Here is an 80845-nt window from a genome sequence, read left to right as displayed (position 1 = left end):
CCGGTCTTTTAGGGGCGGTTGGTCCCCAATGTTCCCCGCGCCTAAAACCCTTAACCCGCCCCCCCCCCCGCCCCCCCCCCCCCCCCGGGGGGGGGCCCCCCCCCCCCCCCCCCCCCCGCGGCGCCTTATCCGAACCACTTCACGGAGGCCCTGCGGTGCACGAACTGCCGCAACAGCTGGCCAATGGACTCATCCTCGGCGCGATGTACGGACTCATCGCTGTCGGCTACACGATGGTCTACGGTATCGTCCAGCTCATCAACTTCGCCCACGGCGAGATCTTCATGGTCGGGGGCTTCGGCGCCCTCACCGTCTTCCTCATCCTGCCGTCCGGGTTCTCCCTGGGCGCCGCCATCCCGCTGATGATCCTCGGTGGCATCCTCGTCTCCGTCGCCGTCGCGACAGCAGCCGAACGCTTCGCCTACCGGCCCCTGCGCAGCGCGCCACGGCTGGCCCCGCTGATCACCGCCATCGGCCTGTCCATCGCACTCCAGCAAGCCGTCTGGATGCTCTACCCGGACGCCAAGAAGGACCGTTCCTTCCCCCAGCTGGACGGGGCGCCCCTCGAGATCCTCGGCGCCACGATCCAGCGCGGCGACATCTTCGTCCTCATCGCCGCCCCGCTGTGCATGCTGGCCCTCGGGTTCTTCGTCACCAAGACACGCTCCGGACGCGGCATGCAGGCCACCGCGCAGGACCCCGACACCGCCAAGCTGATGGGCATCAACACCGACCGCATCATCGTGATGGCCTTCGCCATCGGTGCCGCGTTCGCCGCCATCGCCGCCGTCGCCTACGGCCTCAAGAACGGCCAGGTCGGCTTCCGGATGGGCTTCATCATGGGCCTCAAGGCCTTCACCGCCGCCGTGCTGGGCGGTATCGGCAACATCTACGGCGCCATGCTCGGCGGCGTCGTCCTCGGCGTCGCCGAATCCCTCGCCACCGGATACGTCGGGGAGATCCCCGGCATGGAACTCTTCGGCGGCGGCGGCTGGAAGGACGTCTGGGCCTTCAGCCTGCTCATCCTCGTCCTCCTCATCCGTCCCCAGGGCCTGCTGGGCGAACGAGTCGCGGACAGGGCGTGAACACCATGACCACCATCACCAGGAGCACCCCCGCCGCCGGCACCCCGGCGGCCACCCCGCTCATCCCGCTGCCGGCGGCCACCGCGCGGATCACCGCCCTGGCGGGCTCCGTCATCGCCCTCGCCGGCACGTTCCTCGCCTGGACCTGGACCGACGAGTTCCCCGGCGACCTCACCGTCACCGGCTACCCCGGCGGCCTCCAGGTCCTGACCCTCACCGGCGCCGTCCTCACCGTGCTGTTCCTGCTCTCCGGGTACGGCGTCAAGGGGCTGCGCTGGCTCACCCCCGGCGGCACCAACAGCCCGGTGCGCCTCCTCGCCCTCGGTGTCCTGGGCACCACCGGCTACGCCATCGCCGCCATCGCCGCCGCCCTCGGCGGCCTGGTCAACCTGGAGCCCGGCGCCTGGGTCGCCGGCGCCGGCGCGCTGATCGCCGTCATCGGCGCCTTCGGCCTCCCGGCCGACCGCGCCCCCGACGCCGACACCGGTACCGGCCCCTGGGCCCGTCTGCGCCACAGCCTCACCGCGCCCGCCCCCGCCCGGGCCAAGGAGCTCACCTCCTGGGCCGAGATCCTGATCATCGTCGGTGCCTTCGCGGTCGGTCTGTACGTCTTCGTCTACGGCATCGACACCGACTACGCCGAGCTGTTCATCGGCTTCCTCATCACGGTCGCCTTCGCCTTCACCGCGATCAACCGCGCCGGGCTCGTCGCCCGGGTCTCCGCGCTGACCGCCAAGCACCGCACCGTGACGATGGGCGCCGCCTTCGCCGCCGCGATCTGCTTCCCCTTCACCCAGAGCAACGACCAGTTCACCCTCATCGGGGCGAACATCCTCATCTTCGCCACCGTCGCCCTGGGCCTCAACGTCGTCGTCGGCCTCGCCGGCCTCCTCGACCTGGGATACGTCGCCTTCCTCGGCGTCGGTGCCTACACCGCCGCCCTGGTCTCCGGCTCGCCCCAGTCGTCCATCGGCCTGCACTTCCCCTTCTGGCTGGCCGTCCTCACCGGTGCCGCCGTCTCCCTGGTGTTCGGCGTCCTCATCGGCGCCCCCACCCTCCGGCTGCGCGGCGACTACCTCGCCATCGTCACCCTCGGCTTCGGTGAGATCTTCCGCCTCGCCATGCTCAACCTGAACGGCAACAGCGGCCCCGACCTCACCAACGGTGCCCAGGGCATCCCCAACATTCCCGACCTCAACGTCTTCGGATTCGACTTCGGCACCACACACGCCGTCGGCGGCTTCGACCTCACCAGGTCCGGCAACTACTTCCTGTTGATGCTGCTGTTCACCGCCGTCGTCGTCCTGGTCTTCCGGCGCTCCGCGGACTCCCGCATCGGCCGCGCCTGGGTCGCCATCCGTGAGGACGAGACCGCCGCCACCGCCATGGGCATCAACGGCTTCCGGCTGAAGCTGCTGGCCTTCGCGCTCGGCGCGGCCCTCGCCGGACTCGCCGGCACCGTGCAGGCACACCTCGGCTACAGCGTCACCCCCGAGCAGTACCAGTTCGCCGGGTCCGTACCGCCCAACTCCGCCTTCCTGCTGGCCGCGGTCATCCTCGGCGGCATGGGCACCATCGGCGGCCCCCTGATCGGTGCCGCGCTGCTCTACCTCATCCCGGCCAAGCTGCAGTTCATGCAGGACTACCAGCTGCTCCTCTTCGGTATCGCGCTCATCGTCCTGATGCGCTACCGCCCCGAGGGCCTGGTCGCCGACCGCAGGAAGCAGCTCGAGTTCCACGAGACCGGCCAGCTCGACGTACCCGACGACGACAAGCTCCCCGACGGCGCCGTCGGTATCACCAAGGCGGGGGCGTAACACACCATGACCACCACCACAGCCACCCCGGCCGCACCGGCCAGCACCACCGTCCTCGACGCCAGCGGTGTCACCATGCGCTTCGGCGGCCTCACCGCCGTCCGCGATGTGAACCTCACCGTCAACAGCGGCGAGATCGTCGGCCTCATCGGACCCAACGGTGCCGGCAAGACCACCTTCTTCAACTGCCTCACCGGGCTGTACGTCCCCACCGAGGGCCGCGTCAGCTACCAGGGCACCGTCCTGCCGCCCAAGCCGCACCTCGTCACCCAGGCCGGCATCGCCCGCACCTTCCAGAACATCCGGCTCTTCGCCAACATGACCGTCCTGGAGAACGTCCTCGTCGGCCGCCACACCCGCACCAAGGAGGGCCTCTGGTCGGCCCTGCTGCGCCTCCCCGGCTTCAAGAAGGCCGAGGAGGAGTCCCGCGAACGCGCCATGGAGCTCCTGGAGTTCACCGGGCTCGCGGCCAAGGCCGACCACCTGGCGCGCAACCTCCCGTACGGCGAACAGCGCAAGCTGGAGATCGCCCGCGCGCTGGCCAGTGACCCGGGACTGCTCCTGCTCGACGAGCCCACGGCCGGTATGAACCCGCAGGAGACCCGGGCCGCCGAGGAGCTCATCTTCGCCATCCGGGACAAGGGCATCGCCGTCCTGGTCATCGAGCACGACATGCGCTTCATCTTCAACCTCTGCGACCGCGTCGCCTGCCTCGTCCGCGGCGAGAAGCTGATCGAAGGCACCCCCGCCGTCGTCCAGGGCGACGAACGCGTCGTCGCCGCCTACCTCGGCACACCCTTCGAGGGCGCCCCGGGCAGCGAGGAAGTGGCCGAGGTCGAAGCGGCGGAGGCACGCACCGGCACGAAGCCGGAGCCGGAGACCGCTCCGGCCACGGACAGCGGGCCGGACCCGGAGACCGCTCCGGCCACGGCCCCGGCCGCCGAGGCCGACCCGGCCCCCGCCACGGACCCGGCCCCGGCCGGCGGCGCGGACAGCACCACCACCGAAGGAGACAGCAAGTGACCGCTCTCCTGGAGGTCCAGGACCTCAGGGTCGCCTACGGCAAGATCGAGGCCGTCAAGGGCATCTCCTTCAGTGTCGGCGCCGGTGAGGTCGTGACCCTCATCGGCACCAACGGCGCCGGCAAGACCACCACCCTGCGCACCCTGTCCGGTCTCCTCGAACCCCTCGCGGGGACCATCACCTTCGACGGCAGGCCCCTGCGCAAGGTCCCCGCACACAAGATCGTCGCTCTTGGCCTCGCCCACTCCCCCGAGGGCCGCCACATCTTTCCCCGCATGTCCATCGAGGACAACCTGCGGCTCGGCGCCTTCCTGCGGAACGACAAGCCGGGCATCGAGAAGGACATCCAGCGCGCCTACGACCTCTTCCCCATCCTCGGCGAACGACGCAAGCAAGCCGCCGGTACCCTCTCCGGCGGCGAACAGCAGATGCTCGCCATGGGTCGCGCCCTCATGTCCCAGCCCAAGCTGCTCATGCTCGACGAACCCTCCATGGGCCTCTCGCCGATCATGATGCAGAAGATCATGGAGACCATCTCCGCGCTCAAGGAGCAGGGCACCACCATCCTGCTCGTCGAGCAGAACGCCCAGGCCGCCCTCTCCCTCGCGGACCAGGCCTATGTGATGGAGACCGGCACCATCAAGCTCTCCGGTACCGGTCAGGACCTCCTCCACGACGAGTCCGTCCGCAAGACGTACCTCGGCGAGGACTGAGCCCCGCCCACGCGCACGAGAGGGCCCGCCCCGCACGCTGAGCGTGCGGGGCGGGCCCTCTCGTGCGGTGCGGACGAACGGACGCACCCGGCCCCGGCCGGCTACTGGCCCTTCGCCGCCTTCTTCTCCTCGGCGTCCTCGATGACCGCCTCGGCGACCTGCTGCATCGACATCCGCCGGTCCATCGACGTCTTCTGGATCCACCGGAACGCCGCCGGCTCCGACAGCCCGTACTGCGTCTGCAGGATGCTCTTCGCCCTGTCCACCAGCTTGCGCGTCTCCAGCCGCTGGGAGAGGTCGGCGACCTCCTTCTCCAGCGCCTTCAGCTCCGCGAACCGCGACACCGCCATCTCGATGGCGGGGACCACGTCGCTCTTGCTGAACGGCTTCACCAGGTACGCCATCGCCCCGGCGTCCCTGGCCCGCTCGACCAGGTCGCGCTGCGAGAAGGCGGTCAGCATCAGCACCGGGGCGATCGACTCGCCCGCGATCTTCTCGGCGGCGGAGATCCCGTCCAGGACGGGCATCTTCACATCCAGGATGACCAGGTCCGGCCGGTGTTCCCGGGCCAGCTCGACGGCGCGGGCGCCGTCACCGGCCTCGCCGACGACCGAGTAGCCCTCTTCCTCGAGCATCTCCTTGAGGTCGAGACGGATGAGGGCCTCGTCCTCGGCGATGACGACGCGGGTCGTCAGCGGCGGAACGTGCGACTGGTCTTCGTCGGCGGCGGGCTGGGGAGACTCGGGGGCGGTCACGCGGGCTCCTCGTTCGGCTAGGTACTGCTACATGAGCCTACCTAGCTCCTGTATGTTTGAGTCACGGCGGGTCTCCGCTAGCCTTCTTTTTGAAGGATGCCCCGGTAGTCCAGCGGTAGAGACACGGTGCTCAAACCACCGACAGCGTCGGTTCGAATCCGACCCGGGGCACTTAGCCTTCGATTCCAAGGTCCCCATTCTCCGGGGCGTCCTCCCTCGCGGTCGTGAGCCGGCGGACGGGCCCCGTGCCCCCCCCCAGAGCCCGGCGCCGGCCCTGCTACTTCAGGCTCTCGCCGATGTGGTGGACGCGGACCAGGTTGGTGGAGCCCGCCACCCCGGGCGGGGAGCCCGCGGTGATGACGACGAGGTCCCCCTTGCGGCAGCGGCCGATCCTCAGGAGTTCCTCGTCCACCTGCGCCACCATCGCGTCGGTGGAGTCGACGTGCGGGCCGAGGAAGGTCTCCACACCCCAGGTGAGGTTGAGCTGGGAGCGGGTGGCCGGGTCCGGGGTGAAGGCGAGGAGCGGGATCGGGGACCGGTAGCGGGAGAGGCGTCGGACGGTGTCGCCGGACTGGGTGAAGGCGACCAGGAACGTGGCGCCGAGGAAGTCGCCCATCTCCGCCGCGGCGCGGGCCACGGCTCCCGCCTGGGTGCGGGGCTTGTTCCGCTCGGTGAGCGGCGGCAGTCCCCTGGCGAGGACGTCCTCCTCGGCCGCCTCGACGATGCGGCTCATGGTGCGGACGGTCTCGGTCGGGTAGCTGCCGACGCTGGTCTCACCGGACAGCATGACGGCGTCGGTGCCGTCGATGACGGCGTTGGCGACGTCGCTCGCCTCGGCACGGGTGGGGCGGGCGTTGTCGATCATCGAGTCGAGCATCTGGGTGGCGACGATGACCGGCTTGGCATTGCGCTTGGCCAGTTTGATGGCGCGCTTCTGGACGATGGGGACTTGTTCGAGGGGCATTTCGACGCCGAGGTCGCCGCGGGCCACCATGATGCCGTCGAAGGCGGCGACGATGGCATCGATGTTGTCGACGGCCTGGGGTTTCTCGATCTTGGCGATGACGGGGACGCGCCGGCCCTCCTCGTCCATGACCCGGTGGACGTCCCGGATGTCGTCCCCGCTGCGGACGAAGGAGAGGGCGAGGACGTCGGCGCCCGTGCGCAGGGCCCAGCGCAGGTCCTCGACGTCCTTGTCGGACAGGGCGGGCACGGAGACGGCGACGCCGGGCAGGTTGAGGCCCTTGTGGTCGGAGACCATGCCGCCCTCGACGACGCGGGTGTGGACGCGGGGGCCGTCGACGGAGGTGACTTCGAGGGCGACGCGGCCGTCGTCGACGAGGACGCGTTCGCCGGGGGTGACGTCGTCGGCCAGCCCCGGGTAGGTGGTGCCGCAGGTGTGGCGGTCGCCCTGGACGTGGGGTTCGGTGGTGATGGTGAAGGTGTCGCCGCGTTCAAGGAGTACCGGTCCCTCGCGGAAGCGTCCCAGACGGATCTTCGGGCCTTGAAGGTCGGCGAGGACGCCGACGCTTCGGCCGGTTTCGTCGGAGGCTTTGCGCACGCGGTGGTAGCGCTCCTCGTGTTCGGCGTAGGTGCCGTGGCTGAGGTTGAGGCGGGCGATGTCCATGCCGGCGGTGACCAGGGCTTTGATCTGGTCGTACGTGTCGGTGGCGGGGCCCAGGGTGCAGACGATCTTCGCTCGGCGCATGGTTCGAGCCTAGGGCTTACCGGTGGGTAGGGAGTTGGTCGGAGGTGACGACTCAACGAGCTGGGGGTGAAAGCCAATTGACAAGGGTTGAATTGTGCGCGGGCGTGCTCCGACGAGCCGCTCCAGGGGGTGGCCGCGGAGCGGTCAGAGCTGGGGCGGGTGCATGGTGAACCGCGCGTTGACCTGTGCGGTGACGGTCTGGCGCTGGGGTTCGAGGTCCAGGGCGGGGGCGATGTCGGCGGCTTCGGCGGCGAAGGCCATCCGGGCGCCGCCGGCGGCCGGGGGCAGCGCGCCGTAGGGGGTGGCGTTCTCGGCCCCGAGGTCGGCCAGTTCGATGAGGGCGGCGAGCCCGGTGCCGAGGGCCTGGGCGTATTCGCGGGCGCGCTGGACGGCTTCGGTGACGGCCCGGCGGCGGGCTTCGGCGTGGGCGGGCGAGTCGGGGCGCAGCGCCCACCAGGGTCCGTCGACGCGGGTGAGTTCCAGGTCGGCGAGGCGGGTGGTGAGTTCACCGAGGGCGGTGAAGTCGGTGAGTTCCGCGGTGAGGTGGACGCGCCCGTGGTAGGCGCGGACCCGTTCGGCGCGGCCGTGGCGGGTGAGTTCGGGGCTGATGGAGAAGGCGCCGGTCTCCAGCTTCTCGACCGCCTGTCCATAGGACTTGACGAGGTCGAGGACGGTGGTGTTGCGGCGGGTGAGGTCGTCCAGTGCGCTGCGGCGGTCGGTGCCGCGGGCGCTGACGGTGATGCCGATGCGGGCGATCTCGGGGTCGACTTCGAGTCGGGCCTCGCCGCGGACGGCGACGCGGGGTGCTTCGGCGGTTCCGTAGGGCAGGTCACTGGTCATGGCGTGGCTCCCTGTTGTGGCCGGGCGGCGTGGTCATCGAAACGCAATCTGGAAGGACTATTGCAGGATGTCGTCTCCGGGTCAGAATCTACGCGCGTTGTGCACGGTACTGAACGAAGGAGATCACATGCCGCTGAACCGTAGGACGTTCCTGGAACGGTCGGCCGCCGCCGGCGCCGGGGTGGCCGTCGCCGGCGGGGCAACCGCGCCCGCGCTGGCCGCCCAGGAGCCCGCGGCGGCCCCGACGGGGCGTGGCAAGCGGTACTCCTTCACCGTCATGGGCACCACCGACCTGCACGGCAACGTCTTCAACTGGGACTACTTCACCGACAAGGAGTTCGACGACAAGGCGCACAACGATGTCGGCCTGGCGAAGATCTCGACGCTGGTGGAGCGGGTCCGCGCGGAGAAGGGCCGCCGCAACACGCTGCTGATCGACGCGGGTGACACCATCCAGGGCACCCAGCTCTCGTACTACTACGCGAAGGTCGACCCGATCACGGCCGCGAGCGGCCCGGTGCACCCGATGGCGCAGGCGATGAACGCCATCGGCTACGACGCCGCCGCGCTGGGCAACCACGAGTTCAACTACGGCATACCGGTGCTGCGGAAGTTCGAGGAGCAGTGCGACTTCCCGCTGCTCGGCGCGAACGCGCTGGACGCCAGGACACTGCGCCCGGCCTTCCGCCCGTACAGCATGCACCGGCTGCGCACACCGTGCGGCCGCGATGTGCGGGTGGCGGTCCTGGGGCTGACCAATCCCGGCATCGCCATCTGGGACAAGGCCAATGTCAGCGGCCGGATGGTCTTCCCGGGGCTGGAGGAGCAGGCCGCGCGGTGGGTGCCGAAGCTGCGTTCGATGGGCGCCGACGTGGTGATCGTGTCGGCGCACTCCGGGTCCAGCGGGACGTCCTCGTACGGGGACCAGCTGCCGTACGTCGAGAACGCGGCGGCGCTGGTGGCGGAGCAGGTCCCGGGGATCGACGCGATCCTGGTGGGGCACGCGCACACCGAGATCCCCGAGTACCGCGTCACCAACAAGGAGACCGGCGAGGAGGTGGTGCTGTCGGAGCCGCTGAAGTGGGGGCAGCGGCTGACGCTGTTCGACTTCGACCTGGTGTGGGGCAAGGGCCGCTGGACGGTGGAGCGGGTGGGGGCCACGGTCCTGAACTCCAACACGGTGGAGGAGGACCCGAGGATCACCCGGCTGCTGGGCGATGAGCACCGGGAGGTCGTGGCGTACGTGAACCAGGTCATCGGTACCTGTACGGCCGCGATGTCGACGGCCGAGGCGCCGTGGCGGGACGAGCCGGTCATCGACCTGATCAACCACGTGCAGACCGAGACGGTGCGGGCGGCGCTGGCGGGCGGTGAGTACGCGTCGCTGCCGGTGCTGTCGCAGGCGTCGTGCTTCTCGCGCACGGCACGGATCCCGGCCGGCCAGGTGACGATCAGGGACGCCGCGGGGCTGTACCCGTTCGAGAACACCCTGGAGGCCCGGGTGCTGACCGGTGCCCAGATCAGGGAGTACCTGGAGTTCTCGGCGCGGTACTACGCGCGGACTCCGGCGGGTGCGCCGGTGGACACGGCGAAGCTGACGAACGCCGGGGGGACGCCGGACTACAACTACGACGTGGTGTCGGGTCTGACGTACGAGATCGACATCGCGAGGCCGGCCGGGTCGCGGATAGTGAACCTGTCCTTCGAGGGCCGGCCGCTGGACCCGGCGGCGCGGTTCGTGCTGGCGGTCAACAACTACCGGGCGAGCGGTGGCGGGGCGTTCCCGCACATCGCGGGGGCCCGGCAGGTGTGGGCCAACTCGGAGGAGATCCGCAACACCATCATCCAGTGGGTGAAGGCGACGGGCACGGTCGACCCGGCCCGGTTCGCGTCGGTGGACTGGCGGCTGACCCGGGAGGGCGTGCCGGTGTTCTGACCCCGGTCCGTCCGGGTTCGACGGCGGCGGCCGCCTCCGGTGGTCGCCGCCGTCGTACGTCTCAGCCGTTGGTGGCCAGCGGGGTGAGCCGGGTGGCGGTGCTCTGGGCGGGCAGGCGGGGCGCCGGGTGGGGCCGCAGGCCGAAGGTGGTGAACGCGGTGCGGCGCGGGAGCGGGTAGGGCTGCTTGCCGGTCAGGGAGTTGAGGATGGTGGCGCTGCGCCACGCGGCGAGGCCGAGGTCGGGAGTGCCGACGCCATGGGTGTGGGTCTCGGCGTTCTGGACGTGGACGGACCCGGTGACACAGGGGTCGAGGGCGAGCCGGTACTGGTCGTCGACGCGGGGCCGGTCGGCGGCGTCACGGCGCATGTAGGGGTCGAGGCCGGCCAGGAGCCGGTCGACGGGGCGTTCGCGGTAGCCGGTGGCGAGGACGACGGCGTCGGTGGTGATCCGGTCCCGGGTGCCCTGCTGGATGTGTTCGAGGTGCAGCTCGACCTTGGTGGTGCCGACGCGGCCGGCGGTACGGACGTGGACGCCGGGGGTGAGGACGGCGTCGGGCCAGCCGCCGTGCAGGCTGCGGCGGTAGAGCTCGTCGTGGATGGCGGCGATGGTGCCGGTGTCGATGCCCTTGTGGAGCTGCCACTGGCGGGTGACGAGGTCACCGCGTACGGATTCGGGCAGGGCGTGGAAGTACCGGGTGTAGTCCGGGGTGAAGTGTTCCAGGCCGAGCTTGGAGTACTCCATGGGGGTGAACGCCTCGGTACGGGCCAGCCAGTGCAGCCCCTCACGGCCGGCGGGGCGGGCGCGCAGCAGGTCGAGGAAGACCTCGGCGCCCGACTGGCCGGAACCGATGACGGTGACGTGGTCGGCGGCGATGAGCCGGTCGCGGTGGGCGAGATAGTCGGCGGAGTGGAGGACGGGGACCGCGGGGGCCTCGGCGAGTGGTCTGAGCGGGTCGGGGACGTACGGCTCGGTGCCGACCCCCAGGACGACGTGGCGGGCGTGGGTGCGGCCGAGGGCCTCGGCTTCGCCGCCGGTGCCGAGCTGGGTGTAGTCGATCTCGAAGAGGTCGCGTTCGGGGTTCCAGCGGACGGCGTCGACCTGGTGGCCGAAGTGGAGTCCGGGGACCTGGCCGCTCACCCAGCGGCAGTAGGCGTCGTACTCGGCACGCTGGATGTGGAAGGTCTCGGAGAAGTAGAAGGGGTAGAGCCGTTCCCGGGCGCGCAGGTAGTTGAGGAAGGTCCACGGGCTGGTGGGGTCGGCGAGGGTCACCAGGTCGGCCAGGAACGGCACTTGCAGGGTGGCGCCTTCGATGAGCAGGCCGGGGTGCCAGTGGAAGGCGGGGCGCTGCTCGTAGAAGGCGGTGGCCAGACCGCCGGGCACGCCGTGGGCGAGGGCGGCGAGGGAGAGGTTGAACGGTCCGATGCCGATGCCCACGAGGTCCTGGGGCTGCTGGGGGGGTGTGCCGGTCATCGGGAGGTGCCGCCTTCCACGAGTTGGAGGATGTCCGCGAGGTCGTCGGGGGTGGTGTGGGGGTTGAGGAGGGTGGCCTTGAGCCAGAGCCGGCCGTCGGCGGTCGCGCGGCCGAGGACGGCGCGTCCTTGGGTGAGCAGGGTCCGGCGGAGGGCGGCGACGGCCTGGTCGGAGGCGTCTGTGGGGCGGAAGAGCACCGTGGTGAGGGTCGGGCGCTCGTAGAGGTCGAGTCCGGGTGATTTGTCGATGAGGTCGGCGAGGTGTTCGGCGGTGGCGCAGACCTGGTCGGTGAGGGCGGCGAGTCCGGTTCGGCCGAGGGCGCGCAGGGTGACGGCGATCTTCAGGATGTCGGGGCGGCGGCTGGTGCGCGGGGAGCGGCCCAGCAGGTCGGGCAGTCCGGCATCGGTGTCGTCGTAGGCGTTGAGGTAGTCGGCGGTGTGCCCGAGGGGTGCGAGCAGAGCCCGGTCCGGTACGGCGAGGAGTCCGGCGGCGACCGGCTGCCAGCCCAGTTTGTGCAGGTCCAGGGCGACGGTACGGGCGCGGTCGAGGCCGGTGAGGAGGTGGCGGCGGGCGGGGCTGAACAGCAGGGGCCCGCCGTAGGCGGCGTCGACGTGGAGTTCGGCGCCATGGGCGTCGCACAGGTCGGCGATCTCGGGGAGGGGGTCGATCCGGCCGGTGTCGGTGGTGCCGGCGGTGGCGGCGACGAGGAGGGGGCCGCGCAGGTCGGTGAGGACGGCGTGCAGGGCGGTGAGATCCAGGGTGCCGGCGGGGGCGGGGACGGTGACGGGTTCGGGCAGGCCCAGGAGCCAGGCGGCGCGGCGCAGCGAGTGGTGGGCGTTGGCGCCGCAGACGGTCTGGACGGTGGGTCCGAGGCGTTCACGGGCGAGGAGCAGGGCGAGCTGGTTGGACTCGGTGCCGCCGGTGGTCACCAGGGCGTCGGGGGCGGGCCCGCGGGGGTGGACCTCGGCGGCCAGGGCCTCGGTGACGAGTGCTTCGAGGGTGGCCGCGGCGGGTGCCTGGTCCCAGGAGTCGAGGGAGGGGTTGAGGGCGGAGGCGGCGAGGTCGGCGGCGACCGCCACGGCCAGGGGCGGGGTGTGCAGGTGGGCGGCGCAGCGGGGATGCGCGGGGTCGGCGGCGCCCAGGGCGAGGGTGCGGGTCAGCGTACGCAGGGCTTCCTCGGCACCGGTTCCGCTGTCGGGCAGTACGGCTCCGACGGCGTCCCGCACCTGGTCGGCGACGGCTTCCGGCCCTCCGGCCGGGAGGGGGCCGCCACGGGCGACGGCACCGTCGTGCAGGGCGTCGAGCACGGTGCCGAGGAGGGGGCGCAGGGCACGGGGGCCTGCGGGCCCTCCGGCGAGGGGCGGGGTGCTCATGCTGCCAGCGTGGCGCGGCCACGCCGGGCGTGGCCGGGGTGCGGGCCCATCGCAACCCGAAAGGGGGACGGCGGTACCGACCGGCGGAGCCGGGCGTGCGGCGCCTGGTATGTGTCCCGCTGGGCGGGGGCCGGGCGGTGCGCCGGGGCGGGGCGGGTGGCCCGCCGCGGGCGGGGCCCGGACCGGCGCGGGGGCCGGACCGGGCCCCGGCGGTCGGCGCCGGGGCCCGCCGGGTCAGGCGGTACGGACGCGCAGGGCGCGCCGGAGGTCGTCCAGGCGGTCGACGAGCTGGCGGCGCAGGGCGGGCGTCAGGCCGTCGTCGGTCAGGCGCTCCTCGCCCAGGCGCAGCGCCTCGGCGTCGACCGCGTACGACGGGAAGGCGTAGCGGCCGGCGGCGGTGGCGATGGCGGGGCCCCGGCGGGCGGCGAGGGCGGTGGCGTCGGGGTAGAAGCGGGGCACGTAGTCGCGTACCAGCTCGGTCTGTTCGGGCTGCCAGAAGCCCTGCGCGGTGGCGGTGAACAGGTAGTTGGACAGGCTGTCGGTGTGGAACATCGCCTGCCAGGCGGCTTCCTTGGCCCGCTCGGTGGGCAGGGCGGCCCGGCAGCGGGCGGCGCCCTCCTGGCCGGTGGCGCTGGGGTCGCGGTCCAGTTCGGCGGCGATGCCCCCCTCGTCGGTGGCGCCGAGGACGGCCAGCCGCGCGAGGATGCGCCAGCGCAGCGCCGGGTCGAGGTCGGGCCCGCCGGGGACGGCGCCCTCGTGGAGCCAGCCCTGGAGGGCACCGGGCCGGTCGGCGGCGTCGATGAAGTGGCGCACGGCGGTCAGCCGCAGCCCCGGGTCGTTGCCGTCCTCGGTGCGGCGGATGAGGTCGCGGGTGAGGTCGGTGAGCAGGGCGAGCGCGGCGGGGCGGTCCTTCGGGGCGAGGTACAGGTCGGTGACCTGGGTGGCCGCGAAGTCGAGGACGCCCTGCACGATGGCGAGGTCCCTCTCGTGCGGCAGGTGGGCGCGGGCGGCGTCCAGGTAGGCGGCGGGGGCGAGTTCGCCGTCGCGGACCATGTCGCGGGCGGCGTTCCAGACGACGGCGCGGGTGACCGGGTCGGGGATGCCGGACAGGGCGCGCAGGGCGGTGGCCCAGGAGTGCTCGTCCAGGCGGACCTTCGCGTAGCTGAGGTCGCCGTCGTTGAGGACGAGGAGGGCGGGCCGGATGCCGGGGACCTTGGCGGGCTCGCTCTGCGGTACGTCGATGTCGAGGCGGGTGCGCGGCACGAGGCGCTGGTCGTCGGCGAGGTCGTGGTCGTAGACGCCGACGGCGATGCGGTGCGGGCGGCTGCCGGCGTGGTTGACGGTGAGGGTGCCGTCGGCGGGGTCGTACGCGGGGGTGAGGGCGTCGACACCGGTGGTCCGCAGCCACGCCTCGGCCCAGCCGTGCACGTCCCGGTCGGTGGCGGAGGCGAGGTTGTCGATGAAGTCGGCGAGGGTGGCGTTGGCGAACCGGTGCCGGGCGAAGTGGGTGTTGATGCCGGCGAGGAAGTCCTTCTCCCCCATCCAGGCGACCAGTTGCCGCAGCGCGGAGGCGCCCTTGGCGTAGGAGATGCCGTCGAAGTTGAGCAGGGCCGAGTCGGTGTCGGGCACGGCGTCGGGGTCGGGGGCGACCGGATGGGTGGAGGGCCGCTGGTCGGCGTCGTACCCCCAGGCCTTGCGGGCGACGGAGAAGTCCACCCAGGTGTCGGGGAACCGGGTGGTGGCCTCGTTGACCGTCTGGTAGCCCATGTACTCGGCGAACGACTCGTTCAGCCAGATGTCGTCCCACCACCGCAGGGTGACGAGGTCGCCGAACCACATGTGGGCCATCTCGTGGGCGATGACCATGGCGCGGGTCTGCCGCTCGGTGACGGTGACGGCGGAGCGGTAGACGAACTCGTCCCGGAAGGTGACCAGGCCCGGGTTCTCCATGGCGCCGGCGTTGAACTCCGGGACGAACGCCTGGTCGTAGGAGTCGAAGGGGTACGGCTCGTCGAACTTCTCGTGGTACCGGTCGAAGCACTGCCGGGTGACGTCGAGGATCTCCTCGGCGTCGGTGTCCAGGTGGGGGGCGAGGGAGCGGCGGCAGTGGATGCCGAAGGGCAGCCCGGCGTGCTCGGTGCGCACCGAGTGCCAGGGGCCGGCGGCGACGGCGACCAGGTAGGTGGAGATCGGCGGGGTGGGGGTCGCCTGCCAGCGCCCGTCGCCGTGGGGGGTGGTGACGCCGTTGGCGAGGACGGTCCAGTCGTCCGGCGCGGTGACGCCCACCTCGAAGACGGCCTTGAGGTCGGGCTGGTCGAAGGCGGCGAAGACGCGCTGTACGTCGTCGAGGAACATCTGGGTGTAGACGTACACCTCGCCGTCGGCGGGGTCGGTGAAGCGGTGCATGCCCTCGCCGGTGCGGGAGTAGCGCATGGCGGCGTCGACCCGCAGCTCGTGCTCGCCCGGGGTGAGGGTGAGGGGCAGCCGGTTGCCGGCGAGCGTCTCGGGGTCGACGGGCCGGCCGTCGAGGGTGACGGAGCGCAGGGTCGCGGGCTTGAGCTCGACGAAGGTGTCCCCGGCGGAGCGGGCGGTGAACCGGATGAGGGTGGTGGAGTCGAACGTGTCGTCGTCGCCGGTGGTCAGGTCGAGGTCGACGGTGTACCGGTGGACGTCGAGGAGCTGGGCTCGGGTCTGCGCTTCGTCGCGCGTCAGTGCGGGCATGGGGACATGCTGCCCGATGGGGCGGCGGCGGGGCACGGGAGTTCCGCTGCCGGCTGAGCGGGCGCCGGGCGCGGGTCCGGCCGGGACCGGACCCGCGCGCCGGGCGGCGGACGGGGCGGGCCGGGCGCCGGGCGCGGGTCAGGAAGGGGTGTGGCCGGCGGGGTTGCCGGCGATCGTCTCGTGGTGGCGGATGACCTCCGCGATGATGAAGTTCAGCAGCTTCTCGGCGAACGCCGGGTCCAGCTTCGCGTCCTCCGCGAGCTGGCGCAGCCGGGTGATCTGGCGGGCCTCGCGGTCCGGGTCGGCCGGGGGGAGGTGGTGGCGGGCCTTGAGGAGGCCGACCTGCTGGGTGCATTTGAAACGCTCGGCCAGCATGTGGACGACCGCCGCGTCGATGTTGTCGATGCTCTCGCGCAGCCGGTTCAGCTCGGCGCGGACGGACTCGTCGATGTCGCTGGTGCTCATGACCTGGCAGCTTAGACGGCATCCCGGGTGATCGTCGGCGGGTGTTCGGCATCCGGGACACGGGTGCTCCAGCCGCCGGGGACACTGCGGCTTTGCTGTTCGCGGAAGCGGACCGGCGCGGTACCGACCCGCCGAGTGAACAGCCGGGAGAAGTACGCCGGGTCGTCGTATCCGACGCGGCGGGCGACGGCCGCGACGGGCAGGTCGGTGGCGGTCAGGAGCTCCTTGGCGCGGCCGAGCCGGACGCCGAGCAGGTAGTCCCTGGGGCTGCACCCGGCGCCGCGCCGGACGGCGGTGCGCAACTCGGCGGGGGTCATGCCGTGCCGGGCGGCGTGCTCGGCCACGGTCAGCGGCCGGCAGGCGTCACGGGCCAGGCGGGCCAGGACGGGGTCGGCGTCGGTGTCGGCGCGGGCGCTGCGCAGGGCGACGAGCAGTTCGTGGACGGCGGCGGCGGTCTCCACCTCGAGGAGCGGGTTGCCGTGCCGGGCCGCCCGGGTGATGCGGCCGACGGCGGCGCGGGCGCGGGTGGTGTCGGCCAGCGGGACGACGGGCCGGTCGGGTTCGATGTAGCCGAGCTCGGTGTAGGCGGCGGTGGCCGGGCCGGTGAAGTCGACGAACGCCTCGTCCCAGCCGGTGGCCGGGTCCGGGGCGTAGTGGTGCGGGACGCCGGGGAGGAGCCAGATCAGCGCGGGCGCCGTGACCGCCGTGCGCCGCCCGTCGGGGGCCCGGTACCAGCCGCCGCCCGCGGTGACGACGACCGCCACGTGGTGGTCGAGGGTGCGCGGGCCGACGGTGGGCAGGGCGCCGTGCTGGAGGCCGACGCCGAGGCAGACCAGGCCGAGTCCCAGGTGCCGCGGGCTCGGTGTGAAGTAGCGCATCCAGGTGTGGTACATCGCTCGTCCCTCCCGGCCGGACCGCCGGCGGACCGTTCCCCGCGTCCGGACAGCGCCGATCCTGGTCCATGGGCCGGTCGGTCGCCAGAGGGCGATTCCGGACGCGGCCGGTGGCGGACGGAGGGCGGGACCGCGGCCGTTCCTCCGGTCGGTGACGACGAGGACCGTCCGCCGGCCGACCGCTGCGGCTGCCGTGAGGCGCCGTGCGCGGAGGGGCGGACCGCCGGCGGTCCGCCCCTCCCCCGTTGTCAGCGGGTACAGCGGGTACTGCTACAGACCGGCCGCCGCGGACTGGATGGCGGAGGCGAAGGTGGACACCTCGGTGTACACGCCGGGGTAGTCGGGCCGTGCGCAGCCCTGGCCCCAGCTGACGATGCCGACCTGTATCCACGCCCCGGCGTTGTCCTTGCGGAACATCGGGCCGCCGGAGTCGCCCTGGCAGGTGTCGACGCCGCCCTGGGTGTAGCCGGCGCAGATCTCCTCGCTCGGGACGAGGTCGTTGCCGTAGGAGGCCTTGCAGGTGGTGTCGGAGACGAACGGCACCTGTGCCTTGCGGAGGTAGCGCTGCTGGCCGCCGCCCTCGTAGGTGGCGCCCCAGCCGGCCACGGTGAACGTGCCGTTGTTGTAGGCGGTGGTGGTGGCGATCTTCAGGGTGGGCAGGTTGATCGGCTGGGCCAGCTTGATCAGTGCCCAGTCCTTGCCCTTGCCGTTGTAGCCGGGGGCCTGGAGGACCTTGGTGGACCTGACCTTGATGGCGGTGGGGCTCTGGAGGTCGGTGACACCGGCGGTGGCGGTGATGCTGGTGTTGTTTCCGGAGCCGCTGACGCAGTGGGCGGCGGTGAGCACGATCTGCGGCGTGTAGAGCGAGCCGCCACAGCCCATGGACAGCCGGACCATCCAGGGGAACTCGCCCTGGGCGGCCTGGGTGCCGCCGACGACGGGCCGGGGAGCCGCGTTCGCGGAGAGGGGCTGGAGGCTGATGGCGGCCAGGGCGACCGCGGCGACCGCGGCGCATCTCTGGAACGCGCGAAGAAGCTTGTTCAATTCTCTGCCTTCCGTGGGGGGTTGGCCTTGCGCGCACGACGAGACCCTCGCCCCCAGGCAGTACGGTGACATGGGCTCATCAAGGCGTGGTCGGGATTATCCGGAGCCGCTCGCGCGTGTCACAAGAGGGTCTTTTCGGCCACTGCGCGGCCCTCGCCGGGCCCGTACGCTGGAGGTCGGACCGGCGTCGTGCATGGGGGTACGGGACGTGGCGAACGACAGCGGGGTCGTACACGGCTATCCGCACCTCGACACCGTGCGGACGGCGATCACGGCGCTGTACCGGCGGATCTCGCGGGACGGCCTGTATGCCTACGGAGTCAGCGTCTCCCCAGGTGATGTGGGTTTCGCCGACGGTGACGACCTGCATCTGGGAGCGCAGCGGGTGGCCCGGGCGCTGGTGCGGCAGCTACGGTTGCCGGACGCGCGGATGGTGGTGGGCTTCCGCGGGATGGAGCACGCGGCGAGTGTCGAACTGGCGGCGGGGCCGGAGTACTTCATCGAGCTGAACGACAGGTTCCGGACACACCGCCGGGACATCGGGGCGGCACTGGCCCATGAGATCACCCACGTCCTGCTGCACCGGCTGGATCTGAACTTCCCCGGAACGCGTGACAACGAGATCCTCACCGACACGGCGACGGCGTACCTGGGCGCCGGATGGCTGCTGCTGGACGCGTACCGCGAGGACGAGGTGTCCAGCCAGAAGCTCGGCTACCTCACCCCGGAGGAGTTCGGGTACGTGCTGGCCAAGCGGGCGCTGGTGTTCGACGAGGACCCCGCGCCGTGGTTCACGAGCCCCCAGGGGTACACCGCGTACACCGAGGGCCGGGCGCGGGCCCTGCGCGACACCCGGCTGCCGCCGCTGACCGCGGCGGGCTGGGCGGGCCGGCACCGGTACGCCAGGGACCGGCGGTACGCCATGGACCACACGGAGCCGGCCGCCGGCGCCCCCGGCCTCCCGTACGCCTTCGAGGGCGGCGGCCGGGGCGGGACGGACGGACTGCGCGTCTCCTTCCCGTGCCCCACCTGCCACCAGCGCATCCGGCTGCCGGTACGGGGGCGGGTACGGGCGCGGTGCGGGCTGTGCCGGACGGTGCTGGAGTGCGACACCTAGGGCCCGCCCGCGGCGCCCCCGACCCGGGGCGCCGCGGGCGGGCCCGGGAAACGACGTTGCGTTCCCGGGCCGGCGCGGGTGAGGGTCGGGCCCATGACGGAGGACCTGGGGGAGAAGTTGTTCGGCGCCGTGTACCGCGGGGACGAGGACGCGGTCGTACGGCTGTTGCGCGCGGGAGCTCCGGCCGGAGCGGAGGACGCGTCGGGGTCGAGCGCGCTCCACGAGGCGGCGGTCAACGGCCACGCGGGCGTCGTGCGGCTGCTGCTCGCCTGGGGCGCGGACCCGGGACACGGGGCGGAACTGCCGCTGTGCGGGGCGGCCAGCGCCGGCCGTACCGACGCGGTACGGGCGCTGCTGGCCGCCGGGGCCGACCCCGACCAGGAGGAGGAGTTCGGGTTCACCGCGCTGGCCTGGGCGGTCGGGCAGGGGCACACCGGCACGGTGCGGGCGCTGCTGGAGTACGGCGCGGATCCCGGCCGGCCGGGCGCCGACGGCGGGCTGCCGCTGGTCGCCGCCGCCCGGCGGGGCTCCCCCTCGGTGGTGCGCGCCCTGCTGGCGCACCGGGCGCCCGGCCGCAAGGAGGCGCTGCGCGAGGCACGGCGGTGGATGGACGCGGACGTGGCGGGGGCGCTGCGGGACTCACTCGCCGAGGCGTACGGCGACGACTGCGAGACGGTCACCCGGCGGGTCGCGGAGGACGGCGGGGTCACCGTGGTGGTGGAGCTGCTGCGGGACGGGGTGCCCTCGGCGGGAGCGGAGCGCCAGACGGGGCACCCGGCGATCGTGACGCTCCTGGAGGCCGAGTTGGGCGTACGGACCCCGCCGGAGGAGCTGGCCGGGCGCGCCCTGGGCTGCGGCGACCCGGCGCACGACACCTGGACCGAGTCGGTGCGGGCGCTGCGGGCGCGCGGCGACCGGGAGACGCTGCGCGCGGCGGCCGAGTGGCGTGCGGACGGCGACCCGCTGCGCCGCGCCCTGGCGGCGGACGTACTGGCCGGGCCGGACCCGGCGGCGGACCGGCGGGCGCCTGGCGGCGGCGATGGCGGCGGCAGGGGGCCGGGTGCGGCCGGTGGCGCCGGAGCCGTCGGATGACGACCGTCCGGACGGGCTCAGGGCAGGGAGTCGCTCTGTGTGACGTAACTCTCTCTCCGGGTCACCGGCCCGCCGGGAGCCTCCGGGCGTAACGGGCCACTGGCCCCACGGGTGTTACTCCGGCGCGGCGTCGAGTGAATGGCCCCATAAATGGGGAGAGTGCCGCGACACCTCCAGCGCTGTCATGTGCACCACCACGGCGTGTGACACCATAACCCTGGTGAGTGACGCTTCCGTCCGGCCCTGATGGCGTCGGGCGGGCCCCCAGGGCACCACCCCTGGGGATCCCCGGCCCGACCGCTGGCGCTAGACCGGCCAGGGTTCAACGTCAGCCCAACGAATGTAACGGCGGCCGCACGGAGCCCACTCCCCAAAAAGCAGGTATTACCCGATGGTAACTCTCGAACCCCTGAATTCTCGGGAATTGAGAGCGGGAGCCCCGGCTTGAGCTCCATGTCGACATAGCAGGCTCCGGGCTGTCCGAGGCGTGGGTTATCGTCTTTGGTTAACGGAAGACATGTATTGCCATCCGGACCACCAATCCGGCACGTGATCTTTCGAAAGCTAGACCGGCCACGTTCAGTCGAGTTCATTTCACGTCCGGAGTGATAGAGAAAATGTCAGCGTTCCTGGCGGCCGCGGTGCTCATTGTCGCGATCATGGCAGCCACCGTCGCCTTCGCGATCAAGGCGCTCGCCTCCGCCCCCGCCCGTATCGTCGCGGTCCTCGTCGCCATCACCGCCATGGTGGCCGTACTCCCCCGGGTCTTCGACTCCCTCCAGCCGCAGCCGCAGCCCCGGCCCACCGCCCCGGCGGCGCCCGCCGACGGGCAGGCCGGACCGGGGGTGAAGTGATGGGCTTCTGGAAGCCCGACGAGCCCATACAGATCGGCTCGTCGTTCTACACGGTCGACGCCGTCACCGGCCGGCTCGACCGCGAGACGTACGGCCGGCCCGTCACGGTGCTGGACCGCAACCCCTTCCTGCGCAAGCTGCCCAAGGACATCCAGGCCGTCCTCCGCGAGTCGATGGCGAGTTCCCGCACCTACAGCCGCAAGCACGTCTTACGAGGCGTCGGGGTCGGCTCGATGGTGCACATCGTGCTCAGGGGATGCGTCGCCGAGCGCACCCCGTTCGGCAACTCCGCCACGCTCCGCCTCATGGGCGCGGGGGCCGTCCTGGGCGACGCCGAGATATTCGACGAGCGTGCCCCCGCCCCGACGGCGACCTGCCTCAACAACAACACCTGGACGCTCGCCGTCCCGCTGGACCGGATGCGCCTGCTGGCCGATGCCAGCACCCCCCTGCTCAAGGCGCTGGGCAGCTCCGTCACCAACCGCATGGAAGCCGCCGAACGCATCTACAACCGGCACGCGCTCCGGCCGGAGCAGCGCCTCTGCGGGCTGCTGGCCCACCTGCTGATGCACTGCGCGGTCCCTGGCAAGAAGTACGACTTCATGGTCGAGGGCCCTTCCCAGGCCGACCTCGCCGACGCGCTCTCCCTCAGCATCGGATCCGTCGAGGCGGGGCTGGCCTCGCTCCGGCAGAACAACACCGTGGTGACCGGATACCGCACCTATGAGTTCCCCTCGGTCCGCCGGCTGCTGGAGACCAGCGAGATCAACTTCCCGCCCGGAACGCTGGCCAACAGCCTGTCTTCCTCGGATTAGCCCGGTGTGCGCAGCTGCCCGGCCGGCCGGAATTACCCGGCCCGGCCGGGCGCCCTTTCACCCTTTCACAGGTCTGAACCTGTTCCGCGCAATATCCCGGGGCGAGAAACGACCGAATTACGCGCAGCCGCAGTGACGTGACCACAAAATGCCTGATTTCTCCTTTCCGGGTGAGGTGTGTTCCCGGCGGGCGGGGCGCGTGCGTCATTCCGGCCGGGGCCTCGGCGCCCGGGTGCGGCGTGAGGCCGTGGCGCGACGGGCCCGCGGACCCGTCGGCGGGGCGGCCGGCACGCCCGGCGCGACGCAGGACGCCGGGGCCCGCGCCGACGGCGTGACGCGCCCCCGCCCGGCCCCTCCCACCGGGCCCCGGGAGCCCCGGCCGGTGAAGCGCGCCCGCGCCGCCCGCCCGCCGGTCGTCACGGCCGCCGGACCGACCAGGGGGCGAGGCCGTCAACCACCCTTCCCGCGAGGCGAGTTGGACGGCCGCGACAACGGGGATGAGACCGGTGGGGCCCCGCACGGGACATGGAGTGGCGGCCGTCGGCCGGTCCGGGGGCACGCGGGCGCGTGTCCCCGCCGCCCGCCACCACGGGTGGGGGTGGTCCGTGACGGACCGCCGGGGCTCCCCGGTCGGCCCGGCCCCGGCTCCGGCCCGGGCGCACCGGACCCACGGGCACCGGACCGGACACGCCCGGAACGACAGCGGGCCCGGAGCCCCGCGCGTGGCGGTGCTCCGGGCCCGGCCGCCCGTGCCTGGGCGGTATCGCGTCAGGTCACGCGGCGGTGCGGCGACCGCCACCGCCCTGGGCTCCGCGCCCGGAACGGCCGCTGCCACCGCGACCGGAGCGCTCACCGGAGCCGGTGGCGGCACGGCCCGCGCGGGCGCCGGCGCGAGGTGCGCCGGCCCGCTCGGTACGCTCACCGCGGGTGCGGCCCGCGGAGCCCGCGCCGCCGCCGGCCGCGCTCCCCGTCCCGGTGCCCGTGCCCGGCCCGCCGCCGCCGCGGCGGGGACGGCGGCGCGCGGTGCCGCCGGACTTGGGGGCCTGGACGGCCGGCTGCGGGACCTCGACGGTCACCGGCACGCCGGACGGCTCACGGGCGCCGGTGACCCGGGCCAGCTCCTCGTCCGTCGACTTGACGCGGGCCGAGCGCGGGGTGATGCCCGCGTGGGACATCAGCCGGCTCATGTCGTGCTTCTGCTCCGGCAGGACCAGGGTGACGACACTGCCGGACTCACCCGCGCGGGCGGTGCGCCCACCACGGTGCAGGTAGTCCTTGTGGTCGGTGGGCGGGTCGACGTTGACGACCAGGTCCAGGTCGTCTACGTGGATGCCTCGGGCCGCCACATTGGTCGCCACCAGCGCGGTGACCTGGCCGGTCTTGAACTGCTCCAGGGTGCGGTTGCGCTGCGGCTGCGAACGGCCGCCGTGCAGTCCCGCCGCCCGTACGCCGCTCGACAGCAGCCGCTTGACCAGCCGGTCCACCGAGCGCTTGGTGTCCAGGAACATGATGACCCGGCCGTCGCGGGCCGCGATGCGCGCGGTGACGGCCTTCTTGTCGGTCTCGTCGGCCACGTACAGCAGGTGGTGCTCCATGGTGGAGACCGCGCCCGCCGACGGGTCGACCGAGTGCACGACCGGGTCGGTGAGGAACATCCGCACCAGCCGGTCGATGTTCTTGTCGAGCGTCGCGGAGAACAGCATCCGCTGACCGTCCGGCTCGACCTGCTTCAGCAGCGCCGTGACCTGCGGCAGGAAGCCCATGTCGGCCATCTGGTCGGCCTCGTCCAGCACGGTCACCGCGACCTGGTCGAGCCGGCAGTCGCCGCGCTCGATGAGGTCCTTCAGACGGCCGGGGGTGGCCACCAGGACCTCGGCGCCGCGCCGCAGCGCACCCGCCTGCTTGGTGATCGACATGCCGCCGACGACGGTGGCCATCCGCAGCTGCACGGAGGTGGCGTACGGGGTGAGGGCGTCCGTCACCTGCTGGGCCAGCTCGCGGGTGGGCACCAGGACCATCGCGAGGGGGGCCGTCGGCTCGGCGCGGCGGCCCGCGGTGCGGGCGAGCAGGGCGAGGCCGAAGGCGAGGGTCTTGCCGGAGCCGGTGCGCCCGCGGCCGAGGATGTCCCGGCCGGCGAGGGAGTTCGGCAGCGTGGCGGCCTGGATGGGGAACGGCTCGGTGACGCCCTGGGCGGTGAGCGTCTTGAGCAGGGCGGCGGGCATGTCCAGCTCGCCGAAGGCCGCGACCGCGGGGAGCGCGGGGGTGCCGGTCTCCGGCAGGGTGAACTCGCGCGGGGGCGGCGGGGACGTCGGGGACGCGGTGGCGCCGCGACGTCCGGAGTTGCGGGCGGGGCCGCCCGGCTGCGCGGCGCGCTTGCGGGTGGGGCGTTCGGGTCGGGTCATGCGGTTGCCTTCCTGGGCCTGAGGACAGCACAAGCCGGGACCCGCACCTGCGAGGTGCGGGTCCCGGCTGCGAGGTTCGCGTCCGGTGATCAGGCCGGGACGATGTTCTCCGCCTGCGGGCCCTTCTGGCCCTGCGTGACGTCGAAGGAAACCTTCTGGCCCTCCTGGAGCTCACGGAAGCCCGAGGTGGCGATGTTGGAGTAGTGGGCGAAGACGTCGGCGCCGCCGCCGTCCTGCTCGATGAAGCCGAAGCCCTTTTCCGAGTTGAACCACTTCACGGTTCCAGTAGCCATGTGTATCTCCTTGATGGTCGTAGGCCCCATCCGGAGATGACCGGTAAAAACAATAAAAGCGCCTGCGGAGCATTCCCGTCAGGCGCACATAAAGTTCATGGGTACCAAAACTGCAACGGGAAAAATCGTAGCACGGGCTCGCGGGACGCCGCTGTGGCGTACGCCATACTCCCGGCCACGGCCCCGCGTTGACCCTCCGGCCGGCCTCCGCCGCTGGTGGAACGTCCGGCCGGCCGCCGGTGTGCCGCGGCCGGGCGGGCCTCAGTCGTTCCCGCGCCGCGCGGTGCGCAGCGGCCGGCCCGGGTGCCAGACCTGCACGACGAGGCGGTCGTCCTCGACACGGACGCGCACGACCCCGGTGAGCTCGGCCCGGAAGAGGTGGAACGGCTGGGGCGGATCGGCCTCGCGGGCGTACCGGGCGAGGTCCGTCGGGTCGGTCACCTCCACGGCCCGCCCGTCGACCCGTACGTCACCGCCGCCCATGTCCGTACCGCCCCCCGGGTTGGTGTGCAGCGCGAACCGCGGGTCGCGCCGCAGGTCCAGGGCCTTGCGGGAGCGGGGCATCATGCCCAGCCACAGCTCCCCGGACCGGAAGTCCACCTCCAGGCCGCTCAGCCTCGGTGAGCCGTCACCGCGCAGGGTGCCCAGGACGTGGTGCGGGTAGGCCGCGAAACGCTGCCGCACGGTCTCGGCGAAGTCCGGCTCCGCCGCCTGGAAGTCCGCCCATGTGTGTGCCATGACGTTCAGGAAACCCCGGATACCCGACACCCTCTGTCGGGTATCCCGGTTCCGTTCCCGCTCAGGGCCGGTTGGCGCCGGACACGGCGGTGTACCGGGTCTCGCAGTGGTCGGCCTCGCCCGGTACCTGCCGGCAGATGGCCATGGTCAGCCGGCGGACTCCGTCCGGGTGGACGGCGTTGATGTCGCGGAAGTGGGCGTCGGTGCCGCAACCGCCGGTGTTGTGGCGGTCGCCCAGCGAGGCCGTGCCGCCGTCGCCGGTGGCGACGGTCAGGGTGACGCGGACGGGCCGGTCGTCGCAGGTGCGGTCGGAGACGGTGAGCGTCGCGCCCCCGATGGTGTGCCGCTCGGTCCAGGACATCTCGATCCGGACGCGGTCCCCCCAGCTGGAGGAGACGACGGCGGTCGAGGTCGAGGTGGCTCGCGGCGCCGGGTCCGGCGTCGAGGTGCCGGTCGCGGCGGCGGTGGGGCTCGTCCAGCCCGGTCCGCCCGCTCCCAGCATGAGGGTGGTCGCCGCGGCGACCACGAATCCTGCGCGGCGCATGGGTGTGTCTCCTGTCCCGTCGTTGTGGTCAGCAGCACTACCCCGCCACACGCCGGGGCCACGTCCGGGCGGGCGGAATCACGCGGGTGGCGCAGTGTGCCGCCGCCATCGGTGGCGTGGGACGCCCCGGGCGGGCGAACCGACCCGCACGCGCCGTGGGACGGCCCTCACAGCTCCTCCCCGAGCGGCAGCCGCCGCACGCGGTCCGTACCGCCCTGACGTCGGCGAAGTGGCCGCGCAGCAGGTGCCCGGTGGCCTCGGCCGCGGCCACCTGCCGTTCGGCGGTGAACCGGGGGGGGCGGCTGGTGGGCAACCGCCGCCGGCCGGCGGCGATGTCCTGCAGGGCGGACAAGAAGGTGTCCACGTGTGTGCGCATGGCATCCACGGCGGGTGCCTCGCCTCCCGTAGGGGTCCCCGGCGTGCGGGGCCTTGTCGATGATCTCCCCGACGGCGCCCTCGCCGAAGGTGCGCGGCAGGGGCAGCCCCAGCGCCTGTAAGAGCGCGTGCTCCTCGTCGACGGTCGGCGACAGGCCGAGCGGGATGGCGTTGCGCAGATCGAGCGTGGTGGTCCGCTCACGGCGCCGTCCAGGTGGCCGTGGCCGACCCGCTACTGCCTGACCGAGCTGCACCAGAGGCGCTCGATCCGGCCGGCACCCGTCCGCGCCGCCGTCATCAGGCCCTCCCCCCGATCCTGGGAGAACGGCCGGGCCCCCACCAGGGCGCGTTCCGCGCGTTCGGGTGCGGGTGCGGGGTGCGGGCGTACCGGGGGCGGACAGAGCGCAGCGCCTGCCGGGGTCCGGTCGGGGACGAGGCAGGCGCTGCTGTGTTCCGCACGCCGTTGTACGGGACGTATGGGGTTGTCAGACCGCCAGCGCGCGGTCCGTCGGGCGGATCGGGGCCGGCAGTTCGCTCGTACCCGTCAGGTACCGGTCCACACCACGCGCCGCCGAGCGGCCCTCGGCGATGGCCCAGACGATCAGCGACTGGCCGCGGCCGGCGTCACCGGCGACGAAGACGCCGTCGACGTTGGTCGCGTAGTTCTCGTCGCGCGCGATGTTGCCGCGCTCGTCGAGCGCCAGGCCGAACTGCTCGACCAGGCCGTTGGACCGGTCGGTGCCGGTGAAGCCCATGGCGAGGGTGACCAGCTGGGCCGGGATCTTCCGCTCGGTGCCGGGCCTCTGCTCCAGCTTGCCGTCCTTGAACTCGACCTCCACGAGGTGGAGGAACTGGACGTTGCCGTCCTCGTCGCCCTCGAAGTGCGTGGTGGAGACCGAGTAGACCCGCTCGCCGCCCTCCTCGTGGGCCGAGGTGACCTTGTAGAGCATGGGGAAGGTGGGCCACGGCTGGGTGGCCGGGTTCCGGTCCTCGCCGGGCCGGGGCATGATCTCCAGCTGGGTGACCGACAGCGCGCCCTGGCGGTGGGCGGTGCCCACGCAGTCCGCGCCGGTGTCGCCGCCGCCGATGACCACGACGTGCTTGCCCTCGGCGGTGATCGGGGAGACCGTCAGGTCGCCCTCCCGCACCTTGTTGGCGAGCGGCAGGTACTCCATCGCGAAGTGGACGCCCTTGAGCTCGCGGCCCGGGACCGGCAGGTCGCGCGAGACGGTCGCGCCGGCGGCGACGACGACCGCGTCGTACCGCTGCCGGAGCTTCGCGGCGTCGATGTCTCGGCCGATCTCGATCTCGGTGCGGAACTTGGTGCCCTCCGCGCGCATCTGCTCGATGCGCCGGTTGATGTGCGACTTCTCCATCTTGAACTCGGGGATGCCGTACCGCAGCAGACCGCCGATGCGGTCCGCCCGCTCGAACACCGCCACCGTGTGACCGGCGCGGGTCAGCTGCTGCGCGGCGGCCAGGCCCGCCGGGCCCGAGCCGATGACGGCGACGGTCTTGCCGGACAGCCGCTCGGGCGGCTGCGGGGTGACGTCACCGGAGTCCCACGCCTTGTCGATGATGGAGACCTCGACGTTCTTGATGGTGACCGGCGGCTGGTTGATGCCCAGCACGCACGCCGACTCGCACGGGGCCGGGCACAGGCGGCCGGTGAACTCCGGGAAGTTGTTGGTGGCGTGCAGCCGCTCGGAGGCGGCCTGCCAGTCCTCGCGGTAGGCGTAGTCGTTCCACTCGGGGATCAGATTGCCCAGCGGACAGCCGTTGTGGCAGAACGGGATGCCGCAGTCCATGCACCGGCCGGCCTGCTTGCTGATGATCGGCAGCAGGGAGCCGGGGACGTGGACCTCGTTCCAGTCCTTGACGCGCTCGGCCACGGGGCGGGTCTTGGCGACCTCGCGCCCGGTGGTCAGGAAGCCCTTGGGGTCAGCCATTGGTCGCCGCCTCCATCATCTTCTCGGTGGTCTCGGTCTCGGAGAGACCGGCCCGCTCGGCGGCGTCCTTGGCGGCGAGCACTGCCTTGTAGGTGGTCGGGATGATCTTGCTGAATCGGTCCACGGCGGTGGTCCAGTCGGCCAGGAGCTTCTCGGCGACGGTCGAGCCCGTCTCCTCGTGGTGGCGGCGCACGACATCGTGCAGCCACGCCTTGTCCGTCTCGTCCAGGGTCTCGACGGCGCCGAGGTTTCCGGCGTTGACGTTGTCCCGGTCGAGGTCGACGACGTACGCGACGCCGCCCGACATACCGGCCGCGAAGTTGCGTCCGGTCTCGCCCAGGACGACCGCGTGACCGCCGGTCATGTACTCGCAGCCGTGGTCGCCCACGCCCTCGGAGACCACCAGCGCGCCGGAGTTGCGGACGCAGAAGCGCTCGCCGGTGCGGCCGCGCAGGAAGATCTCGCCGCCGGTCGCGCCGTACGCGATGGTGTTGCCGGCGATGGTCGAGTACTCGGCCAGGTGGTCGGCGCCCCGGTCGGGGCGGACGATCACACGGCCGCCGGACAGGCCCTTGCCGACGTAGTCGTTGGCGTCGCCCTCCAGCCGCAGCGTGATGCCGCGTGGCAGGAACGCGCCGAAGGACTGGCCGGCCGAGCCGGTGAAGGTGATGTCGACGGTGTCGTCGGGCAGGCCCGCGCCACCGAACTTCTTGGTCACCTCGTGGCCGAGCATGGTGCCCACGGTCCGGTTGATGTTGCGGATCGGCACCTGGGCCCGGACCGGCTGGGCCTCCTCGGCGGAGGAGGCGCCGAGCGCTTCGGCGGCCAGCTCGATCAGCTCGTTGTCGAGCGCCTTCTCCAGGCCGTGGTCCTGGACCGTGACCTGGTGGCGGACGGCGCCGTCCGGCAGCTCGGGGACGTGGAAGAGCGGGGCCAGGTCCAGGCCCTGGGCCTTCCAGTGGTCGACGGCCCGCTCGGTGTCGAGCAGTTCGGCGTGGCCGACGGCCTCCTCCAGGGTGCGGAAGCCCAGTTCGGCGAGGAGCTCGCGCACCTCCTCCGCGATGAACCGGAAGAAGTTCACGACGAACTCGGCCTTGCCGGCGAAGCGCTCGCGCAGCACCGGGTTCTGCGTGGCGATACCGACGGGACAGGTGTCCAGGTGGCAGACGCGCATCATGACGCAGCCGGAGACGACGAGCGGCGCGGTGGCGAAACCGAACTCCTCGGCGCCCAGCAGCGCGGCGATGACCACGTCACGGCCGGTCTTGAGCTGGCCGTCGGTCTGGACGACGATCCGGTCGCGCAACCCGTTGAGCAGCAGGGTCTGCTGGGTCTCGGCCAGGCCGAGCTCCCAGGGGCCGCCCGCGTGCTTCAGCGAGGTGAGCGGGGAGGCGCCGGTACCGCCGTCGTGGCCGGAGATGAGGACGACGTCCGCGTGGGCCTTGGACACACCGGCGGCGACCGTGCCGACGCCGACCTCGGAGACCAGCTTCACATGGATGCGGGCCGCCGGGTTGGCGTTCTTGAGGTCGTGGATCAGCTGAGCCAGGTCCTCGATGGAGTAGATGTCGTGGTGCGGCGGCGGGGAGATCAGGCCGACGCCCGGGGTGGAGTGCCGGGTCCTGGCGACCCAGGGGTAGACCTTGTGGCCGGGCAGCTGGCCGCCCTCGCCGGGCTTGGCGCCCTGGGCCATCTTGATCTGGATGTCGTCCGCGTTGACCAGGTACTCGCTCGTCACACCGAACCGGCCGGAGGCGACCTGCTTGATCGCCGAGCGGCGCGCCGGGTCGTACAGGCGGTCGGGGTCCTCGCCGCCCTCACCGGTGTTGGACTTGCCGCCCAGCTGGTTCATGGCGATGGCGAGGGTCTCGTGCGCCTCCTTGGAGATGGAGCCGTACGACATGGCGCCGGTGGAGAACCGCTTGACGATCTCGTCGGCCGACTCGACCTCGTCCAGCGGGACCGGCTGCCGGTCCGGCGCGAAGCCGAACAGGCCGCGCAGCGTCATCAGCCGCTCGGACTGCTCGTTCACCCGCCGCGTGTACTGCTTGAAGATGTCGTAGCGGCCCGAGCGCGTGGCGTGCTGGAGGCGGAAGACCGTCTCCGGGTCGAACAGGTGCGGCTCGCCCTCACGGCGCCACTGGTACTCGCCGCCGATCTCCAGCGCGCGGTGGGTGGCGGAGATCCCGGAGGCCGGGTACGCCTTGGCGTGGCGGGCGGCGACCTCCTTGGCGACGATCTCGATGCCGGCGCCGCCGATCTTGGTGGCCGTGCCGTTGAAGTACTTCTCCACGAAGGCGTCGTCCAGGCCGACGGCCTCGAAGACCTGGGCGCCCCGGTAGGAGGCGACGGTCGAGATGCCCATCTTGGACATCACCTTCAGTACGCCCTTGCCGAGGGCGTGGATCAGGTTGCGGATGGCCTGCTCGGGCTCCAGCCCCTCCACGAACGTGCCCGCGCGGACCAGGTCCTCGACGCTCTCCATGGCGAGGTACGGGTTGACGGCGGCCGCCCCGTACCCGATGAGCAGCGCGACGTGGTGCACCTCGCGGACGTCACCGGCCTCCACCAGCAGGCCCACCTGGGTGCGCTGCTTGGTGCGGATGAGGTGGTGGTGGACGGCGGAGGTGAGCAGCAGCGACGGGATCGGCGCGTGCTCGGCGTCGGAGTGCCGGTCGGAGAGCACGATCAGGCGCGCGCCGCCCTCGATGGCGGCGTCGGCCTCGGCGCAGATCTCCTCGATCCGCGCGGCCAGCGCCTCGCCGCCGCCGGAGACCCGGTACAGGCCGGAGAGCGTGGCGGCCTTCATGCCGGGCATGTCGCCGTCGGCGTTGATGTGGATGAGCTTGGCCAGCTCGTCGTTGTCGATCACCGGGAAGGGCAGCGTGACGCTGCGGCAGGACGCGGCGGTGGGCTCCAGCAGGTTGCCCTGGGGGCCGAGCGAGGAGTGCAGCGAGGTGACGAGCTCCTCGCGGATGGCGTCCAGCGGCGGGTTGGTGACCTGCGCGAAGAGCTGGGTGAAGTAGTCGAACAGCAGGCGCGGGCGCTCGGAGAGCGCGGCGATCGGCGAGTCCGTGCCCATGGAGCCGATCGGCTCGGCGCCCGCGCGGGCCATCGGCGCGAGCAGGACGCGCAGCTCCTCCTCGGTGTAACCGAAGGTCTGCTGGCGGCGGGTGACGGAGGCGTGCGTGTGCACGATGTGCTCGCGCTCGGGGAGGTCCTCGAGCTGGATGATCCCGGCGTTCAGCCAGTCCTGGTAGGGGTGCTCGGCGGCGAGGGCGGCCTTGATCTCGTCGTCCTCGATGATGCGGTGCTCGGCGGTGTCGACCAGGAACATCCTGCCGGGCTGGAGGCGGCCCTTGCGGACCACCTTGGCGGGGTCGATGTCGAGGACGCCGACCTCGGAGGAGAGGACGACCAGACCGTCGTCGGTGACCCAGTAGCGGCCGGGGCGCAGACCGTTGCGGTCCAGCACGGCACCGACCTGGACGCCGTCGGTGAAGGTGACGCAGGCGGGGCCGTCCCAGGGCTCCATCATCGTGGAGTGGTACTGGTAGAAGGCGCGCCGGGCCGGGTCCATGGAGTCGTGGTTCTCCCACGCCTCGGGGACCATCATCAGGACGCTGTGCGGCAGCGAGCGGCCACCGAGGTGCAGCAGCTCCAGGACCTCGTCGAAGGAGGCGGAGTCGGAGGCGTCCGGTGTGCAGACCGGGAAGACCCGGTCCAGCTTCTCGCTCCCGAAGAGGTCGCTGACGAGCTGCGACTCGCGTGCCCGCATCCAGTTGCGGTTGCCCTTGACCGTGTTGATCTCGCCGTTGTGGGCGACGAAGCGGTACGGGTGGGCGAGCGGCCAGCTGGGGAAGGTGTTGGTGGAGAACCGGGAGTGCACGAGCGCGACGGCGGTGGCGCAGCGGCGGTCCGACAGGTCCGGGAAGAAGGGCTCCAGCTGCCCGGTGGTGAGCATGCCCTTGTAGACGACGGTGCGGGCGGAGAGCGAGGGGAAGTAGACCCCGGCCTCGCGCTCGGCGCGCTTGCGCAGCAGGAACGCCTTGCGGTCCAGCGCGATGCCCGTGCTCGTCCCGTCCGCCACGAAGAGCTGGCGGAAGACGGGCATCGTCGAGCGGGCGGTGGCGCCGAGCAGCTCGGGGGTGACGGGGACCTCGCGCCAGCCGAGGACGTCCAGCTCCTCCTCGGCCGCGATCGTCTCGATGCGCGAGACGGCCTCGTCGTGGCCGTCCTCGGGGAGGAAGGCGATGCCGACGGCGTACGAGCCGGCCGGGGGCAGGGCGAAACCGGTGACCTCGCGCAGGAAGGCGTCCGGGACCTGGAGCAGGATGCCGGCGCCGTCGCCGGAGTCCGGCTCGGAACCGGTGGCGCCCCGGTGTTCCAGATTGCGCAGTACGGTCAGCGCCTGCTCGACCAGGGTGTGACTGGCAACACCGGTGAGGGTGGCCACGAACCCGACACCACAGGCGTCGTGTTCGTTGCGGGGGTCGTACATCCCCTGCGGAGCGGGGCGACCGTCCATGGGCGACCAGGCGTCGGAACGCATCGGCTCTCCCGTCGTCGTCGTGGCTGGGGGCGCCGCCCGGACGGGGTCCGGGGTGGGGCGCGAGTGCCGAGGGACGACGTTGGCCCTCGCAAAATTTCGTGCAGGTTACATGATGGAATGCTTCTCGGAAAGCGGATAGTCCATTCCAGCATGCGGACACCGCGGCAAGCGGTGGAGTGGTTTCGCGGGCGTATCGGAGCACCGGGGGGGGACATCCGAGGGCACGCGAGGGAGCAGGCTTCGTTGCCCGCGGCGCTCACGGGTCATGCCCGGTGGAGAGAGAAGCGAAACCACCGGGTAACGACTACCTATGTGGCGTGACGCATAGTGTCCCACCGACTCGCCGATCCCGCCATTGGAGCTTCGTCACAACACGGCCGGGGCACGCCGCCGCCCCCTCGGCCGAAGCACCGAGGGGGCGGGAGGTCGGAGGAGGGGCGCACGGCGGCGACCCGCCGCCGTGCGGGTCAGAGCGCCGCGCCGAAGAGGGCGCCGAGCCCGTACGTCACGGCCGCGGCGGCGCCGCCGAGCACCAGCTGGCGCAGCCCGCTGTACCACCAGCCGCGCGCCGTCACCCGGGAGACCACCGCACCGCAGGCGAACAGGCCGAGCAGCGCGAGCACCACGGCGGGCCACAGCGCGGTCGCGCCGAGCAGGTACGGCAGTACGGGCAGCAGGGCGCCCAGCGCGAACGATCCGAAGGACGACCACGCAGCCACCATCGGCGAGGGCAGGTCGTCGGGGTCGATGCCCAGCTCCTCACGGGCATGGATCTCCAGCGCCTGCTCGGGGTCCTTCGACAGCTGCATCGCCACCTGGCGGGCGAGCGCGGGCTCCACGCCCCGGGCCACGTACAGGGCGGCGAGCTCCTCCATCTCGTCCACCGGGTGCTTGCGCAACTCCCGGCGTTCCACGTCGAGTTCCGCCTCGACCAGCTCGCGCTGGGAGGCGACGGAGGTGTACTCGCCGGCCGCCATGGAGAAGGCGCCGGCCGCCAGTCCGGCCAGCCCGGTGATCACGATGGTCTGCTGGGACACCGCGCCACCCGCGACACCGGTCATCAGCGCGAGGTTGGAGACGAGCCCGTCCATCGCGCCGAAGACCGCCGGGCGCAGCCAGCCGCCGTTGACGTCGCGGTGGGTGTGGTTGTCGCGGTGGGCCTCGTGAAGCGGCGCCTCGGTCTCGATGATGGACACAGTTCTCCCCTTGCTCAGCACAGCGGGTCCGGGTGACCCCGCTCCCCCAACACCTTCGAAAATACGCACGATGTAAGGGGCGTGCCAGCAAGGCAGGCTTTACTAACTTGCCGCTCCGGGATCGCTTCGGGCCGGTCACGGACTCGGCTTCGGCACCGTGGCGGACCGGCCGCGCGCCGCGTACCGCCGCCACCACTGGGTACACGCGACGCACCGGACACCGCGCTCTCCCCGCCGCCTCACCCCCGGCCGACGGTGACCGCGCGCACTCCGCCCGCCGGTGCCGGCGGGAGGTCGGGACACCGGCCCGGCGGTGCCGCACGGGCTCCGTCGCCGGGCGGCCCGACCGCCCGTCCGGCCGCCGGACCGCCGCACGAACGGCCGTACCACCGCCGCCCGCCCCTTCGACCCCACCGGACCCGACGCCCTCACCGCCCCCGACCCACCGACTCACCGACTCGGCTCACCGACCGGTCCCCGCGCCGGCCGACGCAACAGGAGGCACATCACCCATGACGCACATCGCGGTGCTCGGCAGCACCAGCATGGACCTCGTCACCTATGTGAGCAGGGCACCCGGGCTCGGCGAGACCGTCACCGGGCGGGAGTTCCGCACGGTGCCCGGCGGCAAGGGCGCCAACCAGGCCGTCGCCGCCGCCCGTGCCGGTGCCGACGTGACGATGATCGGCGCCGTCGGTTCGGACGAGTTCGGCGCCCGGCTGCGCGCCGGACTCGCCGGCGCCGGAGTCGACACCGGCCATCTGCGCACCGTCGAAGGCCCCTCCGGCACCGCTCATGTCGTCGTCGACGACGAGGGCGGCAACTCGATCGTCGTGATCCCCGGCGCCAACGGCACCGTCACCTGCCTCTGTCCGGGCGACGAAACCCTGATCGCCACCGCGGACGCCCTGCTCCTCCAGCTCGAACTGCCCCTCTCCGCGGTCGTCGCCGGCGCCGAGGCCGCCCGCCGGCACGGCGTCCGCACGGTCCTCACCCCCGCCCCGGCGCGGCCCCTGCCGCCCGAGCTGCTGGCCGCGACCGACCTGCTCGTGCCCAACGAGCACGAGGCCGCCGCCCTCACCGGCCTGGCCGACCCGCACGCGGCGGCCGAGGCACTGCTGCGTGACGTCCCGGAGGTCGTCATCACCCTCGGCGGGTCGGGCAGCCTGTACGCGGCCCGCGGGACGAGCCCCGTCACGCTCCCCGCGCCCCGCGTCCGGGCGGTCGACACCACCGCCGCGGGTGACACCTTCGTGGGCGCGCTGGCGGTCGCGCTCGGCGAGGGCAAACCGGTGGCCGACGCCCTCACCTGGGCGTCGTCGGCCGCGGCGCTCTCCGTCCAGCGCCCCGGCGCCTCGTCGTCCATGCCCTGCCGCCCGGAGATCGACGCGGCATGACCCGCCCGGTCCACCGGTCGCGGGCTTGAGGCCCCGTGCCCCGGGCCGGCGCCGGCCCGTGGTGGCCCGGCCGCGACCCGGGACGCACGGCCGTCACCGCCCGGCCCTCTCCGGCCCGGCTCTCTCCCGCCTGCCCGAGCCGGGCCGTGCCACCGCCCGCACAACGGAAGGCGGCCGTCCGGAACCCTGCCGGGTACCGGACGGCCGCCTCTCCCGCCCCACGCGCCGAGCACCGGCGCCGAGCGGTCAGCTCTTGTTGTCCGCGCCCCCCGGGGAGCCCGGGGCCGCCGCGGTGTCCGCCGGCCCCGCCGTCCCGGGCGTCTTCGCCGTCCCCGGCGTCCTGGCCGGCTCGGTCTGCTCGGCCGCCTTCGTCAGCTTGGCCGGCTTCGGTGTTCCGGCCGCCTCCGGTGCCTTCACCGGCTTCCGCCGGGCGGACCGGCCCGTGTCCTCGGGCCCGGTCCCGTCCTGGTCGTCCCCCGGTCCGGCGGCCGCGGGTTCCACGGTCTCCTCGCGGCCCGGCCGCGTCCGCGACGACAGCACGATGTACGTGACCGCCAGCAGGAGGACCAGGATCGCCGTCCAGACGTTCAGCCGGATGCCGAGGATGTGGTGCGCCTCGTCCACCCGCATGTACTCGATCCAGGCCCGGCCCGAGCAGTACGCGGCGACGTACAGCGCGAACGCCCGGCCGTGGCCCAGCCCGAACCGGCGGTCCGCCCAGATCACCAGCAGCGCGACGCCCACGCACCACAGCGACTCGTAGAGGAAGGTCGGGTGGTACAGACCCTCCTGACGGTTCGGGCCCTCGCTGATCCGCAGTGCCCACGGCACGTCGGTCGCCCTGCCGTACAGCTCCTGGTTGAACCAGTTGCCCCAGCGGCCGATGGCCTGGGCGAAGGCGATACCGGGCGCGATGGCGTCCGCGTACGCCGGCAGCGGGATGCCACGGCGCCGGCAGCCGATCCAGGCGCCCACCGCGCCCAGCGCGATCGCACCCCAGATGCCGAGGCCGCCTTCCCAGATCTTGAAGGCGTCGACCCAGTTCTCACCCTCGCTGAAGTACAGCTGGTAGTCGGTGACGACGTGGTAGAGCCGGCCGCCGACAAGGCCGAAGGGCACCGCCCAGACGGCGATGTCCGCCACGGTGCCGGCTTTGCCGCCCCGGGCGATCCAGCGCTTGTTGCCGTACCAGACGGCGACGAAGACACCGATGATGATGCAGAAGGCGTAGCCGCGCAGCGGGAGCGGTCCGAGGTGGATCACACCGGTCGACGGGCTGGGAATGTAGGCAAGGTCCATGGCAGCACCGACGCTACCCTGCCGGGCGGGAGACGGGGCAACCCGCCCGGCAAAGACTGCATAACGAGCGCCGGCCGCCGCGCCGGACCACGGACAGCCCCTGGCGGCCCCCCGGGAATCCCGCTCCGGTGGCCGGGCCATGGGGGCGGGGACGGGTCAGCGCTCCGGCGCGGCGGGGGTCCGCGGGGCGGCCGGCGGCGAGGGGAACGCCGTCCCGGGCTTCTTGCCCTTGTTCGCCTCGGCGACCCACTTCTTCAGGTTGTCCACGGAGATCTGCTCCTTGCCCTTGTTCGGGAAGACGGACTCCCCGTTGAGCAGGACGGTCGGAGTGCCGCGGAAGTCGCCCTCGCGGAACGCCTGGCTGGACTTGTTCACCCAGCCGTCGTGCCTGCCCTCGGACACACAGCCGCGGAAGGCGGGGGTGTCCAGCCCCTTCACCTTCCCGGCCAGCTCGAACAGCTTGGCGTCCTGGGCGAAGGCGTCGTCCGGCTCGGGCGGCTGGTTCTGGTAGAGCACGTCGTGGTACTGCACGAACCGGCCGGCGTCCTGGGCGCAGGCCGCGGCGTTCGCCGCGTTCAGCGAGCCGCTGCCGCCCATGTTCCCGTCGATGATGGTGGCCAGGTGGTACTCGACCCTGACCTGCCCGGAGTCGACCAGCTCGTGGATGGCGTTCCGGGCGGCGTTCTCGAACTGGGCGCAGGCCGGGCAGCGGAAGTCCTCCCAGATGGTGAGCGTGGACGGGGCGTCGGTCGCGCCGACCGGGATGGCGAGCCGGTCCTTGCCGCTCGCGCCCACCGGCGCGGTGACGGGACCCGAGGCGGAGTCGTCGCCGTCCCGGCCCGCGTTGGCGGCGATGACGCCGATGACGGCGGCGAGGCCGAGCACACCCACGACGGCGGCCGACACGATCACGGTGCGCCTGCGCCTGTCGCGGGCCTTCTGCCGCTCACGGTCCCTCTGGAGGCGCTCACGGGCGCTCCCCCTGCCTGCACTGTTGTTCTCGCTCACGCCCACAGCAACGAACCGGGGAGGCACGCGCGTGCCTCCCCGGTCCACATCCACCCGTACGAGCTATGCGCCCGCCGTGGAGCGCCGCACGCCTCGGGCGAGTTCGCCCGCCAGTTCCCGTACGGCCGTGATGCCGGCCGCGTGGTCGTCGGCTTCGAGGAGCCGCTTGACGAACGCGGAGCCGACGATGACGCCGTCGGCGAAGGACGCCACCTCGGCGGCCTGCGCGGCGTTCGACACGCCGAGACCCACGCAGACCGGCAGTCCGCTGGTGGCGCGGGTGCGGCGCACCAGGTCGGCGGCCTGTTCGCCGACCGACTCGCGGGTGCCGGTGACGCCCATCAGGGACGCGGCGTACACGAAGCCGGAGCCGGCCTCGGTGATGGTGGCGAGCCGCTCGTCCCTGCTGCTGGGCGCGACGACGAAGACGGTGGCGAGACCGTGCTTCTCGGCGTGTTCGCGCCATGTCCCGGACTCCTGGACCGGCAGGTCGGGCAGGATGCAGCCGGCGCCGCCCGCCTCGGCCAGTTCGGCGGTGAAGCGCTCGACGCCGTACCGGTCGATGGGGTTCCAGTACGTCATCACCAGCACCGGCTTCCCGGTGGCCCGGTGCGCCTCGCGGACCGTGCGCATCACATCGGCGATCCGGACGCCGCCGCGCAGCGCGATGTCGTCGGCGGTCTGGATGACCGGGCCGTCCAGGACCGGGTCGCTGTGCGGCAGCCCCACCTCGACGACGTCGGCGCCGCCGTCGAGGACGGCCTTGACCGCGTCGATCGCGCCGTCGACGGTCGGGAAGCCGGCCGGGAGGTAGGCGATGAGGGCGGCCCGGTCCTCCGACCTGGCCTGCTCCAGGGTGTCGGTCAGCAGTCGCAGGTTCCCGCTCACTTGGTGTCCCTCTGGATCTCGGCGGCGCCGTCCTCGGCGGAGGCGTCGGCCTCGACCGGGGCGGCGTCGGTGTCGTACAGCCCGAAGTAGCGCGCGGCGGTGTCCATGTCCTTGTCCCCGCGGCCGGAGAGGTTGACCACGATCAGCCCGTCCTCGCCGAGCTCCCGCCCGACCTCCAGGGCGCCGGCCAGCGCGTGCGCCGACTCGATGGCCGGGATGATGCCCTCGGTACGGGACAGCAGGCGCAGGGCCCGCATGGCCGCGTCGTCGGTCACCGCCCGGTACTCGCCGCGCCCGGTGTCCTTGAGGTACGAGTGCTCGGGCCCGATGCCCGGGTAGTCCAGGCCCGCCGAGATCGAGTACGGCTCGGTGATCTGGCCTTCGTCGTCCTGGAGGACGTAGGAGCGCGAACCGTGCAGGATGCCGGGCTCGCCCACGGTCAGGGTGGCCGCGTGCTCACCGGTGTCGACGCCGTGCCCGGCCGGTTCGCAGCCGATCAGCCGCACGCTCGTGTCCGGGATGAAGGCGTGGAACAGGCCGATGGCGTTGGAGCCGCCGCCGACGCAGGCGATGGCCGCGTCCGGGAGCCTGCCCGCGCGCTGGAGGATCTGGCGGCGGGCCTCCACGCCGATGACCCGGTGGAAGTCGCGGACCATCGCGGGGAAGGGGTGCGGGCCGGCGACCGTGCCGAAGAGGTAGTGGGTGCGGTCGACGTTGGCGACCCAGTCGCGGAACGCCTCGTTGATGGCGTCCTTGAGGGTGCGGCTGCCGGACTTCACCGGGACGACCTCGGCGCCGAGCATCCGCATCCGGGCGACGTTCAGCGCCTGGCGCTCGGTGTCGATCTCGCCCATGTAGATGGTGCATTCGAGGCCGAACAGGGCGCACGCGGTGGCCGTGGCCACGCCGTGCTGGCCGGCCCCGGTCTCGGCGATGACCCGGGTCTTGCCCATGCGCTTGGTGAGCAGGGCCTGGCCGAGCACATTGTTGATCTTGTGCGAGCCGGTGTGGTTCAGGTCCTCGCGCTTGAGGAAGACCCGTGCGCCACCCGCGTGCCGGGCGAACCGGGGCACCTCGGTCAGGGCGCTGGGACGGCCGGTGTAGTTGACCATCAGGTCGTCGAGTTCGGCGGCGAAGGCCGGATCGGCCTTGGCCTTGTCGTACTCGACGGCGACCTCGTCGACCGCGGCGACGAGCGCCTCGGGGATGAACTTGCCGCCGTAGGCACCGAAGTACCCCTCGGCGCTGGGGACCTGTCCCTCGGGATCGGGGATGAAGAACTCGCTGGGCATGCGATCGCTCCTCGCGGGGGCGGCGCCCCCGGATGTCTCGGCTGAACGGTGGTCACGGTACGCGTCGGCGCCGCCCCGGCCCCGGTCGCCCGGGGCGCCCGTCGGGGGAGGACCGCGCCCACGCCCGGACGCCGAGCGGAGACGCTCGGGGGGCGGAGGCTACGGGAGACGGGGGCGGCTGCCGGAGGGGCGGAGGCGCGTGGTGCCCGGGCGCCATCGCATGCCGTTGACCTGGCCGGGCTCGTCCCCGATGACATAGCGCACCCGGCGCCCGTGCACCCGCCGGGCCGGTGCCCGGCAGCCGCGCGGGCGGCAGCCCCGGGCGAGCCCGGCGTACGCGTCACGGCCCGCCGGGACGTCCATGGACGCCGTGAGCGGGTACGCGCGGGTGGCGCCGGGAACCGGCGGGGGCACGGTACGGCCGTCCGCGTACGCGCCCGGGGCACCGCCGTCGGCCTGGGTACCGCCTGCCGCGGTGAGCCGCCCGCGCCCGCGTGCGGCCGACGGCGCCGGGCGCGGGCGCGTCCGGGGCGGCGTCGGGGCCGTGGCGGGGTGGGCGGCGGCTGTCATCGCGGGGTCAGCCGCGTCCGTGCCTCAGGGCCGGGTGGGCGCCGGCGGCGACCAGGTCGGCCACCGCGGCCCTGGGGTCGCGCCCGGTGACCAGGGATTCGCCCACGAGCACCGCGTCGGCGCCCGCGTTGGCGTACGCGATCAGGTCGTGCGGGCCCCGGACACCCGATTCGGCGACCTTCACGACGCTGTCGGGGATCTCCGGGGCGACCCGCTCGAACGTGCCCCGGTCCACCTTGAGGGTCCGCAGGTCACGCGCGTTGACGCCGATGACCCGGGCGCCCGCGTCGACGGCCCGCTCGACCTCTTCCTCGTCGTGCACCTCGACCAGCGGGGTGAGCCCGATCGACTCGGCCCGCTCGATCAGCGACTCCAGGGCGGGCTGCTCCAGGGCGGCCACGATCAGCAGCGCCAGGTCGGCGCCGTACGCCCGCGCCTCCCAGAGCTGGTAGGCCGTGACGATGAAGTCCTTGCGCAGCACGGGGATGTCGACCTTGGCGCGCACGGCCTCCAGGTCGGCGAGGGAGCCGCCGAAGCGCTGCTGCTCGGTCAGTACGGAGATGACGGCCGCGCCGCCCGCCTCGTAGTCCGCGGCCAGGGCCGCCGGGTCGGCGATCGCGGCGAGCGCGCCCTTGGACGGGCTGGAGCGCTTGACCTCACAGATGACCTTGACGCCCTCGCCACGGAGCGCGGCCGCGCCGTCCTTGGCCTGCGGGGCCTTCGCCGCCCGCTCCTTGAGCTCGTCGAGGGAGACACGCGCCTGTCGCTCTGCGAGGTCGGCGCGTACGCCGTCGATGATCTCGTCGAGCACACTCACGCGAGAGGCCCCCTTCCGGGAGGGTGATGGTGGAGCAGGATCAGTCACCTCGATGGTATCCGCAGGTGGGCCGAGTGTCCGCATCCGGTTGACGCCGCCGCTGTGACCTGCGGGTTCATGGAGCGAGGGCAGAACCCACCGGCAGGTTTCGGACGATCGTGAAGAGGGCCAGGACGGCGCCGAGTACCCACCACCACACGGGGCGGACGGTGACCCGCGACGGCGTCCCGCGCACGGCGCGCACCAGCCAGACCGCCATCACCACGGCGAAGACGGCGTAACCGGCGACGGCCAGCGCGTTGCAGCCGAGCGCGGTGACCAGGTCGCCCCGGGCGAAGGCGTGGGCGCTGCGCAGGCCGCCGCAGCCCGGGCAGAGGATGCCGGTGAAACGCAGCAGCGGGCAGACCGGGTAGTGGCCGGGCTCGTTGGGGTCGACGGTGCCGACGTAGGCGAAGGCCGCGGCCACACCCGCCAGGGTGGCCACGGGCGCGGCCAGCCGCCGGGCGCGCGAGGGCGGCGCGGGCGGGGTCCGCGGGGGGCCTGGCGGGAGCCCCGGTGGCGCTGCCCCGGTGGCGGGCGGAGCCGGCGGCGGTGTCGAGGCGCTCGGAGCTGGAGTCGGCATGGCGTCCACCCGGGGATTGTCGCCGCTGGAACGGAAAGGCGCAGCCCGGCCGTGCCGGACCGCGCCTCGCGTCGTGGAAGTGCCCGAACGGGTCAGGAGGCGGCGTCCGCGTGCGCGGTCTCCGGGGTGCGGTCCTTGCGGGCCGCCTCGGCGCGCGCCTGGTCCAGGGCGGGCGAGGGCTTCTGGCCGAGCCCGGCGGCCTTCATCGCGAAGCCGACGACACCGCCGAGCAGGATGACGGCCATGCCCACCCAGAAGCCGAGCGGGTTGGCCGCCACCATGCAGGCACCGGCGACGCAGAAGCCGATGAAGGAGATGGTGACACCGGTCCAGGCGGCCGGGGTGTGTCCGTGGTCGCTGCCCGCCATGAATTGCTCCTCGTTGCTGTTGCTCTGTGTACGGCCCCGCCGGGTGCGGACGCTCAGCGCCATTGTCCCGCACGCGCGCGTGCCGGGTGATCCGGGGGTGTGCCTCCCGGGTCGCCGGTCAGACCCCGCGCGTGGGGTCCTCGCCGCGGTCCAGGGCCTTCCACAGGTCCTCGGGCCGGTCGGGGTCGGTGGCCGGACGGGCCCGGCGGGCCGGACGCGGGCCGCCGTCGCGTTCGTACCGGCCCGACATGGCGGGCCAGCTCCGGCCGTGGCGCAGCGCCAGCAGCCCGGCCAGGAGGATCAGCAGGGCTCCGGCGGCCGCCACGTAGGGCCAGGCGGTGTGGCCGAGCTCCGCGGCGCGGGCGGCCGTGTCACCGGTGGTGGCCGCGGCCCTCTCGTGCAGCGCCGTGGCGTCGGAGGCCCCCAGGTACGCGGCGGCCGCCGCGCCCGCGCCGCTCAGCGCGAGCAGGGCCGAGACGACGAACCGGCCGGCGCGCCGTACCGCGAAGACGGCGACCAGGGCGGCGAGGCCGACGACGGCCAGGGCGGTCGGCACGCCGGTGACGTCACCGCCGGAGGCCTCCAGGGGCACGGTCCCGCCGCCGACCGCGACCGTGCCCTCGGCCCAGGTCTGGCCGGAGGAGAGCAGGACGACGGTCGCTCCGACGGCGCCGAGGAAGAGGGCCGCGGCGAGGCTGTGACGGCCGCCCCGGGCGGCCGTCACGTCCGGCGCGCCGGTGGCGCGGGGCTGGGGTACGGATGCGGCAGTCACGCACTCCACTATCCCTTACGTCCTCACGCGCCGTTCATCCGGTTGGCGCTGTGCACGGCGCGCAGCACCGCCGCCGCCTTGTTGCGGCACTCGGTGTCCTCGGCGGCCGGGTCGGAGTCGGCGACGACACCGGCCCCGGCCTGCACGTACGCCACGCCGTCGCGCAGCAGCGCGGTACGGATGGCGATGGCGGTGTCGGAGTTGCCCGCGAAGTCGAGGTAGCCGACACAGCCGCCGTACAGTCCGCGCCGGCTCGGCTCCAGCTCCTCGATGATCTGCATGGCCCTGGGCTTGGGCGCGCCGGAGAGCGTGCCGGCCGGGAAGCAGGCGGTCAGCACGTCGAAGGCGGTGCGGCCCTCGGCGACCCGGCCGGTGACGGTCGAGACGATGTGCATGACGTGCGAGTACCGCTCCACCGACATGAAGTCGACGACCTCGACGGAGCCGGGCCGGCAGACCCGGCCCAGGTCGTTGCGGCCCAGGTCGACGAGCATCAGGTGCTCGGCGCGCTCCTTGGGGTCGGCCAGCAGCTCGTCGGCGAGCGCCTGGTCCTCCTGCGGCGTGGCCCCGCGCGGGCGGGTGCCCGCGATGGGGTGCACCATCGCGCGACCGTCGTCGACCTTGACCAGTGCTTCCGGGCTGGACCCGACGACGTCGAAGCCGTCGAAGCGGAAGAGGTACATGTACGGCGAGGGGTTGGTGGCCCGCAGCACGCGGTAGACGTCCAGCGCGCTCGCGGCGCACGGCGTCTCGAAACGCTGGGAGGCCACCACCTGGAACGCCTCACCGGCCCGGATGCGCTCCTTGATGTCCTCGACGGCGACCTGGTACGCCTCGCCGCCCCACCGGGCGGTGCTGGGCGGCAGCTCGGAGGGCGGCAGCGCGACGGGGGCGGTCCGGACCGGCTGGGCGAGGTCGGCCGCCATGGCGTCGAGGCGGGCGACGGCGTCCGCGTACGCCTCGTCGACGCCGGTGTCCAGGTCGTTGTGGTTGATCGCGTTGGCGATCAGCAGGACCGTGCCGTCCCAGTGGTCGAGCACGGCCAGGTCGGAGGTGAGCAGCATGGTCAGCTCGGGCAGGTGGAGGTCGTCCGTGCCGTGCTCGCCGATGCGCTCCAGGCGGCGCACGATGTCGTAGCCCAGGTAGCCGACCATGCCGCCGGTGAAGGGCGGCATCCCCGCGGCGGGGTCGTGCGCGGTGGCGTCTCCCCCGCCGGGCGCGGGAGGGGTGTGCAGGGCTTCCACGGTGGCTCGCAGGGCGTCGAGCGGGTCGCCGTCGACGGGCACGCCCACGGGAGGGGTGCCGAGCCAGTGGGCCCGGCCGTCGCGGGCGGTGAGCGTGGCGGCGCTGCGTACCCCGATGAAGGAGTACCGCGACCAGGACCGGCCGTTCTCGGCGGACTCCAGGAGGAAGGTCCCGGGCCGCTCGGCGGCCAGCTTGCGGTAGAGGCCGACCGGGGTGTCGCCGTCCGCGAGCAGGCGGCGGCTGACCGGGATGACGCGGCGGTCGGCCGCCAGCTTGCGGAACGTGTCGAGATCCATGGCGTCAGACCCTACTCAGCGGGAGGACGTCGGCGTCGAAACAGGTGCGGGCGCCGGTGTGGCAGGCGGCCCCCACCTGGTCGACCTTGACCAGGACGGTGTCGGCGTCGCAGTCCAGGGCGACGGACTTCACGTGCTGCACATGGCCGGAGGTGTCGCCCTTGACCCAGTACTCCTGGCGGCTGCGGGACCAGTAGGTGCAGCGGCCGGTGGTGAGGGTGCGGTGCAGGGCCTCGTCGTCCATCCAGCCGAGCATGAGCACCTCACCGGTGTCGTACTGCTGGGCGATGGCCGGGACCAGCCCGTCGGGGCTGCGCTTGAGACGGGCGGCGATGGCCGGGTCAAGGTTGCTGGTCATGGGGCCATTGTGCCGTGGGCGGCGCACCGGGCCGGGGGGCGTCCACTGGGCGGACCGTGCCCGCCGCCCGTACGCTGGCGGTCATGTCGACCCATGCCAAACGTGAACGGCTCCTCCTCGCCGACCTGTTGGAGGCGGCGGGCCCCGATGCCCCGACCCTGTGCCCCGGCTGGACGACCCGCGACCTGGCGGCCCATGTGGTGGTGCGCGAGCGGCGGCCGGACGCGGCTGCCGGGATCCTGCTGGCACCGCTGCGCGGCCGGCTGGAACAGGTGCAGGCGGAGTTCGCCTCCAAGCCGTACGACGAACTGGTCCAGCTGATCCGCACCGGCCCGCCGCGGCTGTCCCCGTACGCGATCAAGCAGATCGACGAGGGCGCGAACACGGTGGAGTTCTTCGTGCACGCCGAGGACGTGCGGCGGGCGCGGCGGGACTGGACGCCGCGGGTGCTGGACCCGGTGTTCTCGCAGGCCCTGTGGACGCGGCTGGAGAAATCGGCGCGGCTGCTGTGCCGCAAGGCGCCGGTGGGCCTGGTGCTGCGCAGGCCGAACGGCCAGACGGTGGTGGGGCACCGGGGCACCCCGGTGGTGACGGTGACCGGGGAGCCGGGCGAGCTGACCATGTTCGCGTTCGGGCGCCAGGACGTGGCGGACGTGGCGGTCGACGGCGACAAGGACGCGGTGGAGCGGCTGCACGCCACGAAGCAGCTCGGCATCTGAGCCGGGCGGGGCGGTCGGGTGGGCGCGGCCCGCCGGACCGCCCCGCGCACCGGGGCCCGGGGGGGGACGGGGACCCGGGAGGAACCACCGCGTCTGATGCCGGCGGCCGGGGGCACCATCGAGGGTACGCAGGTGACCCGCAGCCGACCGGGGAGGCCCGACAGTGATCAGAATCGCCATGACCAGCGTGTACGTGGACGACGAGAAGGAGGCCCACGCCTTCTACACCGACGTGCTGGGCTTCGAGACCCGGACGAACCTCGATCTCGGCGGGGCGCACTTCATCACCGTCGCCGCGCCCGGGCAGGACGTGGAACTGCTGCTGGAGCCCGGTGACAGCCCGGTGGCCCAGCAGTACCGCGAGGGGCTGCGGGAGGCCGGGCTGCCGAGCATCGTCCTCGCGGTCGACGACCTGCGGGGCATGTACGAGCGGCTGAGCGGTCAGGGCGTGGTGTTCACCCAGGAGCCGACCGAGCACGGACCGGTGCTGACGGCCGTGCTGGACGACACCGTCGGCAACCTGGTCCAGCTCGCCCAGCCGCTGGGGTGACGCGCGGTCAGCGCACCGGGTGGCCGGCTTCCCGCAGGGCGCCCTTCACCTCGGCGATCCGCAGGTCGCCGAAGTGGAAGACGGAGGCCGCCAGGACCGCGTCGGCGCCCGCCTCGATGGCGGGCGGGAAGTGGGCGAGCCGGCCCGCGCCGCCGGAGGCGATCACCGGGACCGTGACGTGCTCGCGCACCGCCGCGATCATCTCGGTGTCGTACCCGTCCTTGGTGCCGTCCGCGTCCATCGAGTTGAGCAGGATCTCGCCGGCGCCCAGCTCGGCCGCCCGGTGCGCCCACTCCACGGCGTCGATGCCGGTGCCCCGGCGTCCGCCGTGCGTGGTGACCTCGAAGCCGGACGGCGTGCCCGCCGCGGTGCGGCGCGCGTCCACCGAGAGGACCAGGACCTGGCGGCCGAAGCGCTCGGCGATCTCCTGGATCAGCTCCGGGCGGGCGATCGCCGCGGTGTTGACGCCGACCTTGTCCGCGCCGGCTCGCAGCAGCTTGTCGACGTCGTCGGCGCTGCGCACGCCGCCGCCGACGGTCAGCGGGATGAAGACCTGCTCGGCGGTGCGGCGCACCACGTCGTAGGTGGTCTCCCGGTCGCCGGACGAGGCCGTGATGTCCAGGAAGGTCAGCTCGTCGGCGCCCTCGGCGTCGTACAGCTTGGCCATCTCGACGGGGTCGCCCGCGTCGCGCAGGTTCTGGAAGTTGACGCCCTTGACGACCCGGCCGTTGTCCACGTCCAGGCAGGGGATGACTCGAACCGCGAGGGTCATGACGCGGGGCCTCCTGCCGCTCCTGGGGTGCGGTACGCCTCGACCTCGACCTCGACCACGAGCCGGGAGTCGACCAGGCCGTTGACGATGAGCATCGACGCCGCCGGGCGGACCGCGCCGAACAGCTCCTGGTGGGCGCGGCCCACCTCGTCCACGTCCCGGGCGTGGGTGAGGTACATCCGGGTGCGCACGACGTCCGCCGCGCCCAGGCCGAGCTGCGCGAGCGCGCCGAGGGCGACGTTGAAGGCGTTGACCGCCTGCTCGTAGGGGCCGCCGTCGACGATCTGCCCGTCGACGACCGAGGTGCAGCCCGAGACCAGGACCAGGCCGTTGGGCAGCTCCACGGCACGGGAGTAGCCGAACTCCTCCTCCCAAGGCACGCCGGTCACCACATGTCGTACGGAGTCGGTCATTCCGCCACCGCCGCGAGCGCCTCTTCCAGGGTGAACGCCTCGGCGTACAGCGCCTTGCCGACGATCGCGCCCTCGACGCCCTCGGGCACCAGCGCGGCGATCGCCCGCAGGTCGTCCAGGGAGGAGACGCCGCCCGACGCGACGACGGGCTTGTCGGTGGCGGCGCAGACGTCGCGCAGCAGGTCCAGGTTGGGCCCCTGGAGGGTGCCGTCCTTGGCGATGTCGGTCACCACGTACCGGGCGCAGCCCTCGGAGTCCAGGCGGGCGAGCGTCTCGTACAGGTCGCCGCCGTCGCGGGTCCAGCCGCGGCCGCGCAGGGTGGTGCCCCGTACGTCCAGGCCCACCGCGATCTTGTCGCCGTGCTCGGCGATGACCTTGGCGACCCACTCGGGGGTCTCCAGCGCCGCCGTGCCGAGGTTGACCCGGGTGCAGCCGGTGGCGAGGGCCGCCGCCAGGGAGGCGTCGTCCCGGATGCCGCCGGACAGTTCCACCTTGATGTCCATCGCCCCGGCGACCTCGGCGATCAGGTCCCGGTTGTCGCCGGTGCCGAAGGCGGCGTCGAGGTCGACGAGATGCAGCCACTCGGCGCCAGCGCGCTGCCAGGCCAGGGCGGCCTCCAGCGGGGAGCCGTACGACGTCTCCGTACCGGACTCGCCGTGGACGAGCCGGACGGCCTGGCCGTCCCGGACGTCCACGGCGGGGAGGAGTTCGAGCTTGCTCATCTCAGCGGATCCTCGGTGTAGGGCTAGAAGGTGTTGAGCCAGTTGGTCAGCAGCTGGGCGCCGGCGTCGCCGGACTTCTCGGGGTGGAACTGGGTCGCCCACAGCGCGCCGTTCTCGACGGCCGCCACGAACCGCTCGCCGTGCGTCGACCAGGTGACCTTGGGCGCGCGCATGGCGGCGTTGGTGACCTCCATGGTCCAGTCGTGGACCGCGTAGGAGTGCACGAAGTAGAAGCGGGTGTCGCCACCGAGGCCGGCGAAGAGCTCGCTGTCGCCGGGGGCCTCGACGGTGTTCCAGCCCATGTGCGGGACGACGGGGGCCTTGAGCGGGCCGACCGTGCCGGGCCACTCGTCCAGGCCCTCGGTCTCCACGCCGTGCTCGATGCCGCGCCCGAAGAGGATCTGCATCCCCACGCAGATGCCCATCACGGGCCGGCCGCCGGCCAGCCGGCGTTCGACGATCCAGTCGCCGCGGGCGCTCTTCAGGCCGGCCATGCAGGCGGAGAAGGCACCGACGCCGGGCACCAGCAGCCCGTCGGCGTTCATGGCCCGGTCGTAGTCGCGGGTGATCTCGACATCGGCGCCGACGTGCGCCAGGGCCCGCTCGGCGGAGCGGATGTTGCCGAATCCGTAGTCGAAGACCACGACCTTCTTCGCGGTGCTCATGCCGCTCACTCCCAGATTCCCTGGATCCGCAGGACGCCCGCCACCAGGCACATCAGCGAGGCGATCGACAGCAGGACGATCAGGCCCCGGGGCATCTTCTGCTTGGCGAAGGAGTACACGCCGCCGGCCAGGAAGAGGCCGACGACGATCAGGACGGTCGACAGGCCCGTCACAGCGCGCCCTTGGTGGAGGGCAGGATGCCGACCGCGCGCGGGTCGCGCTCCGAGGCGTACCGCAGGGCGCGGGCGAGGGCCTTGAACTGGCACTCCACGATGTGGTGGGCGTTGCGCCCGTACGGCACGTGGACGTGCAGCGCGATCTGCGCCTGGGCGACGAACGACTCCAGGATGTGCCGGGTCATCGTGGTGTCGTAGGAGCCGATCATCGGCGCCATGTTCTCCGGCTCGGTGTGCACCAGGTAGGGGCGGCCGGACAGGTCGACGGTGACCTGGGCGAGGGACTCGTCCAGCGGCACCGTGCAGTTGCCGAACCGGTAGATCCCCACCTTGTCGCCGAGGGCCTGCTTGAAGGCGGCGCCCAGCGCGAGGGCGGTGTCCTCGATGGTGTGGTGGGAGTCGATGTGCAGGTCGCCGTCGGTCTTGACGGTGAGGTCGAACAGGCCGTGGCGGCCGAGCTGGTCGAGCATGTGGTCGTAGAAGCCGACTCCGGTCGACACGTCGACCTCGCCGGTGCCGTCGAGGTCGATCTCGACGACGACGGACGTCTCCTTGGTGGTGCGCTCGACCCGTCCTACGCGGCTCATGAGCTCTGCTCCTTCTTCAGTGCGCGAACCGCATCGAGGAACGCGTCGTTCTCTTCGGGCGTGCCGGCGGTCACCCGCAGCCATCCGGGCACCCCGTTGTCCCGGACCAGGACGCCCTTGTCGAGGATCCGCTGCCATGCGGCGTGGGCGGCTCCCTCGCCGTCGAACCGTCCGAACTGCACGAAGTTGGCGTCGGAGTCGGTGACCTGGTAGCCGATGGCGCGCAGCTCGGCGACCAGCCGGTCGCGCTCGGCCTTCAGCTGCTCGACGTACCCCAGCAGCGTATCGGTGTGCTCCAGGGCGGCCAGCGCGGTGGCCTGGGTGACGGCCGACAGGTGGTACGGCAGGCGTACCAGCTGGACGGCGTCGACCACGGCCGGGTGGGCGGCGAGGTACCCCAGGCGCAGTCCTGCCGCGCCGAACGCCTTGGACATGGTCCGGGAGACCACCAGGTTCGGCCGGCCCTCGATCAGCGGCAGCAGCGAGGGGCGGTGGCTGAACTCCACGTACGCCTCGTCCACGACGACCAGCGACGGCCTGGCCGCCTGGGCCGCCTCGTACAGCGCGAGGACCGTCTCCGCGTCGACCGCCGTACCCGTGGGGTTGTTGGGGGAGGTGATGAAGACGACATGGGGGCGGTGTTCGGCGACGGCCCGCCGGGCGGTGTCGGCGTCGACGGTGAAGTCGTCGCCGCGCGGCCCGGAGATCCAGCCGGTGCCGGTCCCGCGCGAGATCAGGCCGTGCATCGAGTACGAGGGCTCGAAGCCCATGGCGAGCCTGCCCGGCCCCGCGAAGGTCTGCAGGAGCTGCTGGATGACCTCGTTGGAGCCGTTGGCGGCCCAGACGTTGGCGCGGGAGACCTCGTGCCCGGTGGTGCGGGTGAGGTAGGCGGCCAGCTCGGTGCGGAGCTCGACGGCGTCCCGGTCGGGGTAGCGGTTGAGGGTGCGGGCGGCCTCCCGCACCCGCTCGGCGATCCGCTCGACCAGCGGCTCGGGCAGCGGGTACGGGTTCTCGTTGGTGTTGAGGCGCACCGGCACGTCGAGCTGGGGGGCGCCGTAGGGCGACTTGCCGCGCAGCTCGTCGCGGATGGGCAGGTCGTCGATACCGGTGGTCACCGCTGCGGCACCTTCCAGCCGAACCTGGCCTTGATCGCCGCGCCGTGCGCGGGCAGGTCCTCCGCCTCGGCGAGCGTCACCACGTGGTGGGCGACCTCGGCCAGGGCGTCCCGTGTGTAGTCCACGAGGTGGATGCCGCGCAGGAACGACTGCACGGACAGGCCCGAGGAGTGGCAGGCGCAGCCGCCGGTGGGCAGGACGTGGTTGGAGCCGGCGCAGTAGTCGCCGAGGGAGACCGGCGCCCACGGGCCGACGAAGATCGCGCCCGCGTTGCGCACGCGTCCGGCGACGGCGGCGGCGTCGGCGGTCTGGATCTCCAGGTGTTCCGCGCCGTAGGCGTCGACCACCCGAAGGCCCTCCTCCACCCCGTCGACCAGCACGATCGCGGACTGCCGGCCGGCCAGGGCGGGCCGGATCCGGTCCTCGACGTGCTTGGTGGCGGCGACCTGGGGCGCCAGTTCCCTCTCGACCGCCTCGGCCAGCGCGACGGAGTCGGTGACCAGGACGGCGGCGGCCAGCGGGTCGTGCTCGGCCTGGCTGATCAGGTCGGCGGCCACGTGCGCCGGGTCGGCGGTGTCGTCGGCGAGCACCGCGATCTCGGTCGGGCCGGCCTCGGTGTCGATGCCGATCCGGCCGGTGAAGTACCGCTTGGCGGCGGCCACCCAGATGTTGCCGGGGCCGGTGACCATGTTGGCCGGAGCGCAGGACTCGGTGCCGTACGCGAACATGGCGACGGCCTGCGCGCCGCCCACGGCGTACACCTCGTCGACGCCCAGCAGGGCGCACGCGGCCAGGATGGTGGGGTGGGGCAGGCCGCCGAAGTCGCTCTGCGGCGGGGAGGCGAGCGCGATGGACTCCACCCCCGCCTCCTGCGCCGGTACCGCGTTCATGACCACGGACGAGGGGTAGACGGAGCGCCCGCCCGGCGCGTACAGGCCGACGCGCTCGACGGGAACCCACTTCTCGGTCACCGTGCCACCGGGCACCACCTGGGTGGTGTGCTGGGCTCGGCGCTGCTCGCGGTGGACGGTCCTGGCCCGCCGGACGGACTCCTCCAGCGCCGCGCGCACGGCGGGGTCCAGCTCGGCGAGGGCACGGGTCAGCGCGGCGGCGGGCACGCGGACCTGGTCGAGCCGGACGCCGTCGAACCTCTCCGCGTAGTCGATCAGCGCCGCGTCGCCCCGATGACGCACGTCCTCGCAGATCGGCCGCACCTTCTCCAGGGCGGCCGCCACGTCGAACTCGGCTCGGGGCAGCAGGTCGCGCAGGGCGCCACCCTCGGGGAGGGCGTCGCCGCGCAGATCGATTCGTGAGATCACAGGTCAATTCTCGCAGACGGTTTCCCGCCTCAGGTCGTCCGTATCACTGGCTGATACACGCCCCGGTGGCGGCTTCTCGTCACTCCTGACCGTGAGCGTTCAGGCCGTTACTCAGCGGGAAGAACAACCGTACGAAACAGGGACCGGAGGGGGCGGCAGTGACCGAGCCGCACGAGGAGGATGTGCCGGGCGACCTCAGCCCCGCCGAGCTGGGGATGTGGCAGGCGTTCCGGATCGGCGCCACCTATGACCTGAGTACGGGCAACGCGATGCTGGACGATCCGTTCTCGCCGCGGGTGTGGCCGCACGAGCGGCAGGTGCGCGCCGACAAGGTGGCGCTGCTGCTGCTCGACGGTCCGCCCGCGCTGGCCGGCCGGGTCTCGGCGCTGAAGCTGCGCGGGGTGCACGTCACCGGGACGCTGGACCTGGCGGGCGGCACCGTCGCGCCGTACGTGGAACTGCACGGCTGCCGGTTCGAGCACGAGGTGGTGCTGCCGGAGTCGCGGTTCACCACGCTGCGGATGGTCGGCTGCGCGATACCCCGGCTGGAGGCGGCCCGGCTGCACACCGAGGGCGATCTGCACCTGCCGCGCTGCCGGGTGGACCGCGGGGTGCGGCTGACGGACGCCCAGATCGGCACCGACCTGCTGATCAACCAGATCCACGTGGGGCCGGACCGGCGCGGCCGGGCCATCGTCGCGGACGGGATGTCGGTCGCCCAGGACCTCCAGGCGGAACTGATCGAGACCTACGGCGAGTTCAGTCTGCGCGGTGCGAAGGTGGGTGTCTCGCTGAGCCTGCGCGGCAGCCGGCTGCGGGGCGCCGAGGGTCGGCGGGCGCTGAACGCGCCGCAGCTCAGCGTGGAGCGGACGCTGTACATGACCTACGCCTGGGTGAGCGACACCACGGGCGCCGTGGCGGGGGCGACGCCGCCGGGCGGGCTGGGCCTGGCGGGCGTGTACACCCCGACGCACGGCACGCGGAAGCAGCCCTTCGAGTGCCGGGGCGGCGTCCGGCTCGACGACGGCCGGTTCGGGGACGCGGTGGACCTGCACGAGGCCCGGTTCCTGCTGTCGACGGAGCGCCGGGAGGAGCTGTCGCTGCGCCGGATCGTCACCCCGGAGCTGCGGTTCAACGCCGAGCGGCCGGAGCAGGGGCGCGTGGTGCTCAACGGCGCGAAGGTGATCACGCTGATCGACCAGTCCACCAGCTGGCCGGGGCCGGGCGGGCTGGCGATGGGCGGCTTCGTCTACGAGAACCTGGTCCCCTACGGGCACTTCCCGCTCGCCCGCCGCCTGGAGTGGGTGGCGGCGGCGACCCCCGAGTACGCCCCGGAGCCGTACGAGCGGCTGGCGGCGGTGCTGCGCGCCAGCGGCGAGGACTCCGACGCCCGGGAGGTGCTGCTGGCCAAGCAGCGCCGCCGGCGCGAGACGCTGCCGCTGGCCGCGAAGATGTGGGGCTACCTGCAGGACTGGACGGTGGCCTACGGCTACCGGCCGGGCCGGGCGGCACTGTGGATGGCGGTGCTGTGGGCGGCCGGCACGGTCGCCTTCGCCCGCGCCGGCCCCGCTCCGATCAAGACGGAGGAGCATCCGCACTGGAACGCCGCGCTGTACGCGCTGGACCTGCTGCTGCCGGTGATCAACCTGGGGCAGGACGGGTACTGGCGGCTCGAGGGCATCTGGCAGTGGGCGTCGACGGTGATGATCCTGCTCGGCTGGGTGCTCGCCACCACGGTCGCGGCGGGCGCGTCCCGGCTGCTGCGGCGCAGCTGACGTCCCGCCCGGCCGGTGCGCCGCCGTACGCCGTCCGCCTTCTTTACCTTCTCTTGACATTCGGCAGTGCAACCATTCCGCTCCCACGAAAGCTTCACAGACCACTACTGGCGCGGCTCCCACCTGCGGTTTTCAATGGTCCGCACCATGACACTGCTCCGTGCCCTGTTCCGGCCGGCCCGCGCGGCCCGGCGCCCCGCGCGGCTCGCCGACGCCCCGCCGCCGGAGACCGCCGACGGTCTGCCGCCGGACGACGCGGTGCTGCTCGACGCACCCGACGAGCGGCTCGGCCCGGTACTGGTGGCCGCCGCCCTCGGCGACCACGGGCCGGCCGCGACGATGCTGCGCGCCACCCGGACCGCTGCCGAGTGGGAGCGCCGCGACCGGTACGTGACGCGGCTGGCCGCCTTCGCCCTCAGCCGCGACGAGTGGCTGACCCGCTGGCTGGCGCTGGCGCCCGGGGACCCCGACGCGCTGCTGGTGGCGGCCCAGCTCGCGGTCCGCCGGGCCTGGCGCAGCCCGGCCCGGACGGAGCGGCTGCGCGAGGCGGCGCCGCTGATCGACGCCGCGGCCCGCACGGTGCCGGCCGATCCGGTGCCCTGGCGGCTGGCGCTCGACCACGCGCGGGGCACGCGCGCCTCCCACACCGCCTTCGAGGCCCTGTGGGAGCAGGCGGTACGCCGCTGCGCGCACCACTACGGCTGCCACGTGGCGGCGCTGCGGTACCTGTCCGCGTACCGGTACGGGGCGCACCGCGAGTGCTTCGACTTCGCCGAGCAGGCCGCCGAGGACGCCCCGGCGGGCTCGCTGACCAGGGCGCTGCCGGTGCGGGCCGCCTACGCGCAGCTGGTCAGCGGCGACACCGCCGCCGTACCGCCGGACCGCCTGGACGCGGCGGCGGACCTGGCCATCGAGGTCTCGGGGCGGTACGCGCCGGCCGACCCGTGGCCGGCCGAGGTGCGCAACGTCCTGGCGTACGTACTGGTGGAGCGGGCCCGGTGGGCGGCGGCGCACGATCAGTTCCGGCTGATCGGGCCGTACGCGACGTCCGTTCCCTGGTCCTCGTCCGGCCCCGACGCGCTCCTGGGCTTCCTCGACGCGCGTGCCGGGGTACGCCGCGAAGTGGCGGGTGACGTCCCGTTGCGCGGACGGGCCGGACGCGGGCGTCCCGGCGGCCATTAGGCTTGACCGCTGTGACCACCGCTCGCCTGCCCCTCTTCCCGCTGAACGCGGTGCTGTTCCCCGGCCTCGTGCTGCCGCTCAATGTCTTCGAGGAGCGTTATCGCGCCATGATGCGCGAGCTGCTGAAGATCGACGAGTCGGAACCGCGCCGCTTCGCCGTCGTCGCCATCCGTGACGGCCGCGAGGTGGCACCGACCGCGCCCGGCCTGCCGGACCAGACCGCCCTGCCGGAGAAGGGGCCCGCCGCGGGCTTCGGACCCGACCCGATCCAGGCGTTCCACCCAATGGGCTGCGTCGCGGACGCCGCCACCATCCGGGAGCGGGACGACGGCAGCTTCGAGGTGCTGGCGACCGGTACGAAGCGGGTCGAGCTGCGCTCGGTCGACGCCAGCGGTCCCTTCCTGACCGCAGAGGTCGAGGAGCTGGAGGAGGAGCCGGGTGAGGAGGCGGACACCCTCGCCGAGGGCGTTCTGCGGGCCTTCCGCTCCTACCAGAAGCGACTGGCCGGCGCGCGCGAGCGGTCCCTCGCCGCCGGGGTGGAGCTGCCGGACGAGCCGTCCGTGGTCTCGTACCTGGTGGCAGCGGCGGCCGTGCTGGACACACCGACCAAGCAGCGGCTCCTCCAGGCGCCGGACACGGCGGCGCGGCTGCGCGAGGAGCTGCGGCTGCTGCGCTCGGAGACGGCGGTGCTGCGGCATCTGCCCTCCGTGCCCGCGGTCGATCTGACGCGCGCGCCCACCAGCCCCAACTGACGCGAGGGAGACGGACCCGACGTGGTGAGGAAGGCCGGCAGGCAAGCGGACGCAGGACGTGGAGCGCGCCCGGACAAGGGCGGCGGCCGGCGGGCCGGCGGCACCCCGGCGACGGTGGCCCTGACGGCGGCGGGCACGCCCTTCACCGTCCACGCCTACGACCACGACCCGGCCTCCCCGTCCTACGGCGAGGAGGCCGCCGAGGCGCTCGGGGTCTCCCCCGACCGGGTGTTCAAGACCCTGGTCGCGGAGGTCGACGGCGAGCTGACGGTGGCGGTCGTACCGGTCGCCGGCCAGCTCGACCTGAAGGCCCTGGCGGCGGCGGTGGGTGGCAAACGCGCCGCGATGGCCGACCCGGCGGCCGCCGAACGCACCACGGGGTACGTCCGGGGCGGCATCTCGCCACTGGGGCAGCGCAAGCGGCTGCGCACGGTGCTGGACGCGTCGGCCTCGCGGCACGCCACGATCTGCGTCTCGGCCGGCCGCCGGGGCCTGGAGGTGGAGCTGGCGCCCGCCGACCTGGCGGCCCTGACGGGCGCGGTACTGGCGCCGATCGGCCGCGGCTGAGCGCGGTCCGGCCCCGGCGGGGCGGGCGCGGTGTCAGATCCCCGGGGCGTCCCAGTCGGGTTCCGGGTCACGGGGGCCGAAGAGGGCCGTGAGGCCCAGGTGCACGAGCATCGCCGCCACCGGCCAGGCCAGCAACGCCCCGTACGCCTGGAGCTCCAGCGGCGCGTCGAACACGACACCCTCGCCGACCGCCCTGGCACGGGCCGCCACGTCGTGCGTCGGGCCCAGCAGCGTGCCGACGCCCCAGCCGAGCACCGAGCCCAGCAGGCCGCCCAGCGCGAGGCCCACGACCACCGCGATCCCGCCGTGCCGCCGCAGGAGGAAGACCACCGCGGCGCTCAGGGCGCCGAAGCCCAGCCCGAGCAGGGTGAACGTGCCGTCGGCGCCGACCGCGCCCTCGCCCTCGGTCTCCTTCAGGAACACCGCCCTGCCGTCCGAGACCAGCGGGACCCGCGGCGCCAGCCACAGCCACAGCAGCCCCAGCGCCAGGCCCGCCGCCGCCACCGCGACCAGCACCACGCCGCCCTGCCGCACCTCCGTCGCGGTGTCCGGGACGTCGTCGGCCGCGGCCGAGGCGGCCGAGGGGTAGGGCGGCGGCCAGGCGGCCTTGCCGTGCGGTGGCTGGTGAGGCGGGGTCAGCGGTGCGGTCACCCCGCCATCGTGCCAGGCCCGGTCCCGGCCCGCCTCACCGGACCGCCGCGCGCCGGTAGGCCCACGTCGCCACGGCCAGCGAGAACACCCCGACCGCCGCGCAGACCGTGAGGTCCAGCCCCACGGCCGCCCAGTCGGGGGCCGGGTCGAAGGTACGGGCCAGTGCCTCGACCCCGTACGTGGACGGCAGCAGATCGCGCGCCCACCCGATCGGTCCGGGCAGCCGGTCGGCGGGCAGGACACCCAGCAGCAGCGCCGCCGACATGCCCAGCTGCCCCAGCAGCGTGGCGAGTTCCTGCCGCGGGGCGAGCAGCCCGAGCGCCGCGCCGAGCCCGGCCAGGGCGGCCCCGGCGAGCGGGACGACGGCGGCCAGCACCCACAGGTGGGTCAGCGGGAGCTGGAAGAGCACCGAGCCGATGACGGCCGTGACGACCGTGCCGGGCACCGTGAAGGAGGCGTACGCGCCGGCCGCGCCCAGCACGACGGCGGCGGGCGGCACCGGCAGGGTGGCGTAGTGGTCCAGGCCGCCGGTCGCCCGGAGCTGGCCGAAGTACTGGGCGAGCAGATTGAGCGCGACGAAGGCGACCACCAGCACCGACGACCCGGCGACCACGGCCCGCGCCTCCGCGCCGCCGTCCACCACGCCGCGCATCAGGACCATGATCCCCACGGACTGGAAGGTCGCGACGAACAGCAGCGGGATGCGCGCCACCCTGGCCCGCGAGAGCTGGGCGCGGTAGACCGCGGCGAGGGCGGGCAGCAGCCGCGCGCGGGGCGCGAGCGGCGCGGTGGCCACCTCCTCGGCGGCCCGGGGGCGGACCGCGCCGGGCGAGAGAGCCTCTGCGGGCACGATGCTCACCTGACGCCGCTCCTGTCCAAACCGTCCACTACGCCGATGTTCATGCCTTGACCAGCCCTTTCGCCTCGCCGCCCAGGGCCAGGTAGACGTCCTCCAGGCTCGGCGTGGCCAGCGTGAAGTCGTCCAGTGCCGCGAACGCCGCACCACCCGTCACCGCCGCGACCGCCGCCCGGGCCTCGTCCGGGGCGAGCCGGAGCACCCATGTGCGCCCCGACTCCTGGGCGCTGGCCCGCAGTGCGGCGACCTCGGGCACGTCCAGCGGCGCCCGTTCCCGCCACACCAGCTCCACGCGCACCTCGCCGGCCACCCGTTCCTTGAGCCCGGTGGGAGTGTCGCAGGCGATGACCCGCCCGCGCTCCAGGACGGCCACCCGGTCCAGTACCGTCTCCGCCTCGATGACGTTGTGGGTCACCAGGAGGACGGTGGCGCCGTGCTCGGCGCGCCGCCGGTCGACCGCGGCCCACACCGCGCGGCGCGCCACCGGATCCATTCCGGTGGTCGGCTCGTCCAGGATCAGCAGCGGCCGGACGCCGACCAGGGTGGCGGCGAAACAGGCCAGCCGCCGCTGCCCGCCGGACAGCTTCTTCAGGGGCCGCGCGGCCAGCGCGGTCAGGCCGAGCTCCTCCAGCACGGCGTCCCGCGCGGCCCGCGCCTCGCGGGCGGGCAGGCCGCGCAGCCGGCCGGTGGTCTCGGCGGCCAGCGCCACGGTCAGCTCGTCCAGCGCGGTGGACTCCTGGCCGAGGTAGCCGATGAGGCGCGAGGCGCGCTCGGGGTGGCGCACCAGATCGTGGCCCAGCACCTCGACGGTGCCGGAGTCGGGGCGCATCAGCCCGGTGAGCTGGCGGACCAGGGTGGACTTGCCGGCGCCGTTGGGGCCCAGCAGCCCGAAGATCTCACCTCCGCGCACCTCCAGGCAGACGCCGTCGGTGGCGCGCACCTCGGGCGTCGCGGGCGCCCCGCGCCTGCCGCGCGCGGCGGGGTACGTCTTGACCAGATCCCGCACCACGCACACCGTACTCACGAGGGATGAGCCTAAAGGGTCCGGCTGCCCGGAACGCGCCCGGGGCGCTCCCGAGCCGTCCGGTCCGCTCCGCCGGGCCCCCCGCTACTCCCGTGCCTGTTCCGCCACCGGCGGGTGGTCGGCCGCCGCCCGGACGTCGATCTCGCGCCAGAAGCCGGCCCGGATCGCGTACCGGTCGTGCTCGTCGATCTGGTCGTCCTTGTGGGCCAGCAGCCCGAACCTGGCCGCGTACCGAAGCAGTTCCCCGTCGATGCGGTGCGGGATGCGCGGGTACATGGTGGACAGTTTCTGCACGTGCCCGGGCTCGGGGAGCCGTCCCATCCAGCGCCGGGCGAAGACCTGGCCCACCTCGAACGGGTCGCCGCCGACCGTGGTGATGTCCTCCTCGCGGTCGGCCCAGCGCTGTTCGGCGCTGGTCAGCTGGGCCAGGGTGGGCAGCGAGGCGGTCTCGGGCGGCTCGCCGATCTGGCTGCCGTGCCGTTCGATCCAGCCCCGGTCGGAGGACCAGCGCAGGGTGGCGTTCGCCGGCTGCGGCGGGGGCTGGGGGCCGGGGGCGCGCAGCCCGGCGGCCAGTTCCTTGGGGGTGGGGACGCTCTTGCCGCCGTTCGGGGCGCCGACCGGGACAGCGGGGGCGACACCGTCCGCGCCGGGCGTGCCGTCGCGGACGGCCGCCGCGGCTGCTCCGGCCGCCGCCCCGGCGGCGCGCTCGGCGGAGGCGGCGAGCGCCGACTCGGGCAGCGGGGCGGAGAGGATGGCGGCGATCTCCGGGCGCGGGGTGTGCGGCGTGGCGCAGCCGCCGGTGAGCTCCTTGGCCCGTACCGCCCGGGTGATCCACTGGCGGTCGAGGACCCGGCGCTCGTCGGCCTCGGCGACCAGGTCCTCTGACTGGTTGTAGTCGCCGTCGGCGGCCTGGACGGCCCACAGGTGGACGGCGACGCCGTGCTCCTTGGCGGACATCAGGCCCGGCAGGAGGTCGCCGTCCCCGGTGACCAGCACCACGTCGGAGCAGGCGCGGTTGCGGGCCAGTTCGGTGAGCTCGGCGTGCATCGCGGCGTCGACGCCCTTCTGCGCCCAGCGCCCGTCGCTGCGGGTCAGCGCGCCCAGCCGGACGGTGACGCGGGACATCACGCGCAGCCGGCGGTGCTCCGGCTGGGGTACGCGGTCGGGGGCGCCGTCGAACCAGTAGATCCGCAGCAGGGGCTGCTGGGTGTCGGCCTCGGCGCGTTCGCGCAGGGCCTGGATGAGGGCGGCGTGGTCGACGGTGATCCGGGAACGGGCCGGTTCTCCGGCGAGAAGGCTGGCGGCTGCTCCCAGCAGATAGCCGGCGTCCACCAGAACGACGCAGCGGTCCACGTGTTCCACCCTCTTTCGGGAACCTCGGGATCGGAGTTGCTTCGGTGTTCCTGAGAGTCTGCCCGACTGCCGGAGGGTTAACGGCCGGAACTGGATCATCGGCGTGGCGCATGGCCGAAGCCGTGCCCCCAGAGGGCGGTTACGCACCGCAATGATCCAAAATGCGCGGCCTGTGTGCCTATGTGAGTCTGATCGCGGCCCTGGCCCCTACACCCCCACGGAGGCATCCCATGGCCAAGAACAGGAAGTCCGAGCGCGGTCAGCAGAAGACGTCGCCCGCTGAGCGCGGCACGCAACAGGCCAGGAGCTCGTCGGTGGAGTCCTCGGCCGAGCAGCGCATATCCCAGGTCACCCCCTCCGACGTGGCCCACAAGGGCCGGCAGAAGCGCTTCGGCCACAACTGACGCCGGTCGGGCGGATGCCCGAAGGGGCGCGCCCACGAGGACGGGCGCGCCCCTTCGCCGGTGTGCGGGCGCGGCTCAGCCGGCCAGGCAGGACGGCCCGAGCAGGACCTTCAGGTCGCCGAAGAGCGCCGGGTCGGGCTGCACCCGGTGCCGGTCCAGGCGCAGCACGGTGGTCTTGCGCGGGCCCTGGAGTTTGATCCGCACCTCGGTATTGCCCTTGTGGTGGCTGAGGATCTCGCCGAGACGGCTGACCATCGGCGGGGTGACCTTGACGGTCGGGATGGTGACCACGACCGGGGCGTTGGTGCCGGCCGACGACAGGTCGGGGACCATCAGCTCCATCGCCACCAGCCTGGGCACGTCCTCGCGCTTGTCGAGACGGCCCTTGACGAAGACGACCGTGTCCTCGACGAGCTGGGTGGACACCAGCTGGTAGGTGGCCGGGAAGAACATGCACTCGATGGAGCCGGCCAGGTCCTCGACGGTCGCGATGGCCCAGGCGTTGCCCTGCTTGGTCATCTTGCGCTGGAGGCCGGAGATGATGCCGCCGATGGTGACGACCGCGCCGTCGGCGTGCTCGCCCCCGGTGAGCTGGGAGATCGACGCGTCCGCCTTGTCGGACAGGACGTGCTCGATGCCGAAGAGGGGGTGGTCGGAGACGTACAGGCCGAGCATCTCCCGCTCCTGGGCGAGCAGGTAGGACTTGTCCCACTCGATGTCGGAGAACTCCACGTCCAGCCCGAAGCCCGGCTCGCTGCTCTCCTCCTCGCCCATCCCGCCGAAGAGGTCGAACTGTCCTTCGGCCTCCTTGCGCTTGACCGCCACCACGTTGTCGATCATCGGCTCGTGGTGGGCGACCAGTCCCTTGCGGGTGTGGCCCATGGTGTCGAAGGCACCGGCCTTGATCAGCGATTCGACGGTGCGCTTGTTGCAGACGACCGCCTCGACCTTGTCCAGGAAGTCGGGGAAGGAGGTGTACTTCCCCTTCGCCTTGCGGCACTTGATGATCGACTCGACCACGTTGGTGCCGACGTTCCGGACGGCCGAGAGGCCGAAGAGGATCACGTCGTCACCCTGGGCGGCGAAGTTCGACTCCGACTCGTTGACGTTGGGCGGCAGCACCTTGATGCCCATGCGGCGGCACTCGTTCAGGTAGACGGCCGACTTGTCCTTGTCGTCCTTGACCGAGGTGAGCAGCGCCGCCATGTACTCGGCCGGGTGGTTGGCCTTGAGGTACGCCGTCCAGTACGAGACCAGTCCGTACGCGGCGGAGTGCGCCTTGTTGAAGGCGTAGCCGGCGAAGGGGACCAGCACGTCCCAGAGCGCCTGGATCGCCTCGTCGCTGTAGCCCTTCTTCTTCGCGCCCTCCTGGAAGAGGACGAAGTTCTTGGCCAGCTCGTCGGGCTTCTTCTTGCCCATCACGCGGCGGAGGATGTCGGCCTCGCCCAGTGAGTACCCGGCGACGATCTGGGCGGCCTTCTGCACCTGCTCCTGGTAGACGATCAGGCCGTGGGTGACGCCGAGGACCTCCTTGAGCGGTTCCTCCAGCTCGGGGTGGATCGGCGTGATCTCCTGCTGGCCGTTCTTGCGCAGGGCGTAGTTGGTGTGCGAGTTCATGCCCATCGGGCCCGGCCGGTACAGGGCCGAGACGGCGGAGATGTCCTCGAAGTTGTCGGGCTTCATCAGCCGCAGCAGGGACCGCATGGGCCCGCCGTCGAACTGGAAGACACCGAGGGTGTCGCCGCGCTGGAGCAGTTCGAAGGTCGTGGGGTCGTCGAGCGGCAGGCTCAGGAGATCGATGTCGATCCCCTTGTTGGCCTTCACCATCTTGACGGCGTCGTCCATGATCGTGAGGTTGCGCAGGCCCAGGAAGTCCATCTTCAGCAGGCCGAGCGACTCACAGCTCGGGTAGTCCCACTGCGTGATGGTCACGCCGTCGGTGTGCCTCACCCAGACCGGGACGTGGTCGGTGATGGTCTCGCTGGACATGATCACGCCGGCGGCGTGCACGCCCATCTGCCGCACCAGGCCCTCGACGCCGCGGGCGGTGTCGATGACCTTCTTCACGTCCGGCTCGTTCTCGTACATCGACCGCACCTCGCCCGCCTCGCTGTAGCGGGGGTGGGAGGGGTCGGTGATGCCGGAGAGCGGGATGCCCTTGCCGAGGACGTCGGCGGGCATCGCCTTGGTGATCCGGTCACCCATCGCGTACGGGTAGCCCAGCACCCGCGCGGAGTCCTTGATCGCGTTCTTGGCCTTGATGGTGCCGTAGGTACCGATCATGGCGACCTTGTCGGCGCCGTACTTCTCGGTGACGTACCTGATCACCTCGACGCGCCTGCGCTCGTCGAAGTCGATGTCGACATCGGGCATGGAGACGCGCTCGGGGTTGAGGAAGCGCTCGAAGATCAGGCCGTGCGGGATCGGGTCGAGGTCGGTGATGCCCAGCGCGTACGCCACGATCGAACCGGCCGCGGAGCCCCGGCCGGGGCCCACCGCGATGCCGTTGTTCTTGGCCCACATGATGAAGTCGGCGACCACGAGGAAGTAGCCGGGGAACCCCATCTGGATGATGACGTCCATCTCGTAGTCCGCCTGGCGCTGGCGGTCCTCGGGGATACCGCCGGGGAACCGGCGCTCCATGCCCCGCCGGACCTCCTCCTTGAACCAGCTCACCTCGGTGTGGCCCTCGGGGATGTCGAACTTGGGCATCAGGTCGCGCTTCTCGAACATGCCCGTGGTGTCGACCTGCTCGGCGACCAGCAGGGTGTTGCGGCAGCCCTCCTGCCAGGCGTCCGAGGAGTCGATGGCGTACATCTCGTCGGTCGACTTCAGGTAGTAGCCGGTGCCGTCGAACTTGAAGCGGTCGGGGTCGGAGAGGTTCTTGCCGGTCTGGATGCACAGCAGCGCGTCGTGCGCGCCGGCCTCGTGCGCGTAGGTGTAGTGGGAGTCATTGGTGACCAGCGGCGGGATGCCCAGCTTCCGGCCGATCTCCAGCAGCCCGTCGCGGACCCGGCGCTCGATCTCGATGCCGTGGTCCATCAGCTCCAGGAAGTACCGGTCCTTGCCGAAGATGTCCTGGTACTCGGAGGCCGCCTTGAGGGCCTCGTCGAAGTGGCCCAGGCGCAGCCGGGTCTGGACCTCTCCGGAGGGGCAGCCGGTGGAGGCGATCAGGCCCTCGGACCACTGGGAGATGGTCTCCTTGTCCATCCGGGGCCACTTCTGCAGCCAGCCCTCCTTGTACGCGTCGGAGGAGAGCCGGAAGAGGTTGTGCAGGCCGGTGGCGTTCGCCGCCCAGATCGTCTTGTGGGTGTAGCCACCCGAACCGGAGATGTCGTCGCGCTTCTGGTGGGGCTGGCCCCAGAGGATCTTGCGCTTGTTGCGCCGAGACTCGGGCGCGACGTACGCCTCGATGCCGATGATGGGGGTGACCCCCGCCTTCTTCGCCGAGTGGAAGAAGTCGTACGCGCCGTGCAGGTTGCCGTGGTCGGACATGGCGATGTGCGTCATGCCCATCTCGTTGCACGCGTCGAACATGTCCTTGAGCCGCGCGGCACCGTCCAGCAGGGAGTACTGGGTGTGCACGTGGAGGTGCGTGAACGGCGGCTTCGACACGGCTGCGGCTCCGGGCGGTCGGGGATGGGGGACAGCTCGGAAGTCTACGTCTCCGCGCTGACAGCCGGGGGCGGGGCGCGGGGCACTCGTCGGTACGGTCGTGCGTTGAAGGAGGCGGACGTCCCGTCCCTTTTGTCATGTACGAACCCAGGCACAGCCGTACCAGGAGGCACCCCGCGATGTCGGTCCCGCAGCCCACCGCCGAGGAGCGCGGTGAGCAGATCCTCGCCGTCTTCGGCACCGCCTTCGGCGAGCTCCTCGCCGCCGACCCGGCGGCGTTCCGGGTGAAGTTCCGGAAGATGGCCGCCTCGGCGTTCGCCTTCTACCGGGGGACGGCCTGCCTCTTCTACGCCGACCTCGACGGTGAGCCGGAGAGGGGCCCCTACCTGGACGAGCGGACCGGCCGGGTGTGGATCCACGGTGACCTGCACGCCGAGAACTTCGGCACGTACATGGACGCCACCGGCCGGCTGATCTTCAACGTCAACGACTTCGACGAGGCGTACGTCGGCCCCTTCACCTGGGACCTGAAGCGGCTGTCCGCCTCGCTGGCGCTGATCGGCTACACCAAGGCACTCAGTGACGGGCAGATCACCGACCTCGTGCGGATCTACGCCGCCGCCTACCGCGAGCGCGTCCACGCGCTGGCGGTGGGCACCACGGGAGGCGGGCCGGCGGACCTGCCGCCGTTCACCCTGGACACCGCCGACGGCCCGCTGCTCGACGCGCTGCGCGTCGCCCGCTCGCTGACCCGGTTCGGGCTGCTGGAGTCGATGACCGAGATCCGCGACTTCGAGCGCCGGTTCTCGCCCGGCGGCGGAGCGACGGAGCTGGACGCGGCCACTCGGTACAAGGTCCTGGCGGCCTTCGACGGATACCTGGAGACGCTGCCGGAGTCCAGTCTGACCCGGCCCCACTCCTACCGGGTGAAGGACGTGGTCGGCCGGCGCGGCATCGGCATCGGGTCGGCCGGGCTGCCCTCGTACAACATCCTCCTGGAGGGCAACAGCGACGCCCTGGAGAACGACGTCGTCATCTACATGAAGCAGGCCCAGACGCCGGCGGTCTCCCGCCATGTCACGGACGCCGCGGTGCGCGAGTACTTCCAGCACGAGGGGCACCGCACGGTCATCTCGCAGCGGGCCCTCCAGGCGCACGCCGACCCGTGGCTGGGCTGGACGGAGCTGGACGGGGCGGGCCAGCTGGTGGCCGAGGTCTCCCCGTACGCGGTGGACCTGGACTGGTCCGACATCGACGACCCGGCGGAGATCGCGGCGACCGTCGCCGACCTGGGGCGGGCGACGGCCACCATGCACGCGGCGGCGGACGCCGAGAGCGGGCACTCCCTGGTGCCGTTCTCCACCGAGCGGGCCATCGACGCGGCGATCGCGGCGGACGAGGAGGGCTTCGCGGACCTGCTGGTGGAGTTCGCCCACCGCTACGGGGCGCGGGCCCGTGCGGACCACCAGATCTTCGTCGACCTGTTCCGCAACGGCCGCATTCCGGGCCTGTAGCGCTCCTGGCCCACCGTTCACGGGGCGGGCGTGGCACACTCTCGGCGATGGACGAGATATCCGGGACTCGGCTCAGGGGGCTGCGGGCGGCGCTCTTCACGGCACTGGTCGTGACGCTGTCGGCCGCCTCCCACGTGCTGCTGTCCGGAGTCCCGCTGCCGCTGGTGAGCCTCGCCGCCGTCTCGGTCGGCGTGTTCGCCGCCGCCTACGCGCTGGCCGGCCGGGAGCGCGGCTACTGGCGCATCGCCGGGCTGCTCGTCCCGCTGGAACTGGCCGCCGACACCGTGTTCACCACCGGTCAGCACACGTGTTACGGAGCGCTGGGCGGCCCGGTGGCGGGTTCCCTGCGGGCCGTCGGCGTCGATGTGCTGTGCGGCGGCGACGTGGGCACCCCGCTGCCCGGGGTGGTCGCCCCGGCGGGCGGTGCCGCCGCCATGCTGCACTCCCCCACCCCCGCGCTGCCCTGGCTGCTGCTCGCCGCGCACGTCTCGGTCGGGCTGCTCGCCGCAGCCTGGCTGCGGCGCGGCGAGAGCGCGCTCGCCGGGCTGCTGCGGGCGGTGGCCGCCCTCGCCTTCCGCCCGCTGCTGCTCGCGGTCGCCGCGGTGGGCACGGCCGGACGCGAAGCCGTCCGGCGGGCCCCGCGCCCCGTGAGCCGGCCGCGCGGCTCCCGCACCCGGCTCCTCGTGCACTGCGTGGGGCGGCGCGGACCGCCCCGCCGGGCTCTGACCGCCTGAGCGGAGCAGTCCCCACCCCACACCACTGACACGGAAGACATCACCATCATGAGTGCACGCAACAGCCAGGCCAACAAGTCGGCGGCCCGCGAGCGGCTGCGCCAGGAGCGCGAGCGCCAGGCCAAGAAGGACAAGGTCCGCCGGCAGGTCACCGTCGGGGTCTCGGCCGTCGCCGTCCTGGCGCTGGCCGGCGGTATCGCCTACGCCGTGATGCAGGCGAACAAGCCGTCCGCCTGGGAGGCGGCGAAGGAGCAGGACAAGGTCACCGCGCCCAAGAACACCTCGGGCGAGAACGGCACCACCGTCGTGATCGGCAAGCCGACCGCGAAGAAGACGCTGGAGCTGTACGAGGACTCCCGCTGCCCGATCTGCGCCACCTTCGAGCAGCAGGTGGGCCAGACCATCGACAAGGACGTCGAAGCCGGCAAGTACAGGATCCGCTACGTCGGCGCGACCTTCATCGACAACGGCGTCCCCGGCGAGGGCTCCAAGAACGCGCTCTCCGCGCTGGGTGCCGCGCTCGACATCAGCCCCGAGGCGTTCCTGGACTTCAAGGCGGCGCTCTACTCCGCGCAGTTCCACCCGGAGGAGACGGACGACAAGTTCGCCAAGGACTCCTACCTCCTGGACATCGCGAAGACCGTCCCGGCGCTGAAGGGCAACGCGCAGTTCAAGAAGAACGTCGAGGACGGCACCTTCGACGCGTGGGCGCTGAAGATGTCCGAGACCTTCGACAAGAGCGGGGTCAAGGGCACGCCGTCGCTGAAGATGGACGGCAAGTTCGTCACCGACCAGGGCGGCAAGAACGCCCCCATGACGTCGGCCGACTTCACCACCGCGATCGACAAGGCGCTCAAGGGGTAAGCAGGACACGGCTTTCGGCCAACGGGCGGGCGAACTCTGCGGAGTTCGCCCGCCCACCTGTTCGGCCGGTCAGTAGTCTGATCGGCCGTGACCAGTCGAAACCTTTCCGCTGTGAGCATGCCCGCTCCCAGCCGCCGCGCGGTCGTCAAGGCCGCCGCCGCCACCGCCGTCGCCGCTCCCGTCCTCGCCTCCGCCCCGTCCGCCGCCGCGGACGTCAGGACCGCCGTCTTCCTCCACGGTGTCGCCTCCGGCGACCCGCTGCCGGACGGGGTGCTGCTGTGGACGCGCGTCACGCCCGCTCCGGACGCCCTGCCCGGATCGGGCAAGGGCCCCGACACGGAGGTGAGATGGGAGGTCGCCGAGGACCGGGCCTTCACCCGAACCGTGGCCGGGGGCTCGGTCGTCGCCACGGCCGCCTCCGACCACACCGTCAAGGTGGATGTGAGGGGCCTGCGCCAGGCGACCGACTACTACTTCCGCTTCACCGCCGGGACCGTCCTCTCGCCCGTCGGGCGCACCCGCACCACCCCGGCCCCCGACGCCGCCACGCCCGGTGTCCGCTTCGGGGTGGTCTCCTGCGCCAACTGGGAGGCGGGCCACTTCGCCGCGTACCGCCATCTCGCCGCCCGCGCCGACCTGGACGCCGTCCTGCACCTGGGGGACTACATATACGAGTACGAGTCCGGCCGTTATCCCGCACCGGACCGTGTCGTGCGCCCGCACGAGCCCCGGCACGAGATCGTCACGCTCGCCGACTACCGGCTGCGGCACGCCACCTACAAGACGGACCCCGACCTGCGGGCGCTGCACGCCGCGCATCCGGTGATCGCGGTCTGGGACGACCACGAGATCGCCAACGACACCTGGTCGGGCGGCGCCGAGAACCACACGCCGGGCGCCGAGGGCGACTGGGCGGCCCGGGTCGCCGCGGCCAAGCGGGCGTACTTCGAGTGGATGCCGGTGCGCGCCTCCACCGAGGGCACCGTCTACCGCCGGCTGCGCTTCGGCAAGCTGGCCGACCTGCACCTGCTGGACCTGCGGTCGTTCCGCTCGCAGCAGGCCTCGGTGGGCAGCGGCCAGGTCGACGACCCGGACCGCACGCTCACCGGCCGGGCTCAGCTCGACTGGCTCAAGGCGGGGCTCGCCTCCTCCGACGCGGCCTGGAAGCTGGTCGGCACCTCGGTGATGATCTCACCGGTCGCCTTCGGTTCGCTGCCCGCCCACCTGCTGGGGCCGGTGACCGAGTTGCTGGGCCTGCCCAAGGGCGGTCTCGCCGTCAACGTGGACCAGTGGGACGGCTACACGGACGACCGCCGCGAACTGCTGGCCCACCTGACCGACCGGGGCATCCGCAACACCGTCTTCCTCACCGGCGACATCCACATGGCCTGGGCCAACGACGTCCCGGTGCGGGCGGCGACCTACCCCAAGTCGCCCTCGGCCGCCACGGAGTTCGTGGTGACCTCGGTGACCTCCGACAACCTGGACGACCTGCTGCGGGTCGCGCCGGGCACGCTCTCGGTGGTGGCGAGCACCGCCATCAAGGCCGCCAACCGCCATGTGAAGTGGCTGGACATGGACCACCACGGCTACGGAGTCCTCGACGTCACGGCCGAGCACTCACAGATGGACTACTACACCGTGTCCGACCGGACGGACCCGGACGCCTCGTCCGCTTGGGCCCGGTCCTACCGGACGGCGAGCGGCACGCAGCGGGTCGAGCGGGTCCACGCGCCGGTGCGCTGACGCGACGGCAAGGGACCTTTTCCAGCCAATCCGGCCCGTGCCGGCGCACCGGAGCGGGACCGCGGCGGGTGGTGCGTCGCGGGCGGACACCCGGACGCACCACCCGGGCGCGGCGCGTGTCGGACACGGAGGCCCCCGAGCCCGGCACGCGCCGGGGGCGTCATCCCCGCAGGCCCTCCAGGAAGGCCAGCGCCGTCCGCCAGGTCCGTTCGGCGGCGTCCTCGTCGTAGTCCGGCAGGCCCGGATCGGTGTACAGGTGCCCGGCGCCCGGATAGCGGTGGACCTCGACGTCCGCCCCGGCCCGCCGCATCCCCAGGTACCAGGCGTTCAGCCAGTCGTGCGGCTCGAACGGGTCGGGGTCGGCGATGTGCAGTTGTACGGGCAGCTCGTCCACCGACGCGTTCTCCGCGAGGTCGGAGGTGCCGTGCAGCAGCAGCAGTCCGCGCGCCTTCTCGTCGCCCAGCGCGAGGGTCTGCGCGATGGACGCGCCCAGCGAGAACCCCGCGTACACGAGCCCCTGCTCCGAGTACGGGGCGGCGGCCAGGACGGCCCGCCTGAGCAGCTCTTCCTTGCCGATGCGGTCCTTGAGCGCCATGCCCTCCTCGACCGTGCCGGCGGTTTGCCCGTCGAAGAGGTCGGGCACGCGCACGTGGTGCCCGGCGGCACGCAGCCGCTCAGCCGCTGCGTCCACGGCCGGGCCCGGACCGTAGACCGAGTGAAAGAGCATGATGTTCATTCGGCCCATCCTGCCAGTTAGCTTCGGAGCCATGGAGAACGTACTGCGCCCCTTGACCGTCGTCGGTGGCTCGGTCGTGGTCACCCTGCTGGCCGGCTACCTCGCCGACCTGCTGCTGCGCCGAGCCGATGCCCGGCATCACGACACCCCGCTGTGGGGGCTGCTGCGCCGTTGCCGGCTGCCCCTCCAGGTGGTCCTGCTGACCGCCGCGCTGCGCGGCTCGTACCGCCAGGCGGGCTGGAAGATCATCGACGATCACAAAGCCGCCATCGGCCAGGTGCTGAGCCTGGTGCTGATCGGGGCGAGCGCCTGGCTCGTCGTGCGGATCGCCGCGGCCATAGTGGAGTCGAGCTACGCCCGCTACGCCTCCGGATCGCGCGACGCGGCCCGGGTCCGCCGGGTGCGCACCCAGGTCACGCTGATCATGCGGATCGTCACCGCGGTGGTCGGGGTGGTCGCGGTCGCGGCCATGCTGCTGACCTTCCCCGACTTCCGGACCATCGGCACGTCGATGCTGGCCTCCGCCGGCATCATCGGCATCGTCGCCGGTGTCGCCGCGCAGTCCACCCTCGGCAACATCTTCGCCGGCTTCCAGATCGCCTTCGGCGACATGGTGCGCATAGGGGACACCGTGGTGGTGGACGGCGAGTGGGGCGTGGTGGAGGAGGTCACGCTGACCTTCCTGGCCGTACGGACCTGGGACGAGCGCCGGATCACCATGCCGGTGTCGTACTTCACCAGCAAGCCGTTCGAGAACTGGTCGCGCGGCGGTGCCCAGATGACGGGCACGGTCTTCTTCCACCTGGACCACTCGGCGCCGGTCAGCCTGATGCGCGAGAAGATCCAGGACATCCTGCGCGCGTGCCCGGCCTGGGACGGGCGCGACTGGTCCCTCGCGGTGACCGACACCACGCCCAGCACGATGCAGGTCCGGGCGGTGGTCACGGCCAAGGACGCGGACGACGTCTGGACGGTGCGGTGCGCCGTGCGCGAGCAGATGATCGCCTGGCTGGTCGAGAAGCACCCCTACGCCCTGCCGCGCATCGCCACGACGGCGGCCTCGCTGCCGGCGGACGGTCAGTGGCCCGAGCTCGGCAAGGCGGACGGCCGCCCGCCCCGGGCCGCCGAGATCCACAGCAACAACGCGGACGGCTACCCCCTGGAGGACGAGCGGCGCCCGGGGGCCGGACGGCTCGACGGCCACCACCGCCTGGACAAGGACGGCGTCCGCACCGGCCGCGGCTGATCCCGCGGGCCGGGTGCGCCGTCCCGGCAGGCCCCTGACGCGCCCGTGGCTCCGGGTGAGCCACGGGCGCCCGCACGCCCGAGCGGCGGCACCGCCCCCGGGCCCCGGGCGCCCGGCTGTGCCCTCCGGGCCCGGTCGCGGCCGAGCGGGGCCGGCCGGCCCGAGCGGGCCGGGTTGGGTACCGCGCCACGGGGCGGGCGGCACGGCCCCCGGCACGCTCGCCGGCAGCCGCACGGCACGGCGCACCCCGCCGCGGGGTCACCTCAGGCTGTGGACGTCCAGCTGGCGCAGGACCCGGTCGACGATCTCCGGGTCGGCGCCCGGTTCGCTGCGGGCGGCCAGGACCTCGTGACGGGCGGCCGACAGCAGCTCGCGCTGAATGCGCTGGATCGTCCTGAACCGCTCCGTGCGCTTCATGAACGCCGAGCGCCGCTCCTCGTCCACCATGTCCGGGCTGATCCTCGCCCCCACGTCGTACGCCACCCGGTGGAGCCGTTCCTGGAGCTCCTCCGGCAGTTCCTCGACCTCCTGGATCTCCTTCAGGCGCCGCTTCGCGGCCTTGGCGGCGCGCAGGGCCAGACCCCGCTCCAGGTCGCGTTCGGCGTCCGTGTCGGCGCGCACGCCCAGCCTGCGGACCAGCCAGGGCAGGGTGAGGCCCTGGACGACCAGGGTGGCCATGATCACGCAGAAGGCGATGAAGACGATCTCGTCACGGAGCGGGAAGGGCGCCCCGTCGTCCGTGTGCAGCGGAATGGCGAGGGCCAGGGCGACGGACGCCACCCCGCGCATCCCGGACCACCACATGACGACGGTCTCCCGCCAGCTCATGGGGATCTCCTCGCTGACGTCCCGCCGCGTGTGCAGCCGCTTGGCCAGCCAGGTGGCGGGCAGCAGCCACAGCAGCCGTACGCCCACGACGCAGGCGACGACGCACGCGCCCCAGCCGAGCATCCGCAGTTCGCGCCCGTCGGCCGTGCCGAAGACGTTGTGCAGTTCCAGGCCGATGAGACCGAAGGCGATGCCGGTGACGAGGGTGTCGACGATCTCCCAGAAGGTACGGCCGGCCAGCCGGCCCATCACGTCGTCGGCGTCCGCGGCGTGTTCGGCCAGGTAGAGGGCGGTGACCAGGACCGCGAGCACCCCGGAGCCGTGCAGTTCCTCGGCGAGCACGTAACTCACGAAGGGCACCAGCAGGGTGAGGCCGGTCTGCAGCGTGGCTTCGCCGACCACGCCCATCAGCTTGTTGGTGAGCCAGCCGAGCGCCACTCCGACGGCGATGGCGACCACGGCGGAGAGCACCAGTTCACCGGCCGCCCCCGGCCAGGAGAAGGTACCGCCGACCACCGCCCCGACCGCCACGTGGTAGAGCACGATCGCGGTCACGTCGTTGAACAGCCCCTCACCCTCCAGGATCGACACCAGGCGGCGCGGCAGCCCCAGCGAGCCGGCCACGGCGGTCGCGGCGACCGGGTCCGGCGGGGCGACGAGCGCGCCCAGCACCACCGCGGCGGCGATCGGCAGACCGGGGACCACGGCGCTGGCGACGGCCGCGACAGCAGCGGTGGTCACGAAGACCAGGGCCACGGCGAGCAGGAAGATGGGCCGCTTGTTGGCGGCGAACTGGCGCCAGGAAGTGCGCTGGACCGCCGCGTACAGCAGCGGCGGCAGCACCAGCGGGAGGATGTAGTCGGGTGGGATCTCGACGTTCGGCACGAAGGGCAGCAGCGCCAGTACGATGCCGGCGAGCGTCATCAGCACCGGCGCGGGCAGCCGCAGCCGCTCCCCCAGGGGTACGGTCAGCACCGCCCCGAGCAACAGCGCGAGCAGCAGAGCCAATTGATCCACGGTGCGTCCTTCCGGCCCCTCGGGCCCCGACGGTCAGCGCCTCAACCCTGCCACGCGTTACCGCCGAACCGGGTCAATACGCCTGCCACCGCCTGGAAGGGGTCATATGCCCGGGATGTCGGGATGCTCTACAGGCTGCGCCGCATCGCGAGGTGCGGGATCCCCGCGTCGTGGAACTCCGCGCCGTACGCCGCGTACCCCAGCCGCTCGTAGAACCCCACCACCCGGGTCTGCGCGTGCAGGTCCACCGCCGTCAGGCCGCGGGCACGGGCAGCGTCCTCGATCGCCCGCACCAGCGCCGCACCGGCCCCCAGGCCCCGCGCCGCCTCGGTCACGGCGAGCCGCCCGAGCGAGCCGACGCCCTCGTCGCCGCCCGTCCGGCCGGCCGCGTCCGCCCCGTACAGCAGCCGGCCCGTACCCAGGGCGGTCCCGTCGCCGCGGCGGACCGCCAACACATGCACGGCGGTGCTGTCGTGGGCGTCGTACTCCAGCTCCGCCGGTACGCCCTGTTCGACGACGAACACCTCACGGCGGACCGCGAAGGCCGCCCGCCGGTCGGCCTCGGTCACGGCCTCGCGTACGACGAACTCGGTGAAGTCCGTCACGCGCTCTCCGCGGCGATCCTGTCCAGCGCGTTCTGCAGGTCGGCCGGGTAGGTGCTGGCGAACTCGACCCACTGGCCGTCCGACGGATGCTCGAAACCGAGCCGCACGGCGTGCAGCCACTGCCGGGCCAGGCCGAGCCGCTTGGCCATGGTGGGGTCGGCCCCGTAGGTCAGGTCGCCGACGCACGGGTGGCGGTGGGCCGACATGTGCACCCGGATCTGGTGGGTGCGGCCGGTCTCCAACTTGATGTCCAGCAGGGAGGCCGCGCGGTACGCCTCGATCAGGTCGTAGTGCGTCACCGACGGCTTGCCGTCCGCCGTCACGGCCCACTTGTAGTCGTGGTTGGGGTGCCGCCCGATCGGCGCGTCGATCGTCCCGCTCAGCGGGTCGGGGTGGCCCTGGACCAGCGCGTGGTAGCGCTTGTCGACCGTGCGCTCACGGAACTGCTGCTTGAGCAGCGTGTACGCCCGCTCGGACTTGGCGACGACCATCAGCCCCGAGGTGCCCACGTCGAGGCGGTGGACGATGCCCTGCCGCTCGGCGGCGCCGGAGGTGGAGACGCGGTACCCGGCCGCGGCCAGGCCGCCGATCACGGTCGTCCCGGTCCACCCGGGGCTCGGGTGCGCGGCCACGCCGACCGGCTTCACGATCACGACGATGTCGTCGTCGTCGTGCACGATCTCCATGCCCTCGACCGGCTCGGCGACGATCCGCACGGGCGCGGGCGCCCCGGGCATCTCGACCTCGAGCCACGCGCCACCGCTGACTCGCTCGGATTTGCCGACGACGGCGCCGTCGACGAGCACCTTCCCGGCAGCGGCCAGCTCGGCCGCCTTGGTGCGGGAAAACCCGAACATACGGGCGATGGCGGCGTCGACGCGCTCGCCTTCCAGGCCATCGGGAACGGGCAGCGTTCGGATCTCGGGAATCGTGCTCACCCGTCGAGTATGCCTTGTCAGTCCTTGTGGACGGTCCCGTCGGGGTCCAGCCCCTTGAAGGAGAGGATCACGATCAGGACCCCCCCGCAGACGATCGCCGAGTCCGCGAGGTTGAAGACGGCGAAGTGCGCGGGCGCGATGAAGTCCACGACCGCGCCCTCGAAGACGCCCGGCGCGCGGAAGATCCGGTCGGTGAGGTTGCCGAGCGCGCCACCGAGCAGCAGCCCCAGCGCGATCGCCCACGGCAGGCTGTACAGCTTGCGCGCCAGCCGCACGATCACCACGATCACCACCGCGGCGATGACCGTGAAGATCGCGGTGAAGGCCTCGCCGATGCCGAACGCCGCGCCGGCGTTGCGCACCGCCCGGAACGTCAGCAGGTCACCGATGACCTCGATCGGCTCGTGGTGCTCCAACTTGGCCACCACGAGCATCTTGGTGCCGAGGTCCAGCAGGTACGCCACCAGAGCCACGGTGAACAGCACGAGAATCTTGCGCTTCCCCCGGGGCCGCTCGGCGGGCGCCGCGGCCCCGTCGTCAACATCCGGCGTACCGATGATGCGCTCCGCCTCTGCCACGTGAGTCCCTCAACCTAGGTGCCTGACTGTGCACGAGGGTACGGCACACGCGTACGGAATCAGCCTCGGCGTTCCTGTTTCTGCTTGTCCTCCACGCACAGGGTGGCCCGGGGAAACGCCTGCATCCTGGCCTTGCCGATCGGCTCGCCGCAGACCTCGCACAGCCCGTACGTCCCCGCGTCGAGCCGCTGGAGCGCGTGCTCGGACTGCTCCAGGGTGGCCCGGGCGTTGGCGGCCAGCGCCATCTCGTGCTCACGGGTGATGTTCTTGGTGCCGGTGTCCGCCTCGTCGTGGCCCGCTCCGTCCCCGGAGTCCCGCATCAGCCCGGACAGCGCCTCCTCGGAGGCGGTGATCTCGGCCTGCAGCCTGGCCACCTCGGACTCCAGCTCGGCGCGTGCCTCGGCGACCTCCTCCGACGTCCAGGGGTCCTCCCCGGGCCGTACGGCGAGCTCATCGGGCGCCACCTCGGCGATTCCACGCGACTGGGGCACCGCCGATACGGCCGCAGCGCCGTCCCTGCCCGCCGCCGTGGTCACGTCCGCGATCTTCTTTGCTGCCACCGTCCTGGCTCCTGTCTGCTCCGCGGCCTCGGCCGCCCCCTCGGCCGCGGATGCGGCCTGCTTCGTGGCCGTCCTGGCCACGGCCTTCCTGGCCGCGCCCCTGGACGCCGCCGCCTTCTTGGCCGGTGTACTCGTTCCCGACTCCACGGCCTCCTTCACCGGACCCTCCCGGGGCACGGCCTCGACACCCGCGCCGCCGGCCGGCGACCGGGACCGTCGGGCGGACACGGCCGCCACCTGTTCACCGGCGTCGGCGTGCTCGGCCACGGCCTTCCTGGCCGCCGTCCTGGAAGCCGCCGCCTTCCTCACCGGCCGCGCTTTCCGCCCTGTGGCCGGCGCCTTCCCGGGGGAAGGCTCCCCGGCGGAGGTCTCCCCGGTGGAGGGCTCCTCGGCCGCGGTCTTCTTCGCGGTGGGCGAGTTCCGGGCGGCGCCCTTCCCGCCGGGCGGTTTCCGGTCCACCGGTCCGCCGGCGGATGGCTTCCCGGCGGCGGCCCTCTTGACACCCGGCTTCCCGGCCTCCCCGCCGGCCCGCTTCCCGCCACCCGACTCCTCAGCGGCCGACGGCTCCTTCGCCGTGGCCCTCCTGGCAGCCGGCTTCCGGCCCGGGGCCCGAGCGGCGGGTGGCTGCTCCCCGGCGGCCTTCTGGGCGCGGGTCCTGCGGGCCGCCACCTGCCGGACCGGTACCTCCTCGGCCGGGGTGTCCACGGGGGCGGTCTTCTTGGACGCCCTCCCGGCGGTGGACTTCCTGGCGCGGGCCTCCTCGGGCGCGGCCTCCTCGGCGGGGGCCCTCTTGGACGCCGGCCTCCCGGCCCGGCCCTCCTCGGCAGCGGACCCCTTGCCGACCGACTTCCCGGAGGTCGCCTTCTTGGAAGCCGCCTTCTTGGAAACCGCCTTCTTGGCCGGGCCCTTCTCGGCCGGGCCCTTCTCGGCAGCGGGTTCCCCAGTCCTGGCCCTCTTGGCGGCCGTCTTCCCGGCCGGAGCCTCCTCGGCGGCGGCTTTCGCGGCCAGAGCCCTCCCGGAGGGCCCCTTGGCCGCGGGGCCGCTCCCGGCCGCCGTCCCGGACGCGGACCTCCCGGCCGGGGCCTCCCCGGCGGCACTCGTCCTGTCCTGGGCCTTCTCGGCCTGGGCCTTCTTGGTCTGGGCCTTCTCGGCCTGGGCCTTCTTGGCCGGCGTGCCCCCGGCCGCGGTCCTCCCGGACGCCGGCGCCGCGCCACGGGCCTTCCCGGTGGCGGGTCCCTCCGCGGCCGGGGTCTTCTGGGCCGACGCCCTCGTGGCCGGAGACTTCCCGGCGGACGCGCGCCCGGCGGCCGGAACCGCCTCGCCCGCCCGCTCGGCCCGGCCCTTCCCGGCCGTCGTCCTCCTGGCCCCGGACGGGGCCCCGCCGCCCGCCGGCGCGGGCGGCGGGGCGGCCACCTCCCGGGCGCCCGCCCGCTTCGCGGCCGTGCTGCCGCCGCTCGCCCGCCCCCCGGCCTGCTTGGTCAGCGCCTCCTTGGCGGCGGGCCGGCCCGCGGCCGTCCCGCCCGCGCCGGCCCCGGCTGTCCCGCCCGCGCCGGCCCCGGCTGTCCTCTTCGCGGCGGCCTTCTTCGCGACAGCGCTCTTCTTCCCCGTCGGGTCCTTCGCCGCCGCGTTCGTGGCGGTGGATCTCGCGGACGCCGTCCTCTGCACGGCGGTCTTCTTCGCCACCATCCCGCGGCCCCTTCACATATTGTGATCTTGCTCGCGAATCGTGCTGGGACGATAAATCGACTCCAGCCCCGCGGCAACGGGGCACGCCGCCGGTTCCGGTCGCTCCATGTCCGCGGCAAGGCGAACCTGCCTCCGTTGTGCCCAGCTCCCCGCCCGGTAATCCGCCCGGTGACCGGCCCCTGGACGCCCCTGCCGCCCCCTGGGCACCATGTGGCCATTCGGGTCACGCGGCGGACCCCGGAAAACCGGTCGGCCGCCCCTCCTCCAGCCCCTTACACTGGGCGCAGCGAAAGGCTTGGATGGGGACGAGTAGCGTCGTACGCAGCCATGAGCGACCCGGGGACGGTGCGAGCCCGGGGGCGTGCCCGATGTGAAGCATCACCCCGGAGCCGCCGGAAGAACGCCGCAAGGCCAGTAGAACCGGCATCGCGACCCGAATGAGGGGGCTCAGGACGCTCACGAGGCGCCCGGGGCCAAGGAGGGTGGTACCGCGGGAGCGCACAGGCTCTCGTCCCTCCGACGGAACGAGAAACTGTCCGCCGGAGGATTCGATGACGCAGTACCGCTCGGTACCCGCCCAGGTCGACCTGCCCGCCCTCGAGCACGCCGTGCTCGATTTCTGGCGCGAGCACAAGGTCTTCGCCAAGAGCCTCGAGCAGTCCGAGGGCCGCCCGGAGTGGGTGTTCTACGAGGGCCCGCCCACCGCCAACGGCATGCCGGGCGCCCACCACATCGAGGCCCGCGTCTTCAAGGACGTCTTCCCTCGCTTCCGCACCATGCGCGGCTACCACGTCGCCCGCAAGGCCGGCTGGGACTGCCACGGCCTGCCGGTCGAGCTCGCCGTCGAGAAGGAGCTCGGCTTCTCCGGCAAGAAGGACATCGAGGCGTACGGCATCGCGGAGTTCAACGCGAAGTGCCGGGAGTCGGTGACCCGCCACACCGACGCGTTCGCCGAGCTGACGACCCGCATGGGCTACTGGGTCGACCTGGACGACGCCTACCGCACCATGGACCCCGAGTACGTGCAGTCCGTGTGGTGGTCCCTGAAGGAGATCTTCGACAAGGGCCTGCTGGTCCAGGACCACCGCGTCGCCCCCTGGTGCCCCCGCTGCGGCACCGGCCTGTCGGACCACGAGCTGGCGCAGGGGTACGAGACGGTCGTCGACCCGTCGGTCTTCGTCCGCTTCCCGCTGACCTCCGGCCCGCTCGCGGGCGAGGCGGCGCTCCTGGTCTGGACGACCACCCCCTGGACGCTGGTGTCCAACACCGCGGTGGCCGCCCACCCCGACGTCACCTACGTCGTCGCCACCGACGGCCACGAGAAGCTGGTCGTGGCCCAGCCGCTGCTGGAGAAGGCCCTCGGAGAGGGCTGGGAGGCCACCGGCGAGTCGTTCACCGGCGCCGAGATGGAACGCTGGACGTACCAGCGCCCCTTCTCGCTGGTCGGCATCGAGGGCGCGCACTTCGTCGTCAACGCCGACTACGTGACGACCGAGGACGGCACGGGTCTGGTCCACCAGGCGCCCGCCTTCGGTGAGGACGACCTCAAGGTCTGCCGGGCGTACGGGCTGCCCGTGGTCAACCCGGTCCGCCCCGACGGCACCTTCGAGGAGGACCTCGACCTGGTCGGCGGCCAGTTCTTCAAGAAGGCCGACGAGGCGCTCACCGCCGACCTCCAGGCCCGGGGCCTGCTCTTCCGGCACATCCCGTACGAGCACAGCTATCCGCACTGCTGGCGCTGCCACACGGCGCTGCTGTACTACGCGCAGCCGTCCTGGTACATCCGCACCACCGCCGTCAAGGACCGCCTCCTCGCGGAGAACGAGAACACCAACTGGTTCCCGGACTCGGTCAAGCACGGCCGGTTCGGCGACTGGCTGAACAACAACATCGACTGGGCGCTCTCCCGCAACCGTTACTGGGGCACTCCCCTGCCGATCTGGCGCTGCGAGGACGACCACCTCACCTGCGTCGGCTCGCTCGCCGAGCTGTCCGAACTGACGGGCACCGACCAGTCGTCCCTGGACCCGCACCGTCCGTACATCGACGACGTGACCTTCCCCTGCCCGACCTGCCGGGAGACGGCCACCCGCGTCCCGGAGGTCATCGACGCCTGGTACGACTCCGGCTCGATGCCGTTCGCGCAGTACGGCTACCCGTACAAGAACAAGGACCTCTTCGAGAAGCGCTACCCGGCGCAGTTCATCTCCGAGGCCATCGACCAGACCCGCGGCTGGTTCTACACGCTGATGGCCGTCGGCACGCTGGTGTTCGACAAGTCGTCGTACGAGAACGTGGTCTGCCTCGGTCACATCCTGGCCGAGGACGGCCGGAAGATGTCCAAGCACCTGGGCAACATCCTCCAGCCGATCCCGCTGATGGACCAGCACGGCGCGGACGCCGTGCGCTGGTTCATGGCGGCGGGCGGCTCCCCCTGGGCGGCGCGCCGCGTGGGCCACGGCACGATCCAGGAGGTCGTCCGCAAGACCCTCCTGACGTACTGGAACACGGTCGCCTTCCAGGCGCTGTACGCCCGTACGGCGGGCTGGGCGCCGTCGGCCGAGGACCCGGCCCCGGCGGACCGTCCCGTCCTCGACCGCTGGCTGCTCTCCGAGCTGCACGCGCTGACGGACCAGGTGACGCAGGCGCTGGAGGCCTACGACACCCAGCGCGCCGGCAAGCTGCTCTCGGCGTTCGTCGACGACCTGTCGAACTGGTACGTCCGCCGCTCCCGCCGCCGCTTCTGGCAGGGCGACAGGGCGGCACTGCGCACCCTGCACGACGTGGTGGAGACCGTCACGCGCCTGATGGCGCCGCTGACCCCGTTCATCACGGAGCGGGTCTGGCAGGACCTGGTCGTCCCGGTGACCCCGGACGCGCCGGAGTCGGTCCACCTGTCCACCTGGCCGGAGGCGGACCTGTCCGCCATCGACCCGGCCCTCTCCTCCCAGATGGCGCTGGTGCGCCGCCTGGTGGAGCTGGGCCGCGCCACGCGCGCGGAGTCCGGCGTCAAGACCCGGCAGCCGCTCTCCCGCGCGCTGGTGGCGGCGGCGGGCTTCGACGCCCTGTCGCCGGAGCTGCACGCGCAGATCACGGAGGAGCTGAACGTCAGCTCCCTCGCGTCCCTCTCCGAGGTGGGCGGCTCGCTCGTCGACACCACGGCCAAGGCCAACTTCCGTGCCCTGGGCAAGCGTTTCGGCAAGGGCGTCCAGGACGTGGCCAGGGCCGTGGCGGCGGCGGACGCGGCCGCCCTGTCCCTCGCCCTGCGCGAGGGCGGCGCGACCCTGGAGGTGAACGGCGAGACGATCACCCTGGCCCCGGACGAGGTGATCATCACCGAGACGCCCCGCGAGGGCTGGTCGGTGGCCTCCGACGCGGGGGCGACGGTCGCCCTGGACCTGGAGATCACCCCGGAGCTGCGCCGTGCCGGCCTGGCCCGTGACGCGATCCGGCTCATCCAGGAGGCCCGCAAGAACAGCGGCCTGGACGTGGCGGACCGGATCGCGCTGCGCTGGACGTCCACGGACCCGGAGGTCGCTTCGGCGCTCATGGACCACGAGCGGCTGATCGCCGAGGAGGTCCTGGCGACCGACTTCGCGGCCGGTGAGGCCGACGACGCCTTCGGTGGTCCGTTCACGGACGATTCCCTGTCGCTGGCGTTCCGTCTCCGCAAGGCGTAACCCGGCGAGGCGAGGGCCCGGTCACCCGTGGGGGTGGCCGGGCCCTCGCCGTCGCGCCGGCCCGTGACCGGGGGCGCGGGCGCGGGCCGGCGTGCGCGGACGGAAAAGGGCCGGGGGGCCAGGCGGGTAGTGCGGGGGCCCCGCCCAGGAACACAGCCGGCCGCCCGCAAACGGCGGCCGGCGCCAACCGCCC

The 80845-nt window shown here is 72.7% G+C and carries 68 protein-coding genes, 1 tRNA gene and 1 pseudogene; 24 read left to right on the top strand and 46 right to left on the bottom strand.

Annotation, left to right across the window (positions count from 1 at the left end; translation table 11 throughout):
- The first annotated feature begins 155 nt into the window (after nucleotides 1–155).
- Genes AB0H53_RS23750 through AB0H53_RS23735 form a run of 4 tightly spaced genes read left to right on the top strand, consistent with a single transcriptional unit; the run spans nucleotide 156 to nucleotide 4638 of the window.
- The gene (locus AB0H53_RS23750) at nucleotides 156–1085 is read left to right on the top strand and encodes a branched-chain amino acid ABC transporter permease (RefSeq protein WP_362116764.1); all 930 of its coding nucleotides are present in this window, start codon (nucleotides 156–158) and stop codon (nucleotides 1083–1085) included.
- A gap of 5 nt (nucleotides 1086–1090) precedes the next feature.
- Nucleotides 1091–2902 (top strand): branched-chain amino acid ABC transporter permease, encoded by a 1812-nt coding sequence (locus AB0H53_RS23745; protein WP_362116776.1) that lies wholly within the window; start codon nucleotides 1091–1093, stop codon nucleotides 2900–2902.
- Nucleotides 2903–2908: 6 nt separating this feature from the next.
- On the top strand, nucleotides 2909–3925 hold the full coding sequence (locus AB0H53_RS23740; protein WP_362116761.1) for an ABC transporter ATP-binding protein: 1017 nt from the start codon (nucleotides 2909–2911) through the stop codon (nucleotides 3923–3925).
- The gene (locus tag AB0H53_RS23735; protein ID WP_362116758.1) at nucleotides 3922–4638 is read left to right on the top strand and encodes an ABC transporter ATP-binding protein; all 717 of its coding nucleotides are present in this window, start codon (nucleotides 3922–3924) and stop codon (nucleotides 4636–4638) included. Before AB0H53_RS23740 ends, AB0H53_RS23735 begins: the two co-directional genes overlap by 4 nt.
- Nucleotides 4639–4739: 101 nt before the next feature.
- On the opposite strand, the gene AB0H53_RS23730 is transcribed toward AB0H53_RS23735, so the two are convergent.
- Nucleotides 4740–5393: a response regulator gene (locus tag AB0H53_RS23730; RefSeq protein ID WP_362116755.1), complete on the bottom strand. Its 654-nt coding sequence runs from the start codon at nucleotides 5391–5393 to the stop codon at nucleotides 4740–4742.
- 98 nt (nucleotides 5394–5491) lie between these two features.
- Here AB0H53_RS23730 and AB0H53_RS23725 point away from each other — a divergent pair.
- Nucleotides 5492–5564 (top strand) — tRNA-Leu (locus AB0H53_RS23725).
- A gap of 106 nt (nucleotides 5565–5670) precedes the next feature.
- On the opposite strand, the gene pyk is transcribed toward AB0H53_RS23725, so the two are convergent.
- Nucleotides 5671–7101: a pyruvate kinase gene (gene pyk / locus AB0H53_RS23720; protein WP_362116752.1), complete on the bottom strand. Its 1431-nt coding sequence runs from the start codon at nucleotides 7099–7101 to the stop codon at nucleotides 5671–5673.
- Nucleotides 7102–7245: 144 nt separating this feature from the next.
- Nucleotides 7246–7941 (bottom strand): SIMPL domain-containing protein, encoded by a 696-nt coding sequence (locus AB0H53_RS23715; protein WP_362116749.1) that lies wholly within the window; start codon nucleotides 7939–7941, stop codon nucleotides 7246–7248.
- Between the two features lie 127 nt (nucleotides 7942–8068).
- Between AB0H53_RS23715 and AB0H53_RS23710 the strand changes: the two genes are divergently transcribed.
- Entirely contained in the window at nucleotides 8069–9877 is a 1809-nt protein-coding gene (locus tag AB0H53_RS23710; RefSeq protein WP_362116746.1) for a 5'-nucleotidase C-terminal domain-containing protein, read from the top strand.
- A 61-nt stretch (nucleotides 9878–9938) separates the two neighbouring features.
- On the opposite strand, the gene AB0H53_RS23705 is transcribed toward AB0H53_RS23710, so the two are convergent.
- From AB0H53_RS23705 to AB0H53_RS23680, 6 genes are all read right to left on the bottom strand, one after another.
- Complete coding sequence (locus AB0H53_RS23705) at nucleotides 9939–11348, bottom strand: SidA/IucD/PvdA family monooxygenase (protein ID WP_362116743.1); 1410 nt, start codon at nucleotides 11346–11348, stop codon at nucleotides 9939–9941.
- The gene (locus AB0H53_RS23700) at nucleotides 11345–12721 is read right to left on the bottom strand and encodes an aminotransferase class V-fold PLP-dependent enzyme (RefSeq protein ID WP_362116740.1); all 1377 of its coding nucleotides are present in this window, start codon (nucleotides 12719–12721) and stop codon (nucleotides 11345–11347) included. Before AB0H53_RS23700 ends, AB0H53_RS23705 begins: the two co-directional genes overlap by 4 nt.
- A 234-nt stretch (nucleotides 12722–12955) precedes the next feature.
- On the bottom strand, nucleotides 12956–15442 hold the full coding sequence (gene pepN, locus AB0H53_RS23695; protein WP_362116737.1) for an aminopeptidase N: 2487 nt from the start codon (nucleotides 15440–15442) through the stop codon (nucleotides 12956–12958).
- A gap of 138 nt (nucleotides 15443–15580) precedes the next feature.
- The gene (locus AB0H53_RS23690; protein WP_362116734.1) at nucleotides 15581–15907 is read right to left on the bottom strand and encodes a chorismate mutase; all 327 of its coding nucleotides are present in this window, start codon (nucleotides 15905–15907) and stop codon (nucleotides 15581–15583) included.
- Between the two features lie 11 nt (nucleotides 15908–15918).
- Nucleotides 15919–16800: an AraC family transcriptional regulator gene (locus AB0H53_RS23685; protein WP_362116731.1), complete on the bottom strand. Its 882-nt coding sequence runs from the start codon at nucleotides 16798–16800 to the stop codon at nucleotides 15919–15921.
- A 270-nt stretch (nucleotides 16801–17070) separates the two neighbouring features.
- Nucleotides 17071–17844, bottom strand: coding sequence for a serine protease (locus tag AB0H53_RS23680; protein WP_362116728.1), 774 nt, complete (start codon nucleotides 17842–17844; stop codon nucleotides 17071–17073).
- 193 nt (nucleotides 17845–18037) lie between these two features.
- Here AB0H53_RS23680 and AB0H53_RS23675 point away from each other — a divergent pair, with 193 nt between their 5' ends.
- From AB0H53_RS23675 to AB0H53_RS23660, 4 genes are all read left to right on the top strand, one after another.
- On the top strand, nucleotides 18038–18961 hold the full coding sequence (locus AB0H53_RS23675; protein WP_362116725.1) for a hypothetical protein: 924 nt from the start codon (nucleotides 18038–18040) through the stop codon (nucleotides 18959–18961).
- 93 nt (nucleotides 18962–19054) lie between these two features.
- Nucleotides 19055–20053 (top strand): ankyrin repeat domain-containing protein, encoded by a 999-nt coding sequence (locus tag AB0H53_RS23670; protein WP_362116722.1) that lies wholly within the window; start codon nucleotides 19055–19057, stop codon nucleotides 20051–20053.
- A gap of 659 nt (nucleotides 20054–20712) precedes the next feature.
- On the top strand, nucleotides 20713–20907 hold the full coding sequence (locus tag AB0H53_RS23665) for a hypothetical protein (RefSeq protein ID WP_362116719.1): 195 nt from the start codon (nucleotides 20713–20715) through the stop codon (nucleotides 20905–20907).
- The gene (locus AB0H53_RS23660) at nucleotides 20907–21722 is read left to right on the top strand and encodes a Crp/Fnr family transcriptional regulator (RefSeq protein WP_362116716.1); all 816 of its coding nucleotides are present in this window, start codon (nucleotides 20907–20909) and stop codon (nucleotides 21720–21722) included. The genes AB0H53_RS23665 and AB0H53_RS23660 overlap by 1 nt, the downstream gene beginning before the upstream one ends.
- Nucleotides 21723–22495: 773 nt before the next feature.
- Here the strand turns inward: AB0H53_RS23660 and AB0H53_RS23655 are convergent.
- From AB0H53_RS23655 to AB0H53_RS23625, 7 genes are all read right to left on the bottom strand, one after another.
- On the bottom strand, nucleotides 22496–24124 hold the full coding sequence (locus AB0H53_RS23655; RefSeq protein WP_362116713.1) for a DEAD/DEAH box helicase: 1629 nt from the start codon (nucleotides 24122–24124) through the stop codon (nucleotides 22496–22498).
- A gap of 89 nt (nucleotides 24125–24213) precedes the next feature.
- Nucleotides 24214–24417 (bottom strand): cold-shock protein, encoded by a 204-nt coding sequence (locus tag AB0H53_RS23650; protein WP_003969786.1) that lies wholly within the window; start codon nucleotides 24415–24417, stop codon nucleotides 24214–24216.
- Nucleotides 24418–24678: 261 nt separating this feature from the next.
- The gene (locus AB0H53_RS23645; protein ID WP_362116710.1) at nucleotides 24679–25155 is read right to left on the bottom strand and encodes a pyridoxamine 5'-phosphate oxidase family protein; all 477 of its coding nucleotides are present in this window, start codon (nucleotides 25153–25155) and stop codon (nucleotides 24679–24681) included.
- A 61-nt stretch (nucleotides 25156–25216) separates the two neighbouring features.
- Entirely contained in the window at nucleotides 25217–25699 is a 483-nt protein-coding gene (locus AB0H53_RS23640) for a hypothetical protein (protein WP_362116707.1), read from the bottom strand.
- Between the two features lie 860 nt (nucleotides 25700–26559).
- Nucleotides 26560–28023, bottom strand: a complete 1464-nt coding sequence (locus AB0H53_RS23635) for a glutamate synthase subunit beta (RefSeq protein ID WP_362116704.1) — start codon at nucleotides 28021–28023, stop codon at nucleotides 26560–26562.
- On the bottom strand, nucleotides 28016–32575 hold the full coding sequence (gene gltB, locus AB0H53_RS23630) for a glutamate synthase large subunit (protein WP_362116701.1): 4560 nt from the start codon (nucleotides 32573–32575) through the stop codon (nucleotides 28016–28018). Before gltB ends, AB0H53_RS23635 begins: the two co-directional genes overlap by 8 nt.
- 467 nt (nucleotides 32576–33042) lie before the next feature.
- A complete protein-coding gene (locus AB0H53_RS23625; RefSeq protein WP_362116698.1) occupies nucleotides 33043–33771 on the bottom strand; it encodes a VIT1/CCC1 transporter family protein in 729 nt (242 codons plus the stop codon).
- A gap of 512 nt (nucleotides 33772–34283) precedes the next feature.
- Here AB0H53_RS23625 and rbsK point away from each other — a divergent pair.
- Nucleotides 34284–35168: a ribokinase gene (gene rbsK, locus AB0H53_RS23620; protein WP_362116695.1), complete on the top strand. Its 885-nt coding sequence runs from the start codon at nucleotides 34284–34286 to the stop codon at nucleotides 35166–35168.
- Nucleotides 35169–35654: 486 nt separating this feature from the next.
- On the opposite strand, the pseudogene lgt reads toward rbsK, so the two are convergent.
- The 11 genes and pseudogenes from lgt to hisI form a co-directional block, all read right to left on the bottom strand.
- Nucleotides 35655–36467: pseudogene (gene lgt / locus AB0H53_RS23615) on the bottom strand (prolipoprotein diacylglyceryl transferase); the annotation flags it as partial.
- A 156-nt stretch (nucleotides 36468–36623) separates the two neighbouring features.
- Nucleotides 36624–37475 carry a thioredoxin domain-containing protein gene (locus AB0H53_RS23610; RefSeq protein WP_362116692.1) on the bottom strand — a complete coding sequence of 284 codons (852 nt, stop codon included), beginning with the start codon at nucleotides 37473–37475 and terminating at the stop codon, nucleotides 36624–36626.
- 63 nt (nucleotides 37476–37538) lie between these two features.
- Nucleotides 37539–38363 (bottom strand): tryptophan synthase subunit alpha, encoded by an 825-nt coding sequence (gene trpA / locus AB0H53_RS23605; RefSeq protein ID WP_362116689.1) that lies wholly within the window; start codon nucleotides 38361–38363, stop codon nucleotides 37539–37541.
- Nucleotides 38360–39655 carry a tryptophan synthase subunit beta gene (trpB, locus tag AB0H53_RS23600; protein ID WP_362116686.1) on the bottom strand — a complete coding sequence of 432 codons (1296 nt, stop codon included), beginning with the start codon at nucleotides 39653–39655 and terminating at the stop codon, nucleotides 38360–38362. The genes trpA and trpB overlap by 4 nt, the downstream gene beginning before the upstream one ends.
- A 159-nt stretch (nucleotides 39656–39814) precedes the next feature.
- Nucleotides 39815–40018, bottom strand: a complete 204-nt coding sequence (locus tag AB0H53_RS23595; protein ID WP_362116773.1) for a hypothetical protein — start codon at nucleotides 40016–40018, stop codon at nucleotides 39815–39817.
- Nucleotides 40019–40232: 214 nt separating this feature from the next.
- The gene (gene trpC / locus AB0H53_RS23590; RefSeq protein ID WP_362116683.1) at nucleotides 40233–41042 is read right to left on the bottom strand and encodes an indole-3-glycerol phosphate synthase TrpC; all 810 of its coding nucleotides are present in this window, start codon (nucleotides 41040–41042) and stop codon (nucleotides 40233–40235) included.
- 115 nt (nucleotides 41043–41157) lie between these two features.
- Entirely contained in the window at nucleotides 41158–41664 is a 507-nt protein-coding gene (locus AB0H53_RS23585) for a DUF2752 domain-containing protein (protein WP_362116680.1), read from the bottom strand.
- Between the two features lie 92 nt (nucleotides 41665–41756).
- A complete protein-coding gene (locus tag AB0H53_RS23580) occupies nucleotides 41757–42032 on the bottom strand; it encodes an HGxxPAAW family protein (RefSeq protein WP_362116677.1) in 276 nt (91 codons plus the stop codon).
- A 118-nt stretch (nucleotides 42033–42150) separates the two neighbouring features.
- Nucleotides 42151–42813 carry a TIGR02234 family membrane protein gene (locus AB0H53_RS23575; RefSeq protein ID WP_362116675.1) on the bottom strand — a complete coding sequence of 221 codons (663 nt, stop codon included), beginning with the start codon at nucleotides 42811–42813 and terminating at the stop codon, nucleotides 42151–42153.
- Nucleotides 42814–42827: 14 nt separating this feature from the next.
- Complete coding sequence (locus tag AB0H53_RS23570) at nucleotides 42828–44345, bottom strand: anthranilate synthase component I (protein WP_362116672.1); 1518 nt, start codon at nucleotides 44343–44345, stop codon at nucleotides 42828–42830.
- A gap of 4 nt (nucleotides 44346–44349) precedes the next feature.
- Nucleotides 44350–44703, bottom strand: a complete 354-nt coding sequence (hisI, locus tag AB0H53_RS23565) for a phosphoribosyl-AMP cyclohydrolase (RefSeq protein WP_362116669.1) — start codon at nucleotides 44701–44703, stop codon at nucleotides 44350–44352.
- An 83-nt stretch (nucleotides 44704–44786) separates the two neighbouring features.
- On the opposite strand from hisI, the gene AB0H53_RS23560 reads away from it, so the two are divergent.
- Together AB0H53_RS23560 and AB0H53_RS23555 are read left to right on the top strand one after the other, a co-directional pair.
- On the top strand, nucleotides 44787–45422 hold the full coding sequence (locus AB0H53_RS23560; protein WP_362116666.1) for a TIGR03085 family metal-binding protein: 636 nt from the start codon (nucleotides 44787–44789) through the stop codon (nucleotides 45420–45422).
- A gap of 163 nt (nucleotides 45423–45585) precedes the next feature.
- A complete protein-coding gene (locus AB0H53_RS23555) occupies nucleotides 45586–45972 on the top strand; it encodes a VOC family protein (RefSeq protein ID WP_362116663.1) in 387 nt (128 codons plus the stop codon).
- A 7-nt stretch (nucleotides 45973–45979) separates the two neighbouring features.
- On the opposite strand, the gene hisF is transcribed toward AB0H53_RS23555, so the two are convergent.
- The 8 genes from hisF to hisD are packed head-to-tail and all read right to left on the bottom strand — an operon-like array spanning nucleotide 45980 to nucleotide 51741.
- Entirely contained in the window at nucleotides 45980–46744 is a 765-nt protein-coding gene (gene hisF / locus AB0H53_RS23550; protein ID WP_362116660.1) for an imidazole glycerol phosphate synthase subunit HisF, read from the bottom strand.
- A complete protein-coding gene (locus AB0H53_RS23545; protein WP_362116657.1) occupies nucleotides 46741–47157 on the bottom strand; it encodes a RidA family protein in 417 nt (138 codons plus the stop codon). Before AB0H53_RS23545 ends, hisF begins: the two co-directional genes overlap by 4 nt.
- Nucleotides 47154–47879 (bottom strand): bifunctional 1-(5-phosphoribosyl)-5-((5-phosphoribosylamino)methylideneamino)imidazole-4-carboxamide isomerase/phosphoribosylanthranilate isomerase PriA, encoded by a 726-nt coding sequence (gene priA, locus AB0H53_RS23540; protein WP_362116654.1) that lies wholly within the window; start codon nucleotides 47877–47879, stop codon nucleotides 47154–47156. Before priA ends, AB0H53_RS23545 begins: the two co-directional genes overlap by 4 nt.
- Nucleotides 47880–47902: 23 nt before the next feature.
- Nucleotides 47903–48544, bottom strand: coding sequence for an imidazole glycerol phosphate synthase subunit HisH (gene hisH, locus AB0H53_RS23535; RefSeq protein WP_362116651.1), 642 nt, complete (start codon nucleotides 48542–48544; stop codon nucleotides 47903–47905).
- A gap of 5 nt (nucleotides 48545–48549) precedes the next feature.
- Nucleotides 48550–48717 carry a hypothetical protein gene (locus AB0H53_RS23530; protein ID WP_362116648.1) on the bottom strand — a complete coding sequence of 56 codons (168 nt, stop codon included), beginning with the start codon at nucleotides 48715–48717 and terminating at the stop codon, nucleotides 48550–48552.
- Nucleotides 48714–49307 carry an imidazoleglycerol-phosphate dehydratase HisB gene (hisB, locus tag AB0H53_RS23525; protein ID WP_362116645.1) on the bottom strand — a complete coding sequence of 198 codons (594 nt, stop codon included), beginning with the start codon at nucleotides 49305–49307 and terminating at the stop codon, nucleotides 48714–48716. Before hisB ends, AB0H53_RS23530 begins: the two co-directional genes overlap by 4 nt.
- Complete coding sequence (locus AB0H53_RS23520) at nucleotides 49304–50422, bottom strand: histidinol-phosphate transaminase (protein WP_362116642.1); 1119 nt, start codon at nucleotides 50420–50422, stop codon at nucleotides 49304–49306. The genes hisB and AB0H53_RS23520 overlap by 4 nt, the downstream gene beginning before the upstream one ends.
- Complete coding sequence (hisD, locus tag AB0H53_RS23515) at nucleotides 50419–51741, bottom strand: histidinol dehydrogenase (RefSeq protein WP_362116639.1); 1323 nt, start codon at nucleotides 51739–51741, stop codon at nucleotides 50419–50421. The genes AB0H53_RS23520 and hisD overlap by 4 nt, the downstream gene beginning before the upstream one ends.
- A 158-nt stretch (nucleotides 51742–51899) precedes the next feature.
- Between hisD and AB0H53_RS23510 the strand changes: the two genes are divergently transcribed.
- The 4 genes from AB0H53_RS23510 to ybaK all read left to right on the top strand — a co-directional run bounded on the left by AB0H53_RS23510 (nucleotide 51900) and on the right by ybaK (nucleotide 56017).
- The gene (locus AB0H53_RS23510) at nucleotides 51900–53516 is read left to right on the top strand and encodes an oxidoreductase (protein ID WP_362116636.1); all 1617 of its coding nucleotides are present in this window, start codon (nucleotides 51900–51902) and stop codon (nucleotides 53514–53516) included.
- A gap of 135 nt (nucleotides 53517–53651) precedes the next feature.
- On the top strand, nucleotides 53652–54698 hold the full coding sequence (locus AB0H53_RS23505) for a hypothetical protein (protein WP_362116633.1): 1047 nt from the start codon (nucleotides 53652–53654) through the stop codon (nucleotides 54696–54698).
- An 11-nt stretch (nucleotides 54699–54709) separates the two neighbouring features.
- Nucleotides 54710–55450: an LON peptidase substrate-binding domain-containing protein gene (locus AB0H53_RS23500; RefSeq protein ID WP_362116630.1), complete on the top strand. Its 741-nt coding sequence runs from the start codon at nucleotides 54710–54712 to the stop codon at nucleotides 55448–55450.
- A gap of 114 nt (nucleotides 55451–55564) precedes the next feature.
- Nucleotides 55565–56017, top strand: a complete 453-nt coding sequence (gene ybaK / locus AB0H53_RS23495; RefSeq protein ID WP_362116770.1) for a Cys-tRNA(Pro) deacylase — start codon at nucleotides 55565–55567, stop codon at nucleotides 56015–56017.
- 33 nt (nucleotides 56018–56050) lie between these two features.
- Here the strand turns inward: ybaK and AB0H53_RS23490 are convergent, their stop codons facing one another.
- From AB0H53_RS23490 to AB0H53_RS23475, 4 genes are all read right to left on the bottom strand, one after another.
- Entirely contained in the window at nucleotides 56051–56668 is a 618-nt protein-coding gene (locus AB0H53_RS23490) for a DUF2567 domain-containing protein (protein ID WP_362116627.1), read from the bottom strand.
- 34 nt (nucleotides 56669–56702) lie between these two features.
- On the bottom strand, nucleotides 56703–57527 hold the full coding sequence (locus AB0H53_RS23485) for an ABC transporter permease (protein ID WP_362116624.1): 825 nt from the start codon (nucleotides 57525–57527) through the stop codon (nucleotides 56703–56705).
- A 40-nt stretch (nucleotides 57528–57567) separates the two neighbouring features.
- Nucleotides 57568–58539 carry an ABC transporter ATP-binding protein gene (locus AB0H53_RS23480; protein WP_362116767.1) on the bottom strand — a complete coding sequence of 324 codons (972 nt, stop codon included), beginning with the start codon at nucleotides 58537–58539 and terminating at the stop codon, nucleotides 57568–57570.
- 93 nt (nucleotides 58540–58632) lie between these two features.
- Nucleotides 58633–59910: an NYN domain-containing protein gene (locus AB0H53_RS23475; protein ID WP_362116622.1), complete on the bottom strand. Its 1278-nt coding sequence runs from the start codon at nucleotides 59908–59910 to the stop codon at nucleotides 58633–58635.
- A 221-nt stretch (nucleotides 59911–60131) separates the two neighbouring features.
- Here AB0H53_RS23475 and AB0H53_RS23470 point away from each other — a divergent pair, with 221 nt between their 5' ends.
- On the top strand, nucleotides 60132–60305 hold the full coding sequence (locus AB0H53_RS23470) for a hypothetical protein (RefSeq protein WP_362116620.1): 174 nt from the start codon (nucleotides 60132–60134) through the stop codon (nucleotides 60303–60305).
- 75 nt (nucleotides 60306–60380) lie between these two features.
- Here the strand turns inward: AB0H53_RS23470 and dnaE are convergent, their stop codons facing one another.
- Nucleotides 60381–63920 (bottom strand): DNA polymerase III subunit alpha, encoded by a 3540-nt coding sequence (gene dnaE / locus AB0H53_RS23465; protein ID WP_362116617.1) that lies wholly within the window; start codon nucleotides 63918–63920, stop codon nucleotides 60381–60383.
- Nucleotides 63921–64099: 179 nt separating this feature from the next.
- Between dnaE and AB0H53_RS23460 the strand changes: the two genes are divergently transcribed.
- From AB0H53_RS23460 to AB0H53_RS23445, 4 genes are all read left to right on the top strand, one after another.
- Entirely contained in the window at nucleotides 64100–65434 is a 1335-nt protein-coding gene (locus tag AB0H53_RS23460; protein ID WP_362116614.1) for a DUF2252 domain-containing protein, read from the top strand.
- A 47-nt stretch (nucleotides 65435–65481) separates the two neighbouring features.
- Complete coding sequence (locus AB0H53_RS23455; RefSeq protein ID WP_362116611.1) at nucleotides 65482–66168, top strand: hypothetical protein; 687 nt, start codon at nucleotides 65482–65484, stop codon at nucleotides 66166–66168.
- A gap of 48 nt (nucleotides 66169–66216) precedes the next feature.
- Nucleotides 66217–67032, top strand: coding sequence for a DsbA family protein (locus AB0H53_RS23450; RefSeq protein ID WP_362116608.1), 816 nt, complete (start codon nucleotides 66217–66219; stop codon nucleotides 67030–67032).
- 117 nt (nucleotides 67033–67149) lie between these two features.
- Nucleotides 67150–68778, top strand: coding sequence for an alkaline phosphatase D family protein (locus AB0H53_RS23445; protein ID WP_362116606.1), 1629 nt, complete (start codon nucleotides 67150–67152; stop codon nucleotides 68776–68778).
- Between the two features lie 160 nt (nucleotides 68779–68938).
- On the opposite strand, the gene AB0H53_RS23440 is transcribed toward AB0H53_RS23445, so the two are convergent.
- Nucleotides 68939–69523 (bottom strand): dienelactone hydrolase family protein, encoded by a 585-nt coding sequence (locus AB0H53_RS23440; RefSeq protein WP_362116603.1) that lies wholly within the window; start codon nucleotides 69521–69523, stop codon nucleotides 68939–68941.
- Nucleotides 69524–69545: 22 nt separating this feature from the next.
- On the opposite strand from AB0H53_RS23440, the gene AB0H53_RS23435 reads away from it, so the two are divergent.
- On the top strand, nucleotides 69546–70760 hold the full coding sequence (locus AB0H53_RS23435; RefSeq protein ID WP_362116600.1) for a mechanosensitive ion channel domain-containing protein: 1215 nt from the start codon (nucleotides 69546–69548) through the stop codon (nucleotides 70758–70760).
- A 258-nt stretch (nucleotides 70761–71018) separates the two neighbouring features.
- Here AB0H53_RS23435 and AB0H53_RS23430 read toward each other — a convergent pair whose 3' ends face one another.
- The 5 genes from AB0H53_RS23430 to AB0H53_RS23410 form a co-directional block, all read right to left on the bottom strand.
- The gene (locus AB0H53_RS23430) at nucleotides 71019–72605 is read right to left on the bottom strand and encodes a Na+/H+ antiporter (protein WP_362116597.1); all 1587 of its coding nucleotides are present in this window, start codon (nucleotides 72603–72605) and stop codon (nucleotides 71019–71021) included.
- 128 nt (nucleotides 72606–72733) lie between these two features.
- Nucleotides 72734–73210 carry a GNAT family N-acetyltransferase gene (locus AB0H53_RS23425; RefSeq protein WP_362116594.1) on the bottom strand — a complete coding sequence of 159 codons (477 nt, stop codon included), beginning with the start codon at nucleotides 73208–73210 and terminating at the stop codon, nucleotides 72734–72736.
- Entirely contained in the window at nucleotides 73207–74148 is a 942-nt protein-coding gene (locus AB0H53_RS23420) for an RluA family pseudouridine synthase (protein WP_362116591.1), read from the bottom strand. Before AB0H53_RS23420 ends, AB0H53_RS23425 begins: the two co-directional genes overlap by 4 nt.
- A gap of 17 nt (nucleotides 74149–74165) precedes the next feature.
- Nucleotides 74166–74726 carry a signal peptidase II gene (gene lspA / locus AB0H53_RS23415; protein WP_362116589.1) on the bottom strand — a complete coding sequence of 187 codons (561 nt, stop codon included), beginning with the start codon at nucleotides 74724–74726 and terminating at the stop codon, nucleotides 74166–74168.
- A gap of 59 nt (nucleotides 74727–74785) precedes the next feature.
- The gene (locus tag AB0H53_RS23410; protein WP_362116586.1) at nucleotides 74786–76972 is read right to left on the bottom strand and encodes a TraR/DksA C4-type zinc finger protein; all 2187 of its coding nucleotides are present in this window, start codon (nucleotides 76970–76972) and stop codon (nucleotides 74786–74788) included.
- A 551-nt stretch (nucleotides 76973–77523) separates the two neighbouring features.
- On the opposite strand from AB0H53_RS23410, the gene ileS reads away from it, so the two are divergent.
- Complete coding sequence (gene ileS / locus AB0H53_RS23405) at nucleotides 77524–80652, top strand: isoleucine--tRNA ligase (protein ID WP_362116583.1); 3129 nt, start codon at nucleotides 77524–77526, stop codon at nucleotides 80650–80652.
- The last annotated feature ends 193 nt before the right edge of the window (nucleotides 80653–80845 follow it).

Source organism: Streptomyces sp. NPDC050856, assembly GCF_040653855.1.
GTDB lineage: Bacteria > Actinomycetota > Actinomycetes > Streptomycetales > Streptomycetaceae > Streptomyces.
This window is presented reverse-complemented; position numbering and strand designations above follow the sequence as displayed.

Excerpts from the sequence above, each read along its gene's own strand:
- AB0H53_RS23745 (WP_362116776.1), top strand. The coding sequence starts at position 1,091 with ATGACCACCATCACCAGGAGCACCCCCGCCGCCGGCACCCCGGCGGCC.
- AB0H53_RS23740 (WP_362116761.1), top strand. The coding sequence starts at position 2,909 with ATGACCACCACCACAGCCACCCCGGCCGCACCGGCCAGCACCACCGTC.
- pyk (WP_362116752.1), bottom strand. The coding sequence starts at position 7,101 with ATGCGCCGAGCGAAGATCGTCTGCACCCTGGGCCCCGCCACCGACACG.
- AB0H53_RS23715 (WP_362116749.1), bottom strand. The coding sequence starts at position 7,941 with ATGACCAGTGACCTGCCCTACGGAACCGCCGAAGCACCCCGCGTCGCC.
- AB0H53_RS23710 (WP_362116746.1), top strand. The coding sequence starts at position 8,069 with ATGCCGCTGAACCGTAGGACGTTCCTGGAACGGTCGGCCGCCGCCGGC.
- AB0H53_RS23705 (WP_362116743.1), bottom strand. The coding sequence starts at position 11,348 with ATGACCGGCACACCCCCCCAGCAGCCCCAGGACCTCGTGGGCATCGGC.
- AB0H53_RS23700 (WP_362116740.1), bottom strand. The coding sequence starts at position 12,721 with ATGAGCACCCCGCCCCTCGCCGGAGGGCCCGCAGGCCCCCGTGCCCTG.
- pepN (WP_362116737.1), bottom strand. The coding sequence starts at position 15,442 with ATGCCCGCACTGACGCGCGACGAAGCGCAGACCCGAGCCCAGCTCCTC.
- AB0H53_RS23690 (WP_362116734.1), bottom strand. The coding sequence starts at position 15,907 with ATGAGCACCAGCGACATCGACGAGTCCGTCCGCGCCGAGCTGAACCGG.
- AB0H53_RS23685 (WP_362116731.1), bottom strand. The coding sequence starts at position 16,800 with ATGTACCACACCTGGATGCGCTACTTCACACCGAGCCCGCGGCACCTG.
- AB0H53_RS23675 (WP_362116725.1), top strand. The coding sequence starts at position 18,038 with ATGGGGGTACGGGACGTGGCGAACGACAGCGGGGTCGTACACGGCTAT.
- AB0H53_RS23670 (WP_362116722.1), top strand. The coding sequence starts at position 19,055 with ATGACGGAGGACCTGGGGGAGAAGTTGTTCGGCGCCGTGTACCGCGGG.
- AB0H53_RS23665 (WP_362116719.1), top strand. The coding sequence starts at position 20,713 with ATGGCAGCCACCGTCGCCTTCGCGATCAAGGCGCTCGCCTCCGCCCCC.
- AB0H53_RS23660 (WP_362116716.1), top strand. The coding sequence starts at position 20,907 with ATGGGCTTCTGGAAGCCCGACGAGCCCATACAGATCGGCTCGTCGTTC.
- AB0H53_RS23655 (WP_362116713.1), bottom strand. The coding sequence starts at position 24,124 with ATGACCCGACCCGAACGCCCCACCCGCAAGCGCGCCGCGCAGCCGGGC.
- AB0H53_RS23650 (WP_003969786.1), bottom strand. The coding sequence starts at position 24,417 with ATGGCTACTGGAACCGTGAAGTGGTTCAACTCGGAAAAGGGCTTCGGC.
- AB0H53_RS23645 (WP_362116710.1), bottom strand. The coding sequence starts at position 25,155 with ATGGCACACACATGGGCGGACTTCCAGGCGGCGGAGCCGGACTTCGCC.
- AB0H53_RS23640 (WP_362116707.1), bottom strand. The coding sequence starts at position 25,699 with ATGCGCCGCGCAGGATTCGTGGTCGCCGCGGCGACCACCCTCATGCTG.
- AB0H53_RS23635 (WP_362116704.1), bottom strand. The coding sequence starts at position 28,023 with ATGGCTGACCCCAAGGGCTTCCTGACCACCGGGCGCGAGGTCGCCAAG.
- gltB (WP_362116701.1), bottom strand. The coding sequence starts at position 32,575 with ATGCGTTCCGACGCCTGGTCGCCCATGGACGGTCGCCCCGCTCCGCAG.
- rbsK (WP_362116695.1), top strand. The coding sequence starts at position 34,284 with ATGACGCACATCGCGGTGCTCGGCAGCACCAGCATGGACCTCGTCACC.
- trpB (WP_362116686.1), bottom strand. The coding sequence starts at position 39,655 with ATGCCCAGCGAGTTCTTCATCCCCGATCCCGAGGGACAGGTCCCCAGC.
- AB0H53_RS23595 (WP_362116773.1), bottom strand. The coding sequence starts at position 40,018 with ATGGACGTCCCGGCGGGCCGTGACGCGTACGCCGGGCTCGCCCGGGGC.
- AB0H53_RS23585 (WP_362116680.1), bottom strand. The coding sequence starts at position 41,664 with ATGCCGACTCCAGCTCCGAGCGCCTCGACACCGCCGCCGGCTCCGCCC.
- AB0H53_RS23580 (WP_362116677.1), bottom strand. The coding sequence starts at position 42,032 with ATGGCGGGCAGCGACCACGGACACACCCCGGCCGCCTGGACCGGTGTC.
- AB0H53_RS23570 (WP_362116672.1), bottom strand. The coding sequence starts at position 44,345 with ATGGATCTCGACACGTTCCGCAAGCTGGCGGCCGACCGCCGCGTCATC.
- hisI (WP_362116669.1), bottom strand. The coding sequence starts at position 44,703 with ATGACCAGCAACCTTGACCCGGCCATCGCCGCCCGTCTCAAGCGCAGC.
- AB0H53_RS23560 (WP_362116666.1), top strand. The coding sequence starts at position 44,787 with ATGTCGACCCATGCCAAACGTGAACGGCTCCTCCTCGCCGACCTGTTG.
- hisF (WP_362116660.1), bottom strand. The coding sequence starts at position 46,744 with ATGACCCTCGCGGTTCGAGTCATCCCCTGCCTGGACGTGGACAACGGC.
- AB0H53_RS23545 (WP_362116657.1), bottom strand. The coding sequence starts at position 47,157 with ATGACCGACTCCGTACGACATGTGGTGACCGGCGTGCCTTGGGAGGAG.
- priA (WP_362116654.1), bottom strand. The coding sequence starts at position 47,879 with ATGAGCAAGCTCGAACTCCTCCCCGCCGTGGACGTCCGGGACGGCCAG.
- hisH (WP_362116651.1), bottom strand. The coding sequence starts at position 48,544 with ATGAGCACCGCGAAGAAGGTCGTGGTCTTCGACTACGGATTCGGCAAC.
- hisB (WP_362116645.1), bottom strand. The coding sequence starts at position 49,307 with ATGAGCCGCGTAGGACGGGTCGAGCGCACCACCAAGGAGACGTCCGTC.
- AB0H53_RS23505 (WP_362116633.1), top strand. The coding sequence starts at position 53,652 with ATGGTCCGCACCATGACACTGCTCCGTGCCCTGTTCCGGCCGGCCCGC.
- AB0H53_RS23470 (WP_362116620.1), top strand. The coding sequence starts at position 60,132 with ATGGCCAAGAACAGGAAGTCCGAGCGCGGTCAGCAGAAGACGTCGCCC.
- AB0H53_RS23460 (WP_362116614.1), top strand. The coding sequence starts at position 64,100 with ATGTCGGTCCCGCAGCCCACCGCCGAGGAGCGCGGTGAGCAGATCCTC.
- AB0H53_RS23455 (WP_362116611.1), top strand. The coding sequence starts at position 65,482 with ATGGACGAGATATCCGGGACTCGGCTCAGGGGGCTGCGGGCGGCGCTC.
- AB0H53_RS23450 (WP_362116608.1), top strand. The coding sequence starts at position 66,217 with ATGAGTGCACGCAACAGCCAGGCCAACAAGTCGGCGGCCCGCGAGCGG.
- AB0H53_RS23445 (WP_362116606.1), top strand. The coding sequence starts at position 67,150 with ATGCCCGCTCCCAGCCGCCGCGCGGTCGTCAAGGCCGCCGCCGCCACC.
- AB0H53_RS23440 (WP_362116603.1), bottom strand. The coding sequence starts at position 69,523 with ATGGGCCGAATGAACATCATGCTCTTTCACTCGGTCTACGGTCCGGGC.
- AB0H53_RS23435 (WP_362116600.1), top strand. The coding sequence starts at position 69,546 with ATGGAGAACGTACTGCGCCCCTTGACCGTCGTCGGTGGCTCGGTCGTG.
- AB0H53_RS23410 (WP_362116586.1), bottom strand. The coding sequence starts at position 76,972 with ATGGTGGCGAAGAAGACCGCCGTGCAGAGGACGGCGTCCGCGAGATCC.
- ileS (WP_362116583.1), top strand. The coding sequence starts at position 77,524 with ATGACGCAGTACCGCTCGGTACCCGCCCAGGTCGACCTGCCCGCCCTC.